The organism is Verrucomicrobiia bacterium, assembly GCA_019634635.1.
Classification (GTDB): Bacteria; Verrucomicrobiota; Verrucomicrobiia; order Limisphaerales; family UBA9464; genus UBA9464.
The window spans coordinates 1-115343 of the sequence record JAHCBB010000003.1 but is presented as its reverse complement, the minus strand read 5'-3'; the positions used below and the strand labels follow the sequence as shown (position 1 = coordinate 115343).

Sequence of the window (115343 nt, the reverse complement as noted above, 5' to 3'; positions counted from 1 at the left end):
ACCGGGGCCGGCTGTTCCGGCGTGAGCACCACGTCGGCATAATAGGCCTCATAGTTCCGCCCGTTGGCGCCATCCTCGAAGGGAAACCCGGTGAACTGGTTTCCGTTCATGTTGTTGCCTCGGGCAATGATGGGGACCGACAGGCCCGCGGAGACCAGCTGGGTGCCGGGAACACCCACGATCCGGTTCGCCTCAAGCGCATCGCTGACGCCGTCGAAGTTGGATCCGATCAGGATGCTGGCGTTGCCCGGCAGCGAAAGAAAGTTGGGCTGGACGCTGCCCTCCGCCACGGCCGGAGCCCGGGTGACGCCGTCCACGCCCACGCCGCAGTGGTTGCCGGAGATCCGGGTGTTCTGGGCCTCGGAGTAGAACTCGGTCAGGGTGTCATAGACCGCGTAATTGAAGATGTTGCGTTCGTTGGCATCGTTCACGCCGTCGCCCGAAACACCGATGATGGTCCCCGAAGTCAGGCGGCCATTCTCAATGTTCTCCACCGAATCCCCGTCGGCACCCGCCGCCACCAGCGCATCGTGGATTTCATTGACGTTGAGGAAGGTGTTCCCGTCGGGCAGGACATTGAAATAGTTGCCCGCCACCTTGAGGTAGGGCAGCTCGACGGCGACGGCGATGTGCTGGCCGTTCAGAATGTTGAACTCCTCTAGGTCCCCAAGGCCCTCGCTGTCGGTGCCGACGGTGAGATTCTCGGAGAAGGTGTCCACGTTCACGCCGTCCACCTGGATGCGGTAGCGAAACGCAGCCACCGCGGCGGCGGATCCGTTGACGGTGACCCCGTCCGGAGCCAGACCAAACCAGTTCCCCTGCACCTTGCAGTTCAAGGCACCCTGGACGAGCGCGACGCAATAGATGGACGGGTCCTCATCGCTGCCGGCCGCGTAGCGCGACAGGAAGCTCAGGCCGCGAATGGTGACGTGGTTCGCCCCGAGAATGCCCAGGATGGCGTTCTCGGAGTCGCCATATCCGGGAAACGGCAACCGGGTGGAGGCGCGCAGGGGAAGGTCCGGGTTGTCCGGGTTGTTTCCGATGGCGTCGCTCGTGGAATCCAGCACGATCCGCAGCCGGGCGTTGTTGCCGCCGAGAATCGGATTGGTGTTGGGGGTGGCTCCCGGCTGGGTGTAGCCGTCAATGACGACGCCGGACCGCGTGATCAGCGGGTAGCCACCGATCGGCGTGGCGATGACGTGGGGACCGTCCCCGGGGATGTTGAAGGAAATGCGGTCCTGATCCTGAAGGTCGGCGAGGGCTTCGAGCAATGATGTCCGGCCGTCCCCCGGCGTGCTGCCGTTGTCGGTGGTGTCCACGACCACTGTCCGGACGCTGTCCACCTTGACGTTGTCAAAGATCACCCAGTTGTCCTCGGCCGGATCGGCAATGGAGTTGAAGATGTCCATGTAGCCGATCATCACGTTGCCGCCGGTCCACTGCCCCGTGGCATTGGTGTAGGTGGTGATCATCAAGTTATCCACCTTCCAGGAGATCACGTTGTTGATCTGGCTCACCTCGACATGCACCCAGCGCTTGCCCGGGGCGCCGCTGGTTTCGAATTTCGGCTGCGGGAACACGGTCGCAATCCACGGGTGCTGGTCGGAGGTGTCCGGGCTGCCATCGCCGTCACGGTCGAAGAACCCTCCCGCCGCACCGGGCAGATTCTCGGGGGGGCCATCCCCGGTGCCGACCACGGAACGCATGTCAATTGCCGCCCCACCCTCGCCGGTCATGGCGAACCAGCGCCCGTCGCTCGCCGAGGCGCCCACACCGGGGGGGAGCGCGTTGGGGACGGCGGGATCGGTGAAGTTCGCTCCGAAGGAGAACCAGTTCACGTTCCTCCCGGTGTGGTTGATCCCGAAGATCGCGTGCTCGGTGGAGCCCGATCCGCCCTCCGCGGGACCGTTGTAGTTCATCCATACGTCGAAACTCAGCACGTAGTCCCCGCTGAACGACTGGTCCCTGGGATACAGGTTGACGGCAAAGCGGCTCGCAAAGTCATCGCCGTTGTTCACGGTGATCTTGACGCCGCGGGTGGTCCCGCCCGAACCGGGGGCGGGCGGCACGGTGAACTCCTCGAAGTTGACATCGTCGGAGAACCGCTTGTAGCGCTGCGCGGAATAGTCGAAGGCCCATTCCACGGTGTAATCGTTTGGATTGACCTCGTCCGAATAGTAGCCGGTGAACAAATCCCAGTTCGCGGACGTATCGGTCTCGAAATCGTCGGAGAACAGGGTTTCGGCCCGTGCCGGTGCGACAAGTGCCGCCAAGGCCACGGGAAGGATGATTTTCAGTCGGGAAACACGTCTAGACATGCACCGCTGTCATGACCCGGCCCCCGTGGAGAATCAAGGGGCAAGCCGGGATATTTCGAGTTTTTACGATTTGCCGGGCCGCGGACGGCTTCCCGGCGGGAACCTGGGCCGCGCGACGGGGAGTGTCGGTGCGGCCTCCCCCAGGAGGCTCCGCTCCGGACAACGGCGCCCGGGCGAGACCCGACACCCGCCGGGCCTCCGAAACGGGCCAGAACCCGTCCCCAGGAATCCATCGTTGCGGACTCCGCTGAATAGGGCGAATCTCCCTGCGTCCAACTTCGCAATTGTAAACTCGATGAATCCAGTGGAGACTTCCCTTCGAGCCGCCCCAGTGGTGGCCGGAACCAAGTCACCCGGCGTCGTCAACATCGTCTCGATCCCAGCCCTCCCATGAAACTGCCCGTGCTCGCAATGCTGTTCGCCCTGGTACTGGCCGGCTGCGGCCTGCCGGAATCGGCCGCCATCGCCCAGGCGGCGGAGGTCTCCCCGGACGCCACGGGAGCGACGAACGCACCTTCGGATCCAGGCGCCGAAGCGGCCCAGCCGGCAATCACTCCGGAACCTCCAGTACCGCAACTGCCTCCGAACCTGCCGGAGGCCGCGCGCGAAGTGATCAAGCTCGCGCACGGTCAGGTGGACGACAAGGTCATCGTGCAGTTCATCAGCAATGTCCAGGAGCCGTTCCATCTGGATGCCGAACAGATCGTTTATCTCAGGGACCTGGGCATTTCGTCGGAAGTCCTGGAGGCGTTCATGCAGCGGGAGAAGGAGCTGGGAGGAATTCCCGCCGAGGAGCCCGCCACCACCGCCAACGCACCATCCCGGCCTCCCGATATTGTGCCGCCACCTGCCAGCCCGGCGGCATCCGCCCCCACGGAATACCCGGGGGGCACCCCGGCCCTGCCGCCCCCCCAGGTTGGGCCGGCGGTCGAGGTTGCCCAACCCTCGGAGCCACCGCCCGCCGCCGGGGCGCCGGTGAACAACAACTTCTTTTTCGGCGCACTGGCCCCGTACGGCAACTGGTTCACGGTCCCCACATACGGGTTCGTCTGGCAGCCTTCCTGCGCAGTGATCACCCCGGGCTGGAGGCCATACTGGAACAACGGCTGCTGGACGTGGTCCAACGCCGGGTGGTTCTGGAATTCCTCCTATTCCTGGGGTTGGGCTCCGTTTCATTACGGCAACTGGGTCAATGCCCCGGGCGCCGGATGGTGCTGGGTCCCGGGGCGGACCTGGGCGCCCTCCTGGGTGACGTTCCGGTTCGGGGGCGGCTTCTGCGGCTGGGCACCGCTGCCGCCGGGCTGCGGTGTCAGCACCGGGGTTGGTCTGACCTGGGCCGGCTCCGGGCTGAGTGTCGGTTTCGGCTTCGGATACAATGCCAGCGCCTACTGCTGGACGCCCGTGAGCTACTTCACCGCCCCCAACTGCGCCGCCTACGGCGTGCGGGGAGCCGCGATCAACCAGATCTACAACAACAGCACCGTCATCAACAACTACGTCGTCGGGAACAACAACACGATCATCAACAACGGCATTGATCCCGCTCAAATTGCGCCGCATTCCCGAAATGAGATCCGGAAGATGCAGCTGGCCGACGTCTCCTCCCCGGCGGCGGCAAGGGCCGGTGGTCTGCCCCGGGGACGTCCCGGGGATTCCTCGCAGATCCCGGTGTACCGCCCCAGCCTGGGGCCGGAGTCCGTTGCCATTTCCCGGGCTCCGGCCCGCAGCGAAACCCGACCCGTGCCAGTGGCCAGTCGCAGTACGACCGGGGTGGCTTCAGGATCGGGAACCGCCCTCGGCAGGCGTCCAGCCATCAACCAGCCGGATCGCCTGCCAGCGCCCAACCCGAGAACCCCGGCCGTCGCGCTGCTCTCGCCAAACGGGGTCAACCGGGGGGCGTCCGCCCTTCCGGGACGTGGCGTAGGGTCCCGTCCGAACCCCGCGCCCGGAGTTCAAGGTGGTGCTGCCGCCGGCACGCTGACCCGCCCGGGGATCACCCGCTATCCGCCCAATTCGGGAACGCCGCAGGCGCCCGGTGTTGCCGCCCGACCCGGCGGCGCCTACGCCACCTACCCTGGTGCCGCAGCGCCGAACCTGCCATCCGGCCGGATGGAGCCGCGCAAGTCACCGGGAACGTTGCCATCGCAGGGAGTACCTCCCGCAGTCCCTGGCGCCAATCCCGGTGCGGTCGGCGGCAACGTTCCGGGCGCCATCACCCGGCCCGGATTCGGGTCAACACCCGGTTCTGGCCAGCTAAGACCCGGAACACCGGTTCAGCCGCCCGCCGCCAACTACCGCTACAGCCCAAGAGCCGGAATGGCCGCACCCAGCCCCGCTCCGGTGGCCCCGGCACGCCCGCAATTCCAGGCGTCGCCAAGACCGGGGGCGGCAGGACGTCCGATGCCCTCCTACAACGCCGCGCCGCGATCCGGTGGCGCGCCGGGGGGCGCTGCGATCCGGGGACGCCCCTGAACCGGACTGCCGGAAACCACTCCGGGTTTCCATGAACCCCATCCAAAGCCGCCTCTCGCGGTACGGCCGTGCTGTCGCCGCGACCGCCCTGCTGGCCGTCCTTGCATCCGCGGGAGGCCTGCCGGCGGGTCCACTGGTGCTGTACGAGACGGGCTTCGAGCCCTTCGAAGGGTTCTCAGCCGACGAGGACCTCATGGGCCAGGGTTCCTGGATCGGCTGGGCCACCGATCTGCAGGGCCGGCCGACCGCTGCAGGGGGCAATGGGGTGCTGGCAAGCCCCGTCGCCGGATTCAACGGCCAGTACGCCTACATCGGGTTTGATGCCCCCACAAACACCGCAGACTTCAACCTCTGGCGTCCGGTCAACCTGAAGCCCGCCGGACAGCCCCTGCCCCTGGTCCGTTTCGAGGTCTCGTTCCAGATCAACGATTCGACCGGGGTGGCGCCCTTCTTCGACGACTTCCGCTGGAGCGTGTACAACGCCAGCGACCATCGGTTCCTGAGCCTCGACTTCGACAATCAGTCGCTCGCGGTCAGTTACATCCTGGATAATGCCCGCGGCGACACCCCCCCCCCGGTCGTGCCCACCGGGTTCAATTTTGAGCACGGCGAGCCGTACGATCTCCAACTGGATCTCAACTTCCAGCGCAACCTCTGGTCGGCCCGCATCAACGAAGTGCTGGTCGTCCACGCCCAACCGATCACCTCGGTTGGCGCGGCGATGACCCTCGGCGACGTGGACGCCGTCTGGGTGATCCGAACCCCGGGCAGCCCGGGGGACAACTACATGATCTTCGACGACTATCGCATCACGGTGCTGCCCCTGGAGGACATCCCCTCCACGGTACAACCCATCGGGATGCTGAGCACCGGGGCCTTCCTGGTCCGGGTCTATGGTGAGCCGGGCGTCACCTACGTGCTCGAGGCTTCGGTGCCTTCCGGAGCAGGTCCCTCGACGTGGCAGCCCGTCGCCACCGGTGTCGCCCAAAGTCCCGGCGGCTTTGTGGACCTGCAGGATCCCGACGCCGCGCTGCTTACGGCACGGGTTTACCGGGCGGTCAGCATCCGGTAGGCGCCGGTCCCCCGGGACCGTCAGAACCCCGCCCCCCGGCTTGCACCGGCTCAACCGGGTCGCCTAGCCTCGCCGGACTTTGACCATGAAGGTGTACATTGACGGGGAGTTCCACGACGAAGCCAACGCCAAGGTGAGCGTGTTCGACCACGGCTTGCTGTACGGCGACGGCGTCTTCGAAGGCATCCGGATGTACCACAACCGCATCTTCAAGCTGCGCGAACACTTGGAACGGCTCCGATGGTCGGCCAAGGCCATCCTCCTTGACCTCCCGATGACGTCCGAGGCGTTGACGCAGGCGTGTGTGGAGACCTGCCGCATCAACGGGCTTCGCGAGGGGTACATCCGGCTGATCGTGACGCGAGGCAAGGGCACCCTCGGACTTGACCCGCGCCGGTGTCCGAACCCCTCGGTGATCATCATCGCCAGCACGATCCAGCTGTATCCCGAGCGCTTCTACGCCGAGGGCCTCACCATCGTCACCGTGCCCACCACGCGCAGCCTGGTGAACTCCGTGAACCCGGCGATCAAGTCGCTCAACTACCTCAACAACATCCTCGCGCGGATCGAGGCCAACAATGCGGGGGTCGAGGAGGCCATCCTGCTCAACACCGCCGGATTCGTGGCGGAATGCACCGGCGACAACGTGTTCATTGTGAGCCGGGGACGCCTCCTCACCCCTCCCCTGAGCGCCGGCGCCCTCTACGGAATCACCCGCAACACGGTGCTCGATTGCGCGCAAGCCCTGGGCATTCCCACCGGCGAACCCGACCTGACCCGGTACGACATCTACAACGCCGACGAAATGTTCCTCACCGGGACCGCGGCGGAGATGGTCCCCGTCGTCAAGGTGGACGGGCGGGTCATCGGTGCCGGGGTGCCCGGTCCGGTCACCGCGAAGCTGCTTGCCGCGTTCAAGGAGTGCACCCGGCACGACGGCGAACCCATTTTCGCCTGATCGGGCCCGGGCTTCCAGCGGCGTGGCGTCCGGAAAGGTTGGGAATTTCCCGGCGCGATCCCTAGCGTCCCGCCCCGAGGCGCATGAACACCGCATTTCTTTCCGGTGTGATTGAAGGGTTCTACGGTCCTCCCTGGAGCCGGGAGGAGCGGCAGGAACTGTTCCGATGGATGGCCGACTGGGGGCTCGGAACCTATGTGTACGGCCCAAAAGACGACCTCCATCACCGGGTGCTGTGGCGTCAATCCTACCCGGGGGACCAGGCCGCCACTCTGGGCAGCCTGATCGCGGACGCCCGGGCCAGGGGCATTGATTTCTGGTACGCGCTGGGGCCCGGCCTGGACCTGCGGTATGCCTCCGTCACGGATCGCGACGCCCTTCGGGCGCGCATCGCGCAGATGCAGTCCCTGGGTTGCCGGGATTTCTGCCTCCTGTTCGACGACATTCCCGATCGGATGCACCGCGACGACGAGGCCCGCTGGGGTTCCTTTGCCGCTGCGCAGTGCGGCGTCGTCAACGACCTGTTCCAGTGGACCCGTCGAGGTTCATCCGGTGCGCGCTTCCTGTTCTGCCCGACCCCTTATTGCGGGCGCATGGCATCGCGGCAACTGGGCGGCCCCGACTATTTGGAAACGATCGGCGCGACCCTCGATCCGGAAATCGGGGTCTTCTGGACCGGACCCGAAATTGTTTCGCGCGCGATCCCGGTGGAACCCATTCACGGTCTGACGGCACGGCTTCGAAGACCGCCGGTTCTTTGGGACAATCTCCAGGCCAACGACTACGACGGGCATCGCTTTTTCGCGGGACCCTTTTCCGGGCGCCCCCTGGCCCTGCGCCAGGAAGCCGCCGGGGTCCTCCTCAACCCAAACACCGAGTTCCCCCTGAATTACATTCCGATTCGCACCCTGGCCGCCTGGATTTGCAATTCCGGCGACTGGGATCCTCGAACCGAGTACCTGAAGGCGCTCGCGGAATGGCATCCGCGGTTCGAGGGTGCCCTCACGACCATCTCCCTGGAGGATCTGACCCTGCTGATGGACTGCTACTACCTGCCGTATGAGACCGGGGACGCCGCGGAGGCGTTCCGGGAGGCTCTGGAACGGCTCCTGGCGCGGGATCCGTCAGGTTGGGGCCGCGACTGGGAGCCGGTCGAGGCCGTCTCGGCCCGGCTTCGCGAGGCGTGTGTGCGAATGACGGAACTGCGCGACCGTCCGCTCTTTCACGCCTTGAGCCGCCGCATCTGGGAACTGCGGGAGGAACTCGACCTGGTGAGCCGCTTCGTGAGGCACCACGCAAATCCCGCCAACCGGGGAACCCCTGTTGAGTCCGACTTTCACCAGCCCCACACCTACCGCGGCGGATTCGTCGCCACGTTGCAGCGGCTGCTGCGCGCCCATCCGGACGGCTCCTTCACCGCCGCCCCGTCGGGTGGGGACGCCCCTGCCTTCATCGCCCCATGACCGCCTGCAAAATCCGGGATGCCCAAACCGGTGACGAACCGGGTGCCTACCACGTCTGCCTGAAGACCGGAAACTTCGGTCAGGATGGCGAACCGATCTTCAGGGACGATCCGGATGCCCTGGGCCGCCTCTTCGTCGGACCCTACCTCCGGTTCGAGCCCGGGCTCAGCCTGATCCTGGAGGATGATGCCGGCATTTGCGGCTATGCGCTTGGCGCCCTGGACTCGCGATCGTTCTACGAGCGTTACGACCGCGAGTGGCGTCCGGAGCTCTGTGCCCGGTTTCCGCGACCCACCGGCGATCCGGCCGGATGGACGCGCGTCCAGCAGGTGCATTCCTGGTACCATCAGCCGGACTTTTTTTGTCCGGAGCCCTACGACCACTACCCGTCCCATCTTCACATTGACCTGTTGGAACGGGCGCAGGGGCATGGGTTCGGACGCCGGATGATGGAGGCCCTGATGGAACGGTTGCGCGAACGGGGATCACCAGGGGCCCACCTGGGAGTCTTTCAGGCCAACGCCCGCGCATTGGGGTTCTACCGCGCGCTGGGATTCACCGAGCTGACCCGGGTGGGTTCCGGGCCTGACGCGTGCGTTTATCTGGGCCGCCGATTGACCTGATGCCATGAAATCCAGTCTTGCGGGTTTTGTGAACGGCCGGGTGGTGCCGGCGCTGACCGCCTTCGGCGACAATCCCTATCTTGCGGCCATCCGGGCCGGAATGGTTTCGATCGTGCCGCTGACCATCCTGGGCGGGTTGTTCATGGTGGTCGCCTTCCTGCCGCTGCCCGGTTGGGAGGGGCGCATGGCGCGGTGGCTCCCGCTGCTGCAGGTGCCGGTGACGGCGACATTCGGCCTGATTGCGGTGTTCGCCTGTTTCGCGGTGGCCTACGACCTTGGAAAGCAGTTCCGGCAGGAGGCCGTGGTCAGCGCGTCCATGGCCACCCTCGTGTTCATGATGCTCCAATTGGACATGAAGGAACAGACGCTGACGATGGACGGTCTCGGTTCTCAGGGATTATTCACGGCCATCCTGGTCGCACTCGTCACCGTGAGGATTCAGAAGCTGTTCACGGATCAAAACCTGGTCATCCGCCTGCCCCGGAACGTTCCCGAGGTGGTCTATGAATCGTTCCTGTCGCTCACGCCCCTGGTGTTCCTCGTGGCCGTGTTCTGGACCATCCGCTTCGTCCTGGGCGTGGACATCAATGCCGGAATCCAGAAGGTGTTTTCCCCCCTCGTATTTGCGCTGAACACACTGCCCGGGATCCTGGTGTTCGCCTTCCTGGTCACCCTGCTGTGGTCCGTGGGCATCAATGGCGACAACACCCTGGATGCGATCGTTGCCCCGATCTTCCTCGGCTATCTGACCGAAAACACCCTTGCCGCGGCGGCGGGGCAGCCGTTGCCCAACATCACCGCGCTCGGTTTCTTCACCAGCTTCGTCAATGTGGGCGGCACCGGTGCCACCCTGGCGCTGGCCCTCATCATGCTGAATTCCCGGGAGCCCGGTTTCCGCAAGGTGAGCCGTCTTTCATTGCCCACCCAGTGCTTCGGCATCAACGAACCCATCTTCTTCGGCTTCCCGATCGTGCTCAATCCGATCCTGATGGCTCCCTACATCCTCAACGCATTGATCCTCACCGCCGGAAGCTTTCTGCTAATGGACTGGGGGCTGATCCAGCGTCCCTTCGTCAGCGTGCCCTGGACCACGCCACCCATCATCGGGCACTACCTGGTCTCCGGAGGCGACTGGCGGGCGGCGGTCTGGGGCGTGGCGTCCATCGCCATCGCCATGGTCGTCTATTATCCGTTTGCCAAGGCCGCGGAACGTCAGCGGCTGGCGGCCGAGGCGGCGCCATCCGGGAGCGGTCCTGGCGTCTGATCCGGCGGATCGCCTCCCCACCCGACACCGCGGTGCTGGAAGTCACAGGCCCATTCCCGATAACCTCCCTGCATCATGACCACCAGACCGGAAATCCGGAAGACATGGCCTCCAGGTATCGGCTGGAGGTGGGCGGTCGTCATGGCGCTCGGGGGCCTGTTGTGCGGCACCGGCACCGGGTGCCGGTTGTTTCAGCAGGAGGCCTCTGAGGCAAAGTCGCTGGTCCAATCCCTGGCCAGAACGGGTGGCGCCAAAAAGACCACCAACTCGCTTGAAATCCTCCAGTCGGAGGTCATGCGCATGGCCGACCTGTACGTCGCCTCTGTGGCCCAGGCCACCGACGAATTCGGCGCGGAGATCCCCACGCCAGACGGCCGACTTGCGGCCCTCCAGTGGAAACTGCTGGAGGCCACAGCGGCCTATATCAGCGCGTCGGGTGAAAACCCGGTGCTGAATGCGGTGGACCTCGCCGTCCTGGCGAACATGTCCCTCTATGCGATTGAGAACCAGTGGATCCGGGGACCCTTTGGCGCCCGTGCCGATCCCCTCCTCAAAGCGCACCGGCAGCTGGAGCAGGCGACCTGGGGGATTCTGGACCCGTTGTTGTCCCCCGAACAGCTGAAGACCCTCCGGGAACTCGTGGATGAGTACCACCATCGGTTTCCGAGCTCACGGTTCGCGGCGGGCATCCGGCTTCCCGAGCTGGCCACGTCGTTGGGCTGGGGGAACGGCCAAGAGGCGAGCCGGAGAGGCGCGAGCCTGCTCAGCCTGCTGTACATGGATCCCTTTGCCGGACTGGATCCCGCGACCGTCGCGCTGCAACAGACCCGGCTGCTGGCCCAGCGGGCGATGTATTACGGGCAGCGGATGCCGATGCTCCTCGGCTGGCAGGTGGAACTTACCACCTACCAGATTGCGGGGCAGCCGGAATCCCGGGACCTGCTCCAGGACCTGAACCGCGCGTCCGAGGCCGCCGGAGGCCTCTCCAGGTCGGCGCAGGGCCTGCCCGAATTGATCCGCACCGAGCGCGAAGCGGCATTGGACCAGTTCTTTTCGGGCCTTGCCCGGGAACGGGCCGAACTGGTTCGGGCCATGGAATCGCAGGAATCCACATTACGGGAACTGATGCCCCAGGCCCGGCAGACGCTGGAGGCCGGGGACCAGACAGCGACTGCGCTGAACACGGCGATCCAGTCCCTGGATGCCTTCGTCCGCTACGTCTCCACACCCGATCCGACAGCGCCCCCGGACACCAATTCCCGCCCCTTCGACGTGCGCGACTACGGGACGGCCGCCGTCCAAATCGGCGCCGCCGCCCGCGACCTCAATGTCACGCTGGAATCGCTGAACCGGACCGTTCCCGCGGTGTCTGCACTGGGCGATCGCACAGCCGCCGACCTCCGGTCGGTGGTCACCCACGCGTTTCGCCTCGTCTTGGTCCTGATCCTGGTCGCGGGCATGGTCGCCGCACTCGTGCTTCGCTTGGGCCGCCGCCCCGCCTGAATCCCGACTGGGCGAATCCACGCAGCGCCTCGGATGGGGCTCTTGTTCATCGCGGTGACGTTTCGCCTGCGGCTTCCTTCAGCCTGAGTCTCGCGGCGGGCGCTTTGCCGTCCGACGAGTGCCTCCCCTTGTCGGACATGCAGGGGACTCCCCCAAAATGGGTGCGCCCTGCAAGGCGCACCAATGAAAAAGCCGGTCAACCGACCGGCTCGCAAACGTCCGCCTGCCCGACCGCATCAGCGACGGCGCCATGCACGAACTCCGGCCAACATCAACAATCCTGCACCCGCCACCAGCGCGACCTCCGCAGGCTCGGGAACCGCATTCAGCGACCCCTCGAGGGAGGGATTCGAGACGAAACTCGCGACGCCCTTCCCACCGGTCACCGACAGCGCGCTGAGGAAAGTCCACTCGACCGTAAAGTCCTCCAGGGATCCGGCACCGGCATAAGGCACCGACAAGGATTTGGTAACCGGGGTCATGCTGAAATTGAAGTCAGGCCACTCGGATGGACTTCCAGTGGCCGGCGTGACCAGGTCCACCACCACGCTGACGTCATTGAACGAGAGGGTGACCGGATCCGGTGTCAGGATCCCGTTCGCCGAGGAAAGGGTGACCTGCACGAGGGCATAGGACACCGTGTAGGACTCCGACGAACTGTTCGGAGTCCCATCGGCGGCACGGAACGTGCCCGAGGCGCTGAAAGTCGCCGAAAACTCGACGAAACCGGCGGGTGCAGGCATGTCAAGCGACGTGCCGAGGGAACTGCCCACAGACGCCCACGGACCAAAGGTGTCGAAGGACGCTGCGTGGATCGAATTCGCCCCTGAGCCAATGATCCCCCCGACGGCCAGTAAGGAGGCAACGGACTTTTTCATGATGATGTCGTGTCTGGTTGGTGATTTAATTACTCCAAAGGTGCCGGTATTTAACGAAAAAAGCGGGGCGAAGGTCAAGGCCTCGGGCGAATTAAGTGGGCCGGAGGGGATCCAACATGCCGCCGGAACCCCGCAAACCTTCCGGGCGTGAGTTACGGTGCGAAAGAGCGGACACGCAGGAACCGTGAAGCACCCGGAGCCAGGGGGGCCTGGCACCTCAAGCTGACCACGCCGAGCCCGTTCGTGACCACCGAGGCGGTGGTGACCGATGGCTCCGGAATCCACTCCAGCAGATTTCCGGAAGACTCCAACTGGAATGCCACCCCCGGATGCGGCGTCTCCCGATGCAGGTAGGTCAGTGTGGCGTATTCCGCCCCCTCGATGTCCACCCGCCCCACGTCCACCACCAGAATATCGCCGTCGGGGATCGTCGCAGCGGATGGAACCACGCGCGCTGACGAAAGTTGCACCGACGGGGAACCTCCACTCCCCTGGCCTTCCAGTCGCAGATGGTCAAAGATGAGCCAGTAGGAATGGCCCGTTCCGGCCGGGCCGGTTCGGATCACCTCCAACGTGTTCGGCCCCGACGTCGCGCCCACCGCACTGGCCGCCACCTCCACCGCGATCGTCGTCTCCTGTTCCAGCCGGTTTGAGAACAGGACGGTTCCGAGGCCCTGACTGTTCCGCCACCTCAGGACCACGTCATGCGCTCCAAAACCCGGTTGTTTCGTTCCATTCACGGACCAACCCCCGTTTGAGAATTCCACCGTCAGCCTCAGGCGCGCCCCGCCGGCCACCTGCGCCGCCCCCAGCACGAAATGCACCCGGTTCGTCCGGTCCCCCAGCGTCAACCCGCGCTCCCACGCCACTGAGGGTTCGGAGTTCGGCACGTTCAACGCCGCCGTCAGTCCGTTGAATCCCGCCGGATACGTCCCCGCAATGTAGAAATCATCGTCCGCCGTCGGATTCGCCGTCGCCGAATACTGCGGGTCCCCCGGCAGCCGGGTCACCTGCCCCGGCGGCGCATCGTTCCTTCCGTTCTCCTGCGAAAACTCCTTGAACGGTCCGTACGGCAGCACCGCCGGATCGTCATCCACCCCAATCTGCCACAACGTGCTCCACGTCGGCGCCGGCGGAGGCGTCACCGCATTCGGCACAAACCCGAAATCCACCGTCCGGTCCACCTCTCCCGCGTCCAACACGATCACCGGACTCCGCACCGGCCCCCCAGTGACCGACTGGATCCCGTTGTTGTCGTCGTCCACCCGGTTGTCCGTCGTCACCACCGCCGTCGACACCCGCTGCGCCGTGGACGGCGGCACCGCGATGTACACCACGTAGCTCCCCGCAGACAGTCCGCTGAACTCGTACACACCGCTCAACCCGCCCACGGTCGCCGTGGTTGTCGTCGCCACCGGCGTCCCGGCACCGGGCGTTCCGGTTCCCGGATACAAGGCCACCGTCACCCCGTTGATCCCGACCTCCCCGGAGTCCAATCGCCCGTTGTTGTTGGCATCCAGCCATACCCGGTTCCCAAGCGTCGCCAGCATCGGCGCCGCCGACTGTCCCTCCAGTTTCAGGTAGTCAAAGGTCAGCCAGTACGAATGTCCCGTTCCCGCCGGACCCGTCCGGATGATCTCCAGCGTGTTCGCTCCCGCCGTCGCATTCACCGCGCTGGCCGCCACCTCCACGCCGAGGGTCGTCAAACGGTCCAACTGACCCGTATACACCACCGTTCCCACCCCCTGGCTGTTCCGCCATCGGAGGACGACGTCATGCACTCCAAACCCGGACTGCGTCACCCCGTTCAATGACCAACCTCCGGTGGCAAACTCGACCGTCAGCCGCAAGCGCGCCCCGCTCGCCACCTGCGCCGGCCCCAACACGAAATGCACCCGGTTCGTCCGGTCCCCCAGCGTCAACCCGCGCTCCCATGCCACTGAGGGTTCGGAGTTCGGGACGTTCAACACCGAGGTCAGCCCGTTGAATCCCGCCGGATACGTCCCCGCAATATAGAAATCATCGTCCGCCGTCGGATTGGCCGTCGCCGAGTACAACGGATCCCCGGGCAGCCGCGTCACCTGCCCCGGTGGCACGTCATTCTTCTTGTTCTCCTGCGAGAATTCCGCAAATGGCGCGTACGGGAGCACCGCCGGATTATCATCCACCCCGATCTGCCATAGCGTCCCCCAGGTCGGTGCCGGCGGCGGGGTCACCGCATTGGGCACAAATCCGAAGTCCACCGTCCGGTCCACCTCGCCGGCGTCCAGCATGATCACCGGACTGCGCACCGGCATCCCAATCGCCGTCTGGATGCCGTTGCTGTCATTGTCCACACGGTTGTCCGTCGTCACCACCGCCGTGGACACCCGCTGCGCCGTTGACGGCGGCACCGGGAGGTACACCACATAGCTCCCCGCAGACAGCCCGCTGAATTCATAAACCCCGGCCTCTCCACCCACCGTCGCCGTTGTCGTCGTCGCCACCGGAGGCCCGGCCCCGGGCGTCACGTTCCCCGGATACAAGGCCACCGTCACCCCGTTGATCCCGACCTCCCCGGAGTCCAATCGCCCGTTGTTGTTGGCATCCAGCCACACCCGGTTCCCCAGCGTCGCCAGCGTCGGCGCCGCCGACTGTCCCTCCAGTTTCAGGTAGTCAAAGGTCAGCCAGTACGAATGTCCCGTCCCCGCAGGACCCGTCCGGATGATCTCCAGCGTGTTGGCTCCCGCCGTCGCATTCACCGCGCTGGCCGCCACCTCCACTCCAAGAGTCGTCAAACGGTCCAATTGCCCCGAATACACCACCGTTCCAACCCCCTGGCTGTTCCGCCATCGGAGGACGACGTCATGCACTCCAAACCCGGACTGCGTCACTCCGTTCAACGACCAACCTCCGGTGGCAAACTCGACCGTCAGTCGCAAGCGCGCCCCGCTCGCCACCTGCGCCGCCCCCAGCACGAAGTGCACCCGGTTCGTCCGGTCCCCCAGCGTCAACCCGCGCTCCCACGCCACTGAGGGTTCGGAGTTCGGCACGTTCAACGCCGCCGTCAGTCCGTTGAATCCCGCAGGATAGGTCCCCGCAATGTAGAAATCATCGTCCGCAGTCGGATTGGCCGTCGCCGAATACTGCGGATCCCCCGGCAACCGCGTCACCTGCCCCGGCGGCGCATCGTTCCTTCCGTTCTCCTGCGAAAACTCCTTGAACGGTCCGTACGGCAGCACCGCCGGATCGTCATCCACCCCAATCTGCCACAACGTGCTCCACGTCGGCGCCGGATTGGGCACAAATCCGAAATCCACCGTCCGGTCCTCCTCCCCGGGGTCCAGACTGATCACCGGACTCCGCACCGGTCCTCCAATGACCGACTGAATCCCGTTGTTGTCGTTGTCCACGCGGTTGTCCGTCGTGGTCCGGACGCTGGAACTGCTCCGCGCGTTTGCGGGAGGCACCGGAATGTAAACAAAGTACTGTCCCGGGACGAGGCCGCTGAATGCATACGCCCCGGATTCATCACCAACCGTCGCCGTGGTGGTCGTCGCCACCGGCAGGGCGGAACCCGCCGTCTGCCCGGCCCCGTACAACCACAACTCGACCCCGTTGATGCCCGATTCACCTCCGTCAAGCTGGCCATTCTGATTGACATCCAGCCACACACGGTTCCCCAAGACCGCCCAACGGGCGGGTGGTGCATCGTCGTTGGCCACCGTGAAGGTGACCCGCGCCTCGGCCATCAGGCCGCGCCCGTTCCGGATCGTGTAACGAAAGGCGTCAGGTCCCGAATAACCCGCCGGAGCGCGATAGGCAATCCGGCCATCCACCCAGTCCACGCTTCCACCCTGCTCGCTGCGCCGCGCCACGCCGGAAACCTCCAACGGCAGGCCGGAGGGATCCGAATCATTCGCCAGGAGTCGCGATGCCGGAATGGACACCGCACGAAGCAGGATGCTCCCCAGGGCGTCATCCCGGGCCAGCGGAGGCGGTTCATCAAAGTAGATCGCCAGCAAACGGCCGCGGATCCGGGCATCGCACAACCACGCCGTGACGCTCGCCGGCAATACCTCCACCATCTGGGAAAACCCGGCGCCAAAATCAATGTCGTACACCACCGACCCGGTGCCCAGATGCGGTGCCATCAACGCCGGGGCGGTCACCACCCCCGCCTCGCTCCCGAACGCCTGCGCCACGAACGACACCGAGCCACCCGCCGGAACCAGCCGGGATCCGCGAACATCCAGGAGCAGCGCGGGTGGGGTGACCGCCGACGCCAGTCGGGGACCGGCAAACAATGTGGCTCCGGCAAGCCCATAACTCACCGTCCGCGCCACCTGGGGATCCCCGGAAAATTCCAACCCGGCATCGAATCCGGCCTCGAGGACAACTTGGACCTGCGTCAACGGCCTGGAATGGGACGCGGGATCAAACTGCCGGACCGGGATGCCAAACGCCGTCTCACCCGGCCCCAGCGAAAAGCTGGGGGACGCGTTCGTAAAGGCCGCCGCCGCCAGTCGTTGGGGGACGAAGGTGAGGAGACTCGCGAGGCAACAGACGGTCACCGTCAGCACGTTCCCCGTCGCGCGCCCGAGGGTCCAAGCGGGCCCGCCGTCAGATTCTCGTTGAGGCTCCATCGGCGGTCAGGGGACGGGAACCACGGGGGACACCAGCCGCAACGCGGGATCCCCCAGCAGGTTGTAGATCCAAACGGGGGTAAACGGCGCGGGCTTCCGGTTGCTGTAGAGACTCATTGATTGCGCCACCATGTCCCCGAGGCGTCCGCGCGTGTTGCAGGAAAGCAGCTCCATGATGACCCGGTTCAACTCCATCGCGTCCGTGTCCTGCGAAAGCCCGGTCGGGGCCACCATGGCGACGGCTCCCATATTCGGTGTCCTGACAAATGCCTCCCCAAGACAGGTGAACCCGGGGGCTGAATACATCCCGGCAACGCAGGTCATCGCAAACACCACCGGGAGCCGGGCCCCATTCGCCATCGGCGGGTGCAACATCACCGAGGACGTGACGGGGGGCTGGGTGACCCAGACGTAGGGCACCGTGCCAAAGCGATCCACGGCGCCGTGCCCCACGTAGTTCATCACATCCACACCGCCGTTGAGGGCGAGACGAATCCGATTGGTCATGTCGGCCCGGTCAATGACCGCCGGAGCACGGGCCGGATGCACCTTGGTGCTGGTGAAGGTCGGCGCCAGGTAGGACTCCACCTGATTGATGTTGCTGATGAAATCGCCTGCGAGATCCGGTTGATCGGCAACCAGCAGCGACTTCAACGGGTTGCGCGTGACCACGGACTCGTAGCTTTGGATCTTCGCCAGCATCGCCCCGGCCTCCGCAACGGTTCGGACCGGGAACCGTCCGATGAGGATCCTCGGAGCCCCGGTTCCCAAGACGTCGCCGTATCGGGAGTCGGAGGTGTTGAGACCATACGGGGTCGCCAACAGGAGCGGCGGCACCAGATTGTCATTGGCGGCCTGCAAGTTTCGGTAGTCGTAGGTGCCATCCCCGAGGAGCACCGCATACCGCGGCTTGACCGCCCATCGCTCGTGAGCCTCGCGGAAGAACCGGGCCAGGGCGTGCGGCGTGGTGATCCCATCCCCAAACTCATTGTAGATGTCCTCGATCGGGATGACCCGGGTCCGGAACTGCGGGCTCCGGTAGGCCGCCAGTTGTTCCGCGACGGAGGACAGCGAGTCATGGGTGATGACCACGTAACTCGCACGATTGGTCGGGGACGCCCACGACGTGGGGAACACCACCGACATCGCAGCCGGGTAGGACTGCGCCGCACGAGTCACCGGCTGGAACACGGCAAACCGGCGGTTGAGCGAGGGAGTCGTGAAGCTGGCGCGCCAGGTGCCCGAAAAGTCAACACGGACATTGTTGATCAACCGGGGTCGGCGAACATCCGTCACGTCCAGCACCACCAGCGTCGGGGATTCCGCCGAGCCAAATCCGGGCACGGTGATGACAGCCGCGCCACCTCCGGGAGGGATCACCGCCCCCTCCGCACCCGCCTCCAACGACCGCGTGGAACCGACGGTGTAATAGCTCCTCGGATGCACCAGCTCGTAGCCATCCACGAGGAACTGACTGACGCGAACCCCGGTGTCCAGAAGGGCGCGGATGCCCAACTGGTTCACCCCGACCCCAAGCCTGTCCGAGGGGAAGTTGAGGGACAATTCTGCGGGCCCAATTCCAGAGAAACGAAGCGTTCCCAGAACCTGCTGTTGTCCCCCGGGCTGGATCAGGGTGACTTCGGCCAGATGCGGAGTGCGACTGGAACCGTAGAGGCGAAGGTTGAGCCGCGCGGACACCGAGGCAGAACGGGTGGCCTGGCTGTCAATCGTGAATTGCGGCCTGGGATTCCAGGAATCCGAGGCGCTGTTCGCCGTGAGACGTGTCCAAAACCAGAAGTCCTCCTCCGCACTCAACACCGTCGCGCGGGCCTCGACGGCGTCAACTTGTGCCGAAATGACCGCCTGGTACTGGCCCGGCATTCGTGGCGTCGGATTCCCGCCGGACTCCGTGACAAACGTGTTCGTGCCTCGCCGCAGCCAGTAGACATTGGTCGTGGTGTAATTGTTCCTCAGTTCCTCGGCATGGAAGAAAAATCCCGGCCCGGTCTGCCCCGCCGCCACCCAGCCGTTGCCCGGAATGTAATGGACCTGGTTTGTCCCGAGGAACAGGGCGACCCTGCCCGACGAGATCCATGCCTGTACCGTCGTCAGTGGCTGCCCCACCATCCCGGCGACCGCCGCCGCACTGACAAAATGAATGCCCCGGGAGGATGTCTGGATCTTCAACACCGCCGGCCCGGTCGTCAGATCCACCGGCAACGACGGTGCCGCCTGTCTCAGGCGTCCAGAGAGTGCCGGCCCGGGGACCCCGGTCGGATCCACCCTGCGCCCGCCCGAAACGGGCGGGAATCCTTCCGACTCCACAACGCCCGCAGCCGCGAGTGCCTGCTCGCGGATCAAAGTGGAGTCTCCGGACTCGGAGATGGCGGCAATGCGGTACCGGTGGGGTCCCGGCACGTCAACCTCATCGAGCACCTCATACCAGCCTCCCTCAAGGGCGTTTTCGGCGACGATCATCCCGCCGCCCACGGGACGCCAGTCACCGCCATCCTGTCGCTGAAGCGCAAAGCCAAGCAATCCGTGCTCCAGGCTCGTCGTCCAGCGGATGAGCATCCTGCCACCCGCATCCAGTGCCTCCAAGGAGTCCATGGACACGGACATCGGCCCCGCAAAGGCTGGGGCCATCGTAATCACCAAGAGCAGCACGCCCAAGGCCTGCCGGGCCCCGAGACCGACGGTCTGAAGAACGCCGCGCCTGCCAGGTCGCTCAGGCAGGAGAACCCGGCTCATTGCCATTGCCATAAGCCGGCACCGGAGCAGATGCGTCATTGAAGTCAACATGGTTCAGGACCTCCGCACCCACCCGGCGGCGCCATGAGGAGCCGGGCCCACCGGGGGCGATTCCTTCGGGCCCGCATCATTGAAACACGTTGACGTCACCCGAGCGAAGGTCCGCGTGAAGTTCCGCCACCGGGTGTTCTTCCCCGGCGAGGTCCACTTCGATCAACCGGTACGCCACCGCGTCCGCTTCGAACGGAGTCGGATCGGGGAAGGAGTAGAACTGGGGACGCACCCCGTCGCCCTCCGCCGGGATCACGCCGTCAAACAGCGGCCACCAACCCTCTCCCGGCCAGAAACGTTCCAGACGGAAGCCGAGCGTATCCCGCTCCACCAGGGTGACCCAGGCCAACTGCGCAAGGCCATCCGCGGCAATTTCAATCTGGAAGTAGGCCAACTCCACGGCCGTGGGAGGAGGCGGGTAGAACCCGAAGTCCACCACCAGGTTGTCGCTGGCATCGCCCTCCGGCCCATTGGCCCCCGCGCCCGTGCCAAAGATCGCCTCACCGGTTGGCTGCAATTGCATTCCAACCGTCACCGCACTGCTCGCAATCCCTCCCGGCAGCACAGAGTCGGTTCCAAGCGGCATGTCCAACCCATGATCGAGAAGATCGTCCGCGAGCGTGAAGTCCGTGCTGGCTCCACTGCTGCTCTGCAAGCCGATGAGTGATGCAAACGAACTCTCCACATCTACCACCACCACGTATGTCCCCGCATCCAGCCCGTCGAAACGGTACCAGCCACCGACGTCCGTGGTGGTGCTCTGAAGCACCAACCCGGTGGGAGCACCAACCCCGTCCGCCTGGTACAGGTTGAGGATCACACCCTCAATGCCCGGCTCCGCACCATCCTGGATCCCGTTATTGGGAGAGCCCCCTCCGGCACCCGCATCAAGAAACACCCGATTCCCGATGCTGAAGGTCTGAGAGGGCTCATACCTCACCTCCTCGTCGTCCGTATCCTGCACCGTCCGGTCGTACGGATCCTTCCCGTTGACCTTCGCCGTGTTCGGCACACTCCCCGCCGTCACGTCGGCCGCCGTGATCTGGTAGGTCGCCGTGTACGTCCACGTCTCGTCCACATCCAGCGTCCCGTCGTTGTTCGTGTCTCCCCCCACATACGCCGGGGGCGTCGTCTTGGAGTCAACCAACTGCACCGCCGACAACGGCACCGTGCCCGGGTTCGTCACCAGGAACGTGTACGTGATCGTCTGCCCCGCCGCGCTGTAGATCTGCGGACTTGCCGTCTTCACCAGTGCAATCGCTGCCGGCGCGTACGTCACCGTCTCATCGTCGCTGTCCTGCACCGGTGCATTGTACGGATCGGTCGCACTCGCCGTCGCCGTGTTCGGCACCGACCCCGCCGTCACATCCGCCGGCTGGATCGTGTAGCTCGCCGTGTAGGTCCACGTCTCGTCCACATCCAGGTACCCGTCGCTGTTCGTGTCCCCGGACACATACACCGGCACCGTCGTCGTCGGATCACTCACTGTGACCGTCCCCAGCGGCACCGTGCCCGGGTTCGTCACCAGGAACGTGTACGTGATCGTCTGCCCTGCCGCGCTGTAGATCTGCGGACTTGCCGTCTTCACCAGTGCAATCGCTGCCGGCGCGTACGTCACCGTCTCATCGTCGCTGTCCTGCACCGGTGCATTGTACGGATCGGTCGCGTTCGCGGTCGCCGTGTTCGGCACCGACCCCGCCGTCACATCCGCCGGCTGGATCGTGTAGCCCGCCGTATAGGTCCACGTCTCGTCCACATCCAGGTACCCGTCCGTGTTCGTGTCCCCGGACACATACACCGGTGTCGTCGTCGTCGGATCACTCACCGTCACCGTTCCCAGCGGCACCGTGCCCGGATTGCTCACCGCGAAGGTGTACGTGATCACCTGGCCCGCCGCCGTGTAGGTCTGCGGACTCGCACTCTTCACCAGTGCAATCGCCGCCGGCGTGTACGTCACCGTCGCCTCGTCGCTGTCCTGCACCGGTGTATTGTACGGATCGACCGCACTGGCCACCGCCGTGTTCAACACACTGCCCGCCGCCACGTCGCCCGGCTGGATCGTGTAGCTCGCCGTGTACGTCCACGTCTCGTCCACATCCAGGTACCCGTCGCTGTTCGTGTCCCCGGACACATACACCGGTGTCGTCGTCGTCGGATCGCTCACCGTCACCGTCCCCAGCGGCACCGTGCCCGGATTGCCCACCGCAAAGGTGTACGTGATCACCTGGCCCGCCGCCGTGTAGGTCTGCGGACTCGCACTCTTCACCAGTGCAATCGCCGCCGGCGTGTACGTCACCGTCTCCTCATCGGTGTCCTGCACCGGTGTGTTGTACGGATCCACCGCACTGGCCACCGCCGTGTTCAACACACTGCCCGCCGCCACGTCGCCCGGCTGGATCGTGTAGCTCGCCGTGTACGTCCACGTCTCGTCCACATCCAGGTACCCGTCGCTGTTCGCGTCCCCGGACACATACACCGGCACCGTCGTCGTCGGATCGCTCACCGTCACCGTCCCCAGCGGCACCGTGCCCGCGTTGCTCACCGCAAAGGTGTACGTGATCACCTGCCCCGCCGTCGTGTAGGTCTGCGGACTCGCACTCTTCACCAGTGCAATCGCCGCCGGCGTGTACGTCACCGTCGCCTCATCGGTGTCCTGCACCGGTGTGTTGTACGGATCGGTCGCACTCGCCGTCGCCGTGTTCGGCACCGACCCCGCCGTCACATCCGCCGGCTGGATCTCATACGTGGCCGTGTAGGTCCACGTCTCGTCCACATCCAGGTACCCGTCGCTGTTCGTGTCCCCGGACACATACACCGGCACCGTCGTCGTCGGATCGCTCACCGTCACCGTCCCCAGCGGCACCGTGCCCGGATTGCTCACTGCAAAGGTGTACGTGATCACCTGCCCCGCCGCTGTGAAGGTCAGCGGATCGGCCGTCTTCTCAAGAACGATCCCGGACTTCCCCAACTGCACGGTCGCGTCGTCCGTGTCACCCACGCTCCGTCCGTATGGGTCGCTCCCGACCACCTTGGCCACATTCAAGAGAGTCCCCGCCGCGACGTCCGCCGTCGTGATCTGATAACTGGCGGTGAAAATCCACGTCTCGTTCACATCCAGCCTTCCGTCGTTGTTGGTGTCGCCCGACTGATATACCGGTGGGCTGGTTTTCGAATCGCCCACCATCACGGACGACAATGGCACCGTCCCTGGATTGGTCACCGTGAATGTGTATGTGATCGTCTGACCCGCCGCCGTGTAGACCCACGGACTCGCCGCTTTCTCCAGGGCGATCATCCCGATGTCCGTGAAGCGCGCCAGGTCATCCAGGAAGTTGTTCCCCGGATACTCCTTCAATGCGACCACCTTAACCGGAATCAAGTTGTCATTCGGACCCGCAGTGTCCGCAACACTGACATAGCCGAAGGGATCCTCTTCCACCACGAAGTAGCTCCCTAGGGCAAGATTCAGGAACTCGTAGTAGCCGTTCGCGTCGGTCATCGTGACGTCAACCAGCACCCAGTCGGCAGGACTGCCGTTGCCCACCGGATCCTGAAAGAGGCGGACAATCACCCCCGGCAGGGGTTGATCGCCCGGGCTGAACCCTGGAACATCATCCTCAGCAAACACGAATCCGCTGATGGCTGCGGCCCGGGTGACGGCATCCGCAGTGGACGTCACCGGAGGAACGGGGTTCCCATTGATGTCCACTGAGAATTCGGCCGCCGCAATGTTCTCGGCGGGATCGCAGTTGCCCACGGCCCTCAGGGTCACATCCACGCTGAGGGACTCACCCACGGCGAGGTTACCAGCACCAGTCAGGTCCTCCCAGAGAATCAAGCCGGCGCCGATTGCGTCGGGAGCCGGGCTGGCAGTCACGTACTCCCAGCAGGCCATGCTGAAGGTGTCCGTCAACGGAAGCCGGGCGATCGCCGTGTTGCCGATGTTCCTGACGCTAATCCTGAACGACTGGAGGTCCCCGATCGCGATCACTCCCGACGGCGGGTCCAGGCGGACCTTGGTCAACTGTTGACGCGGGTCCGTGATATCCACGGGAACCGACGCTGGGCCGGCAATGAGCCCGCCGCTGACAGCCGCGGAGTTGGCCACCTCAAATCCGGCGGCAATGGCCAGAAATTCAACCGTCACATTGGCGATGCCCCCCGCCGGGATGGGTCCGATGTTGTTCCAAGTTATGGTCCCGGCCGGCGACGTGCTGCTGGGCGAAATGCTGGCAGCCACAAACTGCAGATGGGTCGGGGGGAACGTGTCCGTCAGGACGACCGTCGTCGCCGTGGCATTTCCAACATTCGCCACCTGCAACCGGTACACCACGGATTCGCCGACCAGGGCGACCCCGTCTGCGGGTACCAGACGCTCCTTCACAATGAGCCCCGAGGGTCCCCCGGAGGCACCCGGGATCACGGCGGTCGCCGAGCACGGATCCAGCGGATCGTCAGGGTCAACATACGTCAACGTGAGGAGACTGCCCTCGGGGGCAAACAACGTGCCGTTGTTGACGCCGACGCCCAGGACCGTGCTGGAGCTCACAGAGCCGGTAAACACACCTGTTGCAGGCCCCGTTTCAAGAAGGGTGACCGTCTCGGAGTCACCCCCGGTGCTGGACACCGTCACGGCAAGCGACTCGATCGCTGACGAATTCAGGTTCTGGTCCAGATCGGTCACCCGGATCCAGATCGGCGAGTTCGGAGCAAACGATGACGCGGGCGTGCCATTGTCGGTACCGGTGAACTGGCTGGTGCATGGCGTCCCGAGGTCGAGCGGACTCAAGGAGACGGTTGTGGACCGTTGATCGGTGACCGCGTTCTCCAAGCCCTCCTTCGCCGTGACCGCAACCGTATAGGCGCCGGGGATCGAACCGGTCTGCCACAGGTACTGGTAGGTCTTGGAGCATGCGGTGCTCGCAACCACGCTGGCATCGGTGAGAGTTCCTGAAAGGCCCCCAAAACCGGGGGGACCGGCAATGCTGAACGGCAGGCTCGTGATGTCGTACGCCCCAAACGGATCGGAGACCTCCGCCCGCACATACAGCGTTTGCCCGTTTGCGGCGGCCGGGACAGGAATGCCCCCCGGGTACGGCGCATCGTACACCGCCAACGAGGTCACGGTGATGACCGTGGTGGCAGGCAGCGAGATCAAGGACGGCTTCGAACTGCTGCCATACTGGATCCGGAACGAATTGCCAGCGGGCAAGTTGGAGGTGACTTCCAGGGTGATGGCCTGTCCGGCGGCTATGTTCACGGCACCGGCCAGCGGGCCACTCCATTGGAGAAAGGTGCCGTTGGCGTCGGAGCCCGTGGTCGCGGATGAGGCGCTGAAAAAGGTCGTCGCGCCATATCTGAGTGAGGCGCCGACAGCCGTTCCAATCGTGCCGCTGACCATCGAGTAATACGCCTTGATGGTGACCGTTTGGCCCGACGGCATTGCAAAGCTGGAACAGAAGGTGGGTGTCTGGGTGAACGTCACCGAGTTCCCGGTCACGTAGCTGATGACCACGCGTCCCGGGTTTCCCGCCTGGCCGTTGGCACCCAAGGCGCCCCCGTTCCCACCGCGTCCGGCAGTATCTGCGTAGGCTGCGTCTGCGTTGTTTCCTGCGTTCTGGCCGCTGCCGGAAGCCAGGGTGCCTCCGGAAGCCAGACCGGAACCGCCGCCGCCGCCGGCGCCAGAAACACTCGCGGCTCCTGCAGCACTTCCACCGCCCCCGCCGAAATGCCCGCCACCACCGCCACCGCCACCTGCCCGTCCGCTGGTTGTCCGTCCACCAACACCACCTCCCAGAGCGCCTCCGGTTGCCGATGTGCCCGTGGTGCCTGCCTCCCCGCCCGCACCGCCGGTCAGCGAGGATCCGGTACTCCCGGCAGTGGTCGAACTGCCGCCACCGGCACCACCGGCGCTTGATGTACCCGCGCCGCCGCCGGTGCTCGTTCCGCCACCGGTCGTTCCCGCAACGCCGGTGGCCCCCCCCCCCGCGCCTCCCGGACCGCCCAGCGGGATTCCGCTGGTATTCTGGTCGTCACCGCCACCGCCACCGCCACCGCCAGCAGCGGCAATCAAAACCGTGGATCCTCGACGAAGGTCTGAACGACCCCCGCCGCCGCCACCCGTCCCGGAGGTTGAACTCGTGACGTGGGTTCCGGCGCTCCCCCCGCCGCCGACTCCCACCGTCAAGGACTCGCCAGGGGTCACAGATATGTTCGCCTGGGCGAATCCACCTCCTCCTCCGGCCCCTCCGGTCCTCCCGGACGTCCCGCCTCCCCCGCCGCCGCCACCGCCAGCACCCCAAGCTTTCACCGTCACCAAAGTCACTCCTGCCGGCACAACCCAGGGGGTGCTCCCCGTGGTGGTGAACGAGACATTGGAGGTGCTCGTTGGGATGAGACCGGTGACGAGAGTGGACGCGGCACCCGACGCCACAGGGTCCACCCGGTTGAGCGCACCCGTGGCATCTCCGTCCGATCCGTCCGACATCAGGTAGAGCTGCTTCAGATTGCTCGCGATGAAGATGCCCGCCGTGGCGGAGCAGGTGTCCCCAAACTGTGGATCGGTGTACCGGACGCTGATCAGGTTCCCCGGAAGTACAAAGAGCACTCCGTCCCCAATGAGACCTCCGGAAGTCGTCGACGTCGGCAGCGGTGCGAGGTTGCGGAACATGCCCGTCGCGTTTCCCGTTTCGGTCAGTGTCACGGGTTCGACATCGCCGGTGACCAAGTTCTCCACGTAAACCACCACAGTGTCGGGTGCCGCCGGATTCAAGTTCGCATCCGGATCCGCCAGCGAGACGTACACGGGCGAACCGGCCAGGTACTGCGTGGGGCCGCCCCCAGCGTCGGTGAAGTTCAGGCTGCACGGAGTCGGCACCGCCCCGGGAACATTCAAGACGTGTTCGGTGCTCACTCCGGGGATGCTCGTCACCGCCACGTTCTTGAACTGGCCGGTCGCCGCGATGGTCATCCGATAGCGGATCTCCGTGCTGCTGCGACGCAGCAGAATTGGAATTGTGAGGCCCTCATCAAGAGGGAACGGCGTGCCGCTTGCGGAGTCCGGTATCGCCGATCCGTCCCGCGTCGTGCTGTTGGGCACGTACGCAAGCCCCGTTGCCGGTGGCAAGTCCACAACGGAGACAGCCGAGAGGGCAATGATCCCCCTGTTTTCAAGGGTGATCGAGTACTCCACCGTGTCACCAATTGCCGGGACGGGACCGCCGGGGGGCAGGATCCTCACCGACTTTGAGAGCACCGGCAGCGGGAAATTCTGAATCGTGTTCCCAACGTCAAGGAACGGAAGTGCGGGACCGGCAACGGCGGGGTCCTGACCCCAGGCGCCGGTGACCAGCGTCCCGTCCAGCGTGTAGACCCGGAGACCGGTCTGGTCGCGATCCGGTTCGTAGATCCGGATCACCTCCAAGGGGCTCACTGAGTAGGCCACATCGTACTTGCCCCCCAGCGGGTCAGTCAGCGGGCCCGCCCGGTCTCCATTGTAGTCCACATAAAGCGTGGTGGCCTGGATGGCGGCCACCCAGGCCGGGCTCCCATTCTGGGTGAGATTCTCGCTGCCCGGTCCCCACCCGACGACCATCTCGGTGGTCAGATTGACCGTCGGCACCAGACTGTATCCCCAATCATGAACGTTGTTCCTCGTGGGCGAGGCGCCAACGGTTGCAATGCCGTAAAAGGTCTGTCCACCTTGGTTCACGAAGCGGGCTCCGGAATTCTGGGGCATCAGGAACACGTTGGTGTTCGACGCCGGAATCGAGAACGAACCGCTTCCGTTGCGCGTGGTGAAATTGATCGTGATCGGAGCCGGGTGGGGATTGAAAAAGAAGACGTAGGTGGAATCCCCGTTGGAAGCCGTCCCCACGGGCGCGTAGTACTCCGAGCCCCAGACATCCAGCGATGGGATGGTGAACCACCGGCTCTCGTAGTTGGCACCGATGTCGCCCGTCAGGAGCTGCACCTGGACCGGTTTGGAGGCCGCGACGGTGGCTCCCTTGCGCACGCCCCCCGGCAACAGGTACGACTCGCCCCGATTGAGCGTCACGCTGATCTCCGGCGAGCCATTGGCATCGGCATCAAGGAGCACGACGGTGCCGTTTTGTGCCGCCTGGATCATCAGGGCGCACTGTTCAAACATGGAAGCCGACAGGGGAGACGGAAAGATGACGTCCTGGCCGACCGGGATGATGAACTGTGTTCCGTAGTCGAACGTGGACGGCACCTCCACGGAGTCCGCGAGGAGCGGACCGGGAGCCGTGGCCCATGCCGACCGGGACATCACGATGGCCTGGGAGGCCCCGATCCGATCGCGGCCGTCAAACACAAGGGCGGAGGGATTCCGGGGCAGAGGGACCAGATTGCGGAGGCTGATCACACTCCCGGCGGGAAATCCAAGGGGGTCGCTTGCATAGCCCGGGGGCTTGCCGTTCGCATCATTGCCGTCTCCCCAGACCTCCGTTGACGGCTGAGCCGGGGCGTTGAGGTCAATCTCGTACCCGTCCTCCCAGTGATCGTACACGATCCGGGATCCCGGAACCGGAGTGACCACCGATACAATCGAATCAATGGTGGACCCCGTCCCCGGGGCCAACGTCAGGAAGTATTGCCGGATCTGTGCCTCCGGCATCGGGACAAAAAACTCCTGGACGATCCCTTGAGCCAGTCCGCCGAAGACGGACCCTGCGATCAACCCGAGCGTCACGACGGCCCGCAGGCCGGCCCCGGCCACGACGCAGGCACGGCTGGTTTCTCTGATCACTTGCATATCATCCTTCAACTTCACTTCATGAATAAAATAAACTAATTGACTCTGATTGATCAACGCGTGCCGAACTTTCATCGGCGCGAAGCCATTGAGTCTTTGGGAGGCGAAGCGAGCGGTCTGACCGTCCGCCGTCACCGATGCCTGTCCGACCTCATCGGAGGCGGCGATCGAAATCCGGAAGGATTCGGGTCGCGGCCCGGAGAGGAACGCGTGGGAGGGCACTCACGTCGTAGCGGCATTTATTTCTGAATACCGTCAGAGCGGCGCACTTCTCACTTGTTTGCCCCATCGCCACTATGCATTTTGCGCAGAAATGCTGAAAGGTTCCCGGACGCTTCCCATCGTGAGGGGCAGAATCCGCTTCGCGGATCTTTCGGACTACATCGCCGGATTGGCCGAATTCTGGGACTGCGAACACGACCAGTTGACGGCACCGGCCTCTCCGTGGTGGTGCCGGTATGTCACGGACGGTCAGGCGGTGCTTTACGAGGAACAGTACGGGATCAAGCTATTCATCCAAGGTTCGCCCGCCGGCGATTTTTTTGTTTTCGGAATTCCCTGTCGGCCGGAGCTCGGGGGCCGGTGGATCGGAGAGGATCTTCCACATCATGGGCTGGGGTACACGCGAAGCAGGACGGAACTGGAGATGTTGTTCCAACCCGGCGGCCGGACGTTGTGCGCCATGGTCCCAACCGCGCCATTCCGGGAAGCCTACACAACGTTGTCCGGACTGCCCCCCGAGCGGACTTTCCCCGCAGGACACCGATTCAAGCAGTATTCCGCAGACCGCTGGCGGGACCTCAGAGATGCCTGGCGACAGATCCTCCGGCGGGCGGACGCCATGACCGATCTCGTGACCGAATTGGCCGCCAGCCTCGTCAACTTTGGCGACCCGCAGGACCTCGTACGGGAGCGATACCCGGTCCGGGCGCGTGCCGTCTTCCGGCGGGCCCTGGATGCCTGTGCAGATGCCGGCGATTCGTTTCGGCCGGCAACTCTGGCCAGGAGCATCGGCGTCAGCCTTCGGAGCCTTGAGACGGCGTTTCGACAGTGCTCGGACCTTCCACCGGCACGCTTCCTCCGACTCCAGCGGATGAATGCCGTCCATCTGGCTTTGGTGGCGGCCGATCCGGCCCGGTCACGGGTCACCGACTTGGCGACGAATCACGGTTTCACGGAGTTGGGCCGCTTCGCCGTCGAATACCGTCAACTGTTTGGCGAAAGACCGTCGGAGACCCTGCGTCGCGCCGCCCGGAAGCGCTTTTGAGGTGCCGCAGGTGCCCTCGTCGAATTCCACCGCAACGGCGGCGGGACCCCGTGGGTTTCCAGGACGGGGCATCGGTCCTCGGACGTCCACCCGGGCGCATGCCACCTCCCCCGCACCCAGTCGCACGATCCAGAATGAAGGCTGCCGCTTCGCCCGACCGGCACCCAACGTTGTCGCCGATGGACCAGCCACAACACGGCCTGCTGAAGACGGGAGGCCTGTCCATGGTAAATCCCTGATGCGGACCGTATGAAATGGACGTTGATGCCGGACGGCCGAGATTCCTACCGTCGTCGGCATGTCGTTGCGCGTCCTTGTGGTTCCGGACAAGTTCAAGGGGACTTTGTCCGCCCAGGAGGCCGCCGGGGCCATAGTCAACGGCTGGTGGGGGGCACGGCCCCAGGATGAGATGGAGATGCTCCCCATGAGCGACGGGGGGGATGGCTTTGGGGAAATCCTGGCCGCGCTCGTGGGCGCAGCCGAGTGCGTCACGGCCACCGTGGATGCCGCCGGACGCCCCATTGGCGCCCGGTGGTGGTGGCAGGCCGAACAACGGCTTGCGATCCTCGAGGCCGCCCAGAGCATCGGCCTGGCACTCCTGCCACCCAACCGGTTTCACCCATTTGAACTCGACACCCGCGGGCTCGGCCCGCTGGTCCAGGCGGCGGTGGCGGCGGGTGCGCAGACGATCCTGATGGGCATTGGCGGCAGTGCCACCAACGACGGGGGCTTCGGCCTCGCCCGATCGGTGGGCTGGAGGTTCTTCGATGACCGGGACCAGCCCATCGAAAAATGGGTCAAGCTCAACAAGCTGACCCGCTGGTTGCCCCCCATGGACCCCATCCTGGGCGTGGAATTCGTGGTGGCGGTGGACGTGGACAACACCCTGCTTGGGCTCAACGGGTGCACCCGGATCTACGGCCCCCAAAAGGGGCTGCTCATGACGCAGTTCTCCGTGGCGGAGGTGGCGCTGGAAAAGCTGGCCGCCAAGGCGGCGGAACAACACGGCTATGACGTGGCGTCGGATCCCGGCGCCGGTGCCGCCGGCGGGTTGGGATTTGGACTCAAGGCATTCTTCGGGGCGAGGCTGGAGCCGGGTTTTGAAATCTTCGCCCTTCACTCACGCATCGAGGACAAGCTGGCGAAGGCCGACGTGGTGTTGACCGGCGAGGGCATGATTGACCGTCAGACACTGATGGGGAAAGGCACCGGAAGACTCGCCCAGCGCTGCCATGCGCTCGGAAAGCGCTGTGTCGGCTTCGCGGGAGTCATCGAGGGGGCCGCAAAGACCCAGATGGCTGACCGGCTGTTCCATTCCGTCCATGCCATCACCCCGACGCTGACGAATCCGACCGAGGCCCGGAAGAACGCGGCGCTTTGGCTGGAGCGCCTCGCGCACCAGGTCGCCAATGACTACGACTGGACCTGAGGGGCCCCTCCCGGCGCCGCTGGATCCCCTCGTGGAGCGCTTCCGGCGGGATCTGGAAACGGGCCGGAACGTCTCGCCCTACACCTCGCGGAACTACCTGCAGGCGCTCCGGGAGTTTTCAGCATGGCACCTGGAGGTCGAGGGCCGGCCAGCCGACTGGCCGGCGCTGGGTCGGGACACCTTTCGGCGCTACCTCCGCGGTCTCGGACGCCGGAACCTGGCACGATCTCCGGTGCATCTGCGATTCAGCGCGCTGCGCACCTTCTACCGATTCCTGATGCGCGAGGGCCTGGTCCGGGATCTGCCGCTCCGGCACCTCGCCCTGCCAAAACCGGACCGGCGACTGCCCGTTTTCCTGTCCGTCGCCCAGACGGATTCCCTGCTGGCGGCGCCACTTCGTGAGCTGGCGCGGGAACGGAAGTCGCGTCCGGACACCGACCCGATGCCCTTCCTTCGGGACGCGGCCCTCCTGGAGGCGATGTATTCCTCCGGCTTGAGGATCAGCGAGGCCTGCGGGTTGCAGGCGGGCGACGTGGATCTGCAGGAGCGTGTCCTGAGGGTTCGGGGCAAGGGCCGGCGCGAACGTCTGATCCCACTGGGCCGTCCCGCCGTGGCGGCGATTGAAGCGCTGTGGAAATCCGTGGGCCTGCCGGCATCGGCCGAAGCTCCCGCATTCGCCAGGTGCCGGGACCGGACACAACCGGTCACCCCGCTCGAAATCCAGAAGCGGCTGAAGTGTTACCTGGCGGCCGCGGGACTCGACCCGAAACTCACGCCACACAAGCTCCGGCACACCTTTGCGACCCACCTGCTGGATCGCGGCGCCGATCTGCGCAGCGTGCAGGAGTTGCTCGGGCATGCGCGGCTCAGCTCAACCGAGGTGTACACCCATGTGTCCACGGAACGGCTCCGGAAGGCCTATCTGGCCGCCCACCCGAGGGCGTAAATTCGGGGGGTCACACCGGGAAGGGCGGTGACGATGACGCCAGCAACCGCCAGACACGAAGCACCTCCGTCACGCTCCATGCCTGGGCATCGCAGCCACGAGGCTCATGCGGTGCGTCGCCGTCCACAATCTCCGGCAGATGTCCGAGACAGCCGCCGGCCAGCAGTTGATCGGTGCTGCCCAGATACGCCCGCGCCGCCTCCCAGGCCCGCCGATCCCCCGGATACGCCCGCACCAGGGCCTCGCAGAATGCCGGGAATGTCCAGACCCACGCGGTGCCATTGTGGTACGCCGGCTTCCGGCGGGTGTCCTCATCCCCCTCGTAGCGCGACCAGTACGGGCGGTTTGGATCATTGAGCAGCTCCCCGTGATTTCCATACACCGGCCATGGCGGGCTCACCGGGAGCGGCGCCAGCGACCGGAGCGCACCCGGCACCACAAGATACCGGGCAACCGCCGCGAGCAGGCGCCGGGAACGGGCATGGAATTCGGGATGCCGGTCCAGGCCCAACGCCACTGGCAGCACCGCATTGCTCCGAAGCGCATTGCTGGGCGTTGCCGACCGGGCCGGGACGTCCCGGCCACCCAGCAGCACGTCGGCAAACCACCCGGGCTCCTCAAGCCAGAAGCACTGGTGAAAGCGGTCCTCCACCCGGCGCGCCAGATCACCCCAGGTTTCGCCCCGCCCCTCCCAGGGCGCCGCCTTCAGGGCCTCCAACTGCCGCAGCAGGCGGATCCACAACGCCTGAAGCTCCACCGGGTAGCCCTCCCGCGGCGTTCCGGCCGGATAATTGGTGTCCATCCAGGTAAAGTGCGCCGGACTCCACACGAGCCCGGAGTCGGCATCCACACAAATGCCATTCGGTGTGCCAGCCAGGTACCCACAGGCGATGGAGCGAAGCACCGAAGCCACGGTGCGACCGGAGCTGTCCACAGCCATGGAGTAGACCGGGGAGGACGCCGCGGGGTCGGATCCCGGACCCGGCTCCATGGACGCCAGATCCCCGGCGACCATGCCGTACCACAACGGCGCATCGCTGGTCTCCCGATTCGAGGCATCGAGGCCGTGAATTGAATTGGGAAGGGTGCCCGACTCCTCGAAGCGGCCGAACGTGACCAGCAGTTCGCGCACCGTCTCCCGCTGGCCGGCAGCCAGCAACCCGCGGGCGGCAATCAACGAGTCGCGTCCCCAGTCCAGAAACCACGGATATCCCGCGATGACCGAACGGGTGTCATCCCGGCGCACCACGAACGCAGAGCTGGCCAGCACCAACTGGCGGGCAAACGCGTCGGTCATCGGGACCTCGGCGCGGTCCAACGTCTCCTTGATCGCGGCCAGGCGCCGCCCAAACGCCGAGGCGACAAGGTCCGGATCCGGTGGCGCCGGATCCGCCGTGCCCTCGAGGGTGGCCTCGCCGCCCGACGGCAGCACCAGTTCGAACCATCCCGGACTGTAGGCGTCGCCCGCACCCTCCTGTCCCCGGCCCGCCTCCACCGGATGCGGAATGTTCACCGACCATTCCGGACCCGGAAAAAAGCGGCCCCCGGTGGCGCGCACCAGCAACCGCCGATCCGGGGCCGCGCGAAACTCGAATCCGTCATACACGCCATCGGACATCCCGGCCGTTGCCGCCGGCCCGACGGGCTGGATGGCGGTGGCGAAGTAGTGGTCCGCCCCGTTGTTGCGCCTGGTCTCCGCATGGAAGCTGCGGTCCTCGACATCCAGGCGGACGATGAGCGCGACGCGCGCCCCGCCGGGCAGCGGTTGCCATGCGCGGTGGACCGCGTGCGGGGTTTCCAGACGGACAAATCGGAGAAGGAACGTGTTTCGATCTTCGAGGAGGTCCGCAAGCAGATGCACCTCCACCGCGCGGCCGTCCCCCGCATTGGCGGCAAACCGCCAATGGGCCGGCGGCCCGGGCTCGAACGCGATGAGGTTCTCCCGATTGAGCGGCGTGATAAATCCGTCGGCATTTGCCCAGACCCGCAACCGCTTGACGAAAACGTGCCGGTCCACCGGCACGTGCGGATGCAGGTTGGCCCCCAGCAGGCAGTCGTACTTGGACCGGATGGCGCCCAGGTCGAGGCGCAGGCGGGCCATGCCTCCGCGCCCATTGGTCAGCAGCACCAGATCGTCGGCGCATTGCGAAGGCCCCGAGGGTTGAAACACCGGTTTCGCCGCAAGGTACCGCAGCGGTCCGGACACCCGTCTGAGCGGGCCGTCGTAACGCTCCAGATCCACGGTGGCCTCCGATGAGGCGGACGGGTTGCGCGGGGGGAAACTGGCGATGTATCCCGTCCCGGACGGCACGGACTCCACCTGCTGAAGCCGGATCCCGTTGCCGCTCAGGCGCGCCCGGAACGGGAACGGGTCGTGAACAAGGAGCCAGTGGTCCGGAGGCACGGGAGTGACCCGGCGGCAATCCTCGAAGTTCCAGCGAATGACCGGGCGATAGCCCTCCTGAATGCCCGATGCCTTTGCCAGCACCGCCTCCGGATCCGCCTCCACGGCGGCGGCGGCATGCTGCCAGGGTGTCCATTCCACAGGCAATGCCTCCCCTTCCGCCCCGGCGATCCGCCCGAAGGCTGTGACCGCCCAGTCGGCCTGGGCACGGGCCCGGCGATAGGCTTCCCCGGAGAGGCCGACGGGACGGGAGGAGGACGCGAGACAATGGACGGCCCCGGGCTCGAGGACCAATTCCACCCACCCATGCCCCGCATGTTGCTCGATGGCCGCCGGGGCACCGGCGACGGCCGCCAGCAGGTCATTGCGCCCGCCGCCAAAGGCGCCCCAGACGTCAGGTGAGAGCTTGATGGACTCGCTTCGCGTGGGCTCAAGATTCACCAGCACCAGGACGGAATCGAGCCCCTCGGCGGCGTCGCGCCGCAGTGCGTAGACCGGGGATCCGTCGGGGCTGATGCGCGTCAACCGGGCGCCGTCCACAAAGCTCGGGTGATTCTGCAGCAGGCGGCTCAACCGCTGCAACTCGGGGACGAGGTTGGGCTCGCTGCCCCAGGCAAGGCCACGCGCGCCGTGTACGTTGATCCGCTCCGTTGCCCCCCATTCCACGCCGTTGGTGAACCCGAAGCCGCCGCCAATGCTGGTCAGCGCGGACAGTCGGTTGCGGAGGAGTGACCACGCCCGATTCGGAGTCTCCGGGGGAACAGCACCCCGCTCGTGTGCAGCCAGGCGGGTGTTGTCGTGGGTCTCACTGTAATGGATCAGCGTTCCGATGCTGCCGGCCACCCGCAGGCTGTGGTCCAGATAGCCACCCACCGCAAGCCCGCTGTAGTTCTGAAACAGCTCGCTGTAGGCCCATTGCATTCCGCCCTCGCCCAGGAGGGCTTCCGTCGCCTCCCACGAGCCTCCGAGGCCCTCCAGCAGGAACAGCGTGTCGGGAAACTCCGTGCGTACCCGCGCCGTGATGTACTGCCATACCGGTGTCGGAATCATGTACCCCGCATCACACCGGAAACCGTCCACCCCCCGGCGACACCAGGTTAGAAATGCCTCCGCGACATGCTCCCACAGTCGGGGATGCCGCTGATCGAGTTCCACCAGGTCCTCCCAGGTGACATCCCACGCCCCCGGAGAGACGAATTCGCCGTCCGGACGCCGGACAAACCATTCCGGGTGCTCCTCCCAGAGCTGGCTGCCCCAGCCGGTGTGATTGATGACCACGTCCAGCATCAGACGTGCCCCCCGGGAATGCACCGCGTAGGCCAGCTCGCCGAACTGCTCCAGACCGGTGCTCCGCCGGTCGAATTCCACCAGCGCGGGATCCACGGCCGTGAGATGCTGCAGCGCGTAGGGGGAGCCAAACCGACCGAACCGCGCGAGCGTCGTGGGCACCGGATTGATCGGCAGCAGATGGAGGATGCGGCAGCCCAGCGTGTCCACGATGTGCGGGAGCTCGCGAATCAGTCCGCGCAGGGTCCCCCCGGGAGGAATGACCGAATAGCCGCGGTCATCGAGCGTTCGCAGGCGCGCCTCCAGCTCAGGATCCTCCGACGTTCGCTTGGTCTTGTTGGGACCAAACATCCTTGGGAACGCGCAGTAGATGATGTTTCCGCTACGGGTCCAGGCGGGGTGGACGCTGACGGCCACATCGGCTCCGGGCGGCCAGAGCGGAATGCCGTCCCCATTGACGGCATGGGCCTTCGCCTTGAAAAAGCCGACTTCCGACAGCGGGAAATCCACCCGCCAAAGGCCGTCGCCATCGGGACGCATCGGCACATCCCGCCATGACGCGCCCGCAAGCGGCACGCGCTCAAAGTGGGCGCGCACGATCTCGTCACGAACCCGCTCCGCGCGGCCGAGATTTGTCCGCAGCCGGGCGCCAAACCCCGGCGGAACTCCGCGGAGGAGGACGGTGAGCACGTCGCCGGCGTGACGGACCAGGCGGGTGCCGGGCTGGGGAGTCATGACCAGGGGATCCATGAGCGCCGACTCCGGGAGCTTTCCGGGCCGTCGTCACTTCCTCAAGAAACGTTCACAGGAATATCACGATGACCCTCCCCGACCGGATTCCCGGAACCGGGGCCGGAGCGCAATCCAGCCGGCGTCACCCAAACTTTTCATTGGCACCCGGTTGCCGCTTGTCTATTTCCTCTGCACCTCGCGCGAGGTTAGCTCAGTGGTAGAGCACTTGCTTCACACGCAAGGGGTCGCAGGTTCGAACCCTGCACCTCGCACCATCCCCCGGTTCCGGGGGACCGACGACCGGTGCATCCCATGCCGATGATCCGCTCTGCCGTCACCGTATGTCTGGTTCCGGAGGCGCGCACCGGGCCGTTTGTGCACCACGGTCCTCTCAAGGACTCCCTCGCCAGGGCGGCGGCACAGGGCTTCGATGCGGTGGAGGTTTTCCCCTCACACGCGGACGATCTTGACGGTCGCGCCTTGCGCGACCAACTGAGGGTGCACCAGCTCCAATTGGCCGCCATGGGCACCGGAGCTGGATGGGTCCGCCGCCGCCTGTCCCTCACCGACCCGGACCCGCATGTCCGGATGTGCGCCCGTGACTTCGCGGGAGCCATCGTGGATTTTGCCGGAGGCTTCGGGGCTCCGGCCATCATCGGATCCCTGCAGGGCCGGGTGACGGAGGGGGTCTCCCGGGAGCAGACACTGGCCTGGTTGCGCGAGGAACTGGACCAGTTGGGTCCCCGCGCCCACGCCCTCGATGTCCCGCTGCTCTTCGAGCCTCTGAACCGCTACGAAACGAATCTCTTTCACACCGTGGCGGACACTCTCGAATTTCTCGCCACCCTGCGGACCCGCAACGTGAAGCTGCTTGTGGACCTCTTCCACGCCAGCATCGAGGAAGCCGATCCGGCCGCGGCACTACGGCTGGCGGGCTCGACGCTGGGCCACGTGCACTTCGCCGACAGCAACCGTCAGGCGGTCGGGTTCGGTCACACCTCGATGGAGCCCATCGCGAGGTCCCTCCTGGACCTGGGCTACTCCGGCTATCTGTCTGCCGAGGTATTTCCACGTCCGGACGCCGACACGGCGGCGCGAATGACCCTCGAAAGCTTTCGACGCTGGTTTCCGCGGTGACCTCCCGGGTTCAAGGTCCGTTCTCAGGAGGCAAGTCCACCCAGAGCATTCGGAACGTCCGATCCTGGGCCTCCTTCCCGGCATTCACCCGGCGGTTCCCGTCATCGCTGAGCACCAGGAGGCGCGGCCTGGCCGGTGTGCCGAAGATCACCATGCCTTCAGCGTTGAGATTCTTGAGCCCCGGAGACTTCAACACCTCGGGGGCGACACCCGGGCCTGCCCAGCGATAGAGCTGCGTCCGCCCTCCCTCCCCCGGACTGCCCCCGAGCAGGTAGTAGCGGCGTCCGGACCACACGGCATCCCGAATGCCCTGACCGCCCAGATCGAGCCGTGCCGGCGGCCCCCAACGGGCCGGACGTCCGGCGATCAACTCGGCCGGGTTCATCAGCAGAGCCATCAGGGCCTTTCCGTCCGGAACTGGACTGCGAAATCCGATGTACAGGCCTCCCTCCGGTGTGGCAGCGAGTCCCTCGATGTTGAGACCACCCGGCTCCTTCGGCTCCAGGCGCGCAGCCGCTCCAAGGCCGAAATCCGCCAGGCCGGGGGTCGAGCACAGGCTCTGCAGCAGGGTGGTCAACGGCGGACCCATCGGACTGAGACGCACGTCTCCATCCTCATCAGCGACGCGAAGCGCCAGCAGCCGCTGTCGTTCAGAGCGGACCTTTCCCTGCCGGTTCCGCGAATGGGAGCCAATCCAATACAGGGTGTCCCCGATCCGCGCCGCACCTTCGAAATCCGCCTCCCGTGCATCGGGCTCGAGATCGAGCCAGGGACCTGTGGGAAACGATTTGAGCGGGCGCCCCCCGGTGCGCACGTCGTACAGGAGGAGCGCGTTGTGTTCATCACTGCCCACGAGAATGCGGTGGGACCCGATGCGCACCGCGGCGGACGCATTGGCCAGTCCCCGCCCCTCGATCACGGCCGGTGCCGCGCCCGCAACCCACGAAGCCACCAGGAAGGCGAGCCCTCCGGGCCACCCCATGCAGGCCAACGACCGCCCGAATGCGAATCCCATGCCACCAGCATGGGAAACGCGAAGCCCTTCGTCAAAGAGCACGGGCCCGATCGCGTCTGGCAGCGTCCCCTCGCGGGCAAATTGAGGAGTCCCCCGGCTTGCACGCAACGGCATCCCGGGATAGCTCTCTCTTGCCCCGGCATGGCCGATGCCAGTGCCGGCCCACCCCACCATGAGCAGCGCCTTCTCCGTCACCGCCGAAATTCGCCACCTCAACCTGAAACTCGCGGAACTTGGCCTGCCGCTTCACGCCGCCGCGGTGGATCCCGAATCGGCCGCAATCGTCGCCTCCTTCATCGCGAGGAGCCGCGAGAAGGACCGCCTGCTGGCCAGCCACCTGTGTCCCGTGGACGCCCGGATCCAGGCGTTCCTCTATGACTACCTGGGCGACATCGTGGTGCCTCCCCGGCTGCCAGCGCGAACGCTGCTCCTCGACCGGCCGGGACTGGCGCGGACGGCATCGCTGCCACCCGACCAGGATGAATTTCGAAGCGACATCATCGCGAGTTACCGGACGGCGAACGGCGTGCTGCACAATCCGAAATCCGATCGTCGGACCACCGCGGGGATCTTCCACGTCGCGGAGGGCGGCCTGCCAGTTCCCGACGACAAGAAGGCGGTCCCCAGGGCCGTGTTCGCCGCCTTGGTGCGCCGGGCGTTCGAAGCCCCTCCTGAACTGCTGAGGCTTCCCTTCACCGCCACCCAGAAAGAGCCCGCCGAGTGCTGGGTGTCGCTGCACCTGCGACCGGTCGTCTGCCCGGAGGTGCCGGGAGTCCTCCCAAAATTGAGCATGGAGACGCGCTTCTTCGTTCCGGGCACGCTGGTGAGCAATCTGGATTTCATCGAAACGATCTTCGGGAACGCCGGGGACCCCAATCTCCCCGAGAACGACGCCGCGCTCGACGTCGAGCACTGGTCCGGCCACACGGGCTGCGTGATCCTGGCGCCGCACCTGGTGGGCCAGATCACCAAGAAGGAGCTGGGACTGCCGGAGTACGGGGAGGCCACCGAACGTCAGCGGCGGGACGGAATGTGCTGGAAGGAACCGGACGAACGTTACAACGACGGGCAAGCCTTCAAAATCTGCGCCCGCGACACCTCCGGGGTGGTCGTCACCGTGATCGGGGACAACTACTTCGGCTACTGCAAGAAGGAGGTGAAGACCCAGATCGGCTATGCGGCAAACCTGTTCGGGCTGGTGGAGGAGGAACACGCAGGCGGGGCCCTGGTGTTTCCCCGGTACGACCTGGCCGGCGAATACGACGGGCGCGCCCATCTGAAGGACTATCCGCATCGCTTCGAGGAGGTCATCCGACTGTTCGCCTCCGAGCTCGAGGTTCATCCGCAGGGCTACGCCGTGGACCGGCAGCACCCCAACATCGTCTGCGTGCGGGAGGATGCCCGCTTCGATCTCGAGGCCCAGTCCATCCGCTGGGATCTCGGCGGCCGGGAGCAGTCCATCCGGCTTAAGCTCGACCATCACTACCTGCTGCCCAGCGGCTTCGCCATTCACCTCGAAAAACCGGTGGGCAACCGGGCCTGGCGCCTGATCGGGACGCGTCCCGACGGCACATTGTGCCACAAACCCTGTACCGTCAGCGGCGGCGGCAAATCCGAGATCTCCAAACCCATCACGGATGCGATCATTCATGGCCCGGTGTTTGTCGCCAATTTCCAGTCGGATTTCGACGCCGTGGAATCCCTGCTCAATCACGACTATTCCGGCCGGTTCTGCGAGCCGGAACGCAACGGGCAGGACACCCGCACCATCCTGTCCCCGGAACGGACCCTCGGCAGTGTGATCAAGCTGCTCACCCCAAGCCCGGAGGAATACCACGACGCGTACAACGCGTGGCTGACGGCGATTCCCCAGCACATCAAGGAACTGGTTTTCGTGGTGAAGCGGTTCTGGAAGCCGTCCTGGGGCTCCGAATGGCGCGAGCAGTTCGCTGTGGACATCATCAACGGTGCCCCGTCCAACGAGCTCCGGGTCGGTCGCAAGAAGCTCGCCACCCAGTTCCTCAGGGTCGGCTATGATGCCGACGGTTCGTGGCGCACCTTTGGCCTGCGCAAGGACTTTCATCCCGCGGCCAAGGTTCAGGCCGAGGACGACATCACCGCCTCGGTGATCGTCCCGAGAGAGCATCTCGGGGACGATGCCCCCGAAAATCCGCCGATGACCTCGCTGAAGTTTGTCCACAACTGCGAGAACCGGCTGTTCCAGCGGCCCGACGACGCCGTCGTGCGCGGTTACGATCAGCAGACCGAACTGGAGTTCGCCGAGGGGGGTAATTTTTACTCCAACTACGAGCCGGTCCCAAAGTCACGGGCCCGGGAACTGCGGGAGGAGGCGATCGGCTTCCACCAGTTCACGCGGCCGATGCAGCAGCTCATTGAGACCGTCGAGACCCGCGAAGACGTGAGCTACTTCGTCTGCACCGCTTTTCCGCGGGTGGTGGATGGCAAGCCGTCGAAGAATCCCCGATATCTGCAGCGGCGCCCCGACCTCGCAGACCCCTGTGGCCTGCGCCGGATGGAACTGGCCCAGCGCCTGGCCCGGCGCCTGCCGCCGGACCGCCCCCTGCATGTCCCCGTCCGGGCCATCCTTGCCGGTCGTCGGAACAATCCCGCCGAGGACAAGATCCGATCACTCGCCTGCTATGGACCGATCCACTACATGGAGTTGCCGGAGCTCTTCATGGAGTTCATCTCCTCGATGACCGGCAAGTCCCCGTCCACCACCGGGGCGGGCAGCGAGGGAGCGCTGACCAAGGGGCCGTTCAACGCCCTGCTCCCGGTCTACGACCTGAATGCGGCGCTGGTGGGCTACGTGGTGAGCGGCTACCCGTGCTTCCTGACCAGCGCCGGCTGCCTCGGCCCGAGGGCGCGGGTGGACCACGACATTTCGCTGCTGGTCCCCGAGGTCTGGTGCCGGATGAAGGAGCCGGAGCGGGATCCCGAGTGGATGAAGGCTGAAGGGCTGCTTGAGCCGCTTCAGGACTTCACGGCGGGCACGCGCACGGTTCTCGCCAGCCGGCTCGGATACCGGATCACCCCGAAATTTGTGAACCGCTTCTTCGGGCGCATTTTCAATCATCCGCACGCGGTGCTGCCAGACGAAATGCTCCGTCCGGAGCTTCAGGATCCCGATGAGTTCGCCGACGCGGTGGACAACGTGGTCGCCACCCACCGCCGCGTCGCCGCCCAATACTTCGACGACGGTTCGATTGACGTCGCGTGCCCGCCGCTGAGGGCCCTGCTGCATTGCATGCGCGACGGCCACTTTGAAGGACGTCCGATTTCCGATCCGTCCATCCGCGAACTGTTCTCCCGCGACCACCTGCTGGCCAGCGACTGGTATGCCGCGAGGCTGGCCGCGCGCCAACGGGCCGACGTCCGGATGTGGCAGCGCCACGCCGCCTACCTTGAGAAGTTCGTCCAGAAACCCAACTACGACACGGAATGCCAGCGGCTCGGACTCCGGGATCGCCTCAGCCACGCCCGGGTCATGCTGGAGCGCGTCAAGCGCCCGGAGCACCTCGCGTCCCTTCGGGGCACACTTGGAACGGAGCCGTCCCTCGTGGAATGAGCGAAGGCACCCCAGGCCCCATGGCCTCCGGTCCACTGCTGGCCACCCGGGCGCTTGGTAAGATCCACGTCACCGCCAGCCACACACTGGCGGTTCTCAGAGATGTGGATCTGCAACTGGATGCCGGCGACACCCTGGCGGTCGTGGGGCCGAGCGGGAGCGGCAAGACCACACTCCTGGGTCTGTGCGCCGGCCTGGACACGCCGACTTCGGGCTCCGTGCACCTCGCGGGCCACGATCTGGGCGCCCTGGATGAGGATGCCCGCGCCCGGGTCCGAAACGACCACGTGGGGTTCATTTTCCAGAACTTTCAGCTCCTGCCGACCCTGACGGCAGCGGAGAACGTGCTGGTTCCGCTGGAACTCAGGGGGGCCCGGACCGGTCGCAAACGCGCCATCGAACTGCTCGACCGGGTGGGTTTGGCAGACCGTCTGGATCACTACCCGGCGCAATTGAGCGGCGGCGAACAACAGCGCGTGGCGGTGGCCCGTGCGTTCATCAATGAACCGCAGATTCTGTTTGCCGACGAACCCACTGGAAACCTGGACGGGGAGACGGCGTACCGGATTGCCGGCATGGTGTTTCAGCTGAATGCCGAGGCGGGCACGGCACTCGTTCTGGTCACCCATGACCCGGAACTCGCACGCCGCTGCCGGCGAATCCTCCGCCTCAAGGGGGGCGCTGTGGCCGGCTGGGAGTAACCCGGGCGCGCGGACGGGCCCGGCCCTCTTCGATTCCCAGGGATCAGTTGGGGTTCGCCGGCGTGATCTCCAGACGGATCAACTGTCCCTCCTCGATGGCATCCGGCGGCAGGGTCACGGCCTCCCGGGAACCGGTTCCGCGAATCGGCCGTTCGAGCACGGGCCGCCACGTCGTGGATCCCGCGCCGGCGGCACGGTAGGTCAATCCCATCAACTGATAATTCCACTGGGGCCGGGTCTCGAACTCGAAGACCACGCGCCCCCCGTGGAGCCTCACATCCAGCCGCGGGTCCGCGACCCGGATGTTGAACGACTGCTGGTCGCTTGCGGAGGGAATGCCGTCATCGCGAACGCGTATTGTAAACCGGTGTGAGCCATACCGGTCCGCAACCCAGCGAAAGACCCCGGTGTCGGGATCCACCGTCGCCCCGCCCTCCGGCGGCACCAGCTCAAAGGTCAGGCGGTTGAGCAGGGGTCCATCCGGATCCTCCGCGAGCACCAGCACCGTCACCCGTTCGCCAAAAAAGACATCGCGGTCCGCGAGGGGGGCCATCACCGGCGGCGCATTGACCTCGCGGACCCTGATCACAAACCGGTTGGTCGCGCTCAGGGCGACCGGCCCGTCATCCGTCACCTTCACCACCACCTCATTGGTGGAGGGCCCCTGCAGTTCGGATGGCGCCCAGCGCACCTCACCGTCCGGGGCCACAGTCAGACCGTCGGGGCCCCGCACCAGCCCGAAGGTCAGCCGGTTGGGAGGCCAGTCCCGGTCGGTGGCCAGCAACGCCAGGCGCCATGGCCCCAGCTCGTCAATCCACTGAAGGCCCGGGGACAGCAACACCGGCGCCGCATTGACCTCCCGCACGGTGATCGTGAACCCGTTGGTGGCACTCAGCGCGGGCACGCCATCATCGGTCACCCGCACTTCGACCCATTCCACTGCCGGTCCCTGCTCTTCCGAGGGAGACCACCGGACGCGTCCATTGCCGCCCACGCTCAGACCTGCCGGACCCCGGATCAGCGAGTACTGCAGCCGGTTCCGGGGCAGATCCGGATCCGTCGCCGAAAGCATCCATTCCCATTCGTCGAGTTCATCCACGAATTGATCCGGCACGGCGGCGAGCACCGGCGGCCGGTTGACTTCGCGCACTTCGACGAACCACTCCAGCGTGGCGCTCAACGGAGGAACGCCGTTGTCGGTGACGCGTACCCGCACCCGGTTGGTGGACGGGCCCTGGGCCTCCGTGGGATTCCACGAAACCAGGCCCGACGGAGAAAGGGTCATCCCATCGGGCCCCGATTCGAGGGTGAACGTCGGCACATTCGCCGGCAGATCGGGATCCAGCATCGTGAGCGCCAGCGTCCACGGCGCCATCTCGGGAATGGTCTGGCGCGGCACTTCCTCAATGGCGGGGGCCTCGTTGACCTCGTCCACCGTCAGCGTGAACCGGTTGGTGGCGTGGAGGGGCGGGATGCCATCATCCGTGACGCGCACTTCGATCGGGTACACGCCGGGGCCCTGCGCTTCGGAGGGACGCCAGGCCATCGCTCCTTCCGGGGTCACCGACATGCCGTCAGGTCCTGTGACCAGCGAATAGGCCAGGGCGTTGCGGGGAAGATCGGGGTCCGTGGCCGTCAGCAGCCGCTCGTACCACTGCAGCTCCGGGATCGTCGAATCCGGCACGGGCTCGAACACCGGCGGCAGATTTTCCTCGGCCACCGACACCAGGAACTGGCGGGAGGCGCTCATGGGCGGAACGCCGTCGTCCGTCACCCGCACCTCCACCGGATACACGCCAGGTCCCTGGGCCTCCGTGGGGGTCCAGCTCACCAGCCCCGCTGAACTCAGCGCGAGTCCTGGCGGCCCCGTGACCAGATCGAACACCAGCTGGTTTTCAGGAAGATCCGCATCCGAGGCCAGCAGGCGATACTCAAGCCGGCGCAGCTCCAAAACACCAAGATCCGGCACCGCCTCCAGCAAGGGCGACGTGTTGACCTCCAGCACGGCGATCTGGAACTCCCGCACGGCCGCAAGGGATGGCACGCCGTCATCCCTGACCTCGGCACGCACCAGAAACGTCCCCGGACCCTGCGCCTCCGAGGGGATCCACTGAAGCACTCCGGCCTCGTCCACGGTCATCCCCGATGGAGCCTCCAGAAGGGAGTAGATGAGCTGGTTCGACGGCAGATCCGCGTCGGCTGCATCGAGTCGCACGACCAGTGAAGTCAACTCCGCGATCGTTCGGTCCTCGATGGGCGAGAGCGTGGGCGGCCGGTTCACCTCGCGGACCACCACCGAAATCTCGTTGGTCGTGCTGCGGATCGGCACCCCGTTGTCCGTCACCCGGACCCGCACCACGTTCGTGGACGGCCCCTGGGCCTCCGTCGGGGTCCATCGAACGACCCCCTCGGGGGTCACCGTCACTCCGGACGGCCCGCTGACCAACCCGTAGGTCAACGGCGTCGGCGGAACGTCGGGATCGCGTCCCTGCAGGGTGACCGTCCACGGCGTCTCCTCATCCACGGCCTGTGGCGGCACCGCCTCCAGGATCGGAGCCTCGTTGCCACCCGCATCAATCTCCATGCGCAGGAAGTCGAACACCACCCAGTACGAGGTGCCGGCAATGGACGGTCCGGTTCGGACAATTTCAATCGTGTTGGCTCCGGGCGCCGCCTCCACCGCATCCAGCGGGAACTCCAAGGTCACCACTCTTGGTTCCGACAGCCGCTCCGCAAAAATCTCCGTCGTCCGGCCCGCACCATTGCGAAAGCGCACCGCCAGATCGTGATCTCCAAACCCGGGCGCCACCACGCCGCCCACGGACGCGCCTCCCAGCGGCAACTCCATCACCAGGCGGATCCAGGTCTCCGGGACCGCCTGACGCTCCGTCAGGCGGAAATGCCACCGGTTGGTCGGATCGCCCAGGGTCAGGCTGTGTTCCCAGGCGGACGACGGCTCGTCATTCGGCACCACCAACCGCGAGGTCAATGCGTTGAAGCCCGGCGGATAAATCCCGCGGACATAAAAATCATCATCACGGCCCGGATTCGTGAGCGGATTGTACTGCGGATCACCCGCAACCCGGGTCACCTGCCCCGGCGGCGGATCATTCCGGTTGTTCTGGGGCTGGAATTCGGCGTAGGGGATTTCGGAGGGATCATTGTCAATCCCGATCTGGATGACGTCGCGCTCCTCGACGTCCATCGCCACGACCACGAATTCCCCGTCGGTCCATAGGGGCGGCACACCGTCGTCCGTCACCCGCACCGTCACCCGGTTGGTCGAGGGGACCTGTCCGGGTTCCGGCTTCCAGAAGACGTCACCTCCAGCGGCGACAGTCAGGCCGTCCGGACCGCTCACCAGCGAGAATTGAAGCCGGTTGGCGGGCAGGTCCGGATCGGATCCGGCAAGCCGGAGGGTCAGGGGCACCAACGCATCCACGGTTTGCGGGAAAACGGGATCGAGGTTTGGGGGCGTGTTGACTTCCCGCACGCGGACCCCGAATTCACGGGTGTCCTCCAGCGGCGGAATGCCATTGTCGGTGACCTTGACGACCACGCGGAATTCCGCGGGTCCCTGTTCCTCTCCCGGGGTCCAGCGGACCACACCCGAGTCACCAACCACCAGCCCGGGTGGCCCGCTGATCAGCGAATAGGTCAGCCGGTTCGGCGGCAAATCGGGGTCCGAGGCGCCCAGCGGCACGGTCAGAAGCGACTGCTCGTCCACGGTCTGGTCCGGAACCGCCGCGAGCACCGGCGGTCGGTTGACTTCCCGCACCACCACCGCCAGTTCGTTGGTGGCGCTTCGCCGGGGAACTCCGTTGTCGGTCAACCGCACCCTGACAACGTTGGTCGAGGGGCCCTGAGCCTCGGTGGGCGTCCAGCGCACGACACCCTCGGGCGTGATGGTCAGGCCCGAGGGACCGGCCACCAGGCTGAACACGATGGGCGTCGGCGGGTCGTCCGGATCCGTTCCCCGGAGGCTCAGCGACCATGGGGCCTCCTCCGGGATCGTCTGCACGGGCACCGGTTCCATCTCCGGCGGTTCGTTGCCCCCGGCGTCCACCTCCAACCGGAGAAAATCCCAGGTGATCCAATAGGAAACCCCCGGTGCGGCCGGCCCGGTGCGGACGATTTCGATGGTGTTGGCACCCGGTTGGGCCGCGACATCGGAAAGCGGGAATTCCACCACCACCACCTCCGGAGTGGACACCCGGTTTGAAAAAACCTCGGTGGCGACGCCCGCTCCGTTCCGGAATCGAACCGTGATGTCGTGGTCGGCAAATCCGGGGACGACGCTGCCGGAAACGATGGAACCACCGACCGCGAACTCCATGACAAGCCGGATCCAGGATTCCGGGACTGCCTGACGTTCGGTGAGACGGAAATGCCACCGGTTGGTGGGATCCCCAAGCGTCAGGCTGTGCTCCCAGGCCGAGGGCGGTTCATCGTTGGGGACCAGCAGCCTTGCTGATAGCTGGTTGAAGCCCCTGGGGTAGATGCCGCGCACGTAGAAATCATCGTCCTGTTCGGGGTTTGACGCCGGATCATACTGCGGATCGTCCGGCAGGCGGGTGATCTGCCCCGGCGGTGGATCGTTGCGATTGTTTTGCGGGCGAAACTCGCTGTACGGGATGGGCAGCGGAGTGCCGGTCGGGTGATCTTCGCCAATCTGGATCACGGCACGTTCCTCCACTTCGAGGGCGATCACCGAAAACTCCCGGGTCACGCTCAAGGGCGGGACACCTCCGTCCGTCACCTGGACCACGACGGCATTGGTCGAGGGCGCCTGCCCGGGTGCCGGCTTCCAAAACACCGCGCCATTGTCCGCGACAGTAAGCCCTTCAGGGCCACGGACGAAGGAGTACCGAAGTGCATTTGCTGGAAGATCCGGATCCGACCCAACGAGGGTCAGGGTCAGTGGAGCCAGGGAATCCACGGTCTGAAGGGGAACCGCCGCAAGCGAGGGCGGCAGATTGACCTCGCGCACCGAAATCACGAACTCCCCGACGCCACTCAACGGAGGTGACCCGTTGTCCGTCACCCGAACCACCACCGTGTGGTCCCCCGGGCCCTGGGCTTCGGTCGGAGTCCAGGAAACCATTCCGGAGGCGTTCAGGGTTAGCCCCTCGGGTCCGCTCACGCGCTCAAAGACCAGCAGATTGGCGGGCAGATCTTCGTCCCGTCCGGCCAACTGCAATGTGAACAGCGTCATCTCGTCCACCTCCTGCCGCGGAACCGGGACCAGAAAGGGAGGTGTATTCACTTCGCGGACCGTGATCAAAAACTCGTTGGTGGCGCTCAGGGACGGAACCCCGTCGTCCCGAACGGCCACAACCACCGGGAAGACCCCGGGACCCTGGGCCTCGGACGGAGTCCAGGTGACCTGCCCCGACGCGCTGACTTCCAGACCGGGCGGCCCGTTGACAAGCCAGTGAGTCAGCAGGTTGGGCGGAAGGTCCGGATCCGTCGCCTCCAACGAGAGGGAGAACGGCTTCTGCTCGTCAACGGACTGGGGACCCGGGCCGGCAAGCACCGGAGGCCGGTTGACTTCCCGCACGCGGACCCGAAAGGAGTTGGTGCCGGTCATCGGCGGGAAGCCGTTGTCAGTCGCCGCGACAATCATCGTGTGCGTCGCCGGCCCCTGGGCTTCCGACGGAGTCCACGTCACCACGCCGGACGGACTTACCGTCGCCCCGGCAGGACCGCTCAACAGCGACACGGTCCACGTGTTCGCCGGCAGGTCGGCATCGGTGATCGAGAGGGCAAATTGCCACGGAGCGCCCTCGTCAATCTCCTGGTCAGGAATGTCGGCAATGCGGGGCGGCGTGTTCACCGGCGTGGACTGGGTCACCACGGCAACGCCTCCGCGGCCGTCCGCCACATGAACCCATGAGCCCAACAACCGCGCCGCAAGCGCCGCCCCACGGGTGTCCGTCCCGGCAATCCGTCGCACTGATCCGGGTGAACGCACATCGAAAACCCCGAGGCCGGCGCCATCCTCAGCCACAAACGCCGAGCCCCCGGCGACGTTCACTCCTCGCGCCGGACCCGCTGTGGCCACCGCTGAAATCAGCGTGATCGCCGCCGGATTGCCAACGTCCAGGATCAGGAGTCCCGATTCCGACGCCGCGACGTACGCCCTCGAGCCGTCCAGCGAAATCCCGGACACCGGCCCGACGGTGTGAAAACCCCCGAGGTAACCCGGTGAAGCCGCATTGCCGACATCCACCACCTGAAACCCCGGACGCTCCAGCGAATCCCGCACTCCGAGGTAGGCGATCGTCCCCACGACCGTGACCCGGAACACATCGCCATCCGTCGGGTAGCGGCCGAGTCGCACCGGGGCCGTCGGATTGCCGACATCCACGATCTCCAGACCATCGGCATGCGCCAGGTAGGCGCGTCCGCCGGTGACTTCCAAGTCCACCAACTGGGACACTCCGGGAAATCCCCCCAATCGGACCGGCACCTCCGGATTGGAAACATCGAAGATCAAAAGGCCATCGCGATAATCCGCCACGAACGCCGTATTGCCGGTCACTTCGACATCCGACACCGAGGTTCCGTTTCCGATCCCGCCGAGGCGTTGAATCCGGGTGGGGTTGACCCCATCGAGAATCTCGAGCCCACCACTCCAGTCCGCGACGTAGGCCCGCTGATCCACCACCGTGATGGCCTGCGCCTCCCCAGACACCGCCAACCCCCCAACAGGGACGGGAGTCGCCGGTGTGGTGATCCGAAATAGGGAAAGTCCGGAGTGCAAATCAGCCACCGCCGCGTGCTGCAATCCAAGGTGCACGCCGACCACCGCGCCCCGGCTTGCGACCGCGGCCACGAGCACCGGGGCGGCGGGGTTGGACAACGACACCAAATGCCAGCCCGCACGCGCCGAGGCCACGGCCGCCATTCCGTCCTGAATCCAAACCCCCATGGCGTCCCCACCGGTCGCCAGGCTGCCGATCAACGACGGCGCCGACGGAACGGCAACCGACACCGTCCGCAACCCGCCTGGCCCGTCGGCCACACAGGCCAACGTGCCACCCACCGCAACGGCGGTGGCAAATCCGGGGGTGTCCACACCCCCGAGACGGGCGGGCGACGACGGATTGGACGCGTCGTAGATCTGAAGTCCGGCATGGCCCTCGGCCACGTACACGAGGGACCCCACCACCTGCAGCCCGCCGGCCCGCCCCGAAGTGGCGATCGTGCCCAGGAGGACCGGAGACGCCGGATTCGAAATCCCGAAGATCGCCACCCCGCCCAGACCGATGGCTACATAGGCCCGATCGCCGGCGACCTGCACATCTTCGGCCATCCCATCCGTCGCGGCGCGCCCGAGCACCACCGGAAGTCCAGGGGCGGAAACATCCACAACCACAAGCCCATTTTCGGAGTCGGCCACGTAGGCCCGTTGGTTGGACACGGCCACCGCCCTGGCGAAGCCGTCGGTATCCAGGCGGCTCCGCAACCGCGGCCGGGCGGGATCCGAAATGTCCATGATGAACAGCCCCCCAAGCCCGGAGGCGACATAGGCCAGATCGTCGTGCACCCGAACCGATTGGGCTTCCCCATCGCGGGTGAATTCGGGCCATTCACCGAGCAAGACGGGTTGTGCGACCGCGTGCCCGCCCGGCAAGAGCGCAGCGGCGACGAGCCACCCCAGGAGCACCACCACCAATCCCCGGCATGCCGACTGTTCCTGGTTGCAACCCATCCTTTTGTCCCTCGGTTCTTCCCACCAAATCACTGCAATTGCAAGGATCCGGCTCCCGGAAACTTCGAGGGCGCGTCTCGACGGCCCCCGGCGGGATCGCCATCCTTCCCCTCCCGTGCGCAAGCCATGGTTCCAAAACGCCCGAAGGGTCGTGGTCAAACTCGGCACCGGGGTCCTCACCGATCCTGGCAAGCGCCTCGATCCCGTCCAGATCACCCAACTGGTCGCCCAACTGGCCGGACTGCGCTCCCGTGGCTGTGAGGTCCTTCTGGTCACTTCGGGCGCCGTCGGGGCCGGCATGGGCGTGATGGGTTACAGCCGTCGCCCCGGCGCCATTCACGAGCTGCAGGCTTGTGCCGCGGTCGGCCAGTCCCGCCTGATGGCCTGGTACGAATCCCTGTTCCGTCATTACGATCTCGGGGTCGCCCAGGTGCTCTTGACCCATGACGACCTTGCCGATCACACGCGCCACCTGAACGCGAGAAACACGCTGATCACCCTCCTGCGTCGCGGTATTCTACCCATCGTTAACGAGAATGACGCCGTTTCGATAACCGAGTTGAAATTTGGCGACAACGATCGGCTATCGGCGCTGGTCGCCAGTTTGATGTCCGCAGACCTTCTGGTGCTGCTCACCACCGTGGCCGGGTTGATCGAGGACTTTGGACACCCCGGCGCCCGGGTGCTGCCGGTCGTCACGCAGATTGACGACACCATCGTCCGGATGGCCTCCGGGACCAACAGTGTCACCGCGGTGGGAGGTATGACCACCAAGATCCAGGCCGCGCGCATCGCCACCCGCTCCGGAATTCCCATGGTGATCGCTTCGGGCCGCCAGTTTGACGTCCTGAGCCGCATTTTGGACGGCGCGGAGGAGGGCACCCTGTTCCTGCCGTCCAGCCCCCGCCTGCCCGCCCGGAAACGGTGGATCGCGTTTTTCGAGCGGCCAAGGGGCACCGTTTTTGTGGACGATGGCGCTCGCCGGGCCTTGATCGAGAATGGACGCAGTCTGCTGGGGCCCGGGGTCACCCGCGCGGAGGGTGTCTTCGAGGCGGGCGACGTGGTCAGCATCGCCGGCAACGACGGTCGCGAATTCGCCCGCGGGCTCATTCGCACGGCCTCGACCGACCGGACCCCCGCCGCCCGCTCCGAGTGGGTCCACCGCAACGACCTGGTGCTTCTATGACCCCACGCAACCCCATTTCCACCCCGGAGCCAACCCGCCCGCAGAAGCCAAGACCCCCGCGCGGGTCGCTGCCCCCGCTCCGGCAACTGCTGGAAATCATGGCCATTCTTCGTGGGCCTGGGGGATGCCCCTGGGACCAGAAGCAGGACCACCGGTCCCTCCGCTGGCACGCCGTGGAAGAGGTCCATGAGTTGCTCGACGCCATCGAGTGCGGCGATGACGCCGACCTCGCGGAGGAACTGGGAGACCTCCTCCTCCAGGTCGTCTTTCACGCACAGCTGGGTCGTGAGCGGCGTTCCTTCGACTTCGACAGCATCTGTCGCGGGCTGGTCACGAAGCTCGTGCGCAGGCACCCCCACGTGTTCGGCGAGACCCAGGCCCGGGACGTGGACCAGGTCTGGGCGAACTGGGAACGCATCAAGCAGGCGGAGAAGGCGGGATCTCCCGGGGAGCGAACGTCCCAATTGGATGGGATTCCAAGGCATCTCCCCGGACTGATGCGTGCCCAGCAGCTGCTGAGGAAGGCGGTCAGGGCCGGACTGATGGACGCTCCGGACCGGAGACTTCCCACAGCCTCCCGAACCGAAATTGCCGCCGAACTTTTTCGCCTGGCGGCCGAATGTCAGTCCCGGGGCTGGTCCGCCGAGGAATTGCTCCGGGCCGAGATCCGGCGCCGTGAGCGTGGTTTCCGCCAGGCCGAAACGGTTCGGGACCGTACCGGGATCTCCCCGACGGGCCCGCACGCAATTGGAAAACCAGTTCCCCGACGCCGGAAGCGCTCTACTCTCCCGCGCGTACAACATGGCTGACCCTCGATACGCCCGGCTTGCCGATGTGCTCGTCAACTACTCGTGCGCCCTTCAGAAGGGGGATCGAATCCTCCTCGACCTGATTGACGTGCCGGATGAAATCGGGGTGGCCTTGATCCGGGCCGCCCGAGCCGTCGGGGCGATTCCCATCGCCGAGGTGCGGCATTCCCGGCTCATTCGTGAAACGGTGCGGGACACCGGACCGCTGCATGCAAAACTCGTCCGGGACATCGAACTGTCGCGGATGCGCCGGATGCAGGCCTACATTGCCGTTCGGGGCACGCACAATGCCGCCGAATCCAGTGATGTGCCCGGAGACCGGTTGCGGTTGTATTCCAAAACGCTGCGTCCCGTCTTGAACCACAGGGTCAACCAGACCCGGTGGTGCGTCCTGCGATGGCCCACGCCCTCAATGGCCCAGGCGGCCAACATGAGCACCGAGGCCTTCGAGGATTTCTATTTCGAGGTGTGCACCATGGACTACCGGCGGATGTCCCGGGCCATGGCCCCGCTGACCCGGCGGATGCAGCGTGCCGACCAGGTGGCCATCAAGGGACCGGGCACCGACCTTCGCTTCAGCATCAAGGGCATCGGCGCCAAACCCTGCGAGGGCACCCGGAACATCCCGGATGGTGAAGTCTTTTCCTGCCCCGTCCGCCGGTCCGTCGAGGGGTCCATCCAGTTCAATACGCCCACCCTCTATGCCGGCACACGCTTCGAGAACATCCGGCTGGAGTTCCGCAGCGGCCGGATCGTCCGGGCCACGGGCTCCGAGGCGAAGCGCCTCAATGAGATTCTCGATACGGACGCCGGGGCCCGGTACATCGGAGAATTCAGCCTCGGTTTCAATCCGTACATCATGAACCCGATGTGTGACATCCTCTTCGACGAGAAGATCGCCGGATCCCTGCACCTGACTCCGGGCCAGGCCTACGAGGACTGCGACAACGGAAACCGGTCGGCGGTCCACTGGGACATGGTCCTCATCCAGCGACCCGAATGGGGCGGCGGGGAGGTCTGGTTCGACGACGAGCTGATCCGCAAGGACGGGCGCTTCCTGCCCAAGGATCTTCTGGGTCTCAATCCCGAGAACCTCCGGCAGTAGGGCCGCAGCAGAACGGGTGCCCGACGGCCGTTCGCCCACCGGTCAGAGGGCCGACGGGCTCCCAATGCGCCACAGCCGCCCATCACTGCGCACCCAGAGAGAGTCCGCCGCGATGGATGGTGTTCCAATAATCGACTGCCCGAGGTCCAAGGTCCCGATCTGGGCGGCCTCGGGCGCTTCGGGGTCCGAGACCCGGGCGGGATCCACCACTTGGACCACACCGTTTTCGTTGACGCAATAGAGCCGGCCGCCGGCTGCCACGGGGGTCGCGCTGAAAGGGCCCTGAAGCCGCAACTGCCAGAGCCGGCGCCCATCGGTCGCGTCAGCACAGGTCAAAATGCCACCGTCGTTCAGCGTGAACACGCGACCGTCCAGCACCACGGGGCTGGGCGTTCCCGGACGCAGTTGTCCGGACCGCCACACCTGTCGGAACGCGGTTCCGTCGGGGGCCAGCTCAAGCACGGTCAGCCCCTGGGAAGGCACGTACAGACGTCCGCCGCTCACCGTGGACGACGGTACCGTGGAGGCCCCTTCGGCGTAGCTGGCCACCGTGGTTCCGGTCTTGGGATCCACCAAGGTCACTCCCTGAAAGGACTGGAGGGCGACCCGGATGCGTCCTTCCGGGTCCGTGATCAAAACGGGTGAGGTCCAATTGGACCGTTTGGGGCGATCCAGTTTCCAGCGGTTGACCCCGGTGACTGCATCCAGACCCGCGGTGAACGACTCGGCGTCGTTCTCCACCTGGGTGATCACGACGCCGTCGGTGACCACCAGTGACGACGACATGCCCAGCGAATTGCTGGCATTGGGGTAGTCACGACCCAGTCCCCGGTACCAGACCAGCCGGCCGTCGAGGTCGAGGGCCACGCAATCGTTGGACGAGAACAGCGCGTAGATTCTCCTCCCGTCACTCGCGGGTGATGGCGTGGCGCCGCTGATCTTTTCGTGGGTCATCGTCCGCCCGGTGGCCCAGAACTGGCGCTCCCAACGCAGGGAGCCGTCCGCCAGGTTGAAACACAACACATGCAGGCGGTCCTGCTTCGCACCGCTGGTGGCCGTCACGAAAATCCGGTCACCGATGATCAGTGGTGAAGAAAGACCCCGCCCGGGCAGCGGCGCCGTCCACAGGATGGACTGCGGATCCAGCCGCTCGGGCACCCGGGCACCCGAGGCAACCCCATCTCCGTTCGGCCCCCGAAACTGAGTCCAGTCTGCCGCTCCGAGCAGCCCGGTGGCCAGCAACCATGGAACCAGCACCCGCCACCGCGTAGTCATCACTTCGGGCATCATTTTGAGGATCGAATCGGCGTTCCCTCGGCATCCGTCACGCGCAACTGGAATTCCCACTCCCGCGTCCAGTCCTCGGTCTGCTCATTCTGGCAGCACTTGACGAGAATCGTGTTCCGGCCTGGCCGCAGCTCGAAGGGAAGGCGGTACTGGTCCATCTCCGCAGCGCGATGATATTCGTCGCGCCCGAACAGGAACTGTCCGTTCACCCAAACCTTCCAGCCATTCTTGCAACCGAGCCGGATCTGGGCGGGCCGCCCGGTTTCCGACCAGAATTCCGTCCACGCATACCCCGTGACCTCCTTCAAGGGCGACAGGGGCCGGTTGAAATCCACGAGCCCATATTCATCGAGGGTCTCGTAATCCTGCCAGCGGACCCTCACACCCTTGCCGCCGTGTTCTGCGGCAAGGTCCACCGATTCCTCCGGAGGGAAGCTGCTGGAAAACCCGCCACCGCCGGAGTTGTCGAAGGGCCCGATCACCTTCCATCGGGTCACCCAGCCAAAGGTCTCCCGGAGGTCCACCGGTTCACCCAATCCCCGGAGCTTCTGCGCCAGTTCATCCACCTGATCCGCCTCCCGGGCGGCTGCCAGGGCACGGCGGAAGGACGCCACCGCACCCGCGGTGTCTCCGGACTCCGCCAGCGCCGCCGCACGGCCGGCGAGCCGGGCAACGGCATCCCGACGCATCTCCGTGCCCGGATCATTGAGGAACTGGTCCAGCAACACGCTGGCCCGGACGGGATCCTGCCCCTGCAGGAGTTCGAACGCCATGCGCCGGGCCCGCGGATGGTGGCCGGTGTCACCGACAAAGGCTTCCAAGTCCGCAAGGGCGACGACCTGCCCGGAAGCCGCCCCACGCTGCACGACAGTTTCCACCGCAGATCGCAGCCAGTTCAGCGCGTAGTCATTGGCGCCGTCCATGGCCGCCAGCAGCCCGGGCACCGCGGCGACGGGCGCCCCGGCCAGCACGGACCACGCCGCCGCCGCGGCCTCATGACCCCGGCCCTCGGGGCCCACCGATCGGACCGTTCCCGCCGCGGTCTCCAGCGCCGACGGCAGACCGGCGGCATTCGCGGGGATCCCCGAGAGTGCCGCCGCCGTCAGCGCAAGCCATCGGAACCAGGTGCCCATGTCCGGCGAAGCGTATCGGCGGCGGACCCGGCAGCAAGCCGCAGTTCGCACCGGCGATCCGGCCCGGAACTTACGCGCCCTGCCGGGCGTCCAACGAAAACCGCAGCGGGCCTTCACGGGAGCCCTCGACCCGGACCGTGTCCCCGGGCTTGACCTCCCCTCCCAGGATGCGCTCCGCAAGCGGATCCACCAGGTGCTCCTGGATGGCCCGCTTCAACGGCCGCGCGCCGAACTGCGGATCAAATCCCTCCCGGGCCAGGTGGGCCCTGGCACGATCGTCCACCATGAGGGTGATCTGCTGCTCCCGGAGCCGGCGGTCCACACCCCGGAGCTGAAGGTCCACGATCCGGGCGAGTTCCGCCTCGTCGAGGCTGTTGAAGATGATCACCTCGTCCACGCGGTTCAGGAACTCGGGGCGAAAGTGCCGGCGCAGCTCCGCGCGGACCTTGTCCTCCATGGCGGTCCGCGCCCCGACGGTGGAACGGCCATCCATGAAATATTCCTGGATGATCGGGGAGCCGATGTTGGAGGTCATGATCACGATCGTGTTCTTGAAGTCCACGGTGCGGCCCTGGCCGTCGGTGAGCCGGCCGTCATCGAGCACCTGAAGGAGCACGTTGAACACGTCCGGATGCGCCTTCTCCACCTCGTCGAGCAGCACCACCGAGTAGGGTCGGCGGCGGACCGCTTCGCTCAACTGGCCGCCTTCATCGTAACCGACATAACCCGGAGGCGCCCCGATGAGCCGGGACACCGTGTGCTTCTCCATGTACTCCGACATGTCAATGCGAATCATCGCGTGATCATCGTCGAAGAGGAACTCGGCGAGCGCCCTCGCCAGCTCGGTTTTCCCAACGCCGGTGGGCCCGAGGAAGATGAAGGAACCGACCGGACGATTGGGGTCCTGAAGGCCCGAGCGGGCCCGGCGCACGGCGTGCGACACCGCCTTCACGGCGGCCGGCTGGCCGATGACCCGTTCGCCAAGGCGCGACTCCATCTTCACCAGTTTCTCACGCTCCCCCTCCAGCAGGCGGGTGACCGGGACCCCGGTCCAGCTGGCAACCACCCGGGCAATGTCCTCGTCCGTGACCTCCTGCGACAGCAACCGCTCGCCGCCCGGGAGGTCCTTCATGGCCTGCTCGGCGGCAATGAGCTTTCGCTGCAGCTCGGGCAGACGACCGTGCTTCAAGGCGGCGGCGGCCGACAGGTCGCCGCCCCGCTCGGCCTTCTCCAGATCCGCCTTGGCCATCTCAATCTGCGCGTTCACGACGCTGACGGCATCCAGCGCCGCTTTCTCGTTCTGCCACTGTGCATTGAGCTGGCGCTGCCGCTCCTGGAGATTGGCCAGGTCCCCCTCGAGCCGTCTGAGGCTTTCCCGCGCCACCTCGTCGCGCTCCTTGGCCAGAGCCGTCCGTTCGATCTCCAGTTGCATCACCTGGCGATCCAGCTGGTCTATGGCGGTCGGCTTGGAGTCCAGCTCCATCCGCAGCCGCGACGCGGCCTCATCCACAAGATCCACCGCCTTGTCCGGGAGGAAGCGGTCGGCGATGTAGCGTTGCGAAAGCGTGGCGGCGGCCACCAGCGCGCTGTCCTGGATCCGGACGGCGTGATGGGTTTCGTACCGCTCCTTGAGGCCGCGGAGGATGGCAATGGTGTTCTCGACGGACGGTTCCCCCACGTAGACCGGCTGAAAACGCCGCTCAAGGGCCGGGTCCTTCTCGATGTGCTTCCGGTACTCGTCGAGCGTGGTGGCACCGATGGCGCGGAGTTCCCCGCGGGCGAGTTGCGGCTTGAGCATGTTGGCGGCATCGCCGGACCCCTCGGCCTGGCCCGCACCCACGATCGTATGCAGCTCGTCAATGAACAGGATGATGGCCCCCTCGCTGGCGGTGACCTCCTTCAGGAACGCCTTCAGCCGCTCTTCAAACTCCCCGCGAAACTTGGCGCCTGCGATCATGGCGCCGAGGTCCATCGCGATCACCCGCTTGTTTTTCAGCGACTCAGGCACGTCCCCGTTGATGATGCGCCGGGCGAGTCCCTCAACGAGCGCCGTCTTGCCAACTCCGGGTTCCCCGATGAGCACCGGGTTGTTCTTGGTCCGGCGGGTCAAGACCTGCATCACGCGACGGATCTCGTCATCGCGACCAATGACCGGGTCAATCCGGCCCTGCCGCGCCAGGGCGGTGAGGTCGCGCCCGTACTTTTCAAGCGCCTGGAACTTGGCCTCGGGCTGGGGATCGGTGACCCGCTGATTGCCGCGAAGTTCCACCAGCGCCTTCATCACGGCATCGCGCTGCACTCCGTTCCGGGTCAGAATTCCCTTGAGCGAGGCAGGTCCCTTTTCCATCAAGGCCAGGAGCAGATGCTCGGTCGAGACGAAGTCGTCCTTCAGACGGGTGGCCTCCTGGGCCGCGGCGACCAGCACCTGCTGCAGTTCAGACGACGGGTAGACGGGCCCGCCGCCGGAGACGCGGGCCCGCCGTCCCAACTCGGCGGCGAGATCGGATTCCAATCGCGGCAGGGTGACCCCGATCTTTTGCAGCAACTGGGGGATCAGGCTTTCCGTCTGGCGGGACAGGGCCAGCATCAAGTGCTCGCCATCCATCTGCTGATGGGACCGCTCGACCGCCAGTTGTTGCGCGGCCGCCACGGCCTCCTGGGCCTTGAGGGTAAACTTGTCGAAATTCATGATGCTCCCCCGGTGCTGCAAGGTGGATGCCGGTGTTCCCGCGATCCCTGGCCCCGGGAAACAGCCCGTTCCGAAAGGGGAGTGTGCCGGGACGCGTCAGGACACTCCCGGACGACGAGCCCAAAACGCACGAACTGACACGCGTCGGGCGCCGGGCCGCGCGCATCCCCCTCGCGGCCGCAATCTTGCGCCCATCCGGGGCTCCTTCCGATCGTTGAGAGACTCCTCTCATAACAATTTTCCGAGATTTTTGTGGCCAAGTCGGTCCTGCTTGATACGTTGCGCGGCCTTCGTTCCAATTCCGTCCGGATTTTGGGGCGGAGATCAATCCTGAGATCTTGATTTGTTCAACCTGGGAACTCGCCCGTGAGCGTCAAAAAAGGAGCCAGCCCGAAATCCGGCAGCCGTGCCAAGTCGCCGGCAACCGAGCCCGCACGTCCCAAGGCGACCCGCATCACCAGCGCGGCCTCCATCCTCGGCAGGCCGCTGGCGAGCCAGTCCAAGGGCGGTGCGGCCCAGTGGACCCCGATCGCCCGGATCAAGCCTGAGTGGCAGAAGTACTACCAAAACCTTCTCGACCTGCACGCGCGCCTGCGGGACCAGATGAGCGGCCTCGCCAAGGAGTCCCAAAGCGAGATGGAGAGCTACAGCCTCCACATGGGCGACTCCGGAACCGACAATTTTGACCGGGACTTCGCGCTCAGCCTGCTCTCCTCCGACCAGGACGCCCTGTACGAGATCGAGGAGGCCTTGAAGCGCATCGAGAAATCCACCTACGGCATTTGCGAGCTGACCGGCAAGGCGATTCCCCGGGCCCGGCTCGACGCCATCCCGTGGGCCCGATTCACGGTGGAGGCCCAGGCGCAGCTTGAAAAGGAGGGCGCCCTGAAACAGCGCCGCCTCGGCCAGCTTGGCAGTGTCGAGACGGGGGCCGCCTCGGAGTCCGACGATTCAGACGACGACGCCGAGGAGCGTCCGGTTGCCAAGGAAAAGGAGTGAGCTGTCATGCCGCGAGAAATTGTCACCATTGAATGCACGGAGGCCCGCAAGGAGGGCAAGTCGCCCAGCCGTTACCAGACGAGCCGGAACAAAAAGCTCCAGACCGACAAGGTGGAGAAGCGAAAGTATAATCCCGCCCTCCGGCGACACACCCTCCACCGAGAAATCAAGTAAGCCATGCCCCGCAAGACCAAGCTCGACGACTCGAAGTCCAAGCGCCGTTCGACAACCCGCACGCCCCGGGTCAAACCCAAGGTGGACTTCACCATTGACGCCATTGACTTCAAGAACGTGGCGCTCCTGCGCCAGTATGTCACCGAGAACGGCAGGATCCTGCCGCGGAAGTACACGGGACTCCCGGCGGCCTACCAGCGCCGCCTGGCCACCGCCATCAAGCGCGCCCGCCAGATGCTGCTGATGAAGTAGCCTCCCATCACTCCGAAGGCCCGCCGCGCACCGGCGGGCCTTTTCGTTGAATCCCCGTTGCCGTTCATTTGCAAAACGATCCACTGGCAGTCACGCTGCCCCGATGATCCGGTTGCGATTCACCCTGCTGCTGCTGTCGGCATTCTTGTTGGGGGGGCTCCTGACCGGATCGGCCGCCGAGGCGCGGCGCCTCCGCATCCTGACCTCGATTGCCCCGCTTTACTCATGGGCGGCGAATGTGGCCGGTGATGCGGCGGAGGTGGAGAACCTCCTTCCGGCAGATGTCGGGCCACACGACTACCAGTTCCGGCCGCGCGACCTGCGAAAGATCCGTTCGGCCGACATCATCCTGCTCAACGGCCTGGGACTGGAATCGTGGTTCGCCCGCACCATTGCCGTCGAGGATCCAACGGCGGCCAAGAAGGTCGTGGAGGTGGCGGCCGGCGTTCCGGAAGCGCTCCTGATTCATGAGGTGCCGGCAATTCACCTCGGCGATTCGTCCGAACCGCACCTCCATCAGGGACCCGCAAATCCGCACCTCTGGCTGGACCCCTGGTTTGCCCGTCATGCCGTCACCAACCTGTTGCGCGCGCTGCGGGAGGCGGATCCCCAGCGCGCACCGGAGTTTGAACGCAATGCCTCCCGATATGTCACGCGGCTGGACACGCTCGAACGGGAGGTGCAGGCGACACTGGCCGCATTGACCCGGCGCCAGCTGGTGACCTTCCACGATGCGTTTCCCTACTTCTGCCGCCGGTTCGGACTGGACTTGGTGGGCGTGATTGAGGAGGTCCCGGGCACCTCGCCGTCCCCCCGTTACCTGGCCGACCTCTCCCGGGTGATCCGGGAGCGCCGCGTGGGGGCGATCTTCACCGAACCCCAGTTTGACGCACGCCTTGCCCGGCAACTGGCGCGCGACCTGGGGATCCGGGTCGCAGCCCTCGATACCCTCGAAACCGGGCGGCTCGCGCCATCGAGCTACGAGGACGGGATGCGCGCCAACGCCCGGGTGATCCTCTCGACCCTCGGCCCGCCATGACGGACATCCAGTTCCACCGCGCGGGTGCCGCCCTCGAGGTCCAGGATCTGCACGTCACCCTTGGTGATGTTCCCGTGTTGCGTGGCGTCTCCCTCCGGGTGCCCGCCGGCCAGCTCGTCGCGATGATCGGTCCCAACGGCTGCGGCAAGACCACCCTGCTCCGATGCCTGCTGGGACTGCAGAAGCCCGACTCGGGCATCCTCCGGCTCTTTGGAGACCCGGTCACACCCCGGACCCTGTGCCGCGTGGGCTACGTGCCCCAGCGCCTGACGCCCGAGCGCAGTTTCATCCTCAGCGTTCGCGAATTTCTGGCGCTCAAACTGCCGTCCACGCGCCACTGGTTCTGGCGGTCGCGGCGCCATCTCGACCGGCAGTTGCTCGATGCCCTCCCCGATCTGTCCCTCGAACCGCTGCTGGACCGCCCGGTCGCCGCGCTCAGCGGGGGCCAGCTCCAGAGGGTGCTCATCGCCTTCAGCCTGCTCGGCAAACCCGAGTTGCTCCTGCTCGACGAACCCACCGCCGGTGTGGACACTCCGGGCGAACAGTCGTTCTACGAGCTGATCCGCCGCATCCATGAGCGCCAGCAGCTCACCGTGTTGCTGGTGTCCCACGACCTGTCCATGGTGTACCGGCATGCCACCCGGGTCTTCGCGCTGAACGGCGTCATCTGTTGCGAGGGCACCCCGGAGGAGGTGATGAACGCGGATTCCCTTCGCCAGGCTTACGGCATCCACGTGACCCCGTATCACCACCACCACGCGCCTCCGGAGGTTTCCCGATGAGTCGCGCCGGGGTGACAGGCCTTCCTCGGAACACCAGCGGGGGCGAAAGCAGCATCGGCAATGTGGACTGAGCCGTTCATGCAGCGGGCGTTGTTGACCGCCCTGCTCCTCGGGCCCCTCTGCGGGCTGCTCGGCGTGTTCGTCACTGCACGCCGAATGGCCTTCTTCAGCGACACCGTGGCCCACGCCGCCCTCGCCGGTGTCGCCGCCGGCCTTGCCCTGGGCTGGGAGCCCTCCTGGCCCATGGCCGGCATCAGCCTCATCGTCGCCCTGCTGATCCTCTGGCTGCGCGAGCACACCGAGCTCATGAACGACACGATCATGGCCCTGCTGATGTCGGCCTTCATGGCCGCCGGGGTGGTGGGGTTCAGCCTGCTTCGGGGGTTTCGGGGGGAGCTCCACCGGTATCTGTTCGGGGACATCCTCAGCGTGGGTTCCGGCGACGTCGGCCTTGCCGCGGTCTTGGGAACCACGGTGATCGGCCTGCTGTTTTTTGGACTGAGCCCGCTGAGCTTGCTGACCGTCCACGAGGAACTGGCGCACGTGACCGGGATCCCCGTACGGCGCCTGAATCTGATGTTTGTGGTGGTGCTGACGCTCGTTGTGGCGATGAGCATCCGCCTGCTCGGCATCATTCTGGTGACCTCCCTCCTGGTCATTCCACCCGCGACGGCAAGGAATCTGGCCGGCAACCTCCGCCAGCAGATCGTGCTGAGCATCCTCACCGGCCTCCTCGGCGCCGTAGGCGGTGTCCTGCTCAGCTACCAGCTCGACCTGCCCTGCGGTCCCACCATCGTCCTGACCTGCGTCAGCCTGTTTCTGATCACGCTCGCCGCCGCCCGGCGCCCGGGCGCCATCCGGCCGCCCCGGCCGGCCTGCCCATGAAGGATCCCTGTCCGCCCCATGCGCATCAGCATCGCCTGATCCCGCCGCCCCTTGGCGATCTCACCGCGGCGCTGCGCCGGCACGACCGCAAGGTGACCGGACCGCGCCAGGCCATCCTCGAAGTCCTGCGCCGCCACCAGCACCCCCTTTCCAACCGGGAAATCCATGCCGCCCTTGGAAAGCGCGGATGCGACCTGGCCACCGTCTACCGCAACCTGCACACCCTGGAGACGATGGGAATGGTCCGCCGGTTCGACCTCGGCGACGGAACCGCCCGGTTTGAACTCGTCCCCGAGGGCGATGACGGCCACCACCACCATCTGGTCTGCACCGCCTGCACCCTCATCATCGAGGTCGAGGATTGCTTCCCGACCGAACTGGAGCAGGCACTCGCCCGACGACACGGCTTCGCCCAGATCACCCACCGCCTTGAGTTCTTTGGCGTCTGCAAACGGTGCGCCGCCCGCCCGGCTTCCAGCTGATTCCATCACACGCGCTTCCGCCCGCCACCCGTCGGTACAACCCAAACCGGGGGAATTCATCGCCGTCCCCATGCTGATCCGCATCCTCATTGATGGCTACAGCCTGCTGCACCGTTGGCCGGAGCTGGCCCCGGGGCGCCCCCGACACTCCGCGGCCGCCCGGGATGCGCTCCTCCAGAAGCTGAGGATCTATTGCGACGCGTCCCACACGCCGATCACCGTAATCTTTGACGGACAGGGCGCCCCGCCGGGGACCCCCGCCCCGGATTCCGGCCGGGACCTGGAGGTGCTCTATTCCGCCCGGGGGCGGACCGCCGACGATCTGATCGAGCGGGCAACCTTCCGGCTCCGCGAATTCGGGGACGTGCTCGTGGTGACCGACGACCACGCAGAGCAGGAGACCGTCTCCGCATCCGGCGCCCTCGTTTCGAGCTGCCGACCCTTCATCCAGCAGGTGGAGGAGCGCCTGAAGGAGGCGCAGGCTGATCTCCGGGCCGTCAATCAACGCGAGCAACAACGGTTTCAGCGCGGACGCGGACCGTAACGCGACACGGTCACACGCCAATCTGCGCCCGATAGGCCTCCGGGGTCAGCAAGCCCTCCACCTCCGGAGCCGCGGACAGTCGGACTTGAAAAAACCAGCCGTCGCCAAACGGGGACGCATTGACCAGCCCGGGGTTGTCGGCAAGCGCGGTGTTGACCTCCAGGACCTCGCCGGAAACCGGAGCGTAGATGTCGCTTGCCGTCTTGACAGACTCGACGACCGCGCAGGCTTCACCGGCCGCGAGGCGACGCCCGACATGGGGAAGCTCGACGAAGACAATATCGGTCAACTCGTGCTGGGCATGGTCGGTGATGCCCACGGTGGCGATGTCGCCCCGGACTCGAACCCATTCGTGGGATTTGGCGTACCGAAGGTCGTTGGGAACTTGGGAGCTCATGGAGAATTCCTAGCGCAATATTGGTTGGAGGGAATCGGGATCATGTTTTGCGGTAAAACGGCTTGCGCACCACCTCGGCAGGAAAGCACCGGCCGCGGATGTCCACTCCGACCCGGGTGCCGGGCGTCGCAAGATCCGAAGGCACGTACCCCAAACCGATCCCGACACCCAGCGTCGGACTCTGGGTGCCGCTCACCACCGTGCCAATGGGGACATCACCGGCATGGATCGCGTATCCGGGGCGGGGCGGGGCGGATTTGCCGGTCATTCGAAAAGCGATGCACCGCTTCGCGACCCCCTCCGACTTCTGCTTCCAGAGGACGGGACGCCCGACGAAGTCCCCCTTGTCGAACGAGACAAAGACGCCCAACCCCGCCTCGATGGGCGTCGTGTCCTCATCGAGCTCATGCCCATACAACGGATAACACACCTCGGTGCGAAGCGTGTCCCGCGCCCCAAGGCCGCACGGTTGGAGACAGCCGACGTGACCCACGGCGAGCACGTGCGTCCATAGAGGTTCCATCACCGTCGCCGGAGCCACCACCTCGAAGCCATCTTCACCCGTGTACCCGGTCCGCGCCACCCAGACCTCGACGCCACCAAACGTCCAGCCACTCACATCGTTCTTGCGGAGGTCGGTGACCCGGCCGGCAGTCATCCCTGCTGTGGACGCTCCCTCGAACACCTGCTCAATAAATTGAACCACCCGCGGCCCCTGGATTGCCAGCGCGCCGAAACGGTCGGACGCCGGATCCACGACCACACGACCCCGATCCGGAAAGGATTCCCATCGGGCCACGATCCAGGCGACATCGACGTCTATTCTCGAGGCATTGAGGATGAGCAGGTATCGCTCCGGACCGATCCTGTAGGCGTAGAGGTCGTCCACAGTACCTCCCCGTTCGTTGCAAAGGTGCGTGTACTGTCCCTGGCCCACCGCCAGTTTTCGGAGGTCGTTGGCCAGGATCCCGTTGAGGAACGTTTCGGAGGCTCCGCCCTCCACAAATACCTCCCCCATGTGCGAAATGTCGAAGAGTCCCGCCGCGCGTCGGACACAGTGGTGCTCGTCCACAATCCCGGAGTAGTGCACAGGCATCTCCCAGCCACCGAATTCCACGAGACGCGCCCCAAGGCGTTGGTGGACCGCAAACAGGGGGGTGCGACGCAGCGGCATCATTGGACGACCGGGATTCCTGAACTCCGTCAACCCCACTTTTCGGTCTTCATCTGGTCCTTTGGCAGCCCCAGGTCTCCGGTCACCAGATGCTCGACGGCCTCCACCATGTCGTTGGTGCCGCAGGCGTAGAACACCGTGGTCGCCGGATCGTCCACAAAACTGCGCACCCATTCGGGCGTGATGCGCCCCCGTCGCCCCGGCCAGGGATCCTCCGGCGAAAGCCGGGTGCAGGTGACATGAAATTGGAACCGGGAATTTCGGGCCTCCAGATCGCGGAACTCGTCGGCAAAGATGATGTCCTTGGTGGTCCGGACCGTGTACAGCACGGTGATGCGGGTGTCGAAGTCGCGGGTGGTGGCCTCACGCACAAAGCCCCGGAACGGCGTGACACCTGACCCGCCAGCGACGCAAATCAAGTGGCGGCCCGGAGGATCAAAGACCGGAAGGAACCGCCCCGCAGGCGGAATGACCACCATGCGGTCCCCTGCTTCGGCCCAGTCCACCACGCTCGTCCCCATTTTCCCGTCACGCTTGACCGTCACCTCATAAAATCCGCGGTCGAGCGCGCAGGAACTCAGGGAATACGCCCTCCGATACCTCGGCTTGTGGGGCCAGGCCACCGTGATGAACTGGCCCGTCTTGAACTCGCCCGGATCATAATCGGGCGGCCATAGGAGCCGGATGGTTTTGACGTCGGGGAGCTCAAGCCTGACCGACTCGATGGACATTTCCGCGATGACTTTGGCCATGATTTTGAGAGCGCCCCGGCAGGGCCGGGACCGGGATTCCGGGGCAAAACGGCCGCCGAAGCAAGGAGCGGATGCAGACGCCTCGATGGAGCGAAAACCCTTCCGGCAGACTCAGGGGGTCATCGGACACCCGTTTCAAACCGGACAATGATCTCGTCCGGCCTCGACATCCCCATCTCGCGAAGCGCCCGCTCGACCGTACGCGGATCCCGCTGGAGTGCCTGATGTTGCGCGTGAAGATTTCGCAGCTCGGCGTCGCCCTCCGCAGCCTGCGCCTGCAAGTGCTGCAACCGCTCCCGAAGGGCGCGGTTCTGGTGAATCAGGGGGAGATAGCTTACGGCAGCGGCCGCGAGCAGCGACAGGCCAATGAGCACGACCAGCAGGCGATTGGCGAATCCCCAAAGCCCGGAGTTCACTTCCTCCCGATTTCCGTCCGCACTCATGCCTGCCATCAATACCTCGGCTTGAAGGACCTTGCGGTGCGAACTCCGGGGACGCAAGCGGCTTCCAGCAGCCGGCAAGGACCGATCCGCCGCATCCCCGTGGTGTCAAGTTCCGCTGCCCGTGATGGCCGTTCGCGTTGGTCGCGGGTGCCGACGCCCCCCGGCTCAGGCGAGCTTGGCCAGCAATTCGTCGTTGGTGCGATGCTTCTTGAGCGCCGCCAGCAGGGTTTCCATCGCCTCCACCGACTGGAGATCGGTGAGCATCCGTCGCAGCTTCCGGATGGCCTCAATATGACTGGCCGGGAATAGCTTCTCCTCCTTCCGCGTTCCGGATTTTGGGATGTCAATCGCGGGGAACAACCGCCGCTCACTGAGCTTGCGGTCCAGGATGAGCTCCATGTTTCCAGTGCCCTTGAACTCCTGGAAGATCAGCTCGTCCATCCGGCTGCCCGTGTCAATCAGCGCCGTCGCCAGGATGGTCAGGGACCCGCCCTCCTCCACCTTCCGCGCGGCGGCGAACATCTTCCGCGGGATCTCCAGGGCCCGGGCATCCACACCCCCGGTCATTGTCCGCCCGGACCCGCCGTGCACGGAGTTGTACGCACGGGCCACGCGGGTGATGGAATCCAGCAGCACGAACACATCGCGTCCCGCCTCGACCATCCGCTTGCATCGCTCGATCATGAACCGGCTCAGACGGACATGGGTCTCGAGATCCTGGTCATTGCTCGATGCGACCACCTCGGCCTTCACGCTGCGCTGGAAATCCGTGACCTCCTCGGGACGTTCATCAATCAACAGCACCATCACATAGACCTCGGGATGATTGGTGGTGATGGCGTTGCAAATCTGCTTCAGGATGGTCGTCTTGCCGGTCCGGGGCGGCGCGACGATCAGGCCGCGGGTCCCCTTCCCGATCGGCGTGACCAGGTCAATGATCCGCTGTTCGAGCAGTTCCGAACTGGTCTCCAGGCGGAACTTCTCGATGGGGTCAATCGTGGTCAGGTTCTCGAAACGGATGGCATGGATGTATTCCTGATAGGTCTTGCCGTTGACCCGCAACACTTCCCGCAACTGGGGGCTGTTTCCCTTGTGGGGCGGGTTGACGGTGCACTCGATCTGACAGCCCTCACGAAGTCCAAGTCGCTTGATGGAGTCCGGAGTCAGAAAGACGTCGGTCGGCTTCGGGGCGTAATGCGACTTTGCGGATCTCAGGAAGCCAAACCCCTTTTCGGAAATCTCAAGAAACCCATCGTGAATCACAGGCTGTCCCTCCGGCCCCAACTGCGGTCCGGCTGGACGATTGCCAGGGCCGGGGCCGGGGCCCCGCGGCCCGGAATTTCCGGGGTGACCGGGTCGCCCAGGACCGCCGCCGGGTCGCCCGGTGGCGGCGACAGGACGCCCCACAGTGGCGGGAGGTCTCGACGGCGGAACACCCTGGATTCGGGACGCCGCCATGGGAACACTCCGATTGCCAACCACTTCCGATCCTCCGGTGGAGCCTCCCGGGACCCAATCCTGGGGGGCGGACCCCGGAACCGGGGTCGGTGTACTCTGATCGCTCATAGATGTCGTGATTTGTCCGGAAAAGGCCCGATCCCTTCAGGCGGCTCAATACCACCTCACGCCGCGAAATCCAGAATTGGGGAAGCAGTTCCCCGGCTAACTCAGGCGGGGACTGGCGAACCTTGGACCAGACATCGGTAGCCGCAATCCCGGACGGACGCAACCATTGGATGCGAGAATTCGAAAAAATGTTAGAAGCTCAGGCGGGAGACGCATTGAGCGCCTTGAGGGCTTTTCGATAATGAGTCACCCGCAGCACGAGAAGCCCGTCCCGCTCGCTCGGGCTGGTCGCGCTGTACGCATACTCGATGTTGATCCGTGCCGCGGAAAGGCGGCGGGCGATTTCGGCAAGCGATCCGGGGCGGTTGTTCCCATGCAGCAGCAGCACTTCGCTCTCCACCACCAGCGCCCCCCGATCCTCGAACACCACCAGGGCCCGCTGGGGGTCGCTCACCACCATGCGCAGCACCGTGTGGTCCACCGTGTCGCTCATCGAAAAGGCCAGGATGTTGATGCCGGCCTCGGACAGCGCCGTACACACCCGCGCAAGCGCCCCGGGGCGGTTGTTCAGGAAGAGGGCAAGCTGCGTTGCAACCTCCATTTTGGAAACGCCTTTCATGGCCGCCCAGACGCCGCGCACAGCATCTCCCGCGGCATCGCGCCGTCAATGAGGGAACGGCGCCCTCCGGGGACCATGGGACAGAAGACGCCCGAATTCCTTCGCACCCTTCTGCCAACTCCCGATCCTTTGATGAAGAAACGCCGCCCTCCTTGCGGAAGGCGGCGCTTCAACCCAAACGACCCTAACAAGTCCTGCCACCCGACAGGACGTTCAGAAGTTAGCACCTTCAATGCCAATCCGCGCTGAAGGTGCGACTGACTGGAAGTCCCCGGCCGCCGGGTGGTCCTCGCATCGGCAATTCCTTGATGGCTCACGGTTCGTCCGGAAAAGGATCGGGCTCCGCCAGCGTTTGCGCGGACGGATCCTCATGGGCGAGGTGATGGGTGATCCGCCACGCATGATACCCCAGCCGGTCCAGCCATCGGATGACGTCGAGCAACTCCAAGGCCGTCGAGGGATCCGACCGACCGGTGGCCGTCTCGCGAAGAATCAGGGGCCGATCCAGACGTCGGAGCTCCGCGAGATCCGCGGCCTTTGACGCCACCGTCACTTCCCAGGACTCGGGACCGCCGTGGCGCAACCCGGAGGCGCCCAGTTCGAGCAGTGTCGCCGTCAGACGCACCGCACCCTGAAGGCGCGGATCCCGGATTCGCGTGCCGATGCCGCCCGGGGGAGTCCAACGGGCCTGAAAACGGGCCAGGTGATCCAGGGCATGCAACTGCGCGAGCCTTCGCCGGGTCACCCGATCGTCCTCAGCCACCGCCGGGATTTGCGGGAAAAACTCCTGCAACCGCGCCAGCGCCGCCCGCGGCAGCGCCAGGCGCGCCGTGGAAACGGCGTGCATGGGGTTCTCCAGAACCGACCGGGCTGCATCGAACGATTCCGCCGCCGTTTCAGACAGGGCTCGGCGGGTCGCCTCCAGGGCGACCGCAGGTGTCTTGAGGACGGTGGAGTCGAGGTGACGGGTCAACACCGGCCCGCGGTCTGGGAGCCACTGCTCGATGATCCGGGCACCCCGTTCTGCAAACGGCAGGAAAATCAGCACGCCCAAGGCAATAAATCCCGTATGAAAGGCAGCGAGACTCACCGCCCCGGGGTCCAGCCCCGCATGCTCCTGCGCCTGGCGGATGCCCCATAGGAAAACCGGCAGCAACACCAGGGCGATCAGGCCGCTGGCCAGGTTGAACACCACATGCGCGAGGGCCGTACGCTTCGCCGGCACTCCACCGCCAATCGCCGCGAGCACCCCGGTCACCGTCGTTCCCACGGCGGCGCCGATGACCAGGGATGCCGCCTGCTCAAAGTTCACCGCTCCGGACTGCAGCGCCGTAAGCGTGGTCGCCACAGCGGCACTGGAGGACTGCATGACGACCGTCAGGAGGATACCCAGCCCCATGGCCACCCCGTGACCCCAAAGGCCTCCGGCGGGCAGGCGCGCCAGATGAAGCACCTGCGAAAAACCGCGCATCGCCAGTTGCAGGGTCTCGATCCCGATGAACACAAGTCCGAACCCCGCCAGGGCCAGGCCGAGAGACCGCCATCGCCCCGGAGCCAGTAACTTGATGAAGGTTCCGACACCCACCAGCGGCAGCGCCCAGACCCCCAGGCTGACCTTGAGACCGAGGACTGAAACCAACCATCCCGTGCCCGTGGTGCCCAGACTGGCCCCCAGGACAACCCCGATGGCCTGGGGAAACGTCAGGAGTCCGGCGCTGACAAATCCGATGACGGTCACGGTCGTCGCACTTGAAGATTGCACCAGGACGGTGATCACCGCGCCGGAGCAGAACGCCTTGAAAGGCGTTCCGGTGAATCGGACCAGCGCGCGGCGGAGCGCCTCACCGGCAAACGCCTTGAGTCCGTCGGTCAGGAGCGTCATCCCGAGCAGGAAGAGGCCGATGCCGCCCAATAACTGACAGCTCGAGGTCAGCATCGGCACCCCCCGGATCGGCCGGCCAAACCGTGGCCGCTCACGGACCCGTCGCCTCCGCGAACCCCGCCCGCTTCAGGCCGCGTTCCAGGACCCCGCCACGCTTCATGCGCCTCCACACGGAACCCGTCCGGTAATTCTCCGCCATCAACAGGATGGCCCCCTGATCAATGCCCAGGGTGTCGGTCGCCCACCAATCGCGTGTCCGGTTGAAGGCATCGCGAAACCCATAGGGCCCCCACAACCGGTCGCGGTGATTCGTCTCCAGCGCCCGAAGCGTGGGCAGACACACCTCCGGGGCAAAAGGAAGTGATCCCCCCACGGCGGTCGGGGCGAGCGTGCCGTCGTCGTTCTCCGGAGGCGGGGCGCCCCGCGCGGCATAGCCGTCCGGGCCGTCGCAGGCCGTCAGTCCCCATTCCAGGGGACCGTAGTTCGGAAAACGCGCGGACTGTCCGATGCAGTAGGCCCGTTGGGCCAGTGTGGCCCGCCGGCTGTTCTCAAAGTAGGTGATCCCACGGCGCCGCATGTAAGCGTCAGCAATTCCCCGGAAGTCCACCCAGCAATGCGAATACTGATGTCCAAACAGCGGGGCAAAGACGACGTAGGACTGCCCGTAATGCGTCTCCCAGCGATATCCCGACGTCCACGCCTCCCAGGAGATCCCGGACTCAGCGGACGCACCCAGCGCCAGCAAATACAGGATCATCGCCTCGTTGTAGCCCCGCCAACGGGACTCCAGAAATCCCGCCTCCGGGCGCCACCCCATGGTCAACGTGGCTTCGCCATTGGCCATCCACTGCCAGTCCACGCGATCCACCAGCTGCCGCGAGAGAGTCCGGATGCGCGCCTCCCCGGGGTGGGACTCCTCAAAAAACAGGGACGCATCCAGGACCCCCGCAAGGAGGAGCGCGGTATCCATGGACGAGAGTTCGCACTGCCACGCCCGCAGTCCGGAATCCATCTCCAAAAAGTGGTAATACCAACCGCGGTGCCCCATCATCCCGTCCTGGTCGGGACCCTGGGGTCCCCGGGCAAGCGTTTCGAGGGTCCGCAACACGCGCTGCCGGCCCGTGGATCGGTCCACCCACTCCCGTTCAATCCCGATCACGATCGCGGACAGACCAAACCCCACCGCGGCGATGCTACACGGCGCGCCCGGGGCGGACCGATCCCGAACCAGCCCGTTCTCGGGATTGACCTCGTGCCAGAAGTATCCAAAGGCTGCCTTTTGGAGGCGCTCCAGAAACGCATCGTCCGTCTCGGCATGGACGATCCCGGTGAGTACGACCAGGCTCGACAACCCGGTCAGGAGCCAGCGCGAGCCGTGCATGGCCGCTACCCTACTGGATCTTCCGGAAACGCCAACGAGATCCCGGAAGCACCCCCGGCAAAAAACCACCTACCTTGGTTCCTGGTCCCGACGACTCGGAAACTCGAAGGTCTGCGATCCTTCAAGGATCACGACTCTCATGAACCGCTGCACCTGTTCAGACACCGGAACCCGGTCCCGAACGGTGACCCGTTGGACGCCGCTGCCATCGGAGACCGCAACTTCCATCAACCCGGCGTCCGACCAGTCGAGCAGATCGCTCCCGGCCTCCACCCGATATTCGCGGTCGGGCCGAGGCGAATCAGGCCGCGCATAGGTGATCGTCAGGTATTCGACCTCCCCATCGCGGGTCACCCCGCAATGGACTCCGGTCCCCGGAGCCGCCCCGGGAGGCGACGGCCCGTAGAAGACGTCTCCGGGATGTGGACGTTCCCCGGGAGTCGGCGACGTGCCGCCCGTCGCGGAAATTGCGCCACGGGAGGCCGCGGTCTCCAGGTTGAGGTAATCGAAATTCAACCAGTAGGTCCGGTCGGCCTCCAAGGGCCCGGTGCGGACCAGTTCGATCGAGTTCGCCCCCGCCGTCGCGCCCACTGCTCCGGACGAAACGTCCATGGAGAGTCGCGACGGGCGATCGAGGCGGTTCGAGTAGAGCGTGGTGGCCATCCCCGCCCCGTTCCGAAATCGGATCACCACGTCATGGTGCCCATACCCGGGCCCCTTCTGGTTGATCGGGGCCCGCAGCCAATACCCGCAGCTTGAGAACTCCAGATTCAATCGAAGCCGGGAACCCGGATTCGCCTGGGCACCGCTCAGGATGAAATGAACCCGGTTGGTGCGGTCCGCATGGGTCAGCGAACGTTCCCAAGCCGCGAAGGGCTCCTGTTGCGGAACGTCAAGAGGAAGTCGCAGCCCGTTGAATCCCGCCGGGTAGATCCCGGCGCAGTAGTAGTCGTCGTCCGGACCCGGATTGCCGGACGCCTGATGCAACGGGTCTCCCGGAAGCCGTGTCACGGCCCCCGGCGCCGGGTCCGCACGTCCGTTCTCCATCGAAAACTCGCCATAGGGCGCGTAGGGCTCCCGCGACGGATCATCGTCAACTCCGACCTGCCATGCCACGCGGAACGGCTCCAAGGCCGCCTTGGGGATGGAACTCTCCAGGTTGAGGTAGTCAAAATTGAGCCAGTAGGTCCTGTCGGCCTCCAGAGGCCCGGTGCGAACCAGTTCAATGGAATTGGCCCCGACGGTTGCACCCACCGCGCCGGCCGGGAACTCCATCGCCAGCCGCGAAGGGCGATCGAGCCGGCTGGAAAAAAGCGTGGTAACGGACCCGGCTCCGTTCCGGAATCGGATGACGAGGTCATGCGCCCCATATCCCGCCCCCTTCTGGTTCACCGGGGCCAACAGCCAGTACCCGCAACTCGAAAACTCCACGTTCAACCGCAGCCGCGCCGTCGGGTCCGCCTGGGCGTCGCCCAGGATGAAATGAACCCGGTTCGTACGATCCGAATGGGTCAGCGACCGCTCCCACGCTGTGAACGGCTCCTGATGGGGAACGGTGAGGGATTCCCGCAGCCCGTTGAATCCCACCGGGTACGTCCCCGCGCAATAGTAGTGGTCGTCGGGCCCCGGATTGTTCGAAGCTTGGTAGAGCGGGTCCCCCGGGAACCGCGTCACCGCGCCCGGCTCCGAATCGGCACGCCGGTTCTCCATCGAAAACTCGTCGTGCGGCGCGTAGGGCGAAACCGCCGGGTCATCGTCATGCCCGATCTGCCAGACCACCCGAAACGGCTCGAACGACAGGGGCGGGTTGGATTCAGGGGCAGCCGGTCCCGCGACGCGAATCGTCACCGCCGTCCCCTGGCTGAGATTGAAGTAGGTCCCGCCCGGGGTCCGCTCAAGGACCAGGTTCTTCACGAGATAGGTGTACGTCTGCCCCACCGGTGCCGCCTCCTGATACGATGCAGCGGCCAGCGGACTCGGGGTCACACTCGAGAATGGCCCCAGCGGCGACGTTGAGCGAAACACATGATACCCGGCGAGCCCGGGCTCGGTGGAGGCCTTCCACGACAACACCACGCGACCGTCAGCGCTGGATGCTGCCAGTGAACGCGGGGGCTCCACCATGTGGAGGCGCAAGGCGGGGTCACCCATCAGCCCTGTGTGCGTGCCACTGAGCGGTGGATACGGACCCCAGCGCGGGCCGCCAGGAGCCAGCGAAGTCCCGCCAGAAAGTGCCGCATTCTGGGAGGCGCGGACGGCCAATCCAACCGTCTCGCCCATGCCCATGGAATGCATGAAATAGGTGGGGGTGCCGGCCCAGATCGCCGCGAGCCCCAGCGAAGTGCCGTCGGCGTTTCCCGCCAGGACGGCACGCATCAGGTTGTCGGGGGTGTCCCAGTCGCCAAAATAGCTGCCAAACAGTGCCAGGAAGACCGCCCGGCTCGGCCGGGTTCCGAAGTCGGCCGTGGTTCCTCCGCCCGAAATGCCTTCGCGGGAGCCGAAGCCACCGAGATACCCCACCAGGTAGTCGCGTCCACCGGCATAAGCACTGGAAAACCACTGATCCGCCGGCACGACATCGAGCGTCACCGCCGGGGGACGCCCGAGCACGGAATAGGCCCAGTGCCAGCCCGTCATCCCGGTCAGATACTGGGGCAACCCGTCGCGAATCAACGAGCGCCTCGGAATCGCCCCGTACGGCGCCATCCGGTGACGGTACCGGTGCGCCCGGGCCAGATACCGCCGCAGCAGGTCCACCTCCGACACCGAAGCCGAAGGTGCCTTCTTCATTGCAGAAAGATCCACACGCCCGACGGCCAGCTCCAGCGCGCTGGGGAAGACGGACGCATCAAACTTCCCGTCACCCGGCACATTATGATTTCGCGGGTCAGCCGATCCCCGCTGGTTCACGAGAGTATCGGTCCAGATGCCGTCCATCTCGCCGTAGTAACCATCCGCCGGCCAAGCCCCCCGATGATTCGAATGACCATCCGGGCAAAGATCGCCGGAGTAGGGAACCGGCACGCGCCCCAGCAGGTAGACCATCCGGACCTCCGACGGCCTGGCCCGGTAGGCCGCCTGGATCCGCGCCTTCACGGCGGGAACGCCATCCGTCCGGGAGACCACAATCCGCTCGACACCCCACCCGTCACCCGCCAGATCCCTTTCCAGTTCGTGAATCTCCGATGCCAGCGGCACGGTCAGGCCCGATTCGATGACCAGAAGGAGGATGCCCCGCGCCGTCGTCGGCGGCACGTTGAACCCGGCGCTCAAGTACCCCAGGGCGGGTGACGGCATGGAGCCTGAGGAGCCCGGACTCAACCGACGTTCCAGCCAATACTCGTACTCCACGTTGGGGGCGGCCGAGGCGTCGGCAAACGAGGTGGCGGCGACCCCGAGATCTGCAAGCATCCCCCAGGTCGGGCCGCCCTTCACGCGCCGGTGGAGGCGCTGGGCGGTGATGTTGGATTGAAGTCGTTGGGACCAGGACAGCCGGATGTGCGGTGCACCGGACGACACAGACGCCCCGAGGTCCACCACCACGTCCGCAGGCCCCACGGTCTGCGCCCGAAGCGCCCCCGCCCACCCCAGGACGACCAGCACCGCCAGGACCGCCAGCAGCATGGACCCCCGTTTCATCCGCCCCCCCCTTCACGCGTCCCATTCCGGGACAGCAATCCCCGGCCACGCCACAGCGTCATCTCAGGCAGGCTCCGCGCAGACCGCAATGAGGCAGACCGGCGGATTTCAGGCTGCATAAATAGGTTGCGACTTGGAATCATTCGGCTGATGCGGCGCACCGAGTCTCCACGGCACATCGCGCGACGGACTTTTACCGAACTGGGTCGGCGGAGAGCAGAGGTTCTCGAGGAGTGAATCAATGCGACATCGGCAGGGCGAGCCTTTTCTCGAACGGGCTCGGGCCACCGGCCGCCATCTTCGACGAAGGGAATCCTGGACGGGCTGCCAGTCCGGCTGCAGACGAGACGGGTCCGTTCCAGACCCTACGCCAACCGGGCCGATGCCAATCGGCCGTTGACCATTGAACGTAGGAAACCCAGTTTCCGGGTCCGTGGTGGAATGAAGACCCTGCTGTTCGTTTGCACTGGCAACACTTGCCGCTCCCCGATGGCGGAGGCGCTCGCCCGCCGGGCCCTCAACAGGCTTGGAATGGGCGGCTGGCGCGTCCTTTCCGCAGGCATCGGTGCGGTAAACGGCCAGCCCCCCAGCCCCCATGCTGTTGGAGCCATGCAGGCCTGCGGACTCGACATTTCCGGTCACCGGTCCCGCATGTTGACCGGGGAGACGGCCCGCGCGGCCGACGTGATCTGCGGCCTCACCCGCAGCCACGTCGAAGGAATCCAGTATCTGTATCCCGAAACGGTGGGGCGAACGTACCTTCTGGGCGGGTTCGATCCCGACGGCCCCGGAGACATTCCGGATCCCATCGGGGGGCCCATGGAGGGCTACCTCGTCTGTCGCGACCAGATCCAGCAAAGCATTGATTTCATGATCAAACACCTCGACGAACCCGCCGCCGCCGCGGCACCGCGCGTCGGTCTCGCCATCGCGGCCGGATCGGACCACGCAGGGCTCCCCCTCAAACAGGCACTGGTCCGGATGCTTGAGGACCAGGGCCTCACGGTGCACGACCTTGGCACCCATGATCCGGATCCGTCGGACTATCCGGAGTATGCACGGAAGGTGGCCGGGGAAATCACCCGCGGCGCGGCCGATCTTGGCCTGCTCTGCTGCGGGACCGGCATCGGCATGAGCATTGCGGCCAACAAGGTTCCCGGGATCCGCGCCGCCCTCGCCACGACGCCCGAGACCGCCGCCCTGGCCCGTGAGCATAACGATGCAAATGTACTTTGCCTCGGGGCGCGGACGACCGCCCCTCCGGATGCCGCACGAATCCTTGAGGCGTTTCTCCTGGCTCCATTCGCCGGGGGCCGCCACGAGCGGCGGGTCCGGAGCTTGGAATCCGAGGGGACGCCGGGAGCCGGAATGGCCGCCGTGGATCCGGCGATCGCGGAAGTCGTCGCTCGCGAAGCGCGCCGGCAACGGGAGAACATTGAACTCATCGCGTCGGAAAATTTCACGAGCCGCGCCGTGATGGAGGCCCAGGGAAGCGTGCTCACCAACAAGTACGCCGAAGGCTACCCGTCGCGGCGCTGGTACGGTGGCTGTGAGCATGTGGATGTCGCCGAACAGTTGGCCATTGACCGGGCCCGCGCCCTGTTCGGCGCCGAACACGCCAACGTCCAGCCCCACTCCGGCTCGGGGGCCAACATGGCGGTCTACTTCGCCATGCTGAAACCGGGCGATCGCCTCCTGACGATGGATCTGTCGCACGGTGGCCACCTCACCCACGGCAACAAGGCCAACTTTTCCGGCAAGTTCTTCGAAATCGTCCATTACGGCGTGCGGCGTGAAGACGAGCGGATTGACTACGACCAACTCGCCGCCCTTGCCCGGGCGCACCGTCCGCGCATGATCACCGTGGGCGCCTCCGCCTACTCCCGGGTCATTGACTTTGAGCGGATGGGCGCGATCGCCGTCGAGGTCGGCGCCCTGCTCCTCGCCGACATCGCCCACATCGCGGGACTGGTCGCCGCCGGGATCCATCCCAGCCCCGTGCCGCATGCCGATTTTGTCACCACCACCACGCACAAGACCCTGCGCGGCCCGCGGGGCGGGCTGATCCTGTGCAAAGCCAGACATGCCCGGGCGGTGGATTCCCAGACCTTCCCCGGCATCCAGGGGGGGCCCCTCATGCACGTGATTGCCGCCAAGGCCATCTGCTTCCAGGAGGCGCTTCAGCCGGCGTTCGCCGCCTACCAGCGTCAGGTCGTCGCCAACGCCCGCGCCCTCGCCGAGGGCATGTCGCGCAACGGGTTTCGCCTGGTCTCCGGCGGCACGGACAACCACCTGATGCTCGTGGATGTCGGCGCCCGGGACCTCACGGGCAAGCAGTCGCAGCTGGCCCTCGACGAGGCGGGCATCACCACCAACAAGAACACCATCCCGTTCGAAACCCGATCGCCGTTCGAGGCCTCCGGCGTCCGGCTCGGGACCCCCGCGGTCACCACGCGCGGCATGCGCGAGCCCGAGATGGCGGCCGTCGCCGACATGATCAGCGAGGTGCTGCTCGATGTGGGCAGCGCCGCCACCGCCCGTCAGGTTCGGGAGCGCGTCCGGGATCTCACCGCCCGGTTTCCCCTGCCCGCCTGACCCGCCCGGGCCGGCGGCCATGCGGGGGATTCATGCCGGCGCCGGAACTCATGAAATCAGGCCATGCGGCCGGCGTGGGTTTTGCGGACTTGAAGCTTGAACCGGAATCCGGGAACACCGTGCAATGAGGTCGTGCTGCATCGGTACGCCCCCGAGGCCTTCTTCGACGAGATGTTCACCCAGGACGGTGAGGTGCGCCCGCACTACCGTCGGTTTCAGCAATGCTTCGCGCGGCTCCCCCAGGATGACTTCGACCGCAAGCGGCAGGCCGTGGACCTCGCATTCCTGCGCCAGGGGATCACTTTCAACGTCTACGGGGACTCCAAGGGCGCCGAGCGGATCTTCCCGTTCGACCTTGTGCCGCGCATCATTCCGGCACACGAATGGGATCTTCTCGAGCGGGGGCTCGCCCAGCGGATCACCGCGCTGAACCTGTTCCTGCACGACATCTACCATGAGCAGCGCATCCTGAAGGACGGCGTCGTGCCGCCACTGTATGTGCTCTCGGGCAAACATTTCCGGCGCGAATTCATCAATTTCAACGTCCCCAGGGACATCTACATCCACATCTGCGGTTCGGACCTCATCCGGGGCGATGACGGCCGCTACCTGGTCCTTGAGGACAATGCCCGGTGCCCGAGCGGCGTGAGCTACGTGCTCGAAAACCGGGGCGCCATGAAGCGGACTTTTCCGGCCATGTTCGAGCAGGTGGGGGTGCAACCGGTCGAGCACTACCCGCAGGAACTGCTGCGGATGCTGCAATACATCGGACCGGCCGGTGTGCCGGACCCCACCGTGGTCCTGCTCACCCCGGGAGCGTACAACAGCGCCTATTTCGAGCACACGTACCTTGCCCGGCAGATGGGCATCGAGATCGTGGAGGGGCGGGACCTCGTCGTGCGGGATGCACGGGTGTACATGCGCACCACGCAGGGTCTCCAACCGGTGCATGTCATCTACCGGCGCATTGACGACGACTTCATTGACCCGACCGTTTTCCGGCGCGACTCGATGCTGGGGGTTCCCGGGCTCGTGAACGCCTACCGTGCGGGCAACATTTCGCTGGCAAACTCGATCGGGACCGGCATCGCGGATGACAAGGTGATGTACTACTTCGTGCCGCGCATGATCAAATACTACCTCGATCAGGAGCCGCTGATTGACAATGTGCCGACCTACCTTGCCAACGAGGACTCGGACCGCCAGTACATCCTGGAGCACCTCGACCAGCTGGTGGTCAAGGCGGCCAACGAATCGGGCGGCTACGGCATCCTGATGGGCCCCAAGGCCAGCCGGCAGGAGCTCGAGGAATACCGGAAGAAAATTGAGGCCGACCCGCGCAACTTTGTGGCCCAGCCCATGGTCTCCCTGTCGCGCCACCCCACGCACGTTGGCAACGGGGACTTCGAGGGACGCCACGTGGATCTGCGTCCGTTCATCCTCTACGGCGAGAAGATCGTGATTGTTCCCGGCGGGCTCACCCGGGTCGCCCTGCGCAAGGGCTCCCTGATCGTCAACTCCTCCCAGGGCGGCGGCAGCAAGGATACCTGGGTGCTGTACGGCGACGAATGACCGCCACGCCCATGCACCCCGCCACGCCCCACCGAACTCCGGCCCCGATCCCGAACTGAACCATGCTGAGCCGCGTCGCCAACTGCCTGTACTGGATGTCCCGCCACACCGAGCGCGCCGAAAACATCGCGCGGTTGGTGGACACCAACCTCCAGTTGCTGCTGGATTTCCGGAACCTGGACGAGGAGCGGATCGCCGAGCAATGGCTGCCCATTGTGCAGACCACCGGCGACGAGGAGGCCTTCTTCAAGCTCCACGCCAAGGCCACCGCGGAGTCGGTCACGGAGTTCCTCCTGTTCCAGCCCGACAATCCCAACTCCCTCGTCCAGTCCATCTGCCAGGCCCGCGAAAACGCGCGCATGGTCCGCGACCAGATCACCATCGAGCTCTGGGAGGAACTCAACCGGTTGTACCTCTTCGTCACCTCGCCCGATGCCCGCCGCGTCTGGCGCCAGAGCCCCAGCGATTTCTTTGAGCAGATCAAGGCCAGTTCCCTGCAGATGATCGGCATCACCTATGCCACACTGCTGCACAACCAGGGCTGGCAGTTCACCCAGATCGGCAAGTTTCTCGAGCGTGCCGACAAGACGACCCGGATCCTCGACCTGCGTCACCGCACCCTGCCCGAGCGCGGGATGCCCAAGTCCATCAGCCAGGCCGAGTCCCTCGAATGGTCGGCCGTGCTGCGCTCCTGCAGCGCCTGGGACGCCTTCAAGTCCATCCACGGCGCCGAGGTGCACCCGCGGCTCGTCACCGAGTTCCTGATCTTCAACGAGGACTTCCCGCGATCGGTCCGCTTCTGCGCCGGGGAGCTCAACACCGCACTCCGGCACATCTCCGGGGTGCCCGAGGGCCGCTTTGTCAACGACGCCGAGAAACTGGCCGGACGACTCCTCGCCGAGCTCCAGTTCAGCACCGTGGACGAACTCTTCAGCATGGGATTGCACCGCTACCTCGACGGACTGCAACTCAAGCTCAATTGCATCGGAGACGCGCTGTTCACCTCGTATTTCTTCCTCTCCTTTGCCGGTTTCGACGAGGAGCAATTCGTCCAGCAGGAGGAGCAACAGCAGCAGCGACGGGCCGTTCACGGGAGACCATCCCCCGCCCCGCCGCAGCGACCCCGCGGCCCGGGCTCCTGATCCGGCGCCCTCCCTTCGTCCACCGCGGTCTCCCCACCATGAAGCGCATCGGAATTCTCACCGCAGGCGGCGACACCCCTGCCCTCAATGCCACCATCGCCGGCGCTGTCGCCAGGGCCAACCAGCTGCGCGTGGAGATTGTTGGCCTCATCAAGGGGTTCAACAGCCTCTTCAACCCCCGGGTCCCCCACCTGCTCCTGAACCCGTTGTACCAGGAGATTCCGGAACTGGACCCGACCAAGGGCGGCACATTGCTGGGCTCCTCCCGGGATTACGTGGATCCCTCGCAGACCGCGCAGCTCGACGAGATCGCCCACCGCCTCCGGCAGCTGCGGATCGAGGGCCTGATCTGCGTGGGTGGGGACGGCACGCTCAACGGCCTGCAGCCTCTCGCGGACCGGCTGCCGACCGTTCTGGCCCCCAAGACGATTGACAACGATCTCGGACTCAACCACCCCGGCGAACCGGACGAATGGGCACGGATCCCGGATCCGTCGGCAACGTCCGGGCATCGCTACCGGAGGACCGAGTCGCGTGCCGTCTTCGACCTCGACCAGATCGTCAATTACGCGACGCCGGGCTATGCGACGGCCGTGTTCGTGTCCGCCAGCGGCGTTGAACGGATTCGCACCACCGCCGAAAGCCATCGGCGCATCGCCATCGTCGAGGTCATGGGCCGTCACTCCGGCTATCTCGCCCTGGGTTCCACCTACGGGCGTCCAGACATCGTCCTGGTCCCGGAATCCCCGCTCGACCTCGAGCGACTGGTGGAACGGGTCAAGCACATCTACGACCTGCAGAAGAATGTGGTGATCGTCTGCGGCGAGGGGATCGTGGACGCCCAGGGACGCGAACTCGGCGCGGAGACCCGGTCATCGGATCCCGCGGGCAACGTGGTGCTCAGCGGTGCCGGCGAGGCGTTGCGGAACCGCATGATCCAGATGATCGGGGACCGGTACTTTCAGCTGTATCGGCGCGGCGACACCGCCCGCGAGGCGATCTTCACACGGAAGGTCGGCCACACGCAGCGCGGCGGCCGCCCGATCCGCTTCGACCGGTTTTACGCGGCGCAACTCGGCGCCCAGGCGGTCGAGCTGCTCCTCGACGGACGCAACAACGCCGTCGCCGTGCTGCAGTACAGCGCGCGGCAGGGCTTCCACGTCCGGGGCCACGATGCGAACCGGTTCCGCGACCGCTGGGGATTGATTCATGCACGGCAAGTGCACCCGGAGCTCTATGATCCGGTGCTGATGAAGCCCTCCCGGACCGGCATCGAGTATCTCATCCCCATCTTCACCGACGCGATCGGCAACGATGACACCGAGCATCTGCGCCAGACGTTGTTTGCGCCCGCAAACCTCACGCAGCCCTATCACTCCATCAACACCGACGTGAACAAACGGATCCGGTACCTGGAGGCGGCACCGTCCACCGGCTGATTCCCACGTCCTCCCCCCGAAGTCCCCCCCCATTCCATGCCCATCCACGTCAGCCTCCAGCATGCCACCCGGTACACCTACGATCGTCCGGTGGACCATGGCCCCCACGTGATCCGCCTGCGGCCCGCACCCCATTGCCGGTCCCGGATCCTCAGCTTCTCCCAGAAGGTCACCGGCGGGGAACATTTCATCAACTGGCAGCAGGATCCCTTCTCCAACTGGAACGCCCGCCTGGTGTTCCCGGACCGGATGTCCCACCTCAGCATCGAGGTGGAGGTCATCGCCGAAATGGCCGTTTACAATCCGTTCGACTTTTTTGTCGAGGAATCCGCAACGCACTACCCCTTCGCCTACGAACCCTCCCTGCGAAAGGACCTCGCCCCGTTCCTGGAGGCGGCGCCCCTGACCCCGGCCCTGCGGCAGTGCATTGACGGCATCCGGCGCGACCTTGTGCGCCATCCGGAATCCCTGCCCCACGTGCCCGCGCCGGAAGGTGGGCATCGCGCCGACGTCCATCACGACGGCGGTCAGATGCCCCCGGAAACGCATCCGCCCGCGCCCGGCAACGGGTCCCGCCTTCGGACCCTGGATCTTCTGGTCGCCATCAACCAGCGACTCCAGTCCAGTGTGCGCTATGTCATCCGGCTGGAACCGGGCGTGCAATCTCCCGAGGAAACGCTCTCCCTGGGCACCGGCTCCTGCCGCGATTCCGGATGGCTGCTGGTGCAATTGCTCCGCCATCTCGGCTTCGCAGCACGATTCGTCAGCGGCTACCTCGTCCAGTTGGCCCCCGACGTGAAGGCACTCGATGGGCCTTCGGGACCGACCGCGGATTTCACCGACCTCCACGCCTGGTGTGAAGTGTATCTGCCGGGGGCGGGATGGATTGGATTCGATCCCACCTCGGGCCTGCTTGCCGGCGAGGGCCATATCCCGTTGTCCTGCACCCCCGAACCCTCCACGGCCGCACCGGTGACCGGAGTCGTCGGGGAGTGCCGGTCCACCCTCGAGCACGAAATGCGGGTCACCCGGATCTTCGAGTCACCCCGGGTGACCAAACCCTATCGCGAGGACCAGTGGCAGCGAATCCATGCCCTGGGGCTGGCCATTGACGAGGATCTCCAACGTCAGGATGTCCGCCTGACCATGGGAGGCGAACCCACGTTTGTGTCCGTGGACGACCCCGACGGGCCGGAATGGAACTTCACCGCCACCTCGCCCCGCAAACGTCAGCTGTCGGGAACCTTGATCCAGAGGCTCCGTCGCCAGTTCGCCCCGGGCGCCCTGCTCCACTACGGCCAGGGGAAATGGTATCCGGGCGAGCCCCTGCCCCGCTGGGCACTCGCCGCGTACTGGCGCCGGGACGGCGTCCCGGTGTGGCGCGACGAGTCGCTGATCGCCGATGAGTCCAGGGATTACGGACACGGAATCCCGGAAGCACGGGAGCTGGCGCGCCGGCTCTGCGAAACTCTCGGGACGGATCCCCGGCACCTGATTCCCGCCTACGAGGACATCTTCTACTACACATGGAAGGAGCGTCGCCTCCCCTCCAACGTCACGCCGGCGCAGTCCCAACTCAAGAACCCGCTGGAGCGCGACCGGCTCGCGCGCCTCTTCCAAAAGGGTCTGGGCGACATCGTGGGATTTGCCCTCCCGCTGCGACGGGAACGGGCCGAAACAGAACGGGGCTGGGTCTCCGGATCCTGGTTCCTCCGCGACGGAGAAACCCTCTGGCTGCTGCCCGGCGATTCGCCCATGGGCCTGCGGCTGCCGCTGGATTCCATCCCGTGGGTCTCCGAGCGGGACTATCCGTGGGTCTGGCCGCAGGATCCCACCGGCAAACTGCCCCCCCTGCCTCGCGAGTTCCCCTACGGACCGGAACGAGCCGCTCAACGCTTCGTACGCACCGGAACCACCCCGATGCCTCCGGATTTCGGTCAGGGTGGGCGGGCGCAGTCCCTCGGGGATTCCGCCAGGGATCGGGCCGCGGCATCCGCAGAGGCGGCATCCCGCCAGCCGGGGCCAAATGAAAGCGCGCCGTGGGTCATCCGGACGGCTCTTTGCATTGAACCGCGCGAGGGGCGTCTGCACGTGTTCCTGCCACCGGCGGCCACCGCGGAGGACTACCTGGATCTCGTCGCCGCACTCGAATCCACCGTGGCGGGCATGGGAATTCCGGTGATCATCGAGGGGGAGCCGCCGCCGCGAGACCCGCGCCTCCAGAAGCTTGCGGTCACCCCCGACCCCGGGGTCATTGAGGTCAATCTCCACCCCAGTGCCTCCTGGAACGAACTGGTGCACCGGACCGAGGTGCTTTACGAGGAGGCGCGGCAAACGCGGCTGGGAACCGAGAAATTCATGCTCGATGGACGCCACACCGGGACCGGTGGCGGCAATCATATCCTGATTGGCGGCGAGACGCCCGCCGACTCCCCCGTCCTCAGGCGTCCCGACCTGCTCCGCTCCCTGCTGGCCTACTGGCAGAATCACCCCTCCCTCAGCTGGCTCTTCAGCAGCCTGTTCGTTGGTCCGACGAGCCAGGCCCCCCGGGTGGACGAGGCGCGTCACGACGCACTCTACGAACTGGAAATTGCCTTCCAGGAACTCGACCGTCAGATCGCCCTCGGCAAGGGGTCCACCGCTCCCTGGATGGTGGACCGGCTGTTCCGCAACCTCCTCGTGGATGCCACCGGCAACACGCACCGGTCCGAGTTCAGCATGGACAAGCTGTATCCGCCGGACGCCGCCGGCGGACGCCTGGGCCTGATCGAGATGCGCGCGTTCGAGATGCCGCCGCATGCCCGCATGAGCCTCGCGCAGCACCTGTTGCTGCGCGGACTCATCGCCCGGTTCTGGCGGGAGCCCTATCGCAACGGCCCGGTCCGATGGGGCACCGATCTGCACGACCGCTGGCTCCTCCCCCACTTCTGCGAGACGGACTTCCGGGAGGTGCTCCGGGAACTCGGGGATGCCGGCTACCCCTTTGAGCCGGAGTGGTTCGCACCCCATTTCGAATTCCGTTTTCCCAGGATCGGCGATTTTGCCCAGCGCGACATCCGCGTCGAATTGAGGTCGGCCCTCGAGCCGTGGCATGTCCTCGGGGAGGAGCCTTCACCCGGCGGCACGGTCCGATTTGTGGACAGCTCCCTGGAGCGGCTGCAAGTCAAGGCCCAGGGAATGATCGGCGACCGGTTCGCGCTCACGGTGAACGGGCGCCGGCTTCCGATGCATCCCACCGGTACGAACGGCGAGGCGGTCGCCGGAGTCCGCTATCGCGCCTGGCAGCCGCCGAACTGCCTCCAGCCGACCATCGGAGTACACTCACCGCTCCGGGTGGACCTCTTCGACACCTGGAACGGACGCAGCCTTGGGGGATGCACCTACCATGTCGTCCACCCGGGGGGGCGCAGCTACAGCACCTTCCCGGTGAATGCGTACGAGGCCGAGAGCCGGCGGTTGTCCCGGTTTGAAGTTCACGGACACACCCAAGGCACCGGGACTCCCGGCCCGCTGCCGCGCAACCGGGAGTTTCCGTTTACTCTCGATCTGCGTTACAGGGCTTGATCACACCTGCCGCCGCCGTCGGCGGCGCGAACCAGGTCACAGAAACTCGCGCAACGCGGCGACGAAAAACCAGGTGCCGCCCATCGCGATGAGTACGGATCCCCAGCGCCGGCAGCGCAGGCCGAACCGGTCGCCAAACTCGGCCGTGCCGGCACGCAGCAACCCCCAGAAGGGCAACCCCAGGGCCACATGCCCGAGCTCGACGCCCAGGCAGAATGCCATGATGGCCAGTGCCTTTGCACCGCCCCCGGTGCTCCCCAGCGACTCGCCAAAGCCACGGGCAAATCCAAGGCCGTGGATCAGACCGAATCCGAAGGCCACCGCCAGCCGCGAGGGCGCTGAAACCCGCCGGGGCGACACCAGATTCTCGACGGCCACAAATACGATGCTGGCCGCGATGAAGGGTTCGACAAACCAGGCCGGAATGCGGACCACCTCCAGAGCCGCCAGGGTCACGGTGATCGAGTGGGCGACGGTGAAGGCGGCGATCAGTTTGAGGAAATCGCCCAGGGTCGCGGCCGCCAGCGCCAACGCCGCCAGGAACAGCAGGTGATCGTAGCCGGTGACGATGTGATCCACACCCAGGCGCAGATAGGCGCCAAACGGCACCGCCGCGGTGGAGGGATCAAAGGCGTCCATCACGGCGGCGGCGTGGCGCGGCGGAGACTCCGGCATCGCCGCGACCGCAGGGGCCAGCTCCAGGAAGTACGGCAGGTCCGCCCGCACCAACCCCGCCGCCAGATCCCGAGACGCCGCATCCTTGACCACCAACCGGTACGTCACGTCCCAGGGAATTCCCGGCGCGTACTCGAACCGGCTGAGCGTCCGATGTCCAAACTGGAGCTCGGCCGGCGGACCACCCGCGCCGAGCGGATACTCGAGGTCAAACGTCGCGTGGGTCTCATCAGGAAACAGCGGGGAATCTTCCGGCACCAGCGCGCTCCCCTCCGCCCGCAACTGGTAGTCCAGCAGCTCACCGATCAGCGGATGCCCGTCCGCCTCCACGCGAAGCGCCTCCACCATGTGATCCCCGTGTCGGGACAACGCGGTCATCAACCGGTCCAGCGGCACCGCCTGATCGGAGCCTCCCAGACCCTGCGTCACCGCCACCTCGCGCAGCGTGGCACTCACCCGCATCACGAGGCGGTTGGTCTCGACCATCACCCACCAGGAATTCTGAAGAAACGGATGCGCCCGGAGTGGCCCGACATCCGCGCCCGCCAGCCATACCAGTACCATTCCGACGTATCCGATCCGCATCAGGAGCGATCCTGCGCCGGACGACAACCTGTGGAAAGGCACCACATTCCCGACGAATCGCGTCGTGGCGTGGAGGTGCGGACGATCGCAGCCGTCCGTAATGGACAACGGCCCGGGACATCTTCATCCCCATCTCGGCACAAACCGCTGTGGCGAACTCACCTCGCCGGACCCGGTCCCGGACAATTAACTCATTTTCCGGGGTGCAACCCACGGGAGCCCGGCCCTGCTGCGCAGCGCGGGTAATTGCACTTGGAATATTTCGGAGCCGGGGGATAGCCTGCGTTGGGATGAGGATGATCGTTCCAGCAAGGCTCCTGGTGGCGATTCTCGCGCTGGGGATCTCCAATCCGGCGGCCGCCGCCATCGAGGCGTTCTTGATGATGGATGGGGTGAGGGGCGACGCCGTGGATGCCCGCCATCAGGGCGAAATGGAGGTGTTGTCCTTCTCCCACGGAATTGTCCACGCAACGCCGTCGCCCGGCGGAGCGGGCGCGGGAGGAGCGTCCAAACCCGTCCTGTCCGAGCTGACGATCACCCGGCGGCTCGACAGGGCCACGCCAGTCCTCCATCAGCGCGCCGCGCAGGGAGCCCATTTTCGGAACGCCGTCCTGACCCTTCGAAATTCGGGGCCGGCGGGCACTGTGTTCTATCAGGTCAAGCTGACCGACGTACGGATCGTCAGTGTGGGCACGGCCGGGGTTGCCGGCGACGATGGCGGCCCGCCGGTCGAGACGCTGGCGCTCGGATTCGGCAGAATCGAGTGGGTCTATACGCCTCAAGACCGGAATGGCAGCACGGGCGCCCCGGTGGAAGGGAGCTGGGATGTTGTCCGGGGCACCCCTTGAGCCCGGCTTCGCGCCGCCGGCCGGGCGGGCCTTCCCACCTGGGATTCGACGGGGGGTCGTCCGGGCTTGCGCCGCGGGGCTCGTCGTGGCGGGTGTTCTGGCTTCCGGGCCGACTTTCGATGGTTATCTGGAAATCACCGGAATTCCCGGCGACGCCGAGGAGGTGTCCCATCAGGACTGGATCCGGATCCACGGCTTTTCCAACCGAGTGGATGCGGACCCTGCCATCCGCCGCCCAGCCTTCGAAGGCATCTGCATTTCCAAGTCCACCGACCGGGCGACCCCGTTGCTGTTGCAACATTGCGCGCGCGGGACCCGGCTGTCGCAGGCACGATTGGAGTTCGTAACGGCGGATCCGGAACGTCTGCGCTTCTACAGCATCTCGCTGACCAATGTGCTGGTCAGGAGCATTCAGTCCTCGGGAACCGCAGCGCGGACCGCGAGACCTGGCGGCGAAGAGATCTGTCTGACCTTCTCCGCGATCCAGTGGAGTTACACGGAGTGGAGTCGGTCCGGAATGCCCGCTGCCGAAATCCGGGCCTGGTGGGATCTGGCCGCCGGCAGGGGAGGTGCCGACGAGGCGCCCGGCTTCCGGCTGATGGGGACGATGGCCGGGTTCTCCGAAATCGAACTGACCTGGCTGGCGCGGGCGGGAAGGACCTACCATGTTCTCGGAGGCTCCCATGTTTCCGGCCCGTATGAACCCGTCCAGATCATGGTGGTTTCGGCCTCCGGACCAGCCAGTGTTCGGCTCCCGTTTTCTGGCGGACACCTGTTCATTTGGGTCCGGGAGTCCGGATCGGGTGCGCCCTGAGATCCGGGGGATCCTCGAGTGCCACTTCGTGGGCGAGAACAACCCGGCACGAGATTTCCAGGACTTGAGGGGATCGCCCTGTTTCCGGCGTGGTTTCACCCTGATGGAACTGCTGGTCGTCATCGCGATCATCGCGACCCTGGCAGCCCTGCTCCTGCCTTCCTTGTCGAGGGCAAGGTCGGCGGCCGATTCGGCCGTCTGCAAAGGCAATCTCCGGCAAGTGGGGATTGGCCTGAACCTCTATGTGGGTGATTTCGCAGAGTATCCACGATACCTCACACCGCTGGACGGGCAGATCGGCTGGTCCTGGGTCGAGGATTTGGAACGATATGTGGGGGCCCGGTGGCCGGAAGACAACTTGACAACCAATGCGATCCCTCCTGCGAAGCGTGAAGGGGTGTGGTGCTGCCCCGGGTACAACCGGGTGAAGGGTCTCATTGGATTCAACCGACCGTCGGTCCTGCCCCGCAAGTACCCCTGGGGAAGCTATGGCTATAATTGGAGGGGAGTCGGAAGCAAGAATCACAAGCCGAGTCTCGGCCTGGGCGGGGTGAATATGCGTGAGGAGGGTTGGCAGACGCCCGAAGATGTCCGGCCCGTCCGAGACAGCGAAGTCGTGAGCCCCAGTGACATGATCGCAGTTGCGGACACTCCATTGGAGCGGATCCCCGTTCGCTCCGCCTCGGGAGATCTGGCCGGAAACACCGATCTGTCTGAGGGATTCATTCACCCGGCCGTGTCCGTGGTCCTCGGACGCCCGACGCCCTTCGTGAATCACGAGCGGTGGCGGGAAACCGGGGCAAGCATGAATCGGCGTCACGGTGGCAGGTGGAATGTGGGGTTTGTGGACGGGCATGTTGAGCACCACCGATTGCGATCGCTATTTCAGTTGACGGATTTCGCAAGACGTCGTTGGAACAACGACAACCATCCGCATCGGGATCTCTGGCCCACGTGGCCATGAATCAACGCCATGTTGCCGCCGATGACATTGTTCATCAGCGCGAGCACATGGAGCGCTTTAGAGTCCCGGACCGCTCACCTGTATGCCTTCGACCAGCCCGCTCTCCGGGCTGGCGAAGGACAGCGTCGCCTGGTCCGTGCCCACGCCTCCCGTCAGCGTCTGTGCCGGCACGTCCCGGATTGGAACGTCCCCTGGGGTTGCTGCGGCGTTTCCAAGACGAAAGCAAATCGCGCTCGTGGAATAGCCTCCTCCGGGATAGACTGATCCCTGATGTCTCCGCTGCGCTGCCTGCTGCTCACTGCCGCCGCGTGGCCCCCGGCGGCCCTCGGCGCGGTGGAGTATCTCCGCGACATCAAACCGGTGCTGACTGCGCACTGCGTCTCCTGCCACGGCGCCCACCAGCCGAAGTCGGAACTGCGCCTCGACACCGCGGCGGCCGCCCGCAGCGGTGGCACGCACGGCCCGGCTTTTGTGCCCGGAGACGCCACCGGCAGCCTCCTGTTCCAGGTGCTCACCGACGCACACCCCGAGGTGGCGGCGATGCCGTATCGCAAACCACCGCTCGACACCGCCCTCGTGGAACAGTTCCGGGCCTGGATTGACGCCGGGGCGGAAGCCCCCCCGGACGAGCGGCCCGGAGTTCACATCCACTGGGCCTTTGTACCGCCCCAACGCCCGAAACCGCCGACCGTCCTTGACGCCTCATGGGTCCGGAATCCAGTGGATCGCTTCATCCTCGAGCGCCTCGAAGCCGCCGGCATCGCCCCCTCACCCGAGGCCCCGCGAGCCACCCTGCTCCGCCGGGTCGCCCTCGACCTTACCGGCGTGCCGCCCTCCGCGGAGGCCCTGGACGCCGTCCTGTCGGATCCGCGTCCCGACGCCTATGAACGCGCCGTGGACCGTCTGCTCGCCTCCCCACACCACGGGGAGCGCTGGGGCCGGCACTGGCTGGACGCCGCCCGATACGCCGATTCCAACGGCTACAGCATTGATGCGCCGCGAACGCTGTGGCCGTGGCGCGACTGGGTGGTCGCCGCGCTCAACCGGGACCAGCCGTACGATGAGTTCGTCACGGACCAGCTCGCCGGCGACCTGCGCACCGGCGCGACGCCGTCCCAACGTGTGGCCACCGGTTTTCACCGCAACACCCAGTTCAACGAAGAGGGCGGCATTGATCCCGAGCAGTTCCGCATCGAGGCCGTGCTCGATCGCGTCAATACGACCGGCTCCGTGCTCCTTGGGCTGACCCTCGCGTGCGCCCAGTGCCACGATCACAAATTCGATCCGATCAGCCAGCGCGAGTACTTTGCGCTCTACGCCTTCTTCAATGACCAGGAGGAAACAGCGCTGGAGACGGGCCTGCCCGAGGCGTTCGCCGCCCGCGATGCGGTCACGGCCGCCACCCACCAGTTGCAGGAGGCCCTGGAGGCCCGGGCGGCGATCGTGTCGGCGGGATTTGCGGACTGGGAGTCGGACCTGACGCAGGCCTCCCGGGATGCCCTGCCCCTAGAGGTTCGAAATGTGCTCGGGCTGCTGCCGGAGCACCGGACTCCAGCCCAGCGGGAGATCGCGCTGAAGGGATTTCTGGCGACCGACGCGGAGTACGCCGCCCTCCACGAGCGTTTGCGCGCGGCGCGCCGGGCCGCCCCCGTCCTCCCGGCGACCCTGGTGCTGCAGGAGCGCCCCGATCCGCGCCAATCCGTGGTCTTCATCAAAGGGGACTTCACCCGTCCCGGCGCGCCGGTGGACCCCGGGCTCCCTGCGGTTCTTCCTCCGATGCCTCCCGCAACAGGGGCGGACGTCCGGCGCCCCGACCGCCTCGATCTGGCGCGGTGGCTGACGGCGCCAGGACACCCCCTGACGGCCCGGGTGATGGTCAACCGGATGTGGCAGCACTACTTCGGACGCGGCCTCGTGGAGACGGAGAATGATTTCGGCACCCAGGGCATTCCGCCCACGCATCCGGAGCTTCTCGACTGGCTGGCCACCGAGCTTTCGGGCGACGGGGATGCCGGACATCCGGCGCCGTGGAGCCTGAAACACCTGCACCGGTTGATCGTCACCTCCGCCACCTACCGGCAGACGTCCGCGGTGGGCCCTGCGGACGACTCCCCGGATCCGTTGAACCGCCTCGTGGGACGCCAGAGCCGCCTGCGACTGGAGGCGGAGGGCGTGCGCGACGTGGCCCTCGCCTCCAGCGGATTGCTGGACCCCCGAATCGGTGGACCGCCGGTGTTCCCACCCCAGCCCGACGGCGTGATGGCCTTGGGGCAGTCCCGGCGGGAATGGAAACCGAGCGAGGGGAGTGACCGTTTCCGTCGCGGCCTGTACACCTTCCGCTGGCGGGCAACGCCCCATCCGGCGCTCACGGTCTTCGACGCTCCCGACGCCTTCAGCGCATGCACCCGGCGCCTGCGGTCGAACACGCCGCTGCAGGCGCTGACCCTGCTCAATGACGCCGCGTTTCTCGAATTTGCCCAAGGGCTGGCCGACCGGATCCTTCGAGAATCACCGCCGCATCGTCGCCTCAATGATGCCTGGCGCTGGACGCTCGGACGATCGCCGACCCCCGCCGAACGCGGGCGGCTCGCCGCCCTGCTCAACGAGGAATGCCGGGAGGGTGACGAACGCACCGCGTGGATCACGGTGTCACGCGTCCTCCTCAACCTCGACGAAACCATCACACGCGAATGAACGCTCAGGACACGCCGGCGAAACAGGAGCGGCTTTTGGCGGGCACCCGCCGCCACTTTTTCAGCCGCTGCGGCCTCGGCCTGGGATCCGTCGCGCTGGCCTCGCTGCTCTCGCCCGGACGGCTCGGCGCCGCGGCCCCCCATCCCCTGGCGCTCCGTCCCGCCCACCATCCGCCGCGGACGCGCAATGTCATTTACCTCTTCATGGCGGGTGGCCCCTCCCAGCTGGAGCTCTTCGACTACAAGCCCCGCCTCGTCGCGCTCAACGGGCAATCCATCCCCGACTCCTATCTGGAGGGCAAGCGCTTCGCATTCATGGACAGTTCGTTCAAGGACCGCAGCACCCTGCTCGGCACGCGGCGGCCGTTCCGTCAGCACGGGCAATCCGGGATGTGGGTGAGCGAACTGTTCCCGCACACGGCCTCGATCGTGGACGACGTCACCTTCGTCCGCTCCTGCGCCACCGACGTGTTCAACCACGCACCGGCCAAGCTGTTCATGAACAGCGGATCGGCGCAGTTCGGGCGACCCAGCCTGGGTTCCTGGGTCACCTACGGTCTGGGCAGCGCGGCGGACAACCTGCCGGGGTTCGTCGTGCTCCAGAGCGGACCCCGCGGACCCCGGGGCGGCGCGGTCAACTGGGGCAGCGGTTTCCTGCCCACCGCTTTTCAGGGCGTTCCGCTCCGCAGCCAGGGCGAGCCGATCCTGAACCTCGCCACCCCGGAGGCGTACGGCCCCGTGCGGCAGCGGCGCGTTCTCGACGCCGTCCAGGACCTCAACCTCCGTCATCTCGTGGACACCGGAGATCCCGAGATTGCCACCCGAATCGCGGCCTATGAGATGGCCTACCGCATGCAGACGGCCGCCCCGGAGGCGATGAGCCTGGACCGGGAGTCCGCGGCCACGTTGGCGTTGTACGGCGTGTCCCGCGATCGCCCGTCCTTTGCCCGCAACTGCCTGCTGGCGCGGCGGCTGGTCGAACGGGGGGTGCGGTTTGTTCAGCTGTATCACACCAACTGGGACAGTCACGGCGGTCCCGGCGAAAATCTGGAGGACGACTTCGAGAAGGTTTGCCGTGAGGTGGACCAGGGCGGTGCGGCCCTGGTGAAGGACCTCAAGGCTCACGGGCTTCTGGATGAGACCCTGGTCCTCTGGGGCGGAGAGTTCGGTCGCACGCCCATGGGGGAAAACCGGGAGAAGACCGGGCGCAATCATCACATTGACGCCTTCACCGTATGGCTCGCCGGCGGCGGGGTGAAGGCGGGTCACGTGGTCGGGGAAACCGACGAACTGGGATTCAACGCGGTCCGCGACCGCGTCCACGTTCACGACCTCCACGCCACGCTGCTGCACCTGCTGGGCCTCGATCACGAACGGCTGACCTTCCGCTTCCAGGGCCGCGACTTCCGCCTGACCGACGTCCACGGCCAGGTGGTCCGGGACCTCATCGCCTGATCACCGCGTCCGCGCCACGGGCAATCCACGATTCAGGGACGCACCGCCTGGTACACCGTGGTCGCGATCAACTCAGCCCCGACGGCGTTGGGATGGACGCCGTCGGGAAACATCGCGGCGTGCCCTGAGAGCGCGTCGTTGATGTCAATGACCGGCACGCGGTCCCGGTCGCAGGCCACCTCGGTGGCCTCGATCACCTCGTCCAGCGTCTCCGCATTGATGCCCCACTCATCCTTGTACACCGGAGGCGGAAACGCGGCCCAGATCTTGGGTCGTGATTTGACGGCACGCAGGGTGGCGATCAAGGAGCGGTACTCGCTCAGGAACGCCTCGCGGCCCTTCCAGTTCTGGGGCTTGGTATCGTTGGTACCGAGCATGAGGATCACCACCTCGGGTCGAAATGCCTCCAGCTCCTGGAAGGCCGGGGTGCCGACCCACGGGAGATCCCCATCCCGCGAGGCCGTCGCCCCGTTCACCCCGAAATTGCGCACGGTGAACCGGGGACCAAGCAGTTTGGCGAGTTGTTCCGGGTAACACGCCTTTTCGCGGTCAGGAATGGTGGCGCCATAGGTGATGCTGTCGCCGACACAGGCGATGCGGATCTCGGGATCGCCGGACTGGTAGGTCTGGTAGTCCTCGACGCGGATGTAGGGAACCCGCTTTTCCCTGCTGGAGCAGCCGGCGGCGGCGGCCACGGCCGCAAGGAGAAGGAAGGTGCGTCGGTTCATCCTGAGGACGTCAGTCAAACAACGAACTCCCCGAGGCGCAAAGCCGGAGTTGCCCCGAGGCAACCCCCTTCCCACCAACTCGTCCATCCCGGTGGGGACGCTCCGCGGAGCCGGCGTGTGGAGTCCCCTCAAGCCCGGCTTGCAGTTGCACGCACGGCTCGGCAGGAGCCTCGCCCCACCGACCTCACCCGCTGGTGGGACTCCGCCCCCCCTTCCAATGGGGGGACGGTCCGCGTACGCGTGTGGAGTCCCCACCGGCCCAACTCCCGGTGGCGCGTACATTCATCGGAAGTCTCACCCATCAGTCAGGGTCTTCCCTCCGCCGCACGGGGCCGAGTCCGGTCCGGGGCTCAGGCTGCGGTGGGTTCGCCAATCAGGTGCAGAACGACACGCCGACGATGAGAATCCCGACGATGTTCCCAGACGTAGAGCCCCTGCCAGGTGCCCAAGGCCAGCGCCCCTCCGGTCACCGGGATGCTGACCTGGACCGAAGTGAGGGCTGTCCGCACGTGTGCCGGCATGTCGTCGGGACCTTCGGCCGTATGGATGAACCCGCGGTGGCCATCGGGAACGAGGGAGGCGAAAAAAGCGTCGAGATCGCGTTGCACGTCCGGATCGGCGTTCTCCTGGATCAGCAGTGATGCGGAAGTATGCCGGAGAAACAGGGTGCAAAGCCCGGTGGCGATGCCGGAGCGGCTCACCCAATCGGACACCCGGTCCGTGATCTCATGAAGGCCGCGTCCCCGGGTGGAGACGACCAACTCCGTCACCGCCTGCTGCATGGCGTTCAGCAGAACGTGTCGCCCACCCCGCCGGCAAGTGGGATGGCCAAATGGCCGGAAATGGGCGCCATTGACCTGTCCCTCTGTGCGTCGCAGATGACCTGTCCCTTTGCGCCTTCCAACCGGGTGACAAAGGGACAGGTCAGTGGTCGCAGCCACTGGTGGCGACGCGTTCCGCCGTGTCCGTAACTGCTGCCGCTGGGCGCGGGTGGTGCGATGCAGAGAACGGGGAAAGTTCCAACGGGCGAGTGATTCCCACGTTCCCCGACGCAGCGAACTTGAAATGGGGCGCGGTGAAACACACCACTACCGAACCCAGGCGATCCACGGGCGTTTGGGTTTACCAGGAGGTTCCCGACCAGGATTGGAACCAAGGACCCTCGCCGCGCCATCCGACGGTCAGGGGGACACCGCCAATGAACCATGACATGGCGCGGAACTCGTTCCATGCTCGGCGACGTGTCGCCCGCCGACCGCGCCCGTATCACCTTCCGGCAGGACTGCGGTCGCATGGTTTGCGCCGGTGTCCTGGAGTCCGCGGCGAACACGTTTCTGCTGCTGATCGCGGTCAAAAATCTCGCCGCAGGCGCCACCGGCAAGGCGCTGGTGGCGGCTGGAGGCAGCGTCGGCCTCCTGGTCTCCCCGGTGGCCGTGCTGCTGGTGACCGCCTGCGGATGGAACGCGACGAGCGGCGTGGCGCGCCTCTTTCTGGTCGGGGCGGCGGCATGCGCACTCGCAGCCGCTTTCCCAACCCTCGGGATCTTCGTGCCCGCCGGCATGGTGGCCATGACCATGAGCTCAGCGGTGATCCCGCTGATGACGCAGGTGTACCACGACAACTACCCGGAAAGCGACCGTGGCCGCCTCTACGCGCGGTCCTTCATGCTCCGGATCGGAGCCGCGCTGCTGTTTTCGTGGACGGGCGGACGCTTCCTTGACTGGCGTCCGGACGGATTCCCGATGCTCCTCCTGGCCTTCGCCGCGGCCTTCCTCGTCTCCGCATGGGCGGTCCGGCGGATTCCGTCCGGCCCCCTGCCCCGGTCCGCAGGCTCGCACCCGCTGCACGCGCTCCGGTTCGTGCGTGACGACCGGTTGTTCCGCCAGACACTCATCGTGTGGATGTTCATGGGGTTCGCGAATCTCATGATGTTGCCCATGCGCATCGAGTACCTGGGCAATCCCGCCTACGGTCTCGCCAAGTCCGCCGCCACCATCGCCGTGCTGACGGGTGTGATCCCCAACCTGGCCCGCCTCGTGATGAACCCGGTCTGGGGCTGGCTGTTCGACCGGATCAATTTTTTCGCCCTGCGGATCGCGCTGAACATTGGCTTTGCCGCCGGCATCCTCGCGTTCTTCACCAGCGACAGCACCGCGGGCCTCGTGACCGGCGCCGTCATCTACGGAATCTCCAACGCTGGCGGCGACGTGGCCTGGGGCCTGTGGGTCACCAAATTCGCCCCGCCGGAACGGATCGCCGACTACATGAGCGTGCACACCTTTCTCACGGGGGTCCGCGGTGTCGTTGCGCCGCTGGTCGCCTTCCAGTGGATTCAGCGGTTCCCGCTGTCCGTGCTCGGCTATTTCTGCGCCGCGCTCATTGTGCTCGCAACGCTGCTGCTGGTGCCGGAGATCGGACGCTGGCGGGGGCGTGCCCGCACTGCGCCGTTGACCGAGGAGGTCACGGACTGATCCGGGACGGGCCATCTGGCAAACCCGAACGGATCGGATGGGATCTGCGGGAGGGACAGCATGTCGCGGTCCCCAAAATCAGTTCCGCGCCCCCAACTGGTGGGTCACCGTGCGGCAACCTGTACCGTCGTGGTCACGGACCCGATCCCTTGGCATCAATCGCCAACGCAGGGCGTGAAACCCGCCCTGGAAACGCCACTCGTCCGCCGTGGCAACAAGCCCGGCCCGAACCGGGTTCTCCCGGATGTACCACCATTTCTGATCGTAGTGTTCCCAGCGTCGAAGTCGCGTGTCCCAGAAATCCCGCTGCCATCGTCCGGCTCCCCTGATGTGCAGGCAACTGAACCGACGCTTCCACCAGGCAACCCACTGGGGCAATTCGATGCACGGGTCCCCCGGTGAACAGAAGGGGTGAAGATGATCGGGCATCAGCAGGTAGTCACCCACCTGCCAGGCGCTGGAACCTGACCAGCAGTCCAGCAGGGCATTCTGGACGGCCGGGCAGGCAAGCCACCGCGCCCGGTGTTTCGTGCATACGGTGAGGAAGACGATGGTTGAATGCTCCGGATCCCGGTGGACCCCATGCTCGGGACGCCGCCGTCCAGGACCCGGAAACGGTTCGCGCATTCTCAACGCTGTTTCATCCATGCCTGAATTGGCATCGCATCATTTGAGGACGGACCGGGAGGGCTGGCGTGGCGCCGGCCCCATTCAAATCACCGACCACCAAAGCTCTCGCGCCGGATTCTTTGACTTCCGTGGGACGGCTTCACGGATAACGCAATCTGAAAAAGCGCAAGCCCTCGTCTTCGGAGAAGTACACCGGCCCTCCAGCCGGGGTGGAATGGATTTCAGGTGCGTTCCGTTCCCCGGCACTCGCCCACAAGCGCGACGGAATCGGTCAGGGTCGCCGGCGCTTCGAATCCATGGATGCGGTTTGTGTGGGTGAGAACCAGGCCGTGGGGGTAATTCGCTGCGGTCGGTGCCCCCGCCGTGTCCTTCGGCGCCATGGATTCCAATGTGGCTTTTGCTCCGGCCCTGGGGTTGCGGGGACGCCCTGGCAGGTGATGGACGTGCGTTTCGACCCCGAACGGCAGCGCTTGGATATCGCTCTGGATTTGCCGTCGCGCAGCGGCCTTCCCCGCCCGGATTCCGGCAAGGACCGCCCGGTGCAGGACACGGAGATGCACTCCTGGCGCCACCTCAACTTCCACCACTGCGAGTGCGATATCAGCGGCCACGTCCCCCACGTCACCTCGCGGTCCTACGGATGCCGGGGACGCTTTCACGAGCGCGTACCCAGACCGATGACATCCCGGAGGTACTCCAGGCTTCGCCGCAACTCGCCCTCCTGCCGCTCGCGATCCGACAGCCCGTCCGGCGGTACCGGTTGCCCCCGCCGGGCAATCGCAAGAAATCGGGCAAACTCCGACGCAGGCTTCTTCGGGAAGGCGGTCCAAAACTCGGGGTCCAGATAGGGGAACTCGGCCGCGAACCCGCCGATGGTCTCCACATTGACCGCCACTCCCGGACACAACTGGGCAAACCGTTCGAAGAAGCGCTTTTGATCAATGCAGCCACCTTCACCAAAGGCGGTCCACTGCACCTTGCATCCCTTGTCCGTCTGCCAGACCGCTGAATCGCGCAGGCTGGTGGTCAGTGTGTAGCGTCCCAGGATTTCCAGGGACTCCAACGGATCCTCAAGCGTCCACAGGGCATTGCCCGAGTCCAGATTGACGCCCACATAGTCGGGGCCGGCCGCTTCGACCAGCCCCGCCAGTTCGGTCGCGGTCATGTCGCCCGCGTGGTTTTCAATCGCCAGCTTGACCCCGTGATCCAGGGCAACGCTCCGCTGCGACTTCAAAACGCGTACCGTGTCCGCAATGCGGGCCTCAATCCCGCCGGGGGTCCGACGGTCCTCACGGCTGCCGAGCACCACGCGGAATGCGGGCGATCCGGCCGCTTGGGAAAGGCGGATCCCCAGCGCAAGATGTTCCTCGGCGGTGCCCCAGTCGTTTTTGAACGTCTTGGAGGTCGGGCAGATGCTCCAGGAGCCCAGGAGCAGGGCCAGTCCCTGGTCCGCGGCGTACTTCCGAAGCGCGGCGACGGCTCCGGGATCGAGAGTGCCCAGGGCCGGCAGGTCGGTGATGAACAGGGTGTCCAGACGCAGCGCCGCCGCGTAATCCACCAGGTCGCGTCCCTTCAGGCCGAGGGCGCGGACCGCAAAGTTGTCCATGCCCAGCGGAATTGGGTCGCCGTTGCGATCCAGCAACCGTGGGGCAGCCGCCTCGGCCGCTTGTCCCACAGCGGGCGACGCGGCGACCAGGGCGGCGGAGGCGGAGCGAAGCAGGAATTGACGGCGGTCCATAAGTGGTGCCCGAAAGACTCCGGAGACCGGGCCGGAATTTCAAAGCCCAAATGCCCAAATGCCGCGAACCGACGCCGGACCGACGCTGATCGGGATCGGTCCGGCGGCCCAAGGAGGTGCCCCCGAAGCCGCCGAACCACCTACCTCCGGCCCATGCGGGCCCGGGCCTTTTCCAGGATCTCCCGTTCGCGCTGGGTCAGGCTGTGGATGCCGTGAGCGGCGATTTTTTCGAGGATCGGGTCCACCTCCTCGGCCATGAACTGGTCCGGTCCCACCGGGGGCGGACGCGACCCCGGACGGCCTGCCGGACCGCCCCGATCGAGGCGCTGCCAGGAATCCCCCGGACCGGGGGGGCGGGACGGAGGGTTCCAGCGGGGCCGAAAGCGGGCCCAGAGCGCGGACAGGCCGTCGCCGGACGAACGGCCGGAGACGTTGAGGAAGAGCAGACCGCCCAGCATGCCTCCAAGATGCGCCGCATGAGCGACGTTGCCGCCCGGCATCAGCGCACCGACCACCGCAAGCACCGCACCCCAGAAAAGAAGCATCTTCGCCCGCAGGGTCACCGGGAGGATGAAGAACAATAGGATCGTGAGCTGCCGCTCGGGAAAGAGAGCCGCGTAGGCGGCGACCAGGCCAAAAACGCCCGCAGAAGCGCCGACCAACAGACCCCCGAAATAGCGGGGGGAAATCCACGCGCACGCCAGCTGGATCACGCCGCCAAGCACGCCGCTGAACAGGTAGAGCTTGAGAAACGACGCCCGGCCCAGGAAGTCCTCCAGTTCCCGGCCGAAGACATAAAGCGCCCAGCAGTTGAGCAGCAGATGCAGCACCCCGCCGTGCAGGAACTGGAACGTCAGCACCTGCCACAAGTAGCCATGCCGGATGCCCGGAAGGCTCAAGGCGAGGTACTCTTCGAAGGGAATCGCGGGGGCGAATCGCTCCAGGGCGAGCTGCAGGACGAACGTCGCCACATTGGCAACGATCAAGACCACCGTCAGCGACCACCCGCCCCGCCAGGACGGCTCCCTCATGTATCCCCGATCAGCAAGCATCGCGTGCCCGAGAGTAGCCCCGGACCGATCCGGTTCAATCCAGTGTTGCCAGTTCCTGCCGCACCCGCGCCGTGAGCGGGCGCAGCGTCTCGCGGCTGAAGTCAAACCGGCAACCCGCACGGGCAAAGAGTTCAGGGAGCGGACGCGTCCCGCCCAAGGCCAGCGCCGCCTTGTAATCGGCAAGCGCCTTGGACCGATCCACCGCCGCATTGGCCCACACCTGAAGGGCGCCGAGCTGGGCGATGCCGTACTCGACGTAGTAGAACGGATACAGGAAGACGTGGAGCTGACGATGCCACAGGTGGGCACGGACGTCCTCGAGTCCGCTCCAGTCCACATCACCGCCAAACCGCTCCATCAGGCGGGTCCAGGCCGCCGCCCGATCGTCCGGGCCATGCCCGGGGTGGGTGTACACCCAGTGCTGGAAGGCATCCACCGTGGCAATCCAGGGGAAGGAGCCAATGACGCCTTCAAGGTGGGTCCGGCGCGCGCGGCGGGCTTCAGGCTCGGAATAAAAGACGTCCAGGTGCGGCGCGCCCAGCAGCTCCATGGCCATGGACGCCACCTCGCAAAACTCGATCGGGGCGCTGCGGTAGGCGTACAGCGGCTCGTCGCGGGTCGCCAGGGCATGGAAGGCGTGACCCGCCTCGTGCAGGAGGGTCTCCACGTCACGCTGGAGGCCCACCGCATTCATGAAAATGAAGGGCAGGCGCGATTCCGACAGGGTGCTCTGATAGCCGCCGGGGGCCTTGCCCTTGCGATTCGCAAGATCCAGCAACCGCAGGTCGCGCAGGATCCGGAACTCCTTCGCCAGGTCCGGGTCCAGCCGCCCAAGGAGGCCCTCGGTCGCGCGCTCCAAGAGCCCGGTATCCTCAAACGGCCGCAATGGCGGCCGGCTCAAGGGGTCCACCGCCAGGTCCCAGGGACGCAAGGTGTCGAGACCGAGCTGCTCGCGCCGCCGCGCCTGCAACTCGCGCACCACCGGCATGATCTCGGCCTCGATCGCATCGTGAAACCGCTCGCAGTCGGCCGGCCCGTAGTCGAAACGCCCGCGGAGACGGAAGGCATGGTCGCGGTAGTTCGCAAAGCCGGCGTTGGCCGCCATCTGCCCGCGCAGGGACACCAGATCGGTGAACAGTTGCTCGAACCGGCCCCGCTCCAGCAACCGCCGGTCCGCCACCGCGCGCCATGCCTCCTCCCGCAGCGCCCGGTCGGTTTCCTCCTGATGGCGCCCCATCGCCACCAGGGTCCGCTCCTCACCCCGGAACTGGACGGTCAACGAGCCGGTCAGCTTGTTGTAATCGTTCCCCAGCCGCGCCTCCGCGGTCTCGAGCGGCACGTTGGCGTCCCGATAAAGCTCCACAAGCAGCGCGGTGTCGCGATCAAACACACCGTAGCGGTCCTTGGGCAGCGATGCCCGTTGCGGATGCGCCAGGTAGGCGCGCGCCAGGGCGAACCGCCGCGGCTTCAGCGCCGGCTCGAGGTGCTCGACGAAGTTCAGGTAGGCCCGCTCCGCCTCCGGATCCTCGGTGTGGCAGGTCATGGCGATGTACCGACGGGCCCCCTCCTCGTCCACCGCCGCGGCCAGTTCCCCCCAGTCCAGGAGCCATTGCTCGAACTCCGGAAGGGTCCGACACCCGGCGGCCCGGGCCTCCAGCCGATCAAACAACGGCTCAATGGCACTCCAGTCCCCCAGGTCCACCCCCGGCGGAACAAAGCGTCGCGGGGTGTGGACAGGCAGATCTCCAAAGGGCAGCAAACTCATCGGGCGACACCCTGAGGAACCCCATCCAAACCCGCAAGACGCGCCCACTCAATTGGGCAGGGTCGCGTTCCATCCGAAACCCTGATCAACGCCGCCGGCGCCCGTGGACAACGCCACCGGGAACGCGGGAAGATCCACCACCCCAGTGCTGCCCCCGATCCCCGCTGTCACTCCACACGCTCGTCGGAATATGTTTCGGACGTGGAGGAGCGGGTCTACCAATCGACAGAGGTAGGGGCGTGTTTCACCGCGACCCTGATCAACTCCGCTGCGCTCGCGGGCCAGCGACGGGGAACGCCGGGAAGCACCCGACGCCAAGACCTCCCCTCGATCCCCGCTGTCACTCCACACGCCCGACGGGAGAAGTTTCGGACACGCAGGAGCGCGTCCCTACCAATCGAAAGAGGCAGGGTCGCGCAGAAGCCCGATCCGGCATTGCGCCGCCCTCGCGCGTTCACCGAAGACGCACTTGATAAAACTGGGAGACATCCCCGGGCTCCAACGTGATTTCTGAATCCTCCAACCCCTCCGCAAGCCGGGCCCAGGGTCCGTCGGGACTTGCTGCGGCATGGAGATCACAAATCGCGGCCCCTTCGTGCGAAGCCCACTGGAGCCGGAGCAATCCATCCACAACGTCAACCCGCAGTTCGAGGGTTGGGACCGCCCCCCCGGCAACCCAAATCTCCCCAACAGGCGGCAGCCCCGGGGTCGCCAACAGGCCGCCATCCAGGTTTGATTGCGCGCCCCAGTCGCCCTCCGGAATCGGCCAGCGGACCAACGATCCCGCCGCGGGAATCTGTCGCGCCGTGTACACGATGCGCTCGATGAGATGCCCCGCCGCATTGCGCAGCACCAGGGTGTCGCCGGTGTTGTTGAGCCCCAGGCCGTCGGCGCTGGACCCGGTGGATCCGGCAAGCAACGCGGGAACAGCCACAACCGGGAGCTGCGGTGGATGTGAACCCACAGGCCCCCCATACCAGACCAACGCCGCGCCCGCGGGCAGCCGGGATGTTGGGGCGCCGGGATCCATCCATGCCCGAGTCCGGGTGGCGTCCGCAAGGGTCCAGCCGCCCAGATCCACGGGGACGGTCCCCAGGTTGACAAGTTCGACAAATTCGTCCCACGAGGCGATCCGCCCGGCGAGAGCCGCATCGGAGGGAGGCCACTCCTCGCGATGAAGCGGATTGAACCCGGCCGCCCCGGGCCGCACCGGGGGATTGGCGAAGAATTCGGTGATCACGATCCCTTGCTCGGCTGCCGACGGCACATACACGCTCCCGTTCAGCCGTCGGACGGCGCCCGGGCCCGCAGCCGCAATCCGAATCCGATGAAGGCGACCCGCATGCGCCGTCGTCGCCGTCCACCGCAAACCGGCCTTCAGGCGATGGCGTCCATCCTCGAGAACCTCGGGGGTGCCCCAATCCAGCACGGCTCCCTCCGGAACCAGGTCCTCCCCGGACGGCGCCACCGCTCCCTGATCCTCCACAAACGTCGCCTGCAACCGGATTCCCTCGCCCGGGCGCAGCACCTGCTCGGAAAACGCATTGGTCTGCGCATCGCCCCGGCGCTGCAGGTCCACCAACTGGACCGTCCATTCCACCTCGGGCGGGCGTCCATCCGGAATCAGGTCGGCAAACCGTGTCGGCACCAGATGGTACCCGGTGGTGTACGGTCGCGAAGTGTCGCTCTGCGCCCAGACACCCGTGACGGTGAAGGCCCCCACCGGCTTGGGCTGTCCGGCCAGATCCACCCAGGCACCGGCGGTATTGCCCTCGACCCGCAGCACCACCGTGCGGCGCGTGTCCACGGAAGTCAGCGTGAGGTTGGCGCCGCGCCCGGGAAACAACGGTGTGCGGACATCCAGGGTCACCGCCGACACCCGGACCCGCCGGCCTTCCAGCGCCTCCAGTCGCACCGGGTCCTCACCCCAATCCCAGTCGAACTCCACCGGTTCCGGGAGCGCCAGGCCCGTTTCAAGCACCGTCACGGAATGGCTCGCGTTACCCACCTCGGGCGCCACCCGAAGCATCCCTGCGGTCTGTACGACCGGCCCCACCACCCGGACGCGGGATCCCGCCTCCGGCAACGCCTCACCAGCGGCACCGGCGCCCCGCCACCAGACCGCCACGCCCCCGGTGGCGTCCTGCAGGAAGAATAGCCGGTGCTCCGCTGTCGCCAGGCTGGCATGGGTCGTCACGATGCCCTCGATCCGCACCGGCTTCTCAAGGCCAGGCCAGGCAAAATCGGGTCCGATCACCCGCGCGTGCAGGGCACCACAGTCCATCACCACGTAGTGCGGTGGCGGCGGGGCGACCGACACCGTCACCTCGTCGCTCACTACATCACCGAGCCCGTTCCAGACCACCACCCGGTAGCGGCCGGCATCGGACGCCACCGCGGCGTCCCGTTCCAGGACTGGACCGGTCTCCCCGGGCAGATCAACGCCGTCGAACTGCCACTGATACGCCAGCGGCTCCGCTCCGGAGATCCCCACGCCAAGTCGCAGCGCTTGGCCGACGACGAGAGACTGACCGGTGGGCGGCACCACGACCCGCGGCGCCCCGGGCGGATCCCAGGTGCGAAGTCCCGACAGTTCCACGTCATCAAACCGCCAGGTCCCGGAGGTCGCGTAGGTGCTCGACGGGCCGGCAGCGGCGTAGCGGTTGGTGCCGGCGGCAAAGGCGGCGACAATCTCCACCACGAAGCCGGCGGTGTCCGCCGCCACCGGAATGGCATCCAGCGGCACCGTCACCAGGTGCCACCGGTCCGCTCCCGGCGCCGTGTACGCCAGCGCGGGGACAAAGGCCACGCCGTCCCCGGAGACCCGGACTTGCACGGCGGCACTGGCCCGGGCCGAGAAACGGTGCCGGAAGGAAAGCTGAAGCGACTCCCAGCCGGCAGTGCTCACGGCGAAACGGGCCCCGGCCGTCAGCGGGCCGGTTCCCTGCGCGGGAAATCGGGAGAGATTCCAGCCGCGCCCACCGCTCCCGGTGGGATCCCCGGCGGCCAGTCCCGCCGCGACGCCCCCAAGGGGTCGGGCGGCACCCACGCCCACCGAAGGCGGCGGTGCATTCGTATCCTCGGGGGTTCCGGGGACCTGGTTGAAGTCCCAGGCGGCAAACACTTCGAGCGCGGCCGCCGGCAGGGTGGCGACGCTGGAGGGCAACACGAGCAGGAGCAGGAGCGGGAGGCATGTGGTTTTCATGGCCGATGTGGATTTCAGGCCCTCACGTTGTCACTCCGGTCGCGTCCTCCGCGAGTGCCGCGTCCTCGCCAGATGTGGGGAGCCCGCACCCCGCCTCCGAATGTCACGCACGCGCGCGTTGAATTCGCCCGGGGCCTTCCTATAGTCGCGCGCGTCCGTCTCAAGAACGATGAGTGATCACCCCGACCCGGGATCTCCCCCCGAGACCTGGTCCATCGAGTCCGCCCGCGTCCTGTACAACGTCCATCGCTGGGGCGCCGGGTACTTCGACATCAACGACGAGGGGCACGTCGTGGCCAAACCGCTCCAGAACGGGGTCGAGGTGGATCTGGTGGACGTCATCGAGGAGGCCAGGGCCCGGGGCCTGAAGTTCCCGCTGCTGATCCGGTTCCAGGACATCCTCCGCCACCGGGTCCAGGCGCTCAACGAAGCCTTCCGCGCCAGCATCGCGGAATTCGGCTACAAGGGGGTGTACCGGGGCGTGTTCCCGATCAAGGTCAACCAGCTCCGGGAGGTGGTGGAGGAGATCCTCGAGGCGGGCCGCCCCTACCACTTCGGCCTCGAAGTGGGCAGCAAGCCGGAACTGTACGCCGGCATGGCGCTTCAGGATCAGCCCGGCTCGCTGATCATCTGCAACGGCTACAAGGACACCGCGTTCATCAAGCTGGCGCTCCAGGGCATCAAACTCGGCAAGTCCGTGATCCTCGTGGTCGAGAAACTGGAGGAACTGCGCCAGATCATCGCCGTCTCCCGCCAGATGAACGTCGAACCGATGATCGGCATCCGGGCGCGACTGCTCAGCAAGGGCGCCGGGAAGTGGGCCGAGAGCGGGGGCGAAAACGCCAAGTTCGGACTCAGCACCTCCGAGTTGCTGGCCGCCGCCGACCTGCTGCGCCGGGAAAACCTCTGCGGCGCCTTCCGCCTGCTCCATTTCCACATCGGCTCCCAGGTGCCGGACATCCTCACCGTCAAGAAGGCGGTCCAGGAGGCCGCGCGATTCTACGCAAAACTGCAGAAACTGGGGTTCCAGATCGCATACCTGGACGTCGGAGGCGGCCTGGGGGTGGACTACGACGGCTCCCGCAGCGCCTTCGACAGCTCCACCAACTACTCGCTGCAGGAATACACCAACGACATCGTCTACTACACCGCCGACGTCTGCAAGGCGGAGGGGGTGCCGCATCCGGACATCGTCAGCGAGAGCGGACGCGCCCTCGTCGCCCACCACAGCGTCCTGATCGTCGAGGTGTTCGGGGCCATAGACAAGACGCCCCCATCGCTGAACTTCACCTACGGCGACCAGGAGCACCAGATCGTCCGGGAGCTGCTCGACATGCGGAACAACCTCGCCCGATGGAACAAGCTCGAGGCGTTTCACGACGCCCTGGAGCGCAAGGAGGACGCCCACCAGATGTTCACCCTTGGCGTGCTCGAACTGGCCGACAAGGCGAAGATCGAATCGTTGTACTGGGAGATCTGTGAGCAGGTCGTGGCCAGCTTCAAGGGTCAGGCCTACGTGCCGGAGGAAATCCGCCGGCTCGAGGACTCCCTGGGCCAGCAGTACCTCTGCAACTTCAGCGTCTTCCAGTCCCTGCTCGACCATTGGGCGCTCGGCCAGCTCTTTCCCATCATGCCGGTGAGCCGCCTCCAGGAACGGCCCACCTGCGAAGGCACGCTGGTGGACATCACCTGCGACTCCGACGGTCAGGTCAACAAGTTCGTGGACCTGCGGGACGTGCGCGACACGCTGCCGCTCCACGAGTTGCGCCACCAGGCGGAGACCCAGGAGCCGTACCCGCTCGGGTTCTTCCTGATGGGGGCCTATCAGGACATCATGGGCGATCTCCACAACCTGTTCGGGCGCGTGAACGAGGTCCACGTGTTCCTCGAGCCCGACGAGCCGGCAGGCTACTACGTGGAGGAGGTCATCGAGGGCAACACCATCATCGAGTCGCTCCGCGCGGTGCAATACGATGAGGGCGAGCTGAAGCGGCAGATGAAGGCCCAGGTGGACGCCGCCATCCGCTCCGACCGCCTCAAGCCCAACGAGGGCATGCGCCTGCTCGACGAGTACGAGCGCGGGCTCAAGGACTACACCTACCTGTCCATCCCTTGATCGGCATCCGCACCACGCCGGGCGGTCCTGTCATCCCCACACTGGCCCGGGTGGTCCGCGGGCTTCTGGTGCTGTTTTGGGCGGTGCCCGGGGTCCTGCTCTCGGACATCGCGCTCGCCCTCGACATGGCCTGGCGGCATTTCGGCTTCGCCCCAACCATTGTGGCGGCCGCCTCCCTGGTGCTCGGTGTGTCCGAATTGCGGCATTTTCATCCCCGGGAGCGCGTCTGGAGGCAGGCACTGCACCGGACGTTGCTCCTGGCCCTGATGCTTCTCGCCCTGTCGCCGATGCCGGTCTGGTGGAGCCGCGCGCCCGACGAACGGTTCTTCGCCAACGGCATGGTGCTCCTCGTGTTCGCCGGACTGGCATTTCTGGTGTCCCTGAATGACGCGCTGCGCCGACTGGCCGCCATGCTTCCGGATGAAACCCTGCGGGCGGAGACGCGATTCTTCACGACCCTGAACACCACCTTCCTGCTCGCGCTTGGCGCCGGCGTCGTCGTCTGGCTCACGCTGCGGCTCCACCCCCCCACTGCCTCGTGGGCCGTGCTGTTGCGCTGGATCCTCGAATCCACCCGACCCTGGCTGCTGATCATGGTGCTGCTGCTGCCGGTCGCCCTCACCATGACCCTGCTGTGGAAAATTAAAGGGGTGATCCTCCAAAGCGTGTTCCGCGAATGACGCCCCCGGCCGCGGCGCTCCCGAATGCGGCCGTCCGCAGACCTTCCGTCCGCCGAATTCCGGCCGCGGAACGAACTTCCGGCTTGGCCTTCCGCCCGTTTTCGGCAGCGCTCAAGGCATGGCGAAACAGTACTGGCTGGTGAAGCAGGAGCCCGCGGCCTATCCGTGGTCCCGATTCGTCGCGGAGGGTCGCACCGCCTGGACCGGCGTCCGCAATTTCCAGGCCCGAAACAATCTGCGGGCGATGGCCCGCGGGGATGCGGTGCTCTACTACCACAGCGTCACCGGGAAATCCGTGGTGGGCATCGCCCGGGTCGAGCGCGGGGCGTATCCGGACCCGACGGCTCCCGGAGAAGACTGGTCCTGCGTGGACCTCGTTCCCGTCAAGGCCCTCACGACCCCCGTCCCGCTGGACCAGCTCAAGGCGGATCCCATCACCCGCTCCATGGCACTGCTCCGCCAATCCCGCCTCAGCGTGACCCCGTTGACGGCAGCGGAATTTGCGCGCGTGCTGGAACTGTCGGGCACCCGATGACTTGCGGATCGCCATTTCCCGCGGCCGCGCCTCCCTGGGACTGCGGTTCCACGTTCCCATCACGGTCCGATCCTCCGCGGCGGCACCCGCGGACGCGTCCGTGACCCGCACCGGCACCCCGACCCGCGTCAGGATTCGCACCAACGGCTGCTCTCCTCCCGTGTTCACCAGCGATTTCCATTTCGAACTGCCGCCGGACCTGATCGCGCGGCGTCCCGCGCCGGAGCGGGACCAGTCGCGACTGATGGTGCTGCCCCGCGATGGCGGTCCGTTGCAGCACCGGGTCTTCGCCGAACTGCCCGCGTTGCTGCGGGCGGGCGACCTGCTGGTGCTCAACGATTCCCGTGTTGTCCCGGCGCGATTGCGTGGGCAGCGGGAACCGGGCGGCGGGAAGTTCGAGGTGCTGCTGCTCGAGGAGAACGGCCCCGGGGACTGGTGGGTGATGCTCCGGCCGGGGAAGCGCGTCCGACCCGGAAGCCGGCTCCGCTTCCGGAGCGCTGACGGTGCCCCCTCGCCGCTGGCGGCCACCGTGGAGGCCAAGAACCCCGAAGGCTGGTGCCGGCTCCGGTTTGAGGGCGTTGAGGACCTCAGGGCCGCGCTGGAGACCCACGGCGAGGTGCCCCTGCCCCCATATCTCCACGGCGGCCGTCCCGGCAACGACCCGGAGGATCGGACGCGTTACCAGACGGTTTATGCGCGCCACGACGGCTCGGTGGCGGCACCAACCGCAGGGCTGCACTTCACGCCGGCGCTGCTCGACCGCATCCGCGGCCGGGGCGTGACCATCGCCCCACTGACGCTCCACGTCGGGCATGGCACGTTCGCGCCGGTGAAGACCGGGCGGATTGCCGACCATGTGATGCACGAGGAGCGTTTCACCGTGTCCGCCGAAACCGCTGAAGCGTGGCGCCGCACGCGCGAGACCGGGGGGCGCGTGATCGCGGTGGGCACCACCTGCGTGCGGGTCCTCGAACACCTGGCGCGCCTCAACGGCGGACCCGTACGCGCGGCGTCAGGCCGCACCCGGATCTTCCTGCATCCCCCGGCGCCGTTCCTGGCCGTGGATGCCATGATCACCAACTTCCACCTGCCAGGCAGCACGCTGCTCATGCTCGTCAGTGCGTTTGCCGCCCCGGGCGAAACCGACCGCGGCCGGATCCGGATCCTGGACGCGTACCGGGAAGCCATCCGCCTGAGATACCGGTTCTACAGCTACGGCGACGCCATGTTCATCGCCTGAGCCCACCCCCGGCCCATCCCCACGCCGCCCCGCCCCAAACCCATATGAGCCGCCGGCCCCTGAAACGTCCGTTGGTCTTCGTCAACATGGCCGTGAGCGCCGACGGCAAGATTGCCTCCGCCAACCGACGGGTCATCCGGATCGGCAGCCCGCGGGACGAGGCGCATCTTTACGCGCTTCGAGCCACCGCCGACGCCATTCTCTGCGGTGCGCGCACCGTCGAGGAGTCGGAGGCCACGATGGGCAATGGCGGCGAGCGTTACCGCCGCACCCGAATTCGGAACGGTCTCGCACCCCATCCGCTCCGGATCGTGGCCAGCGCTTCCGCCAGCCTCTCCCCGAACGCCGCCCTGTGGCGGCACCGTTTCTCCCCGATCCTCCTCCTGACCGCCGCCAACGTCCCGGAAGACCGACTCGGGCGGTTGCGGCCCCTGGCCGACGCGGTCTGGCAGGCTGCGGGCTCCACGTTGAACTTTTCAGAGGTGCTGAACCGGCTTTGGCGCGAGCGGGGCGTGCGCCGGCTGGTGCTCGAGGGTGGCGGGGAACTCAACGCCGCATTCTTCGAGGCGGACCTTGTGGACGAAATCCACCTGACGTGGTGCCCGCTGATCGTGGGCGGCCGCGCAGCCCCCACCCTGGCAGACGGCCTGGGCATCGGCCCCCTGGCCGAAGCCCCCCGATTCACCCTGGCCCATATCCGCCGCGTGGGCGCCGAACTGTTCGCGACTTATAGACGTTCACTGACGTAACCGCATTCGGACACGGTCCTGTCGTCCCCTGATGTGAGGCCATCCTGTGCGTGCCACGCGACACGGGGTGGCATGGCCCCAGACGCCCAGGGCGAAGCCTTCGGGCGCCAGGCAGTGCCACAGGAAACAAACCGCCACGTTCGCAAGGATGGGGCAATGGTGAAAACCCGGGGTAAGAGCCGCGCGCGACGCCCCGGAACGTGAGCGACAGGGCACGGAAATCCCCCCCGGGAGCAAGGCCAAACAGGGGACCCCTGCGCCGCCCACGCCGGTGCTGTGAAAGCAGCCGGGTTCCGGTGACCGGCCGCCGAGATGAATGATGTCCGCCCGTGCCGCCAGGTCCGGGAACAAAAGTCGGCTACACCACCTCCGAGCCTCCCGCCCCAGTCGATCCGAGGGTTCCGACCGCTAACCCCAGGGCGATGTCCGGTCCGGCCACCCGACCCTCAGGGGCGCCATTGCCCCCCGGAAATATGGATCAACCGCTGGCGCGGACGACCTCGTCCGCGCCAGCATTCGAGTTTAAGGGACCGTGGCGCGGGCCTGGAGGGTGGTGAAGCCGGGGGCGAAGGTCACGTCCGCGATCCAGGTGGAAGCGGCAAAGTCGCCTTCGCTGTGGGCGGCCGTCACCCAGGCAGCGGGACCGTATTTCTGAACCGTGCGGAGCTGCACGAAGCCGGAGGGCGGGAAGTTCTTGGTTTCCAGGAGCACCTGCACGGTGCCGTTCTGCTGGATTTGCACGTCGGCGGAACTGACCAGTGCAGCCGTGGGATCAACGGGTGCCACGACGCCATCCACGCTGACCACGTGCACCGTGGGCGCGTCGTCCGCCGGCCAAAGAATGGGGATGGCGGCGGGAATCACGGCAACCGTTTCTGGCGCGGTGCGAACGGTAGGGGCCAACACCGGGGTTTCAATGCGGATGCGGCCGAATCCAAATAGGTCGCCGGGATTGATTGCCTGTATTTCTCCATTCCCAGAAACCTGCTCCGCGATTAGTCGGACCGCACCACCGCTCCCACCTAAATTCCCGCCAGTGTTGCCTGGGTGCGGGTCACCTCCGTTCGCATTTATCATGCCCTGAATTGATATTGAGCCGGCGGACGCAATCAGAATGGCTCCACCGCCGGCCCCACCTGACCACTGAAGTCCACCGCCATAGATACCTGCTCCAGATCCGCCGATCAGCGGAACAATTTGTGGGTTACCGTAGGCCAATCCGTATCGACCAGGTCCGTCTGAGTTTGCGTCAGCGCCTGGACCATATCCCCTTCCTTTGCCCGCAGGGCCTGCCGCGCCTGCACGGAAGCCTCCCGGTCCAGGTTCGGCTGGCGTGAGTTGGTCTACTTGGCCCAAAGGACCGTCACCCCCTTTCACACTTACGGTGCCATCAATCGTCACATTCCCCGACACGAGCCAGACGACCGGCGCGTGGGTGGGGTGGTTGATGAAGGTCACGGTCACGCCCGAGGGAATGTTGACCGAGGCGTGTTTGAAGACCACGGCCCATTTGCTGGAGTCGTAGATGCCCTTGCCCGCGTTGGCCGTGTTGCTCGCATCCCACGCGCCCGCGGGGGCCAGCGAAAGATCCACCACGATGTCGGCGGTGGGGTTGAAGTCGCCATCCGAACCATCACTGGGGATGGTCAGGGCGAGGGCGCGCGCCGCTGCGCACCCAGCGGCGACTAGGGTGAGGAGATATTTGGATTTCATGGTCAACTGACTGTATAGATGAGTATTGAGGTGTTCTGAGTTGTTCTGGAGAAAGGAGCGGTGGTGGAAAGGACGAAGCCTGCGGGTCGCTTTGAAAGCGGTGCTCCCGTCGGAGCGCCGGATTGCATCCAGCCCCGAAGCCGGGGCGCGAACGCCAAGACCGCCGCGTCCACGGTAACGGGACGAAGTTACTGCCGGGCTGCAGTGGATGCTCATGGCAGGTCGTTGAAAACGGAGAACTCGCGGGAAATGGCTTCCGTGAAAGCCGTGGGCACGCCATGGTTGAAGGAGCTGATTTCTCGCGAATACGTGGCGGGATAACCCGCCGTGGGGGGGTGGTCGCCATTGAACACGGTCAGTTCCCGACCCAGGGCTTCCAGTGCGTAAAGCGGCGTGCCGAAGTTGAAGAGCGACTGCTCCCGAGAATAGGCCGCCGGATAACCGGCCGTGGGAGGACGCGCACCATTGAAAATGGAGACCTCGCGGCTCAACGCCTCAAACCCGGCGCCGGTGTTGAAGACCGACCACTCGCGGGAGATGGCCTCCAAGATTGCCGAAGGCGCGCCGTAGTTGAAGAGGCTGATTTCGCGGCCGTAATACTGCGGCTTGGCCGAACTGAGCCCGAAGCGCAGCCGGTACTCCTCGAGGTTGGTGAGACCGGCAACATTCGGGCTGGGCAGGAGGGCATCGGTGGCATCCAGCGGGTCAAGCCCACGGCCGAGTTCCCATAGGTCATCCATCCCGTCGGCATCAGAGTCGCGCGGGCCGAAGAGGCTGAGGGCAAACGTGCGGAAGAAGGCATGGCTGTTCGTCGCGGCCAGCTCATACGCGACCGGATCGCTGCCCAGCGTCATGGCGAGGGATTCCATCGCCGGCAGTTGGAAGGTTCCCTGGAGCAGGTAATACACGGTGGGATCGGTCTCAAAGGAGAAGCGGGCGACCCCGTCCTCCAAAGTGAAGCGGAAGAAGTCGGACTGCGCGACGGCGGAGAAAACCAGGCTGACGGCGGACGCGAGGAAGGTTCCCGCAATGGCAGGCGCAACGGGTGATAGGAGGCGCTTCATGGTGAGATCATTTTTTAGAACGGGCGACCCGTATCAATTCTTGCGGAAGTTCGCACAGTAAAAATGAGCAGACAGCCCTCACCCAGCCAATGGGAAGCGTATTGAGCGAGGGTGCATCTACTTTCGCAAGGATTGATAGCAAGGCTCTTCAGCAGAATTCGTGGGTGAAAACTGGGGATTGAGAGGCAGTGGGACGCACGAGTTGTGAAGGATTAACTAGAGGCATTTCAAGTTTGGGTTTGGAATAGCGTCAACAGAAATTGTTTAGGTGATGACGGTTTAACCGTTTTCCCCGCATTCCTGCCTTCCGCGGGTCGTCGGCCACGGCCGCCTGCCCAGGGCCGGAACATGCTCAGCGTCGGGACCCAGGTGCCGTCCGACGCAAGCCATCGCAGGGTTTTCAAGCCAGGGCCGCAATCCGATGGGCTTTGAACGAGCCATACGTCGCATTCCAACGAGGAGCCGGGACAGATATCACCGAAGAATTCCGGGTGAAGGGCAGGTCCCCGCCGTTCGGCGAACCCGTTGAGGCGGGCCAAGCCAGTGGGACTCGGAGCATCGGCTCGACTCGCGGTGGGCATCGATACTGGGTCGGATCTGCTGGCCATGGGCGTCCCTAGTCGCCCGCTCATGGCCACGTCAGCCGCAGACGTAACGCATACCGGCGCGCCCTGGAGCAGCTCGCTTTGGCATAGCGCACTTTCCAGGGCGCGCGTGGACTCGTAACCCAGCGGGAAGTGGGCGCCGCTCCAAAAACACTGGCTGGCACCGCTGACCGTGTGGGGAACTACTTCCAGGGTCCCCGTCGCCGCCGCCGAGGACTTCCCGCCCGCAGCAATTGACTTCCGTTCCTTCGCCAGCCGAAGCCCAGTGTCCACGGCCTTGCCTGGGGTATCCATCAACGCTCCGATCCGCCGACTGATCGTCGCCATCGCCTCTCCCCGATAGATTGGTTCCCGGGCCTCAACAAGCTCCGCAGCGGTATCGCTGGTTCCCGCGCTGTCGCGCAGTGGCAGCGAAGAATCCGCCCCGCCTTCAGCCACGACACCGCTGTGTGGTCCGTTCCATCCGAACCCCGCAACCGCGGTTGCGAGGAGCATGATGCTCTTGAGGT

Annotated in this window: 71 protein-coding genes and 1 tRNA gene (1 of these 72 running past the window's edge); 42 read left to right on the top strand and 30 right to left on the bottom strand. The window is 65.9% G+C overall.

Annotation, left to right across the window (positions count from 1 at the left end; all coding sequences use genetic code 11):
• Positions 1–2318, bottom strand: the 5' portion of a protein-coding gene (locus tag KF791_03000) for a hypothetical protein (protein MBX3731544.1). It extends 544 nt beyond the left edge of the window; 2318 of the gene's 2862 nt are visible here — the first part of the coding sequence; its start codon is at positions 2316–2318; its stop codon lies off the left edge, out of view.
• 390 nt (positions 2319–2708) lie between these two features.
• Here KF791_03000 and KF791_02995 point away from each other — a divergent pair, with 390 nt between their 5' ends.
• The 7 genes from KF791_02995 (at position 2709) to KF791_02965 (ending at position 11673) form a co-directional block, all read left to right on the top strand.
• A complete protein-coding gene (locus tag KF791_02995) occupies positions 2709–4790 on the top strand; it encodes a hypothetical protein (GenBank protein MBX3731543.1) in 2082 nt (693 codons plus the stop codon).
• Positions 4791–4821: 31 nt separating this feature from the next.
• Positions 4822–5862 (top strand): hypothetical protein, encoded by a 1041-nt coding sequence (locus KF791_02990; GenBank protein ID MBX3731542.1) that lies wholly within the window; start codon positions 4822–4824, stop codon positions 5860–5862.
• A gap of 85 nt (positions 5863–5947) precedes the next feature.
• The gene (gene ilvE, locus KF791_02985) at positions 5948–6820 is read left to right on the top strand and encodes a branched-chain-amino-acid transaminase (protein MBX3731541.1); all 873 of its coding nucleotides are present in this window, start codon (positions 5948–5950) and stop codon (positions 6818–6820) included.
• 83 nt (positions 6821–6903) lie between these two features.
• Entirely contained in the window at positions 6904–8283 is a 1380-nt protein-coding gene (locus tag KF791_02980) for a beta-N-acetylglucosaminidase domain-containing protein (protein ID MBX3731540.1), read from the top strand.
• Entirely contained in the window at positions 8280–8906 is a 627-nt protein-coding gene (locus tag KF791_02975) for a GNAT family N-acetyltransferase (GenBank protein ID MBX3731539.1), read from the top strand. The genes KF791_02980 and KF791_02975 overlap by 4 nt, the downstream gene beginning before the upstream one ends.
• Positions 8907–8910: 4 nt before the next feature.
• Entirely contained in the window at positions 8911–10170 is a 1260-nt protein-coding gene (locus KF791_02970; GenBank protein ID MBX3731538.1) for a PTS sugar transporter subunit IIC, read from the top strand.
• A 75-nt stretch (positions 10171–10245) separates the two neighbouring features.
• On the top strand, positions 10246–11673 hold the full coding sequence (locus KF791_02965) for a hypothetical protein (GenBank protein ID MBX3731537.1): 1428 nt from the start codon (positions 10246–10248) through the stop codon (positions 11671–11673).
• 236 nt (positions 11674–11909) lie between these two features.
• Here the strand turns inward: KF791_02965 and KF791_02960 are convergent, their stop codons facing one another.
• Entirely contained in the window at positions 11910–12416 is a 507-nt protein-coding gene (locus KF791_02960; protein MBX3731536.1) for a hypothetical protein, read from the bottom strand.
• A gap of 91 nt (positions 12417–12507) precedes the next feature.
• Here KF791_02960 and KF791_02955 point away from each other — a divergent pair, with 91 nt between their 5' ends.
• Positions 12508–12702 (top strand): hypothetical protein, encoded by a 195-nt coding sequence (locus KF791_02955; GenBank protein MBX3731535.1) that lies wholly within the window; start codon positions 12508–12510, stop codon positions 12700–12702.
• Position 12703: 1 nt separating this feature from the next.
• Here the strand turns inward: KF791_02955 and KF791_02950 are convergent, their stop codons facing one another.
• The 3 genes from KF791_02950 to KF791_02940 all read right to left on the bottom strand — a co-directional run bounded on the left by KF791_02950 (position 12704) and on the right by KF791_02940 (position 28754).
• Positions 12704–17176 carry a cadherin-like domain-containing protein gene (locus KF791_02950; GenBank protein MBX3731534.1) on the bottom strand — a complete coding sequence of 1491 codons (4473 nt, stop codon included), beginning with the start codon at positions 17174–17176 and terminating at the stop codon, positions 12704–12706.
• A gap of 6 nt (positions 17177–17182) precedes the next feature.
• Positions 17183–19786 carry a hypothetical protein gene (locus KF791_02945; GenBank protein MBX3731533.1) on the bottom strand — a complete coding sequence of 868 codons (2604 nt, stop codon included), beginning with the start codon at positions 19784–19786 and terminating at the stop codon, positions 17183–17185.
• A 268-nt stretch (positions 19787–20054) separates the two neighbouring features.
• The gene (locus tag KF791_02940; GenBank protein MBX3731532.1) at positions 20055–28754 is read right to left on the bottom strand and encodes a DUF11 domain-containing protein; all 8700 of its coding nucleotides are present in this window, start codon (positions 28752–28754) and stop codon (positions 20055–20057) included.
• 313 nt (positions 28755–29067) lie between these two features.
• Here KF791_02940 and KF791_02935 point away from each other — a divergent pair, with 313 nt between their 5' ends.
• The 3 genes from KF791_02935 (at position 29068) to KF791_02925 (ending at position 32396) form a co-directional block, all read left to right on the top strand.
• Positions 29068–30021: an AraC family transcriptional regulator gene (locus KF791_02935; GenBank protein MBX3731531.1), complete on the top strand. Its 954-nt coding sequence runs from the start codon at positions 29068–29070 to the stop codon at positions 30019–30021.
• 298 nt (positions 30022–30319) lie between these two features.
• A complete protein-coding gene (locus tag KF791_02930; protein MBX3731530.1) occupies positions 30320–31450 on the top strand; it encodes a glycerate kinase in 1131 nt (376 codons plus the stop codon).
• A complete protein-coding gene (locus tag KF791_02925; protein ID MBX3731529.1) occupies positions 31431–32396 on the top strand; it encodes a tyrosine-type recombinase/integrase in 966 nt (321 codons plus the stop codon). Before KF791_02930 ends, KF791_02925 begins: the two co-directional genes overlap by 20 nt.
• Before the next feature lie 10 nt (positions 32397–32406).
• On the opposite strand, the gene KF791_02920 is transcribed toward KF791_02925, so the two are convergent.
• A complete protein-coding gene (locus tag KF791_02920) occupies positions 32407–36837 on the bottom strand; it encodes a glycogen debranching enzyme N-terminal domain-containing protein (protein MBX3731528.1) in 4431 nt (1476 codons plus the stop codon).
• Positions 36838–37019: 182 nt separating this feature from the next.
• On the opposite strand from KF791_02920, the gene KF791_02915 reads away from it, so the two are divergent.
• Together KF791_02915 and KF791_02910 are read left to right on the top strand one after the other, a co-directional pair.
• Positions 37020–37094, top strand: a tRNA-Val gene (locus KF791_02915).
• A 43-nt stretch (positions 37095–37137) separates the two neighbouring features.
• Positions 37138–37956 (top strand): sugar phosphate isomerase/epimerase, encoded by an 819-nt coding sequence (locus KF791_02910; protein ID MBX3731527.1) that lies wholly within the window; start codon positions 37138–37140, stop codon positions 37954–37956.
• Between the two features lie 10 nt (positions 37957–37966).
• On the opposite strand, the gene KF791_02905 is transcribed toward KF791_02910, so the two are convergent.
• The gene (locus KF791_02905; protein ID MBX3731526.1) at positions 37967–38971 is read right to left on the bottom strand and encodes a DUF3616 domain-containing protein; all 1005 of its coding nucleotides are present in this window, start codon (positions 38969–38971) and stop codon (positions 37967–37969) included.
• A gap of 172 nt (positions 38972–39143) precedes the next feature.
• Between KF791_02905 and KF791_02900 the strand changes: the two genes are divergently transcribed.
• Together KF791_02900 and KF791_02895 are read left to right on the top strand one after the other, a co-directional pair.
• Positions 39144–42560 carry a hypothetical protein gene (locus tag KF791_02900; GenBank protein ID MBX3731525.1) on the top strand — a complete coding sequence of 1139 codons (3417 nt, stop codon included), beginning with the start codon at positions 39144–39146 and terminating at the stop codon, positions 42558–42560.
• A gap of 20 nt (positions 42561–42580) precedes the next feature.
• Positions 42581–43261 (top strand): ABC transporter ATP-binding protein, encoded by a 681-nt coding sequence (locus KF791_02895; GenBank protein MBX3731524.1) that lies wholly within the window; start codon positions 42581–42583, stop codon positions 43259–43261.
• Between the two features lie 43 nt (positions 43262–43304).
• On the opposite strand, the gene KF791_02890 is transcribed toward KF791_02895, so the two are convergent.
• A complete protein-coding gene (locus KF791_02890) occupies positions 43305–50978 on the bottom strand; it encodes a hypothetical protein (GenBank protein MBX3731523.1) in 7674 nt (2557 codons plus the stop codon).
• Positions 50979–51093: 115 nt separating this feature from the next.
• On the opposite strand from KF791_02890, the gene proB reads away from it, so the two are divergent.
• The 3 genes from proB to KF791_02875 are packed head-to-tail and all read left to right on the top strand — an operon-like array spanning position 51094 to position 54078.
• Positions 51094–52164 carry a glutamate 5-kinase gene (gene proB, locus KF791_02885; GenBank protein ID MBX3731522.1) on the top strand — a complete coding sequence of 357 codons (1071 nt, stop codon included), beginning with the start codon at positions 51094–51096 and terminating at the stop codon, positions 52162–52164.
• The gene (locus KF791_02880; protein MBX3731521.1) at positions 52161–52973 is read left to right on the top strand and encodes a MazG family protein; all 813 of its coding nucleotides are present in this window, start codon (positions 52161–52163) and stop codon (positions 52971–52973) included. Before proB ends, KF791_02880 begins: the two co-directional genes overlap by 4 nt.
• A complete protein-coding gene (locus KF791_02875; protein ID MBX3731520.1) occupies positions 52966–54078 on the top strand; it encodes an aminopeptidase in 1113 nt (370 codons plus the stop codon). Before KF791_02880 ends, KF791_02875 begins: the two co-directional genes overlap by 8 nt.
• A 42-nt stretch (positions 54079–54120) precedes the next feature.
• Here the strand turns inward: KF791_02875 and KF791_02870 are convergent, their stop codons facing one another.
• From KF791_02870 to clpB, 3 genes are all read right to left on the bottom strand, one after another.
• Positions 54121–55353 carry a PQQ-binding-like beta-propeller repeat protein gene (locus KF791_02870; protein MBX3731519.1) on the bottom strand — a complete coding sequence of 411 codons (1233 nt, stop codon included), beginning with the start codon at positions 55351–55353 and terminating at the stop codon, positions 54121–54123.
• 11 nt (positions 55354–55364) lie between these two features.
• The gene (locus KF791_02865) at positions 55365–56471 is read right to left on the bottom strand and encodes a hypothetical protein (GenBank protein ID MBX3731518.1); all 1107 of its coding nucleotides are present in this window, start codon (positions 56469–56471) and stop codon (positions 55365–55367) included.
• A gap of 97 nt (positions 56472–56568) precedes the next feature.
• Complete coding sequence (gene clpB / locus KF791_02860; protein MBX3731517.1) at positions 56569–59187, bottom strand: ATP-dependent chaperone ClpB; 2619 nt, start codon at positions 59185–59187, stop codon at positions 56569–56571.
• Between the two features lie 366 nt (positions 59188–59553).
• On the opposite strand from clpB, the gene KF791_02855 reads away from it, so the two are divergent.
• From KF791_02855 to KF791_02820, 8 genes are all read left to right on the top strand, one after another.
• The gene (locus KF791_02855; protein ID MBX3731516.1) at positions 59554–60186 is read left to right on the top strand and encodes a TraR/DksA C4-type zinc finger protein; all 633 of its coding nucleotides are present in this window, start codon (positions 59554–59556) and stop codon (positions 60184–60186) included.
• Positions 60187–60192: 6 nt separating this feature from the next.
• Complete coding sequence (gene rpmG, locus KF791_02850; protein MBX3731515.1) at positions 60193–60360, top strand: 50S ribosomal protein L33; 168 nt, start codon at positions 60193–60195, stop codon at positions 60358–60360.
• 3 nt (positions 60361–60363) lie between these two features.
• Positions 60364–60612 carry a 30S ribosomal protein S18 gene (gene rpsR, locus KF791_02845; protein ID MBX3731514.1) on the top strand — a complete coding sequence of 83 codons (249 nt, stop codon included), beginning with the start codon at positions 60364–60366 and terminating at the stop codon, positions 60610–60612.
• A gap of 103 nt (positions 60613–60715) precedes the next feature.
• On the top strand, positions 60716–61651 hold the full coding sequence (locus KF791_02840; protein ID MBX3731513.1) for a zinc ABC transporter substrate-binding protein: 936 nt from the start codon (positions 60716–60718) through the stop codon (positions 61649–61651).
• Entirely contained in the window at positions 61648–62433 is a 786-nt protein-coding gene (locus KF791_02835; GenBank protein ID MBX3731512.1) for a metal ABC transporter ATP-binding protein, read from the top strand. The genes KF791_02840 and KF791_02835 overlap by 4 nt, the downstream gene beginning before the upstream one ends.
• 60 nt (positions 62434–62493) lie before the next feature.
• The gene (locus KF791_02830) at positions 62494–63318 is read left to right on the top strand and encodes a metal ABC transporter permease (GenBank protein MBX3731511.1); all 825 of its coding nucleotides are present in this window, start codon (positions 62494–62496) and stop codon (positions 63316–63318) included.
• Positions 63315–63800 carry a transcriptional repressor gene (locus KF791_02825; GenBank protein MBX3731510.1) on the top strand — a complete coding sequence of 162 codons (486 nt, stop codon included), beginning with the start codon at positions 63315–63317 and terminating at the stop codon, positions 63798–63800. Before KF791_02830 ends, KF791_02825 begins: the two co-directional genes overlap by 4 nt.
• A gap of 70 nt (positions 63801–63870) precedes the next feature.
• Complete coding sequence (locus KF791_02820; protein ID MBX3731509.1) at positions 63871–64344, top strand: NYN domain-containing protein; 474 nt, start codon at positions 63871–63873, stop codon at positions 64342–64344.
• Positions 64345–64354: 10 nt separating this feature from the next.
• On the opposite strand, the gene gcvH is transcribed toward KF791_02820, so the two are convergent.
• The 9 genes from gcvH to KF791_02775 all read right to left on the bottom strand — a co-directional run bounded on the left by gcvH (position 64355) and on the right by KF791_02775 (position 76197).
• Positions 64355–64741, bottom strand: coding sequence for a glycine cleavage system protein GcvH (gene gcvH, locus KF791_02815; protein ID MBX3731508.1), 387 nt, complete (start codon positions 64739–64741; stop codon positions 64355–64357).
• Between the two features lie 40 nt (positions 64742–64781).
• On the bottom strand, positions 64782–65918 hold the full coding sequence (gcvT, locus tag KF791_02810; protein MBX3731507.1) for a glycine cleavage system aminomethyltransferase GcvT: 1137 nt from the start codon (positions 65916–65918) through the stop codon (positions 64782–64784).
• 26 nt (positions 65919–65944) lie between these two features.
• A complete protein-coding gene (locus KF791_02805) occupies positions 65945–66667 on the bottom strand; it encodes a hypothetical protein (protein MBX3731506.1) in 723 nt (240 codons plus the stop codon).
• Between the two features lie 119 nt (positions 66668–66786).
• Positions 66787–67110 (bottom strand): cell division protein FtsL, encoded by a 324-nt coding sequence (locus KF791_02800; protein ID MBX3731505.1) that lies wholly within the window; start codon positions 67108–67110, stop codon positions 66787–66789.
• Between the two features lie 165 nt (positions 67111–67275).
• Entirely contained in the window at positions 67276–68394 is a 1119-nt protein-coding gene (gene rho, locus KF791_02795) for a transcription termination factor Rho (protein MBX3731504.1), read from the bottom strand.
• A 481-nt stretch (positions 68395–68875) separates the two neighbouring features.
• Complete coding sequence (locus tag KF791_02790) at positions 68876–69277, bottom strand: ACT domain-containing protein (protein ID MBX3731503.1); 402 nt, start codon at positions 69275–69277, stop codon at positions 68876–68878.
• Positions 69278–69608: 331 nt separating this feature from the next.
• The gene (locus KF791_02785; protein ID MBX3731502.1) at positions 69609–71231 is read right to left on the bottom strand and encodes a Na/Pi cotransporter family protein; all 1623 of its coding nucleotides are present in this window, start codon (positions 71229–71231) and stop codon (positions 69609–69611) included.
• A gap of 37 nt (positions 71232–71268) precedes the next feature.
• Entirely contained in the window at positions 71269–72558 is a 1290-nt protein-coding gene (locus KF791_02780) for a Tat pathway signal protein (GenBank protein ID MBX3731501.1), read from the bottom strand.
• Positions 72559–72627: 69 nt separating this feature from the next.
• Positions 72628–76197, bottom strand: a complete 3570-nt coding sequence (locus KF791_02775) for a hypothetical protein (GenBank protein ID MBX3731500.1) — start codon at positions 76195–76197, stop codon at positions 72628–72630.
• Between the two features lie 441 nt (positions 76198–76638).
• Here KF791_02775 and rpiB point away from each other — a divergent pair, with 441 nt between their 5' ends.
• The 5 genes from rpiB (at position 76639) to KF791_02750 (ending at position 86509) form a co-directional block, all read left to right on the top strand.
• Positions 76639–78792: a ribose 5-phosphate isomerase B gene (rpiB, locus tag KF791_02770; GenBank protein MBX3731499.1), complete on the top strand. Its 2154-nt coding sequence runs from the start codon at positions 76639–76641 to the stop codon at positions 78790–78792.
• A 171-nt stretch (positions 78793–78963) separates the two neighbouring features.
• A complete protein-coding gene (locus KF791_02765; GenBank protein ID MBX3731498.1) occupies positions 78964–80364 on the top strand; it encodes a circularly permuted type 2 ATP-grasp protein in 1401 nt (466 codons plus the stop codon).
• A 62-nt stretch (positions 80365–80426) separates the two neighbouring features.
• On the top strand, positions 80427–81506 hold the full coding sequence (locus KF791_02760; protein MBX3731497.1) for an alpha-E domain-containing protein: 1080 nt from the start codon (positions 80427–80429) through the stop codon (positions 81504–81506).
• Positions 81507–81544: 38 nt separating this feature from the next.
• On the top strand, positions 81545–82945 hold the full coding sequence (locus KF791_02755; protein MBX3731496.1) for a 6-phosphofructokinase: 1401 nt from the start codon (positions 81545–81547) through the stop codon (positions 82943–82945).
• 36 nt (positions 82946–82981) lie between these two features.
• The gene (locus KF791_02750; GenBank protein ID MBX3731495.1) at positions 82982–86509 is read left to right on the top strand and encodes a transglutaminase family protein; all 3528 of its coding nucleotides are present in this window, start codon (positions 82982–82984) and stop codon (positions 86507–86509) included.
• 36 nt (positions 86510–86545) lie between these two features.
• On the opposite strand, the gene KF791_02745 is transcribed toward KF791_02750, so the two are convergent.
• Entirely contained in the window at positions 86546–87769 is a 1224-nt protein-coding gene (locus KF791_02745) for a HupE/UreJ family protein (GenBank protein ID MBX3731494.1), read from the bottom strand.
• A 296-nt stretch (positions 87770–88065) separates the two neighbouring features.
• Between KF791_02745 and KF791_02740 the strand changes: the two genes are divergently transcribed.
• The 5 genes from KF791_02740 (at position 88066) to KF791_02720 (ending at position 94543) form a co-directional block, all read left to right on the top strand.
• The gene (locus tag KF791_02740) at positions 88066–88617 is read left to right on the top strand and encodes a type VI secretion system tube protein Hcp (protein MBX3731493.1); all 552 of its coding nucleotides are present in this window, start codon (positions 88066–88068) and stop codon (positions 88615–88617) included.
• Positions 88618–88702: 85 nt separating this feature from the next.
• Positions 88703–89431, top strand: a complete 729-nt coding sequence (locus tag KF791_02735) for a type VI secretion system tube protein Hcp (GenBank protein MBX3731492.1) — start codon at positions 88703–88705, stop codon at positions 89429–89431.
• Entirely contained in the window at positions 89316–90395 is a 1080-nt protein-coding gene (locus tag KF791_02730) for a prepilin-type N-terminal cleavage/methylation domain-containing protein (protein ID MBX3731491.1), read from the top strand. Before KF791_02735 ends, KF791_02730 begins: the two co-directional genes overlap by 116 nt.
• A gap of 270 nt (positions 90396–90665) precedes the next feature.
• Positions 90666–93089, top strand: coding sequence for a PSD1 domain-containing protein (locus tag KF791_02725; GenBank protein ID MBX3731490.1), 2424 nt, complete (start codon positions 90666–90668; stop codon positions 93087–93089).
• Positions 93086–94543, top strand: coding sequence for a DUF1501 domain-containing protein (locus KF791_02720; protein MBX3731489.1), 1458 nt, complete (start codon positions 93086–93088; stop codon positions 94541–94543). The genes KF791_02725 and KF791_02720 overlap by 4 nt, the downstream gene beginning before the upstream one ends.
• 32 nt (positions 94544–94575) lie before the next feature.
• Here the strand turns inward: KF791_02720 and KF791_02715 are convergent, their stop codons facing one another.
• Together KF791_02715 and KF791_02710 are read right to left on the bottom strand one after the other, a co-directional pair.
• Positions 94576–95271, bottom strand: coding sequence for a hypothetical protein (locus KF791_02715; GenBank protein ID MBX3731488.1), 696 nt, complete (start codon positions 95269–95271; stop codon positions 94576–94578).
• 350 nt (positions 95272–95621) lie between these two features.
• On the bottom strand, positions 95622–96053 hold the full coding sequence (locus KF791_02710; GenBank protein MBX3731487.1) for a secondary thiamine-phosphate synthase enzyme YjbQ: 432 nt from the start codon (positions 96051–96053) through the stop codon (positions 95622–95624).
• Positions 96054–96500: 447 nt separating this feature from the next.
• On the opposite strand from KF791_02710, the gene KF791_02705 reads away from it, so the two are divergent.
• A complete protein-coding gene (locus KF791_02705) occupies positions 96501–97742 on the top strand; it encodes an MFS transporter (protein ID MBX3731486.1) in 1242 nt (413 codons plus the stop codon).
• A gap of 78 nt (positions 97743–97820) precedes the next feature.
• Here the strand turns inward: KF791_02705 and KF791_02700 are convergent, their stop codons facing one another.
• From KF791_02700 to KF791_02680, 5 genes are all read right to left on the bottom strand, one after another.
• A complete protein-coding gene (locus KF791_02700; protein MBX3731485.1) occupies positions 97821–98369 on the bottom strand; it encodes a hypothetical protein in 549 nt (182 codons plus the stop codon).
• Between the two features lie 658 nt (positions 98370–99027).
• On the bottom strand, positions 99028–100110 hold the full coding sequence (locus KF791_02695; GenBank protein ID MBX3731484.1) for a TIM barrel protein: 1083 nt from the start codon (positions 100108–100110) through the stop codon (positions 99028–99030).
• Positions 100111–100250: 140 nt separating this feature from the next.
• Positions 100251–101141, bottom strand: a complete 891-nt coding sequence (locus KF791_02690; GenBank protein ID MBX3731483.1) for a rhomboid family intramembrane serine protease — start codon at positions 101139–101141, stop codon at positions 100251–100253.
• Between the two features lie 55 nt (positions 101142–101196).
• The gene (locus tag KF791_02685) at positions 101197–102927 is read right to left on the bottom strand and encodes a M3 family oligoendopeptidase (protein ID MBX3731482.1); all 1731 of its coding nucleotides are present in this window, start codon (positions 102925–102927) and stop codon (positions 101197–101199) included.
• Between the two features lie 454 nt (positions 102928–103381).
• Complete coding sequence (locus KF791_02680; protein MBX3731481.1) at positions 103382–106132, bottom strand: lamin tail domain-containing protein; 2751 nt, start codon at positions 106130–106132, stop codon at positions 103382–103384.
• Between the two features lie 169 nt (positions 106133–106301).
• Here KF791_02680 and speA point away from each other — a divergent pair, with 169 nt between their 5' ends.
• The 5 genes from speA (at position 106302) to KF791_02655 (ending at position 111452) form a co-directional block, all read left to right on the top strand.
• A complete protein-coding gene (gene speA / locus KF791_02675; protein ID MBX3731480.1) occupies positions 106302–108248 on the top strand; it encodes a biosynthetic arginine decarboxylase in 1947 nt (648 codons plus the stop codon).
• A complete protein-coding gene (locus tag KF791_02670) occupies positions 108245–108928 on the top strand; it encodes a hypothetical protein (GenBank protein ID MBX3731479.1) in 684 nt (227 codons plus the stop codon). The genes speA and KF791_02670 overlap by 4 nt, the downstream gene beginning before the upstream one ends.
• A 118-nt stretch (positions 108929–109046) precedes the next feature.
• A complete protein-coding gene (locus tag KF791_02665) occupies positions 109047–109463 on the top strand; it encodes an EVE domain-containing protein (protein ID MBX3731478.1) in 417 nt (138 codons plus the stop codon).
• A gap of 160 nt (positions 109464–109623) precedes the next feature.
• Positions 109624–110703, top strand: coding sequence for a tRNA preQ1(34) S-adenosylmethionine ribosyltransferase-isomerase QueA (gene queA, locus KF791_02660; GenBank protein ID MBX3731477.1), 1080 nt, complete (start codon positions 109624–109626; stop codon positions 110701–110703).
• Between the two features lie 44 nt (positions 110704–110747).
• Entirely contained in the window at positions 110748–111452 is a 705-nt protein-coding gene (locus KF791_02655; GenBank protein MBX3731476.1) for a RibD family protein, read from the top strand.
• Positions 111453–111974: 522 nt separating this feature from the next.
• On the opposite strand, the gene KF791_02650 is transcribed toward KF791_02655, so the two are convergent.
• Positions 111975–113381, bottom strand: a complete 1407-nt coding sequence (locus KF791_02650) for a hypothetical protein (GenBank protein ID MBX3731475.1) — start codon at positions 113379–113381, stop codon at positions 111975–111977.
• Complete coding sequence (locus KF791_02645) at positions 113378–114229, bottom strand: hypothetical protein (GenBank protein ID MBX3731474.1); 852 nt, start codon at positions 114227–114229, stop codon at positions 113378–113380. Before KF791_02645 ends, KF791_02650 begins: the two co-directional genes overlap by 4 nt.
• Positions 114230–115343: the final 1114 nt, after the last annotated feature.

What these genes read in the sequence shown, in the direction of transcription:
- KF791_02655 (MBX3731476.1), top strand. Translation starts at nt 110,748, where the DNA reads ATGAGCCGCCGGCCCCTGAAACGTCCGTTGGTCTTCGTCAACATGGCC.
- KF791_02665 (MBX3731478.1), top strand. Translation starts at nt 109,047, where the DNA reads ATGGCGAAACAGTACTGGCTGGTGAAGCAGGAGCCCGCGGCCTATCCG.
- KF791_02760 (MBX3731497.1), top strand. Translation starts at nt 80,427, where the DNA reads ATGCTGAGCCGCGTCGCCAACTGCCTGTACTGGATGTCCCGCCACACC.
- KF791_02835 (MBX3731512.1), top strand. Translation starts at nt 61,648, where the DNA reads ATGACGGACATCCAGTTCCACCGCGCGGGTGCCGCCCTCGAGGTCCAG.
- KF791_02800 (MBX3731505.1), bottom strand. Translation starts at nt 67,110, where the DNA reads ATGAGTGCGGACGGAAATCGGGAGGAAGTGAACTCCGGGCTTTGGGGA.
- KF791_02960 (MBX3731536.1), bottom strand. Translation starts at nt 12,416, where the DNA reads ATGCCTGCACCCGCCGGTTTCGTCGAGTTTTCGGCGACTTTCAGCGCC.
- KF791_02880 (MBX3731521.1), top strand. Translation starts at nt 52,161, where the DNA reads ATGACCCCACGCAACCCCATTTCCACCCCGGAGCCAACCCGCCCGCAG.
- KF791_02905 (MBX3731526.1), bottom strand. Translation starts at nt 38,971, where the DNA reads ATGGGATTCGCATTCGGGCGGTCGTTGGCCTGCATGGGGTGGCCCGGA.
- KF791_02990 (MBX3731542.1), top strand. Translation starts at nt 4,822, where the DNA reads ATGAACCCCATCCAAAGCCGCCTCTCGCGGTACGGCCGTGCTGTCGCC.
- KF791_02910 (MBX3731527.1), top strand. Translation starts at nt 37,138, where the DNA reads ATGATCCGCTCTGCCGTCACCGTATGTCTGGTTCCGGAGGCGCGCACC.
- KF791_02825 (MBX3731510.1), top strand. Translation starts at nt 63,315, where the DNA reads ATGAAGGATCCCTGTCCGCCCCATGCGCATCAGCATCGCCTGATCCCG.
- KF791_02680 (MBX3731481.1), bottom strand. Translation starts at nt 106,132, where the DNA reads ATGAAAACCACATGCCTCCCGCTCCTGCTCCTGCTCGTGTTGCCCTCC.
- KF791_02945 (MBX3731533.1), bottom strand. Translation starts at nt 19,786, where the DNA reads ATGGACTCCTTGGAGGCACTGGATGCGGGTGGCAGGATGCTCATCCGC.
- KF791_02870 (MBX3731519.1), bottom strand. Translation starts at nt 55,353, where the DNA reads ATGACTACGCGGTGGCGGGTGCTGGTTCCATGGTTGCTGGCCACCGGG.
- KF791_02720 (MBX3731489.1), top strand. Translation starts at nt 93,086, where the DNA reads ATGAACGCTCAGGACACGCCGGCGAAACAGGAGCGGCTTTTGGCGGGC.
- KF791_02685 (MBX3731482.1), bottom strand. Translation starts at nt 102,927, where the DNA reads ATGAGTTTGCTGCCCTTTGGAGATCTGCCTGTCCACACCCCGCGACGC.
- KF791_02970 (MBX3731538.1), top strand. Translation starts at nt 8,911, where the DNA reads ATGAAATCCAGTCTTGCGGGTTTTGTGAACGGCCGGGTGGTGCCGGCG.
- KF791_02820 (MBX3731509.1), top strand. Translation starts at nt 63,871, where the DNA reads ATGCTGATCCGCATCCTCATTGATGGCTACAGCCTGCTGCACCGTTGG.
- KF791_02980 (MBX3731540.1), top strand. Translation starts at nt 6,904, where the DNA reads ATGAACACCGCATTTCTTTCCGGTGTGATTGAAGGGTTCTACGGTCCT.
- KF791_02700 (MBX3731485.1), bottom strand. Translation starts at nt 98,369, where the DNA reads ATGCGCGAACCGTTTCCGGGTCCTGGACGGCGGCGTCCCGAGCATGGG.
- ilvE (MBX3731541.1), top strand. Translation starts at nt 5,948, where the DNA reads ATGAAGGTGTACATTGACGGGGAGTTCCACGACGAAGCCAACGCCAAG.
- KF791_02785 (MBX3731502.1), bottom strand. Translation starts at nt 71,231, where the DNA reads ATGCTGACCTCGAGCTGTCAGTTATTGGGCGGCATCGGCCTCTTCCTG.
- KF791_02710 (MBX3731487.1), bottom strand. Translation starts at nt 96,053, where the DNA reads ATGCAGCAGGCGGTGACGGAGTTGGTCGTCTCCACCCGGGGACGCGGC.
- KF791_02690 (MBX3731483.1), bottom strand. Translation starts at nt 101,141, where the DNA reads ATGAGGGAGCCGTCCTGGCGGGGCGGGTGGTCGCTGACGGTGGTCTTG.
- KF791_02740 (MBX3731493.1), top strand. Translation starts at nt 88,066, where the DNA reads ATGATCGTTCCAGCAAGGCTCCTGGTGGCGATTCTCGCGCTGGGGATC.
- KF791_02830 (MBX3731511.1), top strand. Translation starts at nt 62,494, where the DNA reads ATGTGGACTGAGCCGTTCATGCAGCGGGCGTTGTTGACCGCCCTGCTC.
- KF791_02840 (MBX3731513.1), top strand. Translation starts at nt 60,716, where the DNA reads ATGATCCGGTTGCGATTCACCCTGCTGCTGCTGTCGGCATTCTTGTTG.
- clpB (MBX3731517.1), bottom strand. Translation starts at nt 59,187, where the DNA reads ATGAATTTCGACAAGTTTACCCTCAAGGCCCAGGAGGCCGTGGCGGCC.
- KF791_02940 (MBX3731532.1), bottom strand. Translation starts at nt 28,754, where the DNA reads ATGCAAGTGATCAGAGAAACCAGCCGTGCCTGCGTCGTGGCCGGGGCC.
- KF791_02965 (MBX3731537.1), top strand. Translation starts at nt 10,246, where the DNA reads ATGACCACCAGACCGGAAATCCGGAAGACATGGCCTCCAGGTATCGGC.
- KF791_02890 (MBX3731523.1), bottom strand. Translation starts at nt 50,978, where the DNA reads ATGGGTTGCAACCAGGAACAGTCGGCATGCCGGGGATTGGTGGTGGTG.
- KF791_02995 (MBX3731543.1), top strand. Translation starts at nt 2,709, where the DNA reads ATGAAACTGCCCGTGCTCGCAATGCTGTTCGCCCTGGTACTGGCCGGC.
- KF791_02780 (MBX3731501.1), bottom strand. Translation starts at nt 72,558, where the DNA reads ATGCACGGCTCGCGCTGGCTCCTGACCGGGTTGTCGAGCCTGGTCGTA.
- KF791_02790 (MBX3731503.1), bottom strand. Translation starts at nt 69,277, where the DNA reads ATGGAGGTTGCAACGCAGCTTGCCCTCTTCCTGAACAACCGCCCCGGG.
- KF791_02925 (MBX3731529.1), top strand. Translation starts at nt 31,431, where the DNA reads ATGACTACGACTGGACCTGAGGGGCCCCTCCCGGCGCCGCTGGATCCC.
- KF791_02765 (MBX3731498.1), top strand. Translation starts at nt 78,964, where the DNA reads ATGTTCACCCAGGACGGTGAGGTGCGCCCGCACTACCGTCGGTTTCAG.
- KF791_02755 (MBX3731496.1), top strand. Translation starts at nt 81,545, where the DNA reads ATGAAGCGCATCGGAATTCTCACCGCAGGCGGCGACACCCCTGCCCTC.
- rpiB (MBX3731499.1), top strand. Translation starts at nt 76,639, where the DNA reads ATGAAGACCCTGCTGTTCGTTTGCACTGGCAACACTTGCCGCTCCCCG.
- KF791_02650 (MBX3731475.1), bottom strand. Translation starts at nt 113,381, where the DNA reads ATGAGCATCCACTGCAGCCCGGCAGTAACTTCGTCCCGTTACCGTGGA.
- KF791_02745 (MBX3731494.1), bottom strand. Translation starts at nt 87,769, where the DNA reads ATGCGGATCGGATACGTCGGAATGGTACTGGTATGGCTGGCGGGCGCG.
- gcvH (MBX3731508.1), bottom strand. Translation starts at nt 64,741, where the DNA reads ATGAGCTCCCAAGTTCCCAACGACCTTCGGTACGCCAAATCCCACGAA.
- KF791_02935 (MBX3731531.1), top strand. Translation starts at nt 29,068, where the DNA reads ATGCTGAAAGGTTCCCGGACGCTTCCCATCGTGAGGGGCAGAATCCGC.
- KF791_02950 (MBX3731534.1), bottom strand. Translation starts at nt 17,176, where the DNA reads ATGGAGCCTCAACGAGAATCTGACGGCGGGCCCGCTTGGACCCTCGGG.
- KF791_02775 (MBX3731500.1), bottom strand. Translation starts at nt 76,197, where the DNA reads ATGAAACGGGGGTCCATGCTGCTGGCGGTCCTGGCGGTGCTGGTCGTC.
- KF791_02725 (MBX3731490.1), top strand. Translation starts at nt 90,666, where the DNA reads ATGTCTCCGCTGCGCTGCCTGCTGCTCACTGCCGCCGCGTGGCCCCCG.
- KF791_02715 (MBX3731488.1), bottom strand. Translation starts at nt 95,271, where the DNA reads ATGAACCGACGCACCTTCCTTCTCCTTGCGGCCGTGGCCGCCGCCGCC.
- KF791_02975 (MBX3731539.1), top strand. Translation starts at nt 8,280, where the DNA reads ATGACCGCCTGCAAAATCCGGGATGCCCAAACCGGTGACGAACCGGGT.
- KF791_02900 (MBX3731525.1), top strand. Translation starts at nt 39,144, where the DNA reads ATGAGCAGCGCCTTCTCCGTCACCGCCGAAATTCGCCACCTCAACCTG.
- KF791_02875 (MBX3731520.1), top strand. Translation starts at nt 52,966, where the DNA reads ATGGCTGACCCTCGATACGCCCGGCTTGCCGATGTGCTCGTCAACTAC.
- speA (MBX3731480.1), top strand. Translation starts at nt 106,302, where the DNA reads ATGAGTGATCACCCCGACCCGGGATCTCCCCCCGAGACCTGGTCCATC.
- KF791_02750 (MBX3731495.1), top strand. Translation starts at nt 82,982, where the DNA reads ATGCCCATCCACGTCAGCCTCCAGCATGCCACCCGGTACACCTACGAT.
- KF791_02955 (MBX3731535.1), top strand. Translation starts at nt 12,508, where the DNA reads ATGATCCCCCCGACGGCCAGTAAGGAGGCAACGGACTTTTTCATGATG.
- rpsR (MBX3731514.1), top strand. Translation starts at nt 60,364, where the DNA reads ATGCCCCGCAAGACCAAGCTCGACGACTCGAAGTCCAAGCGCCGTTCG.
- KF791_02730 (MBX3731491.1), top strand. Translation starts at nt 89,316, where the DNA reads ATGAACCCGTCCAGATCATGGTGGTTTCGGCCTCCGGACCAGCCAGTG.
- KF791_02920 (MBX3731528.1), bottom strand. Translation starts at nt 36,837, where the DNA reads ATGGATCCCCTGGTCATGACTCCCCAGCCCGGCACCCGCCTGGTCCGT.
- KF791_02930 (MBX3731530.1), top strand. Translation starts at nt 30,320, where the DNA reads ATGTCGTTGCGCGTCCTTGTGGTTCCGGACAAGTTCAAGGGGACTTTG.
- KF791_02805 (MBX3731506.1), bottom strand. Translation starts at nt 66,667, where the DNA reads ATGGCCAAAGTCATCGCGGAAATGTCCATCGAGTCGGTCAGGCTTGAG.
- KF791_02895 (MBX3731524.1), top strand. Translation starts at nt 42,581, where the DNA reads ATGGCCTCCGGTCCACTGCTGGCCACCCGGGCGCTTGGTAAGATCCAC.
- KF791_02695 (MBX3731484.1), bottom strand. Translation starts at nt 100,110, where the DNA reads ATGGACCGCCGTCAATTCCTGCTTCGCTCCGCCTCCGCCGCCCTGGTC.
- gcvT (MBX3731507.1), bottom strand. Translation starts at nt 65,918, where the DNA reads ATGATGCCGCTGCGTCGCACCCCCCTGTTTGCGGTCCACCAACGCCTT.
- KF791_02645 (MBX3731474.1), bottom strand. Translation starts at nt 114,229, where the DNA reads ATGAAGCGCCTCCTATCACCCGTTGCGCCTGCCATTGCGGGAACCTTC.
- KF791_02705 (MBX3731486.1), top strand. Translation starts at nt 96,501, where the DNA reads ATGCTCGGCGACGTGTCGCCCGCCGACCGCGCCCGTATCACCTTCCGG.
- rpmG (MBX3731515.1), top strand. Translation starts at nt 60,193, where the DNA reads ATGCCGCGAGAAATTGTCACCATTGAATGCACGGAGGCCCGCAAGGAG.